Genomic DNA, 115,343 nt, shown 5'->3' on the forward strand with positions numbered 1-115,343 from the left:
CTTACAGTCAACTAGAATCTTATGGTGATGTTATTCAACATTTATTTTCAATTGCTCTTAATGGAAATATACTGAATGAAAACTCAAAGCCAGTTACGATTTATCACTCAAGTCCTGAAATATCAGAAACTGAAAATCAAAGAACGACATTTGGTTTATTTGTAAAAGAAACAACGAAAGGTGTACCTCGTGACGATGTATCCGTAATGACATTGGATGAAAGTGAATATGCAGTGCTAAGTTTTGAATTGGACCTTGATGAATATCCGGCAGCTTGGAATTATATCTATGAATCATGGCTTGGAGAAAGTGGTTATTTACCAAGGAATGCGCCACCCTTCGAAGTTTATAAAAATAATCCATTAGAACATCCTCTTGGTAAACATCTTGTTGATATTTATATTCCTGTAACAACCTATTAGTTTCTTAGAAAAGAGGGAAACATGAATAAAATTCGTATAAGAAATGCCCACAATAATAACTTGAAACATCTCGATGTTGATGTTCCTAAAGAAGAACTCATTGTCATTACAGGTGTTAGTGGTTCGGGAAAGTCGAGTTTGGCTTTTGATTTAATCTTTGAAGAAGGACGTAAAAAATATCTCCAATCAATTGGGATGGGACTCGATTTTGGAGAGCAGTCCTACTCTGAAATTTCAGGTTTAAGTCCTACGGTTGCTGTAAAACAAAATATAATTCGTCAAAGTAACCCACGATCGACTGTCGGATCACGAACTGGGGTTCTAAATCTTCTGACGCTTCTTTATTCTCATGAAGGCACCGGGCAGGACATAGTGGAGGGAGAACCTATAGATCCGAGCACTTTCAGTTATTTAACGCCACAAGGAATGTGTTTTGATTGTGGCGGTAAGGGCGAGGTATATCGTATTCATTTGGATAAAATAATTACAGACGATGTAATGACTCTTGAGGATGTGTTTATTAAGATAGGTTCAACACCAGGATATCTTAATTTACTGAAACGAAATTACCCAGAGGCATATCATTTACCCTTTACATCTTTAAGTGAAGATTTACAAGATACCTTGATTTATGGAGCCTACAATAATACTACAGGTAAAACGAGCTACTGTATTGAAAGAGTACTCCAAAATCGCTACTTAAGAAATGAAGATGTGAGTGCCTACTATACCTTAGAAACGTGTAACACGTGTCAAGGATATCGAATCGGTGAAGAGGCACAACATGTGCTCATCAATGGGAAACACATTGGAGAACTGGCACAAATGCAACTTTCAAACTTGGCACTATTTTTGGAAGAACTTAAGAAATATAAGCGTGTCTCTGATTTTGGAATCGAACTTATTAGCACAATTCTTAAAGTGCTTGATTCACTGATTGACATTAAGTTAGGTCACCTCAGTTTATATCGTGAAATGCGAACCTTGAGTGGTGGGGAGTTACAACGCCTGTTTCTCCATGATCATTTAAACTCAGAGTTGAGTTCTCTTATCTATATTTTTGACGAACCGACCAGCGGACTTCACGAATCAGAAAAACAATCTATCAGTAACGCCATGCACCGCCTGAAATCACTTGGAAACACAGTGATTATCGTGACTCATGATCCTTACATAATTAAACAGGCAGAACACATCATTGATATTGGACCTAAAGCTGGATCTCTGGGAGGTGAAATTATCTTTCAGGGAACATATGATGATTTCTTAAATAACCATGAATCTCTCACAGCTCAATATTTAACAAAAAATCTCTTTCATTTACAAACTAAACGTCACCAGTCACATTCTTATTTAAAACTCAAGAATGTTTCGACATTCAATCTAAAGAATTTGGATGTTGAGTTACCATTGAACCAAGTCGTTGGTATTGCTGGGATCTCTGGAAGCGGTAAAAGTTCACTTATATCTAAAACACTCGTACCGAGAGTTAAGGATGCACTCAATACAAATGAAAAATCTCGCGTTGAAGGGATTGAAGGTTTGTCTAATGTGCTTGAAATTACGCAAGCACCCATTGGTCGCAAGTCAAACTCTAATCCCATTACATATTTAGGTATTTGGGATAAGGTGAGGTCGCTTTATGCACAACAAGCGTCATCCAAAAAGCGACATTATCAAGCAGGAGACTTCTCATTTAATTCAAAAGGGGCATGTCCTGATTGTAATGGTTCAGGAGTCGAAACTATTAATATTGGATACGACATTCAATTTGAGAAGAAATGTCCCACCTGTCTTGGAACTCGTTATCGAGAAGAAATACTAGAAGTTACCTATAATGAAAAAAATATCAATGATGTACTTAATTTAAGTGTTGATGAAGCCCTTGAATTTCTTAAAGAAAGCAAACTGAATCTCAAGGCCTTGGAAATTCTAAGTAAAATTGGAATGGGTTATATAAAGTTAGGACAGTCAACTGCAACACTTTCAGGCGGCGAGGCACAGCGTATTAAACTTGCCAAAGAAATTGGAAAAGTTAATACAGGAAAAACACTTTATGTGCTTGATGAACCGTCAACAGGACTTAGTTACTATGATATTGAGAAGCTTCTGATTCTTATTGAAGAACTCATTGCGAAAGGAAACTCAGTCATCATTATTGAGCACGACCTCACAATTCTAAGAGCATGTGATTGGATAGTAGAACTTGGACCCGAGAGTGGCGACAAGGGTGGTTATATCATTGCCGAAGGCACCGTAGATTCTCTAAAAAACAATGATATTTCTAAGACGGGACGGTATTTGTAATGAAACAAAATGCGCAGTATTGGGACAATATTACCAAAACGATACAATCACAGTATTCAAATATCAGAGGAATATCCGTGGTTTATAATAATGAAACAGTATATGAACAGTTCTTTAAAACAAGAGCTCCCGAACAAAAATTCAACGTTGCTTCGGTTACAAAAAGCATTGTATCTTTGCTAATTGGGATTGCAATTGATCAAGGCCATATTCCAAGTATTGATGATAAGGTTATGACTTATTTTCCAGAGTATCACTTTAATGACACGAACCGTATACGTGATAGCATTACGATAAAAAATCTCTTAACCATGACGGCACCGTATCCTTTCCCTGCATGGAATGAACCATTTCTACGAATGGCAAGAAGTGAAGATTGGGTCGAATACTCACTGGGTACTCTTGGTAAAGGATGCCGTGTCGGTACTTTTAAATACTCTACATCGGGAACACATATCTTATCCGCACTGCTGACTAAAGCTACCGGAATGAGTGCTCGCGAATATGCAAATCAAAATTTGTTTAAACCTATTGGTATTGAGGAAATTCCTCTATACCCCATGAAATTCGACCAAGAACATATTTTCGGTAACAAAGTTAGAGGTTGGGTAAGTGATCCATTGGGCTATTCTACAGGTGGTTGGGGACTTAATTTAAGCATTTCTGATATGGTGAAAATCGGGCAGTTATGTTTGCAAAGAGGCGTTTGGAATCAAAAACGAATCGTCAGTGAATCGTGGATTTTAGAATCGACGACTACAGATAAAAACAACTATGGATACTTATGGTGGATAGGTGATCGAGAACGTGAGTATATTGCAACTGGATCTGGAGGGAATATCATTTACGTAAATGAACCTGATAACCTAATAATTGCGATAGCATCAACAATCATCTCGAGACCAAAAGATCGCAAATATCTTGTGGAAGATATTAGAACGTTACTGGAATTAAAGTAATAAACTAACGAAAGACTTAAACCAGGGTTCATCCATTTGAATTCTGGTTTTTTATTATTGGTGTGATTCTGAAAGTCACGTGATAATTATCAAATATAATAATTGATATGATAAAATGAAGATACGCTGGTCGTGAAAGGAATACTTAATATGAATTCAATTACAATTTCAACACTTCAAGAATATTTGAAAACAAAATATGATAATCCACAATATACAAACTCGCTGTTTATGAAACTTGTCGAGGAAGTTGGCGAGGTTGCGGAAGCCATTAATAAAATTGATGGAAGAAAAGCAGACGATGGACTGAGTTCACTTTCAGAAGAATTGGTCGATGTCATTCACTATGCTGTGGCGATAGCGACAATTAATGATATCGACCTTGAACAAGTCATGATTGAAAAAGACAAGAAAGCAAGTGTAAAATATCATCAATTTCCTAATCTTCAAGACTATTTAAATAATGAAAAATAAAAGAAGAGAGGAATTACGATGACTACGATACTAGTACATGGATTAGGTCAAAATCAACAAGCATGGAATGAAGTGATTCGTTTGCTTAATTTCAATGATGATATTATGGTTCCTCAACTTAACAATTTTGAAATTTCAGGGCCATTAACTTATGAAAAACTTTACGGGGAATTTTGCGCATTGTGTCATCGAGAATCATCGATAAATCTATGTGGTTTGTCATTAGGGGCAATACTTTGTTTAAATTATGCTATAGATTATCCGGAAAACGTTAATTCTTTAACTGTAATTGCTCCACAGTATAAAATACCAAAAGGACTCTTCAAAGTTCAAAATATGATTTTCAAGCTGTTACCAAAATCCGCATTTACAAAAATGGGTTTCTCGAAAACAGAGACACTTTCACTCGTCAACTCAATGGTTGATATTGATTTTACCGACCAATTGAAACGTATCAGTTGTCCTACACTTATCATGTGTGGTGCTAAAGATAATGCAAATATCAAAGCTGCGAAATCATTGCATGAATTGATACAAGACTCAATTTATGAAGAAATTAAGAATTCAAAACATGAAGTAAATATTGATAATCCTAGTGGACTTGCAAACCAATTGAATGAATTTATAGATAAGAACTTAAGTCATAAAATCTAAAAATTGACAATAATTAATGGAATTGCTATAATCGAAATATCTAAAGAGGTGGCCGATGATTAATATTTCTTGTAAATAATTTAGCTAGAACAGTTTCAATGAAGAAGTTGTTTTTAGCGTGATTCGCAAGAAATGACTTTTCGCCTCAATAGAATTTAAATTAACTTTTAAAGGGCTACAAGTTTCAGACTTGTAGTCCTTTTTCGTCTTAGAAAGGGTGATTATGATGAGAAAAAATCTAAAACAAAACATTTAATTCAGGAGAAGACTCCTGACAGGAGGAAAAAATAATGTCTATAATAATAAAAAATTTAAGCTTTGCTTACGATAATAGTGATCGTCTGATTTTTGATAATGTAAATCTTGAAATTAACCCACAATGGAAACTGGGGTTAACGGGAAAGAATGGTCAAGGTAAAACAACTCTGTTAAATATTCTACAGGGGAAACTTGAATATACGGGGACCGTATTTCATCAAGAAGATCTTGCTTACTTTCCATATCCAGTTACAAATCCCGATGATTATGCCATTGACGTCATTCGTGAGATTGCAAAGGATTGTGAGGATTGGCAAATCTATAAAGAAATGGATGCCATTGATTTAAAAGATGATGTTTTATATCGTCCTTACAGTACGCTTTCAGAAGGAGAAAAAACAAAGACGCAGCTCCTTGGACTATTCTTAAAAGAACATCAGTTTTTATTGATAGATGAACCCACGAATCATCTTGATCTTGATTCACGTCACAAACTGGCTGATTACTTGAATAAAAAATCAGGCTTCATCTTAATTTCACACGATCGTCAATTCTTAGATCGCTGTGTTGATCATATTCTTTCCATCAACAATACGACCATAGATATTATCCAGGGTAATTTTTCAACGTGGTGGGAAAATAAACAACGCCAAGACCAATTTGAGTTGACGCAAAATGAGAAACTAAAAAAAGATATCAAAAGGGTTCAAGAGGCGTCGAAGAGAACGGCATCGTGGTCCGATAAAGTTGAGGCATCCAAAAATGGCGTCAAGAACTCGGGCTCAAAAGTCGATAAAGGGTTTGTGGGTCATAAATCTGCGAAAATGATGCAACGATCTAAGAATCTACAACGTCGCCAACAAGACATGATACAAGAAAAATCCGAATTGCTGAAAAATATTGACGAAATTGAAACCTTAAAATTATCACCGCTCGTGATTCCGAATCATAAAAATATGATGTTGAAAGATGTACGCATAAAATATGATGATCGTTGGGTCACACCACCGATAAGCTTCACGTTTACTCAAGGTGAAAGAATTGCGTTAAAGGGACCTAATGGATCAGGGAAATCAAGCATCATCAAACTTATCATGGGTGATGATATTTCTTATGATGGAGAGGTCGAAATGAGTAAACTAAGTATCTCTTATGTTTCTCAAGATGTTGCGGAAGTCAGTGGAACGATGGATGATTACATTCATAACTATGATATTGATAAAACCCAGTTTTTTACTCTTTTACGAAAACTTGGTTTCTCCAGATCTGATTTGGCTGCAGAGCTTAACCAATTAAGTATGGGTCAAAAAAAGAAAATTATGATTGCTCGAAGTTTGTGTGAATCCTGTCAGCTTTACATTTGGGATGAGCCTTTGAACTATATCGATGTGCTGACAAGAATGCAAATTGAAACCTTAATTCTGAGTTCGAAACCCAATCTTATTTTTGTTGAGCATGATGACGAGTTTGTAAAAAAAATTGCGACTCAAATTGTATCGTTTTGATGTGATATAATAGAAAAATAAGAAGAGGGTACTCATATGATCTTTATAGTCTTTGTTGCTTTATTTTTTGGATTCATCGGGTTTTCTATTTTTCGTGTTAAAAACCACAATCGCAAAGTAATGCGTCGTGTGGCTGCTCAGTATGGACAACTTGCTGAGTGGGAAGGGTCTTTGGATGATTACGAAAGCATGAAACGGTATTTCAAGGTGTTACCACCACAATATGCTATTGATGATCAAACATGGAATGACCTCGACATGGATTTGGTTTTTAAGCAAATAAATCTAACCCAATCGAGTGTCGGAGAAGAAGTACTATTTCGAAGACTTCGTGATCAAAATATTTCCAATTTAGATCAATTTGAGAAAGACATCAATTGGCTTCAAGATAACGAATTAGAACGTACTAAAATTCAAAGAGAAATGAATCGTATTGGTAAGAAAACGAACAATCAGCTCATTGAGTTGATTTTGAACCCGGTTTTTAGTAATGACATTAACTTTGCGCTATTCACAGTTTTAAGAAGCGTTGCTATTTTAAGTCTCTTTATTCTGTTCTTTAATTTAGAGGTTGGCATCATGATGATTTCACTCATGTTTATTGTAAATAATGTCGTGTATTATAGTAAAACAGGAGAAATATCTAAAGATGTTTCGCGTGTCTCAATGTTGATGGATATCATAAAAGCTTCAAAAAATATTGAGAAAATAGAGCTCGGTGATGATACTCATGTCAAGTCGAGACTTCATGAGTCGCTTAAACCATTTCGAAATATGGGGATTGCTTCTTCTCTCGCTGCTGCATCGCTTCAAAGTTCAACGAGCGAAGCGATGGTCTTGAGTGGTTTTCTTGATGGTTATTTTTTGATTTCTTTTGGTGCGTGTCGATTTATGTTTAAGAAAATAATTGATAGTCACGATGAAGCATTGATGCTTTACGAGACAATTGGTTACCTCGAGTGCGCTATTGCGACAGCGTCATATCGTCAAAGCCAAGATACAGTATGTATCCCTAAAGTAACTGAAACTTCTGAGATAGAGTTCGAAAATATCAAAAACCCACTGGTTGATGAAGCAATAGGAAACTCTCATGTTTTCCAATCATTTAATATGATTACAGGATCCAATGCGTCGGGTAAATCAACATTTGTTAAGGCACTGGGTGTTAACATTCTGCTTGGGCAAACATTGAATACTTGTATCGCAGACAGCATGTCTTTTCCGAATGTATTCGTGATTACTTCGATGGCTATTCAGGATGATATCGACTCGAAAGAGAGTTATTTTGTTCGAGAAACGAAATCACTGAAACGGATTTTAGATCAAGTAAAAGGTGATAAGCGGTGTTTCATTGTGATTGATGAAATATTAAAAGGTACGAATACGATAGAGAGAATTTCGTCTTCATATTCTGTGCTAGACTTTCTTACTAATTATTCTACATTTGTATGTGCTGCAACTCACGACTTAGAGTTAACAGAACTGCTGAAATCTAAATATCAAAATTATCACTTTAAAGAAACGGTAACGGATCGTGATATTGTTTTTGATTATAAGTTACGTGAAGGTCCTTCTGATACTCGAAATGCGATTAAAATGTTGGAGTATTACGGATATGAACCGTCCATCATTATTAAAGCAAATAGAATGGCAGATACGTTTGAAAAAACGAGAACTTGGGATACGTATTAATCAAAGAAAAACTGGAACCACTTCAAAATGTGTTCCAGTTTTTTGTTAAATATATTTTTGGATGAAAGTATCGATAGTTTCATAGTAATGTGTTGCATCCATAAACTGTGACATAGCGTGTCCTGCATTAGGAATAATTAAGAGCTCTTTGGGACAAGTTGCAGCTTCATAGACTGTATTTACCATCGATGATGGAACAAAGGTATCAGCATCACCATGTATGAAAAGGATTGGTGTTCTTGATTTTTTTACTTGTTCCAGTGCACTTCCTTCGCGAAACCAGAATCCAGCTCTAATTTTAGTAATAAATGATGCGAAGTTCAGAACTGGAAAAGATGGAATGTTAAAGATTGATTTGAGCTGATAGCTAAAGATACCTTCAATAGATTCGTATCCACAATCTTCCACAATAACTTTCACATTCTCGGGCAGTGATTCGCCTGATGTCATCATGACAGTAGCTCCACCCATAGAAATGCCATACAACATAATTTCTGCTTCGGGATCTTCTTTCACAATTTTTTTAATCCACGCAACGATATCTCTGCGCTCGTCCCAACCCATACCAATATAATGCCCTTCACTATTACCATGTCCTCGAGCATCGGGAACTAAAATGTTAAATCCTTGCTCGTACATGTGTTTTCCAGTATTCATGGTTTCCATATGTTGACTTCCGTATCCGTGACAACCAATAAACCATTTGTGAGAGAAATTAGTTTGTCTCACTTCAAGTCCATACAGTTGAAGGTTATCAAAGGAAAGAAGATACACATCAGTGTGAGGATGATTCGATACCCATTCTTTAAGAATGGGTGCTTGTTTTTTCCAAGGATTTTCTTCCTTAGACTCATCAACCATAACGTTATGATCAGCTTTAAAAATACGATCACGATTCCCATAGCGATTTAGAGCAAGATTATAAAAGAAATTTCCTGCAAAACATAATACGACAATAAGAATGAAAATTACTATTAATAGATATACCATAGGTTCAGTTATGCCTCCTAATGATAGTATACATGATTTTTTAGACGAATGAGGTGTCAAAAGATTTGTAAATAGATATTGTTAGTGTCAAATAAGTGGGGGAAAATAATGGTTTCTTTAATTTCTGCTGATATGTGCCTTAAGCCATCTTGAACTCGAGGATTTATCGTAAGCATTTCGTTGTTCGAACATCGAGAAGTCATATTTGGCTTCTTTTTGTTTTATACTTTTAGGATCTATTGAATCTAAATATAAGTTTCTAATATCGATATGGTTAAGGAATAAGTTTCTTAGATTAAGATAAGCATTTAAATTTTCTTTGCAGTATCCCTTAGGTCTATTTGAGTATATAGAAGCGAGATTATGACTGATAGCTGACTCCATACTACAACCTATTTTCAAGCCGTTGTAGCTGTACTGTATCGCAAGAGTATTGCGTAGTATATAATTACATTTTTCTTCTATTGTTTTTTGACGATTTGATTGTTCTGTACCATCTATCAAGGTTTGAATGATTTGATTAAAGGTTTCAGTATTTCCGTTAATTATATTGGAGGCGAGGATTTCTTTTGTAGGTTTATCTGTGGTGATATGATTAAGTGCTTGTTTAAAGTGAAACTTATCAAGGGCAAAGCTACTATGAGAAAATTCACGAGTTCCTGACTTAATCCATAAAGCACCATCTCCGAGTATGGTAATATTCTTGATTTTATCCATATCATACGTGATTGATAAGAGGTCATATACACTATTCCAGAAATTACTTTCAGTTCCTGAATAAACCATTTTATTAATCAATTGACGGCGCTTCTGAGGTCCTTTTATACCTTCAAAAATTACAGCTGACTTGACCATGACAGACTGAGATTCATTACGTTGCATATGAACATACTTTTCATCGGCCATGATGTATAAGTGACTTGGTGTAGGCTTAGGCTCACAAAGTTCAGACAGTGACGGCAAGGGACGTTTAACGGTATTATAAACTGTTTGTCTTGATATACGATAATGTTCACGATGCTGAGACGTTGAGAAAGAAGAAAAGATTCTGTCACCAATCTGCTCTCCGACTTTAATCATTGAATTTTGATTCGCAAAAGTCTCCACAATCATGCACTTTACGCATGGGTCATAGCGATCATATTTAGGTAAACCTAGTTTGCGATCGACATAGATAAAGGTTTTTCCTGTAGTCTTATCTTTGTAGATAGTTCGTTTAAACTTCACGACTCCAAATACAGTAATAAGGGTGCGTTCACGTGTTTGGTGAACATAGTAATCTCTTTTACGAAGTGCGGAATTCTTAAATTTTAAATCAAGAAGTTCAAAGTTTTGAACAAGATAGTCACAAGCAGCAATGCGAAGCCATTCTGAAGTATGTTCAATAAACTGAGAGTAATTACGGATCGTAAATTCTTGATTGGTAGGTTCTAAAAGGTAATTCGTTGATTCCTGGATAGACACAAATAAATTTTTTAAGGTGTTGGATAATTCAAATTGTGGTAAAATAGTCATGGCGATAGCTCACTTTCTAATAGTTTGTAGTAAAACCATTATAAGCGAGTTATCGCTTTTTGTATTCCCCCACCTATTTTACACAATCTAGATATTAAAATTCTTTTATTATCAAAGTAAATTAGATATGATATCTAAAAGAGGTATATTATGGAAAATATAAAACGTTGCGATTGGGCACTTCACCAAGAATTAGAAACAATTTATCATGACAATCAATGGGGTAAACCATGTCATGATGATCCAATGCTTTTTGAAATGTTAATCTTAGAAGGTCAACAGGCAGGATTGAGTTGGAGTACGATTCTTAATAAGAGAGAAACAATGCGAGAAGCATTTGACGGCTTTGATCCCCATATTCTTAAAGACTATGATGAGGCTAAAGAATTAGAACTTCTTGAAAATCCTGGAATTATTCGAAATAAGCTAAAGGTAAAATCATTGAAACTTAATGCAATTGCTTTTTTAGAAGTTGTTGAGGAATTTGGTAGTTTTGATGCTTATTTGTGGGGATTTGTTAATAATGAACCAATTGTGAATCATTGGGAAGAAATAAGCGAAGTACCAGCGAGTACTCCACTATCGGATGAAATAAGTAAAGACATGAAAAAAAGAGGTTTCAAGTTTATTGGAACCACAATCATTTATGCATATATGCAAGCAGCCGGAGTGGTTAATGACCACCTTGAGTCCTGTCATTTTAAGTATTAATTGTAGATTGAAACCAGCATCGGGTGATGTTGGTTTTTTAGTTATACAAATATAAACTAAATACAATACGATTTGTCTTGTCTCTCAACCGTAAAGATTGTATCATTATAATGAAAGGGTGAGGTATTATGAAATATTTAGGACTTGATATTGGAGGAACATCCATTAAGTATGGTGTCTTTAATGAAAATGGACAAGAATTAGAAGGAACAAATGGCCAAGTTAAAACAGTAAGAGATGATTTGGATGCAATGATGAATATTATTGTAGGGATTGTTGAACAATTCGAAGGATTGGATGCTATTGGACTGAGTATCCTAGGGGGTGTCAATCCTTATACTGGGCTTGTGATTGAAGGCGGTGCAGTTCCAGTTCTGGGTAATCAATATGTAGGAAAACTTATTGAGGAGCGAACAGGAATTCGAACTGTCATTGAAAATGATGCAAACTGTGCAGTTCTAGCTGAACACTGGAGTGGAAATGGCAAAGGTACGAAAGATCTTGTTTGTGTCACAATCGGAAGTGGTATTGGTGGTGGTATTATTATTAATAATCACCTTCATCATGGTAAAAACTTCTTAGCAGGTGAATTTGGATTTATGATTACGAAAGAATTTAAGGACTATAGTGACTTTGAAATTATGAGTGCAAACAGTGCTTCTGTACCACTTGTTAAAAAGGTTGCTGCTGCGCTGGAAGTACCCTATGAGTCAATTGATGGAAAGAAAGTATTTGAGCTTCTCGAAGAAGGCAATGAAGCAGTAGAAGAAATCTATACAGAATGGGTACGATGCTTAAGTACAGGGATTTTCAATATTGCATTCTCATTGGATCCTGATAAGATTCTCATTGGTGGCGGAGTGAGTGCAGTACCGCGTATCATTGAAGATGTGAGAACCGCTCTAACAACGATGACACCATTTTCTAAAGGATGGGAAGTTGATGTTTGTATGCATATGAATGATGCAGGTAAAATCGGGGCTGCATATAATTGCACCCAATCATACGAATAAACGTATTAAACGAGTTACTCTTAAGGGTAGCTCTTTTTTAATAACATTTTTTTGAAATCTTAATACAATCTTAATACTCAGATTATTAGGCTGTGCTATACTGAAAAAAAGAAGGTGTGTTATGGCTCAAAAAGTAGGGAAATTGAAAATCTTTCTAGGGTATGCTGCAGGGGTAGGAAAAACCTACGCCATGCTTGAATCTGCACACCAACTAAAGAATAATCATGTCGATGTTGTTATTGGTTATATTGAACCTCATTTACGACCTGAAACTTCAGCACTATGCAACGGATTAGAGACTATTGACAATATAATAATTGATTACAAAGGACTGAAACTTCAAGAGTTTAACCTGGAGAAAACACTTACTCGAAACCCAGACATTGTTTTGGTTGATGAGTTGGCACATACAAATTGTCCCGGGAGTCGCCATGTCAAACGATATCAGGACATCGAAGAGTTACTTCATAATGGTATTGATGTATATACGACTGTGAATATTCAGCATATTGAAAGTCTCAATGATATTGTAGAAGCCCTAACGGGCGTAGTTGTGAACGAAAGAATTCCTGATTTTGTCTTTGAGAAAGCGGATACTGTTGAACTTATTGATATTGATCCTTTAGATTTAATTGAGAGGCTTAAGCAAGGGAAAGTATACCAAGAGACACAAGCCAATCATGCTTTAAATCATTTCTTTACGGAAGAAACCTTGATATCCTTAAGAGAAATAGCACTTCGCAAAACTGCAGATAAAATTACGGAACGAAGAACCAGTGAGTTTGGATATTATCGTGATGGTAATGTTGCGATTAAAGAACATATCATGGTTTGTATATCTGCTTCTCCCAGTAATGCGAAAGTAATTCGTAATGCTTCCAGAATGGTAGACGCGTTCCATGCTGAGTTTACAGCTATTTATGTCATTGATGAAGATACTGACACTCCCAATGATATGAGTCAAGGGTTGAAAGACAATATCCAACTTGCTGCAGATTTGGGTGCAGTGATAACACCCTTATATGGTAGTGATATTGCGCAACAAATATCTGATTACGCAACACTGAGTCATGTTTCTAAAATAGTGTTGGGCAAATCGACATCGCGGAAATTGAAGGCGTTATTTGAAGTGCCACTAATTGAACGAATTATTGAGTCAACATCGGGAGTCGATGTGTATGTCATTCCCGATACAGTACCCACTAAGAAAAGAAATTTAAACTTTAGACACGAACATTACAAACCCAATTTACGAGATCTTGGAATTTTAATTGCGTTTATTGCAATTGCAACAGGTTTGGGACTCTTGTTTGAATTTTGGGGCTTTAGTGAAGCGAATATTATTACACTCTATATTCTAGCTGTGTTATTTATTTCGGTGTTAACACCAAATCGACTTACAGCAATCTTAGCGTCGATCTCAAGTGTACTCGTATTTAACTATTTCTTCACCGACCCTAAGTTTACATTAAATGCGTATGATAGTGGTTATCCGGTTACGTTTTTAATCATGTTTATCGCATCATTTATCACAGGATCTTTAGTATTAAAACTAAGAGTAAATGATATCACTCATGTTGAAAAAGCTTACCGTACTGAAGTTCTATTGGAAACCAGTCTTAAACTTCAAAAAGCTCAAACCCAAGAAATGATTGTTTATGAAATGGGTCATCAAATTAAGAATATGCTTAAGCGAAGTGTTGTCATCTATGTTCCGATTGAAGACGTCTTAGTTCCAACTGTATTCTCAGATGATACCCCGGATACAATCTACGAAACCTTGTTATCGCAACAAGAAGTTGCAATTGCGAGTTGGGTTTATCAAAACAATCGAAAAGCAGGTTTTGGAACACGGACACTATCCAATGCATCGTGTATTTATTATGCAATTCGAAGTCATGGAAACCCCGTTGCTGTCATCGGGATCAATGTTGATGCGGAATGGAACTTAGAAGATCGCACATTGATTCTTTTAATTTTAAATGAGTTTGGTTTAGCGCTTGAGACTCAAGCATTGAATGAACAACAAGTGGATTCAAACCTTCAAATTCAAAGAGAACAGTTACGATCAAATATCTTAAGAACTATTTCTCATGATTTAAGAACACCACTAACCAGTATTTCAGGAAATGCGTGGAATCTTTTGAATCAAACTCTTGATGAAGCACAAAGAAATGAAATGACTCAAGATATTCTTGATGATTCATTGTGGCTAACCAATCTTGTAGAAAATATTTTATCAATGACACGAATTGATCATGAAGGGTCGATTCTTAACTGTGAGGCGCAAATATTTGATGATATTGTAGAAGAAGCCATTCGTAGAATTCAAGAACGAAATAAGAATCGTACCATCACATTTGATAAGCCCGACTCAATTGCATTGGTCTTTGTGGATGCGAAATTAATGCTCCAGCTTATGGTAAATCTTCTCGACAATGCTATAAAATATTCGCCTGAAGACTGTGAAATCGAAGTGGTCATTAAAGAATCCGAAGACTCACTTACGGTTAAAGTGATTGACTCGGGATTAGGAATTCCTGATGAGGATAAAGATAAGATTTTTGATATGTTTTATACTCGTGAAAAAGTTGGTGGTGATTACTATCGTGGTATCGGTCTGGGGCTTTACTTGTGTCAAGAAATACTAAAAGCTCATGGTTCGTATCTCCAAGTTTTCGATCATCATCCAGTGGGAAGCGTTTTTGAATTTTCATTACAAAAAATGGAAGGGGTAGATTATGTCTAAGCATACAATTTTAGTGATTGAAGATGATGTGAAAGTAAGAAAGTTTATTGTTTCAACGTTAGAATATAATGACTATCATGTGATTGAATCGGGAACGGGTCAGCATGGTATCACACTCATGAATGCAAATAATCCTGACCTAATCCTTCTTGATTTAGGCTTGCCAGATTTGGATGGTATTGAAGTCATTAAGGTGATCAGAAGTTATCTAAACATACCTATCATTATTTTAAGTGCTCGAACCGAAGACAATGATAAAGTTGTGGCGCTTGATTTAGGTGCTGATGATTATCTTACTAAACCATTTAGTGTGGATGAGCTTTTAGCACGTCTTAGAGCCAATTTAAGACGCAGCCAAAATCAAAGTAGTGAACAAGTTCTTAGCAACGGGAAGCTCGTTATGGATCCTTCGTTAGGGGTAGCATGGTTAAATCAACAAGAGTTGCATTTGACTCCAATTGAATTCAAATTACTTGAACTCTTTATGATGAATCAAGATAAAGTTCTTTCATATAATACGATACTCAAAGCGGTTTGGGGCTATTATTCTGATAACATTCCAGCACTTCGAGTCTTTGTGACGACGCTTCGAAGAAAACTTGAAAAATATGACGAAGACCATAATTATATTCAAACCCATGTGGGTGTTGGATATCGAATGATAAAAATTGAAGGCTAAAGGCCTTCTTTTTTAATCTTAATACCCTCTTAATACTCTGGGTGCTAAAATGAGCCCATTGAAAGAAGGAATTACAATGATTATATTGGGAATTATTGTCGCAGGTATCTTGGGCTATTTGTTTTATGCCCTAGTAAATCCTGATAAATTATAGGAGTCGTTAAATATGGTTTATTTATTTTTATTTGTTATTTTAGGGTCCCTCGCGATCGTTGGAATGGGCCATTATCTTGCGCGAATGATTCAATACAAACCACTTTGGGGTGATCGAATTATTAAACCTGTTGAGAACAGACTGTTTTCATTCTTTGGGTTTTCACGCTCTGAAATGGGATGGAAGCAATACTTTAGTTCAATCTTGGTATTTAATCTCATCATTGGTTTGTTTGGGATTTTAATTCTTATGACGCAAGGTTTATATACATCCAGTCCTAACATGCCCTGGCATCTTGCTTTAAATACGGTCATCAGTTTTATGACGAATACTAACCTACAACATTATGCAGGGGAAATTCAAATGTCGGAGTTTGCTCAGATGTTTGTGATTATTTCCCATATGTTTAGTTCGGCAGCAACGGGAATTGCGGTTGGTATGGCATTTACGAGAGGGTTCACAGGATCGAGTCACAAACTGGGAAACTTTTACAAAGACCTCATTCAAATTATTATAAGAGTCTTACTCCCAGTTTCATTTATTATTTCAATTGTTTTAATGTGGCAAGGCGTACCTCAAGTCATGAATAACACTTTAGTATTCACTTCAAGTAGTGGCGTTGAAACAAGCATACCTTTAGGTCCAATAGCTTCTTTTGAAGCCATCAAACATCTTGGAACTAATGGTGGTGGTTATTATGCAGCAAACTCTTCCATGCCATTTGAAAATCCAACATTAATTTCAAATCTCGTTCAAATGTTGTCGATGATTACGATCCCAGGTGGCTTTGTGGTTGCCTTTGGTCTCTGTGCTAAAAAGGATCGAAAACAAGGATTTAGAAAAAATGAAGCATTACCGTTACTCGTCATTTCGTCTATCTTATTCTTTATCGGTATTCTTGTCATGATAAAGATGGAAAGCAGAAGTCCTATTTTAGAATCATTAGGAATCTTAAATCCCTTAAACTTAGAGGGTAAAGAATTACGTTTTGGTATTTTAAATTCAACATTATTCACCGGAGTATCGACGTCTTTTACAACAGGTTCTGTAAACTCGATGATAGATAGTTATACGCCACTTGGGGGCATGGTTCCACTTGCGTTTATGATGTTGAATATGGTGTTTGGAGGCGATGGAGTGGGTCTTCTTAATATGATGATGTATGTAATTCTTACTGTATTTATATGCGGACTCATGGTTGGAAGAACACCAGAATATCTCAGTAAAAAGATTGAGAGTTATGAAATGAAACGTGTAGCTCTCGTAATTTTAATTCATCCGATACTCATTCTTGGTTTCACTGCTTTATCAGTAATACTTTTAAAGGGTCACGGGTCCATGAACTCTCATGGACTTACACAAATGCTTTATGAATACACTTCGGCTGCAGCAAACAATGGATCAGGATTTGAGGGTTTGATGGATGGGACATTATTTTGGAATCTTTCAACTGCCATCGTTATGTTTGTGGGACGTTTCTTACCCATACTGCTTCAACTTCAAATTGCACAATCACTTTGGAAAAAACAAGCAGTTGTTGAATCATCAGGAACGCTTAAAACAAACACACCTTTATTCACGGTTGCTTTAGGTGTCATCATTATTGTAATATCCGCTTTAACATTTTTCCCAGCTTTAATGCTAGGACCCATTACAGAATCATTAATAGGACTTGGTATATAATATGAAAAAAAATAAAGAATCAATTAAAATTGTTGCGATAAAACAAAGTTTTCTTAAATTTGATGTCCGTAGCATGATTAAAAATCCTGTCATGTTCGTCGTCGAAATTGGTTTGTTTTTAAGCTTTTTACTGACTGTAAATCCGAATCTATTTGGCGCGGAATTAGCTTCGGGAAGGGGCCTCAATGCACTGGTGTCGTTGATACTTTTTATAACGATTCTATTTGCAAACTACGCTGAAGCACTTGCAGAAGGTCGTGGTAAAGCACAAGCAAGTTCTTTAAGACAAACAAAAAAGGACATGATTGCCAGACGTGTCTTAGCAGATGGAAACATCGAAGAAGTATCTGCACAAGACTTAAAGCGCGGTGATATTGTTTCTGTGCAGGCGGGTGAAGTCATTCCTAATGATGGTGAAGTACTTGAAGGCGTTGCGACTGTTGATGAATCGGCTATTACGGGAGAATCTGCGCCAGTTGTGAAAGAAGCTGGTGGGGACTTCAGTTCGGTGACAGGTGGTACATTTGTTACCAGTGATAAGTTAATAATTCGAATTGAAGCTGATCCTGGATCATCGTTTCTAGATAAAATGATTTCTATGGTTGAAGGTGCGTCACGTAAGAAAACACCAAATGAAATAGCACTAAGCACGCTATTAGTAAGTTTAACTATTATTTTTGTAGTCGTAGTGGTGAGTCTTCATCCCATCTCAGGAAGTTTGGGAATTAAGATACCAATATCCATTCTTATTGCACTTACAGTATGTTTAATTCCTACCACAATCGGCGGGCTGTTGTCGGCCATTGGAATCGCAGGAATGGATCGTGTGACACGTTTCAACGTTATCGCAATGTCGGGTAAAGCAGTTGAAGCATGTGGTGATGTCGATGTGATGATGCTTGATAAAACAGGAACAATTACTTATGGAAACCGTTTAGCCAATGAATTTTTTCCCGTCAAAGGTGTCGCTTATGAACACCTGGTAACAAGTGCTGTCAAAGCATCACTCTTAGATTTAACACCGGAAGGGAAATCCATTGTGAATCTCGCTAAAGATAAAGGAATTGAGGTATTACAAGACGGAGTTGATGCTTCGAAATTTATAGAATTTACGGCTCAAACTCGAATGAGTGGCATGGAAATGGACGGAACACTAATTCAAAAAGGTGCTTCAGATGCTGTGAAAAAATATGTCGGTCATTTAGGTGGTGTAATTCCAGTTGATACTGATGCAATTGTGGAATCCATTTCTAAACTCGGTGGTACGCCTCTTGTAGTTTGTGAAGGTAATGTAATTCTGGGAGTTATTTACCTTAAAGATACAATTAAAGAAGGTCTCATTGAAAGGTTTGAACGCCTTCGTGCTATGGGAATTAAAACCATTATGTGTACTGGAGATAATCCTTTAACCGCTGCAACGATTGCGCAAGAAGCTGGTGTTGATGGTTTCATTGCGGAATGTAAACCCGAAGATAAGATTAATGAAATTAAAAAAGAACAAGCACTGGGTAAAGTTGTAGCAATGACCGGAGATGGAACCAATGATGCGCCTGCACTTGCACAAGCTGATGTTGGTATCGCGATGAACTCGGGTACGATAGCTGCAAAAGAAGCAGCCAATATGGTCGATTTGGATTCTGATCCAACTAAGATTTTAGATGTTGTGGAAATTGGAAAACAATTACTAATGACTCGAGGTGCCTTGACGACATTCAGTATTGCGAATGATGTTGCAAAATACTTTGCAGTCCTACCAGCACTTTTTATTATTGCGATTCCCCAAATGAATCAATTGAATATTATGAATCTACAAACACCAAGTTCCGCAATTATATCTGCCTTGATCTTTAATGCAATTATTATCCCCTTATTGATTCCTGTTGCTATGAAGGGGGTAAAGTATCGACCTGATAGTTCGAATTCGATCTTAAAAAGAAATTTATTGGTATATGGATTGGGTGGTGTAATTACCCCATTTATCTTAATTAAGCTTATCGATATGGTTGTAGCACCACTGCTCTCGATATTAGGAATTTAGGAGTCTAAGATGAAAAAAATATTGAAAATTGTGATTGCAGGATTGTGTTTTATAGTCGTTACGGGTGGTATTTATCCTTTACTTTCTACTGGTGTTGGTGCGCTTATATTTCCGCAGCAAGCAAAGGGCAGTCCTATTGTTCATCAGGACACTATTAAGGGCTCGAAATTATTAGGTCAACACTTTACAAAAATGGATGAATTCTGGGGAAGACCATCAGCATCAGATTATATTGGGAAACCTAGTGGATCTTCCAATGATGCAATTATGTCCAAGGAATATAAACAAAAAGTTGAAGCAAGAATTGAAAAACTGCTCCGTGCACATCCCAATCGAAAAGTAGAAGAAATACCAACAGATTTGGTAACTGAGAGCGGATCCGGATTTGATCCTCACATTAGCTATGAAGCGATACGCTTTCAAAAAGAACGTGTTATGCAAAACTTAGATATTTCTGAGTCTGAATTAGATCAGGCAATAGAGGCATCCTATGAAGGAACCCTTATTAACGTAACTACTTTAAATTCATTAATTAAGAAATAATAAAAAGGGCCTCCCAAGAATAGCTTGGGAGGCCCTTAAATGTGTAAGTGGTTTAGGCTTGTTTCGGGTGTTTCCATTTATCTTTAACTGTCTGAATAAAACCTAATAGTTTTTTATTTGTTTTCCAATAGGCAATCAAGTGAATACTTGTTCCTAAGAACACAAGTCCTGATAAGATATTGATTACGGTACCAAAGTTCTTGGAGACACTAAAGTAGATGATGGCTGAGAGAACCCATTGAATGTGATATAAAATGGTAGCATGATCCTTAACTTTCTGAGTCACAGCTTCGAGAATGAAGATGAGAACTAAGAAGAATATCGAGAGTGATGCATTCGCAAGGGGAACTTGGAGGAATCGATATGTGAGTAGATTTACTTTAGTGTGAACAAAGTTATTAATCATTGAACCTGCATCGATTTCTGTGATTCCAAATTGATCAGTAAGCATGCTACCATTGATTTCTTTAGGGAAAGATACCCCAATCATATTAAGTGGTTTTGTAATTTTCTCTGGAACATTAAGATGAACAAGACCGTCTGCAGTAGGTTTCAAGTTAATAACATAATCAACTTTTAAATTTTGCTCAACTGTTTTAACATAATTGTTGGCAAAGATGAGGGATGTTGCGAGTAGGCTAAAGATAATAACAACGACAATAGACCCACTATGAATCAGGCGTTTCGCTGCTTTATGAGAAAACAACTGACTTAGGTTAAAGCGATTCAAATTTCTAAGACGATAAAGCAAGACAAACGACAATATTAACTGAATCACAAACATGCAGCGTACTAAAGTATTCTTAAGTTCAAACAAACTTGAATCAATGTGGTGCGTCAAGATGAGATTGTTGTTGACAGTTAATAGTATAGAACCTTGAATAATAATTAAAAGTAGTGCAGTTAGAAATGCATGATCATGTTTCATGATATAACGTTTCATGATAATAATTATTATTTCAAAGAAGAGAAGAGGGATGAAGAAGTAAAGAATATCAACCATCATAAGAGGTTTGAATGCTTGTTCAAAGAGGACATTGAAATTCACAATATTCATCGATTTCACATAATAGTAGGCCATATTCCCAACATAAGGAATCCTACCGAATAGTAATTCAATGAGTCGATAAAAAAGTGTCGAATTCGAAAATAATAAAAATCCTGTTAGGGCACTACTTACAATAATAATAATCACGGATGTCAGTGAGAATAACTGAGAGGTGATCTTGAGATGTTTTTCGTTAAGAGGGATATCTTTCTTCATAATTTATCTCGCTTTCTATGCATTCTAGCTTATAGTTTAATTATAAGTTATTTCAAAAGTAAAAGAAATGAAATCCTTTTCAATTTACAATCGACACTGGGAGTTTAGTAGGAATGAATTTGTAATAATGATATAATTGCTAAAGAGAATGGAGACTAAATATGAACAATATTATCCTAACATCATCCTTTGTGGATGTCGCAAACCATCTAAAATCAAATCGAATTTTAGTGATGGGTGATATCAAAAAAATTGCATTTATTGCTACGGCATCTGAAGTTGAACCTGTTGATTTTTATGTTGATGAAGCAAGAACATGGTTTAGAGATCAAGGATGTGAACTGATTGAAATTCATTTACGTGACATGAATCTTGATGAAATTACAGAAAATCTTGAAATGAGTGATCTTATCTACGTTTCAGGAGGCAATACATTTTATCTTCTTCAAGAATTGAAAAATTCAAAAGTCGATAGATTGTTAGTCGATCAAATTCATCGAGGGAAACGTTACATTGGTGAATCTGCTGGATCTATCATTTTAGCGCCATCGATTGACTACGTAACACTTATGGATGATGTGAATCAAGCGTTGGAACTTAAAAACTATGATGCTCTGAATATTCTTGATTTTTACCCGGTGCCACATAAAGATAATGATCCCTTTGTGGAAGCTGTTGACGAAATCCGTCTTAACTATGAAACGGAACGTGATGTCAAAGCGTTTTCTAATAATGAAGTTATCATTGTAAACGATGGGCACTTTGAGAAGGTAAGTTATTAATTTATGAATTTAGGTAAACATCAATCTTTCGTCATGCGTCAATATCAACGTGATGATCTTGAAAGTATTGTCAACTTATTTTACGAAACCGTTCATTCTGTTAATTCTAAAGATTACACTGAGGAACAATGTGATGTTTGGGCAGACGGTAATCCGGATGTGTATGCTTGGCATCAGAGCTTAAGCCGAAATTATACACTTGTTGTTTATGATGGCACGACTCTTGTGGGATTTGGAGATTGTGATGATACAGGCTATTTAGATCGGTTGTTTGTCCACAAAGATTATCAAGGATACAAAATTGCATCTCGAATCTGCGATGAACTCGAGCAGAATTGTCCCTATTCAATCACTACTCATGCTTCGATAACAGCGCAACCTTTTTTTGAAAAACGAGGTTATCAGGTTGTGTCAGAGAATGTGGTAGAACGCAATGGTATTAAACTTAGCAATACGCTCATGAAGAAGATAAAGGAGATTTGAAATGATTGTAATCATAACTGGGGCATCCCACACAGGAAAAACGGCACTGGCTCAAAAGTTCTTGGAAGCATACCACTATCCCGTTTTATCCATAGATTTACTCAAAATGGGATTGATCCGCAGTCGTCAAACAGAACTCACTCCTGATGATGACCTCGAACTCGAATATTATCTATGGCCAATTGTTTCCGAGATGATAAAAACAGCAATCGAAAATAATCAAAATCTTATTGTTGAAGGATGTTATATACCGGCACGTTGGTACACGTCATTTACAGAAGAATACTTAAAACATATTCATAGTTATTGTCTTGTAATGAGTCAAGATTATATTAAAGGGAATTTTGACAGTATTAAGGAGTTTGCATCTGTTATTGAATCGCGATTGGATGATTCCTGGTGTACTCTTGAGTCAACGCTTACTGAAAACGCAGCGTATGAGAATGCATTCGTGGAATCAAAATATCAAAAAGTAATTTACATTGATACAGATTATGATGTATCAAATTGCTTGGAGGATTTCAATGATGATTCGAAAACTTAATAAAAAAGATTATGAAGGTAAAAGCTATGATGTTACATACACAACAGATTCATACTATGATGTGGAATTGTTGGAAGATGTCTTTTGGGGTGTGACTCTCGTGAAGAAATCATTTGATGGAATCCAACAAAAAGAATTCTCGGGTGAATGGTTTGCAAAACATCTAGAAAATCCAGTGTTGTTTGGTCTCGAAGTCGAAGGGGTGCTTGTGGGGTTCATTCAGATTGGTGAAGAATCTTGGCATCAACGCATGCGAATTAGTGATATTATCATAGATGAACGGTATCGCCATAAGGGTTATGGGAGCAAGCTTATTCAGCATGTTATAAACTATGTTAAAAACGAACCCATAAGAGAACTCGTGTTGGAAGTGCAATCATGTAATGTTAAAGCCATTAATATGTATCAAAAAAATGGATTTGATATTAAAGGGCTCGATATGACACATTACACAAATCATGATATTGAGAATCACGAGGTTCGCTTGGAAATGATGATGAGTATAGATCAAGGGTGAGATAAGGTGTATTACTTTTTTAATAAACATAAAATATTAAGAACAATACTTGATTGGATAGTTCTATTTGTTATCGGATTTTCAATCATGACACTCTTATCAAACGTAGAAATGCAAACGGGTTGGTTTGCACCTGTGTATATCAATGTATTTGTAATTTGCATTTTTGCGTATGTGGAACTTATTCATGAACCTAAAGAAAATCGCATGGATCTTGAAAACTGGATGAATAACATTCGATGGATTAATGGTATCAGTTTAGGGTTGCATACTACGGTCGGTTTTTCAAAAAAAGCATCTTTTGATGTCATCATCCCACCAATTTGGGATCAAAGTAGAAGTATGATTATTTTTACTTTAGCACTTTATCTTTTTATGATAATCGTTCCGACGCTTGTGATTGAAATAAGGAAACGTCGGTAGTATAAAAAAATTTAGTTTATATTGCACAGTTAATAGACAGGAGAAGTTACTATGAATAAAGATAATCTAATTGAATTTTTAATCGAGGCAAAGAAAAATACTTATGCATCAAGTACTGGAAAAGTATCGAGTAGTCGACCTAATTCCTATGATTTAGAATTCAATTTAGGAGAACTGAAATATATTGATAGTTATTTAGGCACACATTTATTTACGGGTGAAGAAGCTATTTGGAATGAATTAAAACCGGTTTGGTCTATGAACTATACCGGAAGAGTACTTAATGAAGATAAGTTTTCAAGTGACTTCTTGAAAAAATCGTTGATGGAACCAACATGTCTCTATCCATATAGAGGAAAACCTATATTCAAAGATGGTGAATATACCTATGTTATGGAAGTCACTGGAGATTTTTCATGGTTTGTGGGAAGAGAGGTTATCTTTTTTAAAGATGAACTAATTTATGAATTGAATTTTCATGGTGGTCTCGTTTTGGATAAACACTTTGACTAAATTAATATTATCATATAAAAAACGTAGATTTGAACGAATCGTGATGTGGTGGTGCGAGCGATTGGAATGACTGATGATTATAATTTCATTGCAAACACGCTTGTTTTGTGATAGATTATTGATATATTCGTTGAACATGATTAAATAAATTAAAAAAGCGTAGAGAAGTGCTGGTTGGTGAAAAGTGCTGATTTTTGATTTATGGGACACATGGGAGAAGCTATCTTGAATAGAGTAGAGACTAGCCGTTGCTCGCGTTAAGAGTTTGAGTATAAAACAAAGGTGGTACCACGCTTTTAGCGTCCTTGGTAGCACCTTTTATGTTATTTTGAAGGAGGAATAGTGATGAGTTATAGAGCACCAAGAGGAACTCAAGATGTCTTGGGTGAAGAAGTCAAAAAATGGCAAGAAGTTGAAAAATTAGCAAGAGAGATTTGTGAACGTTATCATATTTCGGAACTTCGAACACCTATTTTCGAACATACAGAAGTATTTGCTCGTGGGAATGATGCGAGTGATATGGTTAATAAAGAAATGTATACCTTTATGGACCGTGGTGAGCGATCACTAACTTTAAAACCTGAAGGAACAGCGGGGCTGGTTCGTGCATTTGTAGAACACAAATTATATGCTAACCCAAGTTCGGTTCAACGTTTCTTTTATTTCTCACCAAATTTCAGATATGAAAGACCGCAAAAGGGAAGAATGCGTATTTTCCACCAATTTGGTGTTGAATTCTTCGGAGAAGCCAATCCTTATCTGGATTTAGAATCTATTATGGTTGGTCTTAATCTTTTAGATGAGATTGGTGTTCACAAGTACAAACTTGTGATTAATACATTGGGAGATGCTGAGAGTCAAGCGGCATATAAAGTGGCTTTAAAAGAACACTTTAAACCACATCTAGATACGCTATGCTCGGATTGTCAGAGACGTTACGAACAGAATCCGTTGCGCATGTTGGATTGTAAAGTTGATCATGATCATGAAGCAATGAAAACAGCGCCCATTAATTTGGATTACCTTAACGAAGAGTCACAAACATATTTTGAAACTTTGAAGAAAACTCTTGATGAACAAAATATTCCTTACGAAGTAGATCCTAGAATGGTTCGTGGGCTTGATTACTATACACACACAGTTTATGAGGTTATTTCAACGGATGAAAATGCGGCAGCTCAATCTACGATCTTTGCAGGAGGCCGTTACAGCCACATGGTGGAATACTTTGGTGGACCACAAACAGATGCAGTTGGCTTTGCTGTTGGGATTGAACGTCTGTTGATTTATGCAGAGCTTGCGGGTGTTAAGTTTGATACCGGAGAACATGTTGATGTCTTTGCAATGCCAATGGGGCAAGAGTCCAATATGCAATTGTTTAAGTTGATTACAGAACTTCGTAAAGCAGGATTCTGTGCAGATATGGATTATGAAAACAAGTCTATGAAAGCACAATTCAAAATGGTAGATCGTACAAATGCTAAGATTGCCATGATTTCAGGTGGTAATGAACTTGAGCAAGGTGTCGTTAATTTGAAGAATATTGAAACTCAAGAACAGGTAACTGTAAGCTATGAGGATGTCGTTGGACAAGTTAGAAAGTGGTTAGGTAAATAATATGAATCGTACACATCATAATGGAATATTAAGAATGGAACATGTAGGGCAGGAAGTTGAACTTGTAGGTTGGGTTGCGAAACGTCGTAACTTTGGTTCAATCAACTTTATTGATCTTCGTGACCGTAGTGGTATTGTTCAATTGGTAGTCAATCATGATGAATATCCAATTGTTCAAGAATTGAAAAATGAATATGTTGTATCCGTAAAAGGTCTTGTTCGTGAACGTCAAGATAAAAATGCGAAACTTGCAACTGGTGATATCGAAGTTGATGTTAAGGAAGTAACGATCATTAACAAGGCGGCTCAAACACCGATGATTATCGCTGACGAAACGGATGCTCTTGAAGATACTCGTTTAAAATATCGTTACTTAGATCTCAGAAGACCGGTAATGCAAGAACGTTTAATTAAACGTGCAGCAATCGTGAGTGAAATGCGTAAAACTTTGGATAACATGGGATTCATTGATGTTGAAACACCAATGCTTACAAAATCTACACCTGAAGGAGCACGAGAATATCTTGTACCATCACGTGTTCATGAAGGAGAATTCTACGCGTTAGCGCAATCACCACAAATCTTTAAACAACTCTTAATGATCGGTGGCATGGAACGTTATTATCAAGTTGCACGTTGTTTCCGTGATGAGGATTTACGTGCTGACCGTCAATTGGACTTTACTCAAGTTGATATTGAGGCATCATTTTTAGACCAAAATCAATTCATGGATATTATTGAAACAATCGTTGATGACGTTATGATCAACGTTATGCATGAAGAAAAACATGAAATTCCAAAAATTAAATTTGTAGATGCACTTAATTATTATGGAAGTGATAAACCAGACTTAAGATTTGAAATGAAATTAATTGACTTTGCACCTATCTTTGCTCAAAGTGAATTCAAAGTGTTTAGTGACACATTGGAAAATGGTGGCGTTCTTAAAGGGCTAGTTCTTAAGGGACATGCTGAAACACTGACCCGTAAAGTTACAGATAAATATACTGATTTAGTTAAAAAATATGGTTTAAAAGGACTTGTTGCTCTTAAATACGAAGAAGCAGGCTTCTCAGGAAGTGCAGCTAAATTCATTTCTGAAGCAGAACAAGCACAAATGGTAGAAACATTAGGACTTGAATTTGGTGATGCAATCTTTATCGGTAGTGGTGAATGGGAACTTACATGTACTGCTATTGGTGCACTTCGTCTCCAATTAGCAAAAGATTACAATCTCATCCCAGAAAATAAATTTGCATATTGCTGGGTTGTTGATTTCCCAATGTTTGAAATGGAAGATGGTGTCATCATTGCGCGTCACCACCCATTTACAGCACCTGTACAAGAACATGTTGCGTTCCTTGATGAAAGACCTCTCGATGTAATTGCTCAGGCCTATGACCTTGTTCTTAATGGATTCGAAGTAGCTGGTGGATCCATGAGAATATATCAACAAGAACTCCAAGAAAAAATGTTTGAAATTATTGGCTTCACTCCAGAAGAAATTCAACGTCGCTTTGGATTCTTCGTCGATGCATTCAAGTATGGTACTCCGCCACATGGTGGAATTGCATTCGGACTTGACCGTTACGCAATGGCATTAACTCACTCCGAAACAATCCGTGACGTTATTGCATTCCCTAAAAATGCATCAGCACGTTGTCCATTGACAAATGCACCATCTCCAGCTGTTGATAAACAATTGAAAGAACTTCATCTTGAAATTGTGAAAAGCAGTCACGAGGAATAAAAATTAAAAGTGGTTCACGCCACTTTTTTTGTTGGTTAAAATAGACAATGATATACTATTAATAGAGAACCATGTCGAGGATTGGGTTTTAATAGAGACAATAGGAAAAGGAGGGAAATAATGATAATTTTAGAATATAGCGAAGAAAGAGACTTTGACCGCGTTGAACTTTTATACCGTGACGCTCAATGGATGATCTATCTTGAAGATATTGAGAGACTAAGAAGAGCCTATCAGAATTCGTTGATTGCGTTTGTGGCTTATGACCGTGAAAAATTAGTGGGCGTCGTTCGTGCGGTGGGAGATGGTGAAACAATTCTATACATACAAGATATCATCGTTCATTCTTCGTCCCAAAGGAAAAATATCGGGTCGAAGCTTATCCTTCAGTTACTTGAAAAGTACTCGCACATCCGTCAAATTATACTGCTGACGGAAAATGAAACTAAGACAATTGGATTCTATGATTCGTTAGGCTTTAAGGATGTAGATGGCCTTAATTGTGTTGCATTTGCAAAAATCAAATAATTTACAGAGTACATTACTGGCAATCTATCATCTACAAGTGTAGACTATAGATAAGGAAGGTGACACTATGGAACACAATCACGATGAAATGAAACATAATCACAACGAAATGAAGCATCATGAAGAACACAATCACGAACATCATGATCACAATCATCATAACCATGAAATGATGGAACATGAGCATCATGGAAATCATAATGATACGGATCATTCTCATATGGATCATTCGATGCATGGTATGGGTAATTTGAAGAGAAAGTTTTTTGTTTCTTTAATTTTCGCAATTCCAATCATGTTCATATCACCAATGATGGGAATAACACTGCCATTCCAGATATCATTTAAATATTCAGAATGGGTAGTCTTGATTCTTTCAACAATCTTATTCTTTTATGGAGGAATGCCGTTCTTAAAAGGAGCGAAAATGGAACTGAAAATGAAAAATCCAGGTATGATGACCTTAATTTCATTGGGAATTACAGTTGCATACGGATATTCTATTTATGCCTTTGTGATGAATCATTTAGTGCAAAGTTCTGTTCATGTTATGGATTTCTTTTGGGAACTTGCGAGCTTAATTGCAATCATGCTCTTAGGACACTGGGTTGAAATGAATGCGGTAAGTGATGCAGGAAACGCATTAGAAAAAATGGCGTCTCTATTACCGAAGGATGCACGTGTTGTGCGCGAAGATGGTACATTTGAAACCATTCCGCTTACTGAAGTAAAAATTGGTGATGTCGTTCAAGTTAGCGCAGGACAAACAATTCCGGCAGATGGTCATGTCATCAAGGGAAATAGTACCGTCAATGAATCAATGATCACTGGTGAATCACTTGGTGTTAAGAAAGATGTGGATGACAAAGTAATTGGTGGATCTACGAATGGTAACGGTACATTACTTGTTGAGGTTGATGGTACTGGAGAATCAGGATACTTGTCACAAGTAATGACGCTGGTTTCGGATGCTCAAAAAGATAAATCTAAAAATGAATTGCTTTCAAATAAGGTTGCGCAATACTTATTCTATATTGCTTTGTTTGTCGGACTCTTAACTTTCATTATCTGGTTTAGTGTTACCCGCGACAGCAATATTGCTCTTGAAAGATTGGTAACTGTATTAATTATTGCGTGTCCTCATGCATTGGGTCTTGCGATTCCGCTTGTTGTTGCACGCTCAACTTCTATCGCTGCGAAAAATGGTTTGTTGATTCGTAATCGTGAATCCTTTGAAAATGCACATAAAGTAGATATGGTACTTATGGATAAGACGGGAACACTTACTTATGGTAATTTTGAACTTAATCATTATGATTCAATGGATGAAGTATTCACTGATGAAGATGTTCTTAGCATCTTTGCTTCACTGGAACAAGGATCGTCTCATCCACTTGCAGTCGGGATATTGAAAAAGGCTGAGGCATTGAATCTTGACATTGCCCATGCTGATGGTATTGAAACAATTCCGGGAGTGGGAATGAAAGGTGTCTTAAATCAAGAAGAATACCTTATTGTGAATGAGAAGTATCTTATTGAAAATCAATTTTCATATGATAAAGACCGTGTCGAGCGTTTAGCAAAACAAGGGAACTCAATGAGTTTCTTGATAAGAAATAAAGATGTCATCGGAGTGGTTGCTCAAGGTGATAAAATCAAAGAAGCATCTTATGAATTAATTAAAACATTAAAATCAATGGATGTAGAACCTGTTATGTTAACGGGAGACAATGAGCATTTTGCGAAAATGGTTGCTCAGGAATTGGGCATTAAACGCTATTATGCGGAGTTGAAACCAGAAGATAAGGAATCGATAGTTCGTAAACTACAATCAGAAGGAAAACGGGTTATGATGGTTGGGGATGGTGTTAATGATGCTCCAGCACTTGCTCGTGCTAATGTTGGCGTCGCAATCGGTGCTGGAACCGAAGTGGTGATTGATTCTGCGGATGTTATTCTTGTGAAAAGTGATCCTAAAGATATTCTTAATCTCTTACGACTCAGTAAGAAGACGTCTCGTAAGGTGATTGAAAACTTATGGTGGGGAGCAGGATATAATTTCATTGCAATTCCCTTGGCAGCTGGTATCTTAGCACCAATAGGAATTCTTCTAACGCCAGCAGTTGGTGCGGTATTCATGTCATTAAGTACTGTGATTGTAGCAATCAATGCCATGTTACTTAAACTTGATTAGTTAATAAGGAGTTCAATAGAACTCCTTATTGGTATGACATTATCTTTAATTAACTATCAAAAGTAGTAGAGTTATATAAAGAGCGAAAAATGGATAAGAGTGAGATAAGTTAGTCATAAAACCTTGACGTGAGGGTATGGTGATGCTATAATATGCGAGCAATAAGAAAGTAGAAGCACATTCTCACCTGATGGCTGTCGGTCATAGGTAAAAGCTTAGGTCTAATTTTTAAAACCTTTGAGTGTGTTCGATACGTGCACACTTTTTTATTGTTATTACGAAAAACACCAAGGGAGGTGAATACTATTAGTAGAAGAATGAATCAAGATAACCGTAAAGGTCCAGAGGATTTAATTAATGAAGCAATCCGTTTCAAAGAAGTTCTTGTTATTGGATCTGAAGGAGAACAACTCGGGATTCTTATGCGTCGCGAAGCGTTGGAAAAAGCTGCAGAAGCAAACCAAGATTTAGTTTGTGTTGCTCCAAATGCAAATCCACCTGTATGTAAAATAATGGACTACGGTCGTTATCGTTATGAACAACAGAAAAAAGCTAAGGAAGCTAAGAAGAACCAACACGTTACTCAAATTAAACCCCTACGTTTATCACCAGTTATTGATCAACATGACTTTGATACAAAGTTACGTCATGCTCGTAAATGGTTAGCAGAGGGAACAAAAGTTAAAATTGATATGCGTTTTAGAGGTCGTATGATGACTCGTATCGATGTCGGACGTAAAACAATGGCACGCTTTATTGAGGAATGTAATGATTTAGGTTCAGTTGAAAAAGCACCTAAACTTGAAGGAAACACAATGTCAGTTGTGATTTCACCAAACAAGAAATAACTGAAGGAGGGCCTTGTAATGCCTAAAATGAAAACAAAACGTACTTTAGCTAAACGTGTAAAACGTACTGGCTCAGGTCAATTAAAGAGACAACAAGCATATGTAAGTCACTTTGCTCGTCATAAAACAACAAAACAAAATCGTCAATTACGTAAAGCTACTCTCGTATCGAAGAGTGACTACAAACGTATTAAACATTTACTACAAGATTAAGGAGGGTGTTTTAAATGCCAAGATCAACAAATTCAGTCGCATCACGTGCGCGTCGTAAAAAAACATTAAAATTAGCAAAAGGTTATTATGGGTCAAAACACGTTCTTTATCGTACAGCTAATGAACAAGTTATGCGTTCACAACGTTATGCATTCCGTGACCGTAAACAATTAAAACGTGAAATGCGTAAACTATGGATTACACGTATCAATGCTGCTGCTCGTCAAAATGATATGACATATAGCACATTAATGCATGGTCTACGTTTAGCAAATATCGACATTAACCGTAAAATGCTTTCAGAAATTGCAATTCACGATCCAAAAGGATTTGCAACTTTAGCAAGCAAAGCTCAAAAAGCTTTAGAAAAATAGTGTATGTCGATCGATGCTCGTCATGTTTTAAATGAACTGCTTGTTGATATCTTTAATCAAATCCTTGTGATTGAAGAAAGATATCATCGTGTTCATGGTGTAAAAATATCCATGACCGAAGTTCATACGCTCGAAGGCATTCAAAAAAGTGAAACGAAAATGATGAGCGATGTCGCTGCTCATTTGAGAATCACTCAGGGAACTCTGACTACGACGATTAATCGTCTCAGCCATAAGGGTTATGTCTATCGTGAACAAGATGCTCAAGATCGTCGGATATACAGATTAGGACTCACTGAAAAAGGTGTTGAAGTTATGCGGATTCATGATCAATTCCATGAGGAAATGATTGACCAATTACTCCTTCATCTTGATGATAATGAGAATCTTATTCAGTCTGTTGACCAAATTAATAAGTTCTTTAAAGACTTATATGATATTTAAGCAAGAAGTTAATTGTCAAGAACCAAGTAAAGTAGACAGTTAATAAAAGCAGTGCTCTTTAAGGTATGTATTCCTAAATTCAATAGGAGTCATACCTTTTAATTTTTCTTGTGGTCGATCATTGTTATACCACCCTATGTACTCATGAACTTGCTGGGTTAATGCTTGCTCGTTAGTAGGTACATTTAACTCCAAAGACTCACTTTTCAAATGCGAGAAGAAATTTTCGCAACATGCATTATCGTAGCAATTAGCCTTACGGGAGTGTGATATCGTAACTCCTAACGAATCTAATTTCTCCATGTATTGGCGATTTGTATATTGAAACCCCTGATCAGAGTGCAAGATACATTCATATGTTGAATCCCACTCCGAAGTAAATACTAAATCTAAATTATCAAATACTAGTTTATTATCATTAAATTTTGATACTGTATATGCTAGAATTGAATTATCATAAAGATCCTTAATGACGCTTATGAATAAGCGACCTTCTTTATGATAGATGTAACTGACATCAGTTACCAATTTATGTAAAGGTCGATTGGCCTTAAACTGTCTGGCAAGAACGTTGTAGTGAACGTTTCTTGCCTTTTCATTTATTTCTTTTTGCGTACAACTCTCAAATCGTTTCTTGCGTATTGGAGATTTTAGTCCTAGTATTTGCATGTAACGCAATACTGTTTTTCGATTAACGACCACTCCAAATTTTCGTTTTAGTTGATATGTAATATATCTATATCCTTTAAAAGTTTCTTTGAAGATTTCCTCTATTTTACAGGCAAGCCATTCATCCCAACATTTGTAAAGAGGTTTTCCATTTTCAAGCCAACTATAAAATGATGCTCTTGATATATTGAAGTATTGGCATAACTCACTAACTGTGTAATCAATCCTAAGTTGGTCAATTGTTGTGTACATTAGCGCTCTTCGTAATCCCGAAGGAGCGCATTTAACTTTTTTAGAATATCATTCTCCATTCTAAGATAATGATTTTGTTCTTCTAAAGACATATCATCTAACCTAATAACTTTCGGTCTTCCAGTCGCTTTTTTACCTCTCATATCAATGCCTAATGAGGAAGGATCTTCATTGTACTTCTTAATCCAACTACGAATTTGAGCGTTTGATTTAAGTTCATATTTTTTTACAAGTTGATCAAGACCACCGCTTTTTCCACTTAAATAGTCTTCAACTACTTTTATCTTGAATTCAACTGTGTATTTATTATTAATTCTCCCTGTTTTTCCCATAAGAAAAGAACCTCCTAAAATAGATTTTCCCATGCTTTTCTTCATGTGTCTATTTTAATTGGTTCTCTTCAAATTTCTTGCTTTTTATATACCAAAAAGAAACGTAGCGAAACGTTTCTTTTATTTAATATATAGAAGTTGCGAGATATTTGGATCTGTAAAGAGTTCCGTAAGACGCTGATACTTCAATTGTGCAATTTCTTGATAGATAGGAAGGGGCGACGATTCAAACATCATCATTGCCCACTCGCACCATAAGGTATGATGCGCGATTTCAAAGAGTTCAAGTCTTTGATAGTCAACTTCTGTAAGAGACCTTTGGAAATAGATATCATAAAATTGAGCGCGCAAATGTACATCCTGAATGTCGTTTTCAGTAATAAATGACATGATGTCAAAGAATGGGTCATTATCCATGGCATACTCATAATCAATTAAGTAGTCTTTATTATCAGTGAATAAAAGGTTTCCTGCCACAAGGTCATTGTGACAAAGAATGTGATTGGACGAAATTTCAGCTGCGTGTTTTAGATAATCGAAAGCAAAAGAAGTATCATAAATTGGATTAGTGATACGATTTTTATAATCATCAAATTTTTTAAGTAAGTCAAAATGAATTCCCGAAGTGAGATTTTGTTGATGTAAGGTTTTAATCAAGATTGCGGCTCTTTCGAGGTACTGTGGTGAAAAAGTGTCATGATTGCCGATGTACTCATTAATTTTAATGCCGGATTTTGAATTGAAATAAACAAGTGGTGTATCGAGATGTGTATGTTCTAACATCTTTAAAACTTTTTGTTCATGTGCATAATTAAAAAGTCCGTGATTTTCAATTCGAGGAATACGAATGACAACATTGTGGTTTTGTGTGATAACATGATAATTGTCATTTGTGAGTCCTGTTTTGATATATTCAATGGACAGAGGCTTTTCATTTAATATTTCATTAATAGTTCGTTCTATTTTCATAGAACAATTATAGCATAAGTGATATAATTTCATAGACCCAGGAGGTTAGTATGAAACTTATTGTAGCAAGTCATAATAAAGGGAAGATAAATGAGTTCAAGGCATTGCTTGAACCGTTGGGATATGAAATACTGAGTGCATCGATGCTCGACATCGACATGTCTGGTGTTGTAGAAGATGGATTAACTTTCGCTGATAATGCGAGAATTAAAACAAAATTCCTCTCTGACATCACAGGGATGGCTGTAGTAGCGGATGATTCAGGGTTATGTATCGAATCACTTCCAGATATCTTAGGTGTTCACTCAGCGCGTTTTATGGGTGAAGATACGGATTACCAAATTAAAAACAACGAAGTCTTACGTCTCTTAAAAGATAAAGAGAATCGTAATGCTTATTTCCACTCGTCAATTTCGTTATACGGTCTTGGCGTTGATGAAATTTTTGAAGGGGATGTGCATGGCGTCATTGCCGATGCAATTCAAGGTGAAGGTGGATTCGGATACGACCCAATCTTTGTGCCCAATGGCTATGATCAAAGCTTTGGTACCATGGATTCTGATTTAAAGAATAAAATATCTCACCGTGCAATAGCACTTAAACAATTTATAGAATATATGAAGGAAAACTCATGAGAAGACGACTGTACTTATTAGCAATGATACTCTTTATTTTCGCAACCTTAATCACAACTGTTTTTGTAGCGTCATTTAATCCTCGCTACTATACAAAAATGTATGACGAGCTTGCTGTATCAGAAACAATCGGAGTCTCTGACGAAGAATTGAAAGATGTTACGATAACACTTTTCCGTTACATTAAAGGAAAACAACCGTCACTTGATCACGAAGTAACGATTAATGGTCAACGTGTTGAAATGTTCAATGAACGTGAAAAAGCTCATATGGTTGATGTTAAGAACCTCTACTTAAAGGCGCGATTCATTCGGGATATCAGTATGATTTTTGTTGCTGTGATGCTTGTAATAAGCTTGGGGACAGGTGATTACTTAGATTACAACCTCAATAAAAAAATTGTGAAAGAATCACTCTTGATTGTATCAGTTGTGATTATCACAGTTGGTGTTATGGCTGTACTTGATTTCACAACATTCTGGATAACGTTCCACAAACTTGTGTTTACCAATGATCTGTGGCTCTTAGATCCCGCAACAGATCGAATGATATCAATGGTTCCAGAACCTGTGTTCATGGGACTTGTGTATCGTATTCTCGTGATGGTTCTTGCGGAATTCGCGGTTCTCACACTGGCATACTTTGGATTAGATTGGATGGATAAGAAAAATGATTCACGTCGTACTATATCAGCCTGAAATACCACAAAACACCGGTAATATCATGCGTACTTGTGCAGCAAGTGGCGCAACATTGCATTTGATTGAACCCCTTGGCTTCATTTTGGATGAGAAACGTGTTAAACGAAGCGTTATGGATTATACTGATCAACTCGTTTTAAAAAGACACGACGATTGGGAATCGTTTTTACAAGAGGAAAAAGGTGCGTTATTCTTTCTAACCCGCTATGGTGATCATCCTCACAGTGATTTTGACTTTGCGTCACTTGACGAAGATATCTATCTCGTCTTTGGAAAAGAGAGTACCGGTATTCCTAAAGAAATTCTAAAAGAAAATATTGAACGTTGTTTTAGAATACCGATGGCTCCAGATGCTCGTAGCATGAACTTATCGAATACGGTTGCGATTACAGTGTTCGAGGTTCTACGTCAAAAAAACTATGAAGGGTTATCGATGCAAGAAGTTCAAAAAGGAAGTGACTTTTTGAGAAACTGGACCCCTGATGAAAATCAATAAGGAATCACAAACAAAGCTCATCTATTATTCGTGGATGTTCTATGCAATTTGTATGTGGTTTTCTTACCTTGTTTTTAATGCGAGAGTCGTACAAATTACTGAAGTGGAAGATGCCCTGAAAATATTCATGGAGGAACCACTTTTTGTCTTAAAGGTTGTCTCGTTGTATCTTGACTATAAATTTCAACCGTTTCAACTGGCAATCAAAATTATCCAATTAGTACCACTACCACTTTATATCCTATTTTTCTTGTGGGTGACTTCTTTTTGGAAATCACGAATCTTACTCAATATTATTGGAAACATAATTGCATTCATATCTTTAAATATTCTATTTCTAGGATCGGTAATTCTTGCAACGAATTCACTCAGTATTCCTGCCGCAACACAAATTATTCATACCGCATCGTGGATTTCAATTGTTATTTCTTTTGGAATGTTAATATGGATGTTGGTACGAATGACTTTGAATCTATGCGAGTTCGTTGAAGTAAAAAAGTAAATTAACTATAATAATGACAATGAGGTGACATAATGATAGAAAATATTAATGACTTTTTAAGTGTTATTGCGCTTGTCGCAATCGTGATAGGTACTATTTTTGGTGCTGTGAAGATGAATCGCGCCTTCAAAAAAGATGATAGCGACGATTACTATAGAGATCTTCTCTAATTGAGGTGAGATAATGCAAAAAAATCAGCTTCGCCCGAAGAAAGGACCGAAACCTCTCGGACCTTATTCAACGGCAATTGAAATTAATCAGATGCTTTATATTTCGGCACAACTTCCTTTAAATGACGAAGGTGATGTGGTGGGTGATGATATCGCAGCACAAACACGTAAGGTTATCGATAATATTGAAGCAATCCTTAATTTTAGGAATCTTGAACTTGATCACGTAGTTAGTACTACAATATATTTACAAGACCTGGATGATTTCAACAAAGTTAATCAAATGATAGCGATTTATTTTAGTCATCCTTACCCTGTTCGTACCTGTATGGAAGTAACGCGTCTTCCCAAGAATGCACTTGTTCAAATTGAGTGTGTTGCATACACCGAAGGGGATTTTGTGTATGAAGACGACGATGAAGAGTGTGATGGGTGTGCTTGTGAATAATTAAAGTTCATGAGGTGATGGTGTGTTGAATTGTATTGTAGGCTCTCAATTTGGATGTAGTGTCTTATTTGCAAATGGACGGAAGCAAGAGTATTCATGTACAAGTTATGAATTTATGAATCATATCTGTGAAGCATACTTGGTTGACTTTAATTCAAGTCGGTTAATGTGTGCTAAAACACTAGCAATTCGTCATAAACCTCCTGTAGTGATATCTATTATGGATTGTTGTATTTATTTTCCAACACGAGGATATTTAAATGACCGATGCATTTGGATTAATTACAGAAATGTAGTATCATTTTATAAGAAGGGAAATCACTCAACAAGTGTTTTATTTAGAGACAAAACACGTTATGATGTTGATGTGGATATTCGTACGATTCGAAATCAAATGAATCGGTGCGAAACATTAATAGAGAGAAAAATTCAAATATGGAAAATTTAAAGCTGATTAAACCAAAACATCTTATCGGGGTGGCAGTGGGAGCGTTATTTTCTGCCATAGCCATTAAATCGTTTGTGCAACCTGCCAATCTTGTGCCGGCTGGAGTGGGCGGTGTTTCGATTATTTTAATCGAAGAATTCAAAATAGCCTCAGGAATCACCATTCCTTACGGATTTATGTTTTTGGGTATTAATATCATACTATTACTTTTTGTTTATAAAAAACTTGGAAAGAAGTTCTTAGCACTTTCATTCCTTCATGTTTTCTTAACATCATTTTTTGTAGAAGCACTTCCACAATTCCACATAACACAAGATCCTATTCTTATGGCTGTGTTTGGTGGGGTTCTTAATGGTATTGGATCTTCGTTTGCACTTCGCATGAGTGGCTCTGCAGGTGGTACAGACTTTATTGCGATTTACTTCTCAATGGTTAAAAATAAACCGATGTGGGATCGTATCATGTACTTCAACGTAGCACTACTTGTATATTATGGATGGCGTTTCCAATGGGAATTTGCACTTTATTCGATATTATACCAAGTGGTCTCAACGAAGGTTATTGAAACATACCATAATCGATATAAACTATCGAGCCTACGTATTATTACGGGACATCCTGAGGATGTGTCAAATGCTGTCTTCCAAGTAACACGCCATGGTATCACAAAGCTTGACGGTATTGGTGTTTTCAAACATCAATACAAAGCAATGTTGTATATGGTAGTGAATGAATTTGAATTGAAATCAATCGTGGATTCAATAAAAGCAGCTGATCCAAAGGCATTTATTGAGATATCATCTGTAGAACGTATTGAAGGTAACTACAGACAAAAACCACTTGAGTAATCATCTAATGTCATAAAAAAGTTCGGACTAAAATCCGAACTTTATTTATTTTTGATAGAAAGGTTTTGTGAATTTCATGATATCTTTTCCGAAAGCATCATGTGCAGAATAGAGTTCGAAGTGAGTGGAACTATCAAGTGCATCTTGAATAGTTTCTGCTGTATTTTGAAGTGTCTCTTCTTTATCGTCAAGACCTTTTACAACGATGCCGTAATGCGGTGCGTTGTTAACGATAACTTCTACAAGATAAGCTTCTTGAATTTCTTTATTTGATTCAAAGAGATTTTTTAATTTGAATTGTAAGGATAACGCTTGCGTACCAACTGTTGCGAGCTGAACTGTTGCATCCTCTTGTTCTTCTAGAATCTGCATCATCATGTATTCATCGAGAATAAGATCATGTTGTCCGGGGTTAATGACACAGAATAGGTTTTCTTCTTGTACGAGGGGATACAGATCTTTTAGTGTTACTGGGATTGTTTCCAATGGGTCATCAGAGAAATTTTTAATACTTTCATCTTCTGTAAATACAGCAATATATTTTTGCTGATCTAAATCGAAGTTCAAGATAAGCTCATTTTCGTATGAGAGAGAACTTTCTGGGCTTTTCGCAATTAATAATGTTGCTTCTTTCAAAGTGTTCTCAAATATAATTTCATTCTTTTGTGAATAGTGGTTTTGTAATGATTCAATAGCTTGTGTTAATGTATTCATGCTTGCTCCTTTTTTTACTTGCATATTTCATCTATATGCTATATGATTATGAAGCGATTATCAAGAGTTGAGGTAGAGAGTTAGCTCATTAACCTCATACCAACCTGCTTAAAGTAAGGTGGTACAGCTAACAACGATAAGCTTGTATCGAATTATAAGCCTTAGTGTTGTTGCTAGGACTTTTTTTTATGTCGTTAGAAAAGAGGCTAGTATAGTTATGGAATATGTTTATTTTACTTCAGAAAGTGTGACGGATGGTCATCCTGATAAGATTTGCGATCAAATTGCGGATGCAATATTGGATGCAGCTTTAAGTCAAGATGTGAATTCGAAGATGGCGGTAGAAGCTACCATTAAAGATGATTTTATTTTAATTTATGGGGAAGCAAATACTCAGGCAAAAATTGATTATGAAAAAATTGCGAAAGATGTTCTTGCTGATATTGGTTATACTGAAACGTATTCAGTTTTAACTAAAGTTAACAAACAATCTTCACAAATTAATGCAGCGGTTGTTGATACAGAGAATGTGGGTGCTGGAGATCAAGGAATTATGTTTGGTTATGCATGTAACGAAACAGAAAACCTGATGCCATTAACCATTGACTTAGCACATAAGCTATCTCAAAAACTAAGTGAAACAAAAGATGATGTTTCATGGTTAAAACCAGATGGTAAAACTCAAGTAACAGTTGCTTACAAAGGTAACGAACCGCAATTTGTACACACAGTCGTTGTGAGTGCATCACATGAAGCAGGTATCTCTCACGAAGAAATCTGTGACACAATTATGAATCAAGTAATTTTACCAACCATTGATTCAAAATGGATTACTGATGAAACGCGTTTTATTATCAACCCAAGTGGTGAATTTAGTATTGCAGGTCCTTTCAGTGACTCGGGTACAACAGGTAGAAAAATCGTTGTCGACAGTTATGGTGGATGGGGTCGTATTGGAGGCGGATGCTTTAGTTCGAAAGACCCTTCTAAAGTTGACCGCTCTGCAGCCTACTATTTAAGATATGTTGCGAAATCAGTAGTAGCTAGTGGACTTTGTGATCGTATGGAAGTTCAACTAAGTTATGCAATCGGAATGAGTGATCCTTTATCAATTCATATCGATACTTTCGGAACAAATCACAGAGATGAAGCAGAAATTCTTGAAATCATTAATAACAACTTCAATTTCAAAGTTGGAAATATTATTGAGGAATTGGATCTGTTAAAACCAATTTATCGTCAAACAGCAAACTTTGGACACTTTGGTCGTGAAGAGTTCTCATGGGAGTTTGTCAAAGAACTTAAATACTAAAATAAATAACCCTCTACGGATTGTGAATCTGTAGAGGGTTTATTTGTTAGGGACACGTATAATTGCTGATTTTTCCATATTAAGTTGTTCTTTTTGGTATGCATCAGAGTAAGGCAGTGAATAGATTGATGTTGCTCGATACTCGATATCTTTGAATTGATAATCTTTGAAGTGGGTTGTGTAAGAGACATCTTGTTTTCTTAAATAGCGAAGATGTTGCTGTCCGGCTTCGCGCATCCCAAGAACACGAAATTGCTGAATCTCTGGAATGTCTTTGGATTGATTTAACAAGATATTGATGAGGGTTCTTTGAATTCGAGACCGTGTATAGCGCTTTGAGGTACAGGATTCAATTAAAGCTTCAAGATTGAGGTGCGCATTGGATATAAGTAGATTTTGAATGCCCTCGCTGACAAGAGAGATGTTTTCTAAGTCCTTGGGATTCGAAGCAAGAAGCGAATACTTAATCAATGTTTCATAGTCGTTTAGGTGATGGGTCTGGTTGTTTAGAAGGTCAATGGGAGTATAACCACTTGTATCATTACCGAGGTTAAATTGGTGTCGGATGGCTGTTGCGCTAGCAATTGATTCATCCAGTTCAAGACTATGATAAGAATTGGTTCTTTTGATGGCGATAGGAGTAATGTTATGTTTTTGACAGGCCTTAATATAGTACTTACCGAGGATGTCGTTAGGCCCTTGTTGGTGAGAACTCATAGCTTTAGCATAACTTAAACCTGCTTCAAGTTTTTGGTGGTCTATATCTCTTTCCGGTTCGTTTGCTATGATTCCTGTTTCGGATCCATAGACCAACGTATCAATCTGTGCCATCGCAAGAATATTTACAGCTTGTGTTGCAAAGGTTTCGGCACTTTGGATGGTATAGGGAGTAGGGAGTTCAAGGACAAGGTCAACACCCCATTCAAGTGCGTATTGGGTCCGTGTCCATTTGTTGATGAATGCCGGTTCGCCACGTTGGACAAAATTCGGTGACATGACCGCAATTAAGACATCACATTGGGTAATTGAACGTGCTTGTTCAATGTGATAAATATGACCATTATGTAGTGGGTTGTATTCAACAACAATCCCAGTTATTTTCTGTTTATTTTCCATATTTGTATTTTATCACACAATCATGAAAAAAGTGTAATAACGGAAGAAAATGTTTCATAACCATGTTACAATAGTACTATATAAATATGAGGTAGTATGAATGAGATTACGTAAAAAAGACTGGAGTTCACAAGTGTTTGAAGACGCGAGTGACTACACTGTAGAAAATTTTGAAACAATTAAAGGAAATTGGAAAAAAGAAATTGGCAATTCGATGTTGCATTTAGAAATAGGTGCTGGAAAAGGAGACTACTGGCATCAACTATCTGAGCTCTTTGATGATCGTTGCATTGTTGCAATGGAACGTGATTATACTGCGAGTTCAATAGCACTTAAGAAGTTATTAGAGAATCCACGATCAAACCAAAGATTCATTTATGGTGATGCGGAAAAACTTAGCGAAATGTTTGCACCGGGTGAAGTTGATGTAGTTCATCTTAACTTCTCAGATCCATGGCCTAAATCCCGTCATGAAAAACGTCGTTTAACCTATAAAGATAAACTTGATGAATATTTTGAAATTCTAACTGAAGATGGAGAAATTTGGATGAAGACTGATAATGTCGGGTTATTCAATTACTCATTGGTTAGTGTTGGATCACACAAGTTTGAATTAGTAGAAGCAGATGTTGACTTTAGATCTCATGAACATGAAGATCCGTTTACTGAATATGAAAGAAAGTTCCATGAAAAGGGACAACCAATCTTTAGAGCAATTTGGAGGAAGAAAAAATGTTAAATAAACAACAATTAGAATGGTTTGAAACCATAACACAACTTGATGGTGTGAGTGGTCATGAACATGAAGTTGCAAAGTATCTCAAACAGGAATATTTAAAGTTTAATATTGACGAAGTAATCCAAGATAATCTCGGTAGCATTCTTGCCGTGAAAAAATCTAAGAAACCAAACGCTCCTAAAGTTCTTGTATTGGGACATATGGATGAAGTCGGGTTTCTTGTTCGTGAAGTAACTGAAACGGGAGTTTTAAAAATACATCCAGTGGGTGGTTGGTTTTCACAAACATTATTAGCACACCGTGTTCGTGTCACAACACGTCACCAACAACAATACCCTGGAACAATCGGTAGTATTCCACCACACATGCTTTCTCCTGAAGAACGTATGAAACCTATGGATATTCCACAAATGCTTGTTGATGTTGGAGCACGCAATAAAGATGAAGTAAAGACAATGGGTATCCAAGTAGGAGATATGATTGTACTTCAAGGTGAATTTGAAGTTCTAAACAATGGGGAACGTTTATTATCAAAGGCATTCGATAACCGTTACGGTTGTGTTATGGGACTGGACTTGTTAAGTGAACTTCATGACCAAGAACTTGATTTCGACCTTTATGTTGGAGCAAGTGTTCAAGAAGAAGTAGGACTAAGAGGTGCTCAAACCGTTTCGAACCTAGTGAAACCTGATCTTGCAATTGTTCTTGATTGTTCTCCAGCTAATGATGCGTTAGATTCAAAAGCGTTAGGAAAACTGGGTGCTGGTGTTCTTGTTCGGGTTATGGATGGAAACATGATTGCAACCAAAGATTTAATTTATAAATTTGTCGATGTATGTAAAGAAAATGATATTGACCATCAATACTACTTCTCACCAGGAGGTACTGATGCAGGAGCAGTTCATAAATCTGGTGAAGGTGTTAAGACTTTAACATGTTGCCTCTGCGCTCGTAATATTCATACATCAAGCAGCATTTTGGATACACATGATTATCTCAGTGCAAAAGAAGCCTTGGTCAAATTTATCGACATAAAGATATGGGGTGATGTTCTTGCGAAAGATTAGTCTTGTAATTCTCGCGAGTTTCTTATTAACAGGATGTGCTGGTAAACAAATGAGCTATGACCAGATGATTCAAAAATCACTCTCACGTCCTTTGCCGCCAAGCAACAATAAAAGTAAACAGTACATTAAGTACTATACGTTACCTGATGTAGGTATTAAGGAATCAAATCAACTTTCTACGCTTTACGAAGTTAGTGGTAACAAAGTTATGTTAAGCATTGATGTTCCGAAAATTATTCAACGTAAATACTACAAAGATAGTGAAACGGAAACAGGCTACAATAAAGATGACGTACTGTACTCATATTCAGGTACTTATCTTGATAACCAAGATAAAGAACAAAAATTTAATATTCTAATTTATGAAGTTGGTTCTAAGAAGGGGATTATCATGGAAAACAATAGCGTAAACTTAATTGGGATCGTCAATGATTCTGATATGTTATACGTCATGGAGTCCATGCTTACAACATTAAGAAGTTCTACAGTCAATGAAGAAAAAATTGCTGCGGAATATTCTAATAAAGAAATTATTCAGTACAAAGCAACTCATGAAAATTTCTTTGAACAAGCAGTTCCGGAATCCGGGTCAATGATTGATATGTATAATCAATTGCATCCCGATGATCCAATTAAAATTGATGGGAACTCCGATACAAAAGAAAATGCATCGGAAGATACTAATAATGATAAGGAGTAAATAGAATGTTTAAAAAAATCGCATCACTTCTATTTAAGGAAGAAGAAATAATTATTGAAGAGGAAATTGAGGATAAAGAGGATGATCTCAATATCCCACAACTTAAGCCTCTTACACCTAAGAAACCTGTAACAGATAACTTACAAACGGGAAATGTTTCAGAACCGGTAAGAACTTATACACCCAAACCTGTTCAAGAAATTGAAAAGGTAGAAATTAATATCGATCCTGAAGAATCTGCAAAACCTCGTAAGACAGTAATGATTACAGCTGACGATAATCTTGCACTCGAATCACAACCTAAGAATTCTAAAGAAAAAGATTCCAAAAACAAATTTGAACGCCGTCAGTCTACATATCAACCTAAAGATATTATTAGTCCAATCTACGGAGGACCAACCAGTTCTACAGAACCTTTGAAGTCTTCGGTAAGTACGGAAGCTAAAAAGAAAAAACCAGTGACTTCAGTGATTAGCCCTATGTATGGTGCTGTTCAGATTGAAGATGAAACGGTTGAAATTGATGAGTCACTCTTGAATCTTGATGTTTCAGAAATGATTTCTGAAGAAAGAAATCAAGAAGAAGTACAGGTTTCATTATATGACTACTTGGAAGGATTCGAAAATGAAGAAGAATGAGACAGTATATTTTATAGGAATTAAAGGAACTGGAATGGCTTCGATGGCACGTATATGCCATCAACTTGGTTATGATGTTCTGGGATCTGATATTGACCGACACTTCTTTACTGAGGATGCACTCAGAGAAATCAACATTCCAATCCTAAGTTTTAACAAAGATAATATCAAAGATGGGATGACTGTTATTATTGGGAATGCATTTGGAGATGACCATGAGGAAGTTGTGGCAGCTCATGAAAACCCAACGGTCGAAACATACCGTTATCATGAATATCTTGGAAAACTGATGGAAGGGTACCGATCTATTGCAGTCAGCGGATCACATGGAAAAACGACAACAACGACACTTTTAAGAGATATGCTAAGTGAATCGAAAGATGTTGGATATCTTATTGGAGATGGCCGTGGTGAGTTAATCCCAAATGATGAATATTTTGCAGTTGAAGCGTGCGAATTTAGACGCCACTTCTTAGCATATAAGCCTAAAGTGGCAATTATGACAAACTTTGAAATTGATCATGTTGATTATTTTAAAGATGTTAGAGATTACCTTTCTGCATATGAAGCCTTTGCAGATAATGTTGAAGAATTGCTTGTAATTTGGGGAGATGACCCACATTATAAAGAACTCAATCTTAATCATAAGATTTGGACTTATGGTTTTAACGAAGGTAATAATTTCATTGCAACGAATATGGAAAAACTTACCGATAGTACTCGTTTTGATGTGATTCAAGACGGTGTGAATATCGGCCGATTTGATTTACCAATTGTTGGTGATCATATGGTGTTGGATGCCTTATCCGTTATTGCTGTTGGTGTTTATGAAAACATCGATGTTGCAATGATTGAAAAAGGACTTCAAAGTTTTAAAGGTGCGAAACGCCGTTATGTTGTCGACGAAGATGCGACAAATGTTTACATTGATGACTATGCGCACCACCCAACAGAAGTTCGCGTTACGCTAGAAGCAACACGTACACGTTACCCTGATCGTAAGATTGTCGCTATTTTTAAACCACACCGTGTTGGACGGGTTCATTATTTTGTAGACGAGTTTGCATCAGCACTTTCGATTGCGGATGAAGTATATCTTTGCCCGTTTACAAGTATTGACGATCAAGAAGAAGGAATTGATATCGATATTACCTACTTACAAGATCGTATTCCAAATAGTAAAATTGTTGAGCTAAATGATCATGATTTAGATTTACTTGCATCTCATGCACCAGCAGTCTATGTCTTTATGAGCTCAAAAGATATATATGATCTTAAGGATGCATTGAAAATGCGTTTCAATTCTTGAAAACATTTTCAGATAGCGTTATAATTAATAGATAGAAGAGGTGAATTCATGGATGCTTTGTTAAATGAACTGAGTAAAACAGCGACAATTCTATTGCCCATTGCAGGTGTTGTCTGCTTAATTATTTTAGCAATGATTCTTTATCAAGTGTTAAAGGTGGTAAAAAACTTACCAACTACGATTGAAAAGGTGGATCAAGTGTTAGATTCAACACAATCATCTGTTGATCAACTTCAAGAACCACTAAGTACAATCACAAATGTCTCCCGCACTGTAGATATGGTGAATGATTCCGCAGTTGGTGCAGTAAGCACTGTCGCATCATTTGCTATGAAACACTCAGATGCAGTTGTAAATTGGTTTGCGGACACGGTTGATAAAAAACAATCAGCGCGCGCAAAACGTAAAAATGGTAATGAAGATGTCGAGATGGATGTCGATGTCGAAATGGAAACAAAAACAGAGAAAGAGGAGGATTTTGGAATTTATGAGTAAATATGATGATGTATTAAACGAGTTAGTATACCAAATTGATGATATCGTGTACGAGTTTTATAATAAAAGTAACGAAATTATTGCTCGTAAGTCTGATCAAGACCGTTTACTAACATTTAGAGATAAGACTCTCGCAACGATAAATGATATGAACGTACGTTCTTTAGAAATTATCTCAGATTTTAAAAATAAAGAACTTGTTGAAGCACGTGCAGAACAACTCTTGAAAAAGAACCGCCAAATCGTTTCTTCAAGTTTAGATATTATTAATTCTGCATCAGATAAAAGCGAATTCTTAGAAGATGTTACTTCATTTGCTACAGGTGTTTATGAATCAGCTAAAGAAGCTGTTTCTAAAGTTGAAGGATTTGCATCATTTGAACGTTTGAAGGAAAAAACTTCAGATGGATTCAAACGTGCAACAGATGGGTTAGATGAGTTTATGAACCACCCAAATGTTACTCGTGGTACAGAAACTGTTAAAGAAAAAACAAAAGATGCTCTTGACGCAGGAGGACGCCTTGTAAAAGAAGGATCTGATCGTCTTGCAAAATGGCTCGATAAACAAGATGCTAAGAAAAAAGATTTTGAAACAGAAGTTCATGATACTGGAGAACAAGTCCGTGATGATGCGGTTAAATTCATTAATATCACAGTTGATGACGTTGAAGATGCTGCAGAAGATATTGAGGAAGAATCCTTGACTCTGCTTAATAAAAGTAATGAGTATATCAAAGAAAAACTAGAAAAAGTACAAGATTTCTTTGAATCCGATAAAGATGTAGAAGTCGTTGACAAAGCATTAGACCATGTTAACGAAGTTGGCGATAAGGCCGAAGATATTGTTGAAAATATCAAGGACGAGGCAGAAGACAAAGTGGAAGATATAAAATCAACACTTGAAGAAGAAGTTAAAGAAGAGGACAATTAATTGATGAAAAGAGTAACTATTTATGATGTTGCTAAGGAAGCAGGCGTATCACTGGCGACAGTGTCACGTGTTATTAACGGACTAGAAATCGTTCGTGAGGAAACACGTGTTAAAGTCGAAGATGCGATTGATAAATTAGGATACAAACCCAATGCAGTAGCACAAGGACTTGCACTACAAAAAACAACGACGATTGCTCTTTTAGTACCTGAAGCAAGCTTCGGCTATACAGGTCAAATTATCAATGGTCTCATTGATGTTGCGAAAATTTATAAATATAATATTATGCTTCATACAATGACAGAAGGTATTGTTGATATTAAAGATGTTATTGACGATGTTATTAAATCACGCGTTGATGGTGTTATTATTTATAACGACAAACTGATGGATCAAGAATTGATTGAACTTAATAAATACCAATTCCCAATTGTTGTTATTGGAAACAGAATGTCAAACCAACAAATTTCTTCAGTTTTTGTTGATATTGAAAAAGCAGTTTATGAACTAACACTTCAAAAACTACAACAAGACAAGAAATATCGTGTTGCGGTAATCCAAGACCGTAAAAATGATTTCACGACTGCACAAATGAGAAGTGGAATCCAACAAGCTTATAAAGAAATGGGAATTGAAGATGAAGGATATATCGAAATTCCTCAAGAATACCGTCGTTCATATGACTACTTCCTTGATAATATCGAGAATTTAGACTACAACTTCTTAATTGCTAACCGTGATTCACAAGCAATCTCAGCAATGAATGCTGCACACGAACGCGGACTTTCAATTCCAGATGATTTAGAACTCGTATGTTTAATTGATTCTAAGTATAATTCTATGGTTCGTCCTCGTCTATCAAGCTTCGCAATTCCATCTTATGATCTTGGTGCAGTAGCGATGCGTGTACTTACAAAAATGTTAAATGAAGATGAGGTTGAAGATAAAGAAATTGAACTTAGTTACCTCTATACACCACGTCAATCAACAAAATAAAAAATAGTAAAAAATTATTTTACTTAAAGGGTGAATTTGTTGACTTTATCTTTCATACAGTGTAATATTAGACATGGTCAGAGATGGCCTGTTGGTCATCAAATAGTCTTTACCCCCCCACCCAAGATATTTGATGATACAACAACTTCATTGAAAGGCGCGGATAGCGTCTTTTTCTTTTATAGAAAGGGTTTTATCGTATGTTACTAAACGAATTGTATGACACAATTTATCCCAATACTGGCTTTTCGACAATTCGAAAAACTGCCCGTGCATTTGTAAAAAATGAGACAGATGAAATAGCGTTGATTCATATCAAAGCGGAAGATATCTTTGGACCACGTGATCACTATGAGAGTCCCGGTGGTGGCATTGAATTTGGTGAAAGTCGTGAAGACGCAATCAAACGAGAAGTATCAGAAGAACTTGGTTATAATTGCGAGATTGAAAGTTATATGGGTTCAATCATTAACCGATATAACCTTCTTGAAGTTATTACAGTCCATCACTATTTTATCTGTAATTTAAAAGAAAAAACATCTGTAAATCTTACAGATGCTGAAGAAATTTTCTTTGAAGGCGTTGAATGGAAGTCAGTAGAAGAATGGATTGAAATTCTTTCAAAACCTCTTGAAGGGGTTAACCAATTGGTTCATGACCGAGAGTTATTTATGTTAAATCAATACAAAATGTTACGGGACTCAAAGGAGTAGGGTAGTCAAGAACGATTACCTTTGCATTTAAACTTTCAATATATGCTTTTACTGCAAGGTACTCTTCATTTCCGCCAGGATGTCCTCGATAGCAGGAAATCACCAGAAAACTTTGAATATTTGGAATCAGCTTTTTCAATGATTCAACAGTTGATGAAGCTTCAGTGATAATTGATTTATCACTTCCAGGTAAATAGCCTAAATTGTATAATGCGCCTTCGATAGGCGCATATTTTGTATAATCAACCTGTGAATGGTCGTTGTTAATGTATTCAATATTATCAAAATTTTGTGTGCGTACCTTAGTGTTCTCAATAGCGGTTATCTGGATATCGATAGCAACGACTTTTTTTGAAAGTGGCGCTAAGAATAACGTATCGTAGCCATTACCACAAGTCATATCGATAACAGTTGAATTTCTTGTGATAAATTGTTGGATCCATTGATGGTATTGTTCTTTATGATTCATTAGTTTACCTCGCGATATATTCATTCTAACAGGTTTTACTCGAAAGAAACTAAAAGTATCAAATTGTGATTAAATTTGTGTTAATTAGATAATGATGAAAGCGTTGACATTAATACCTTTTATATGTAAGATAGAGGTGCTATAGGCGTGTGATGAAAAAGCATTAGCCAGAAAGGACTCTTTGAGAGTTTTTTCTGGCTTTTATTATACACGCAAGGAGGAGAAAATATGGCGTTAAGTAACAAGGAGATAGCATTACAAGTTTTAGATGCTGTAGGTGGTGCAGAGAATGTGCTTACCAATGCAACATGTATGACACGACTCCATCTTACTTTTAGAGATGTTTCGAAAATTGATATTGAAACAATCAAAGGTATGGATGATGTTTTAGGAGTTGTAGATGGAGATGTGCTACAAATTGTATTTGGACCGGGGAAAGTAACAAAAATTGGTGATGAGGTTGCGAAATTAACACATCTTAACGTCACTGAGGATCCAATTGATTTAGAAGCAATTGCTAAAGAAAATAAAGCTAACATCAAAGCAAAGCAAACGCACCCAGTGCAACGCTTCTTTAAGAGTTTTGCAAATATCTTCTTACCGTTATTACCAGGGATTGCCGGTGCAGGATTAATCAATGGTATTACGAAAGCTTTAAACGTTTATACAAACAATGCTTATGTGAATGAATGGTGGTATGCACTCTTAATGACCATTGGTTGGGCATTGTTCCTATATTTACCAATCTTTGTTGGGATGAATGCGGCCAAAGAATATAAGGGTTCCGCAATTTTAGGGGGTATTGGTGGTGCACTCTCAATTTCTAATGCTGCCATGCCACTTCTTAAAAAAGTAGGTGAGGGTGGAGCAATCCTTTTACCACTAACTAACGAACAATTTAATCCTGCTGCTGGTGGGATTTTAGCGGCGGTGTTTACAGGGATAGCATTTGCTTATCTTGAAAGATTTATCCGTAAGTTTGTTCCGGATATTTTAGATATGTTTGTAACACCACTTTTAACTTTAATCATTGGTGGTTTTGCTTCACTTCTAATCATTCAACCATTTGGAGCATTCTTGACGAATGGAATCTTTGTTTCTGCTGACTTTATCTTTAATACAATGGGGGCATTTGGTGGCTTCATTTTAGCTACGGTTCAATTACCACTTGTATCCGTCGGTCTTCACCGTGCATTTACACCGATTCATACAATGCTTAATAATCCAGACGGACCTACGGCTGGCGTTAACTATTTACTACCAATCTTAATGGTAGCAGGTGGTGGACAAGTTGGTTCTGCTCTCGCACTCTATGTACGTACAAAAAATGAACGCTTGAAAAAAGCAATCTTAGCCTCAACACCTGCAGGGATTTTAGGAATTGGTGAACCGTTGATGTACGGGGTAACCTTGCCACTCATGAAACCATTCGTAATGGCATGTATTGGTTCGGGATTTGGTGGTGCCGTTATTTCACTTCTTGGAGTTGGAGCTATATCACAAGGTGTATCCGGTGTACTTGCACCACTTATTATGAATCCCGGGCATCAACTTCAATATCTGATTGGATTAGCTGTTGCTTATGCAGGTGGATTTGTTTTCACGTATTTCTTTGGCTATAATGAAGACAGAATTACTGAAATATTCGGTGAATAGAAGAAGGTGAACCTATGTTTGATATGCATATGCACACATGTGAGAGTGATGGAGAATTTGAACCGTATGAACTCATACGAAGAGTCAAAGACCAAGGGATTGAGGAATTCTCGATAACCGATCACAATCACTGTTTAGCTTATACTAAAATTGATTATAAAAATATTCGTGGTCTTCATGTAGGTACTGAAATTGCGACATCCTACAAAGGAACAATTATTGAAGTATTGGGATACGATGTGGATCCTAACATTATCAACACGTGGTATCAGGAATTTTTTAGTGATGCTAATCTCAAGTTAATTGAAACAACACTCTTTAATCGACTGGTAGAAATTGCTAACAAACAAGGCCTGATTTTATCAGACAATTTAAAATTAGAAAAAATAGAAAAAGGAATTTCAAAGAAAACAGTTTACCACAATCTTGTAGAGCATAATGAAGGCTTTGAATTCACTACATATAAGTCATTCTTCAGGAAAGGATTGTGTAATCCAGAGTCCGTTTACTTTATTAATGAGGCGGATACCTATCCTTCTTTAAATGAGGTTGTAGCTCTTATTCATAAAGCAGGTGGCAAAGCAATTCTAGCGCATCCTTATGAGTATGGGGTTGAAGATCTCAATGACTTGTTTGAAATGGTACGCAGTGCTAATATCGACGGTATTGAGTGTTTTCATCCATCTGCATCGATGCGAGCAGGTTTAGAAATTATGAACTATAACCGTCAACATAAAATGATTGGTAGTGGTGGTAGTGATTTTCATCGACTATCTAAGTGTATTCCGATAGGCGTACATTTGGCGAAGGATGTTGAGATGGATGAACTGTTTGATTGGATTCGAAAGGATTAGTTTATGGAATCATTTAAAGCAATATGTGATGGAAGAATCATTTCACTTCAAGAGGTGAGTGATCCCGTTTTTAGTGAAAAGATGATGGGAGATGGATGTGCTTTTCTTCCAAGTGGGAGCGTTGTTAGCGCGCCACTTAGTGGTGAGGTTACCATGATTTATCCTACGGGTCATGCCTTAGGGATAACCACAGATGAAGGATTTGAAGTTTTGATTCATGTCGGGTTGAACTCTTTTACATTAGGAGATCAAGCCATTCGTCAATGTGTTAAAGTAGGGGACCGTGTTAGCTCGGGACAACAATTACTTGATGTTGATTTTGATATTTTTAGAGCGAATAACATTGACACTGTAATTCCAGTTGTCTTTACTTCAGGACAACGCATTGAATTATCAGGTGCATCAGAAGTCGTGATGGGACAAGAGTCCATCGTAACGATTTATGAAGAATCCTAATTACTATAAAATTTTGAAAGTCGTAAGTAATAACTGCCTTCTCGTGAAAGATGGTGATCATGAAATGATGATCATTGCGAAAGGAATCGGTTTTAAACGCAGTCAAGGTGAAAGTATTTCCAAACATACGGCTGTCGAAAAAACATATCAGTTAATTTCAGATCAAGATTTTCAAAATCAAAGTGCACAACCTGAATTGATTGTAAGAAAAACTGCTGAAATTTTAAATATTATTGGAGAACACACCGAAGTGGATGGTTTAGAAGATACATTTAAATCTTTATCGAATCACATTTCCGCAATGTTAATTCGTATTGAACACGGTGAAAACATTCGAAACCCTTTCCACAGTGAAACAAAAATACTGTATAAAGAAAGTTATGATTGTTCGGTTAAGATTGCGAAGGATATCGAAAACAAGCTTTCCATCGTGTTGCCAGATGCAGAAATTGACTTCTTGACTCTATATGTTCATTCAATGCAAAGTGACCAAGAAACATCGTATGTTAAACATCTAAATGCAATTGTCTATGATGTTGTCGACTGTCTGGAACAAACTGAGTCGTTTCAGTTAGATCGCAATTCTTTAAATTATGCACGATTTATTATTCATATTAAATTTTTAATTCAACGAGTTTTAAAACAAGAAGATTTCACAGAAATTGAGGGCATTGAGGTTATAATCGAGCAATATTCTCAGCACCGTGAACTTGGGGAGACGATTTTAAAAATTATTGAATCAAACCTTGATTGCTCACTTAATCACCAAGAACTCGCGTATGTAATGTTGCATTTAGCGCGGCTAAATCTTAACTAAAATAGAAAACCGGATCGTGTCCGGTTTTTTATTATATGAAGGGCTTTCATGATTAAATGTGTAATAGTATGTGAAAATTCTTAATTGACTAATGGTCAATACTGTTTTATAATTTAAAAAATTGGAGTTGGAACTATGGCAGAACATAAATTACCCGAAATAAGAAAACAAGAGATTATTGAAACAGCATTTGCATTATTCGTTGAGAAGGGTGTTGAAAAAACATCGGTTACTCAGATTGCGAAGTCGGTAGGTGTTGCAAAGGGGTTACTCTATTATTATTTCAAATCAAAAGATGAAATACTTGAAGCAGTCGTCGAAGATTTGTGTAAAGATCAAATTGAAATTTTAAATGAAAGTTTGAGTCATCAAGAATATGATGTTTTAGATAAAGTATTAATTTTATTAAACACATTTTCTGATATTCATCCTTATCATGGTCTTCAACAAGCACATCTCATGCAAGACGATGCATATCTTATTGCTTTGTTTCATAAACGCTATCTTAGTTTTTCAGAAAAGATTCTTGATGATCTTATTGAAGAAGGTCAATCACAGGGATATTTCCAAATCTTACATCCTAAGTTGATGTTTGTTGTTACTTTGGAAGGTCTCTATGACTTAATGAAAATGAGAAGGTTAACTCGAATTGAGATTACAGATATCATGGAACAATCCTTAGGACTGCCAGTTCATTCTTTATATGAACGTTCCGATAGTTATCTAACCAATTTTTATTAGAAAGGGTGAGGTTTTGGAAGAAAAAGTAGAAAAAATCGTTGCTGCAGAAACACAATATCAATATACTGTAGAACAATTAACACAAGTTTATGATGATATCATCAGTGACTATCGAGCACAAGGATATCAAGACAGTGCAGAGTTATATCGAGAACTTGAAGATTATGAAAAAGAACTGAATCAAAAGGCTAGAAATAATGCATTGGATGAACAAGCAAAACTTGAAGAAATATGTGAGCTTAAGAAAAAAGAAGTTGCAGAGATTTTTGAGCAAAAACATAAAGAAGCACTCGATGTAATTGTTAGGGAGGTGTTTGAGTTTGGCGATTGTTAAAATGAGCGAATATAAACTCTTCATAAAAAATAGTGATGTTGACTCAGTAATGAAACGATTTCAGGGATACCAATCCGTAATGTTTTCTGAATTTGATGGGTCGATAGATGGCTTCTCAAGATATGAGTCAACTTATAATTTTGAGGCAAATTCAGAGAAACAGGAACATATACAAACCATTTTAAAGAAATTGAAAAATATTGATAAGAAAAATAAAAAGAAAGCGCGCTTTAATCAATTAGGAATTCAAGCTATGGATTTTTCAGAATTAGAGACGTTAACTTTAGAACACAGTTTGGATGGCATTACGGATTTATTCTTAGAGTTTAATGAACAGGATAAAAGAGCCTTTAAACAATTTACACATCACAGCCCACTGAGAAAGCGTCGTTTATCAAGTGGTGAAATCAAAGACTTGATTGAACAAAAGCCAATTATTGGAAATGTACCGGCTGAGAATGTGAATGAAATGTTACATGAGTTAGAACGTTTAGATTCAATCTATTTCATGCATAAATTTGAAAAGAATGATCAATATGCAGTATTTATTATTTTACCTTCATCAGAGCATTATGAAACGGTGAAGATTATTGCTGATAAGTATGATATTGAATATCGTTCATCAGCTTCATTACATATCCAAGATATCGTAACGAAGATGAAAATTACACTACAAACTATTTTAGATAAACGTGAGAATGAGCAAGAATTACTTTCACAGGTTAGTCTCTATACAGAAATTTTACAAGCCCATTATGAAGCACTTCGTAATGAAGCATTACGAGAGCAAGAAAAACTAAAATTCATGTGTACAGAACATGTCACTTGTTTGACAGGGTGGATTGAAACGGATGAGGAAGAGACATTCCGAGCAATTATTGATGAGGCGACTCAATCAGCTTATGATCTTGAGTGCACTCCTGCACCGGTACATTCTCGTGAGGTCCCCATTAAACTTCGTAACAAACGTTTCGCAAGAGCGTTTGAACCGATTACTAATATGTACTCACAGCCTCAATATAATGAACTTGATCCTACACCAATTTTTGCGCCATTCTATGCATTCTTCTTCGGAATGATGTTAGCAGATGCGGGGTATGGAATCGTTATGGCAATTACGATGTTCTTTGTTTTAAAGAAAGTAACATTAAAACCAAGTACAGAGGACATGGTTCGTCTCTTACTTTATGTTAGTGTTCCAACAATATTCTGGGGACTGATATATGGCTCATTCTTCGGAGGTCTTGTACCGCTAACACCTATTATTGATATTAATAACGATTACAATCGGGTTCTCATCATGGCATTAATGTTTGGTGTTGTACATCTGTTTGTAGGTCTTGGTGTTAAGGGATATATTTATTATCGAGACTATAAGAAACGTTACATACTTTATGATGTCATCTTCTGGTATCTTACTTTAGTAGGAGTTGGTGTACTTGTGACACAACTCTTTACGGATGCACTTGTTCAATATCAAGATCCAGCAAAAATTGCAATGATTGTTGGTATGGTAGGTATTGTTCTTACTAACGGTAGAAATGCTAAATCAATAGGGGGTAAAGCTGCAGGTGGACTCTACAGTCTCTATGGTCTAACCAACTATCTCGGTGATGTTGTTTCATACTCACGTTTGATGGCGTTAGGTTTAGCGGGAGCATCGATTGGTGTTGCCTTTAATATGATGGTAGATATGGTTAGTGGTATGGGAGTGATTGGTGTGATTGCCGGAGTGATTATCTTTGTAATCGGTCATACTTTCAACCTCTTAATTAGTGGTTTAAGTTCTTATGTGCATTCAGCACGTTTAACATATGTTGAGTTTTTCGGTAAATTCTTTATTGGTGGCGGAAAGCCGTTTAAGAATTTTGTTGCAGATCCAACATATATCAAATTAGAAAAGGAGTTATAATATGACATTCATGGAATATTTTTTAGAATATGGTGGTCTGGTTTTCGCAGTTTTAGGAATGGCTCTTGTTGTAGCAATCCCAGGATACAACAGTGGTAAAGGAGTAGGGATGGTCGGAGAAGCCTGTACAGGGCTTATCGTGGACGAACCGGATAAGTTTGGTAAGAGTTTACTTCTACAGATGATGCCTGCGTCACAAGGGCTTTATGGCTTTGTTATCGCAATCATGACTTTAAGTCGTTTACACGTTGGTATGGGTCTTCAAGAAGGATTTTATATCTTAATGGGATGTTTACCGATGGCAATTGTAGGGGGACCTACAGCGATAGCTCAAGCACGTGTTGCGATTTCAGGGGTACATCTTCTTGCGCGTAATGAAAATGAAATGACAAAAAATATCATTTATGCAGTTATGGTTGAAACCTATGCACTTCTTGCTTTCGTATCATCAATCATTATCTTAAGTACGGTGACATTCTAATGAATTCAACTGGATTTGATTTAATCTTAAAATCCATTGAAGTCGATGCCGAACAAAAATTTCAAGAAAAACTTGAAGAGGCACACCGTGATGGAGAGATAATCTACAATCATATGGTTGACGATGCAAAGAAACGAGTTGCAACTAAGAAAAATAACGTTGACCTTCGCGCTTCTCAAATTGAAAAACGCGATATCAAGCGATACGAGCGAAAAGCACATGAAGATCTTGAAAACTCAAAATATGATCATGTCGAAACGGTGTTTCAAGAATGTATTCATTACTTCTATACTTTAACACCTCAAGAAACAATGACCTTGATGGCTAATGTACTGAAACATAATCCAGAAGGAAAACCAAGAATTCTAGTGGACCCTTCACTCTTTGATACTTGTATGTCAGAATACGGTCAAGTTTATCAAGTAATTGAAGATTCAAATATAGAAAAAGGGTTTGTCCTGAACTATGAACATTATGATATTAATTTAGAATATCGTTATTTCTTTGAAATGAGACGTGAGGTCTTAACCGAATCAATTTATAAATTATTGTTTGGTGATGTTTATGGCCACTAACTTCATCATGCTCAATGTCTTAATAGAACGAGAAATTGCTGCTTTAAAACAAGAGATACAAAAAGCGCAAACAGATTTTGATATCAATAACTACGCCGTAGATTATTTGATAGCAGATCGTAAAGAAACGTTTCAAGACATGTTAATGGAACACGGTATGGATGCGTCTCTCATTAAACTCATCGATATTGATTCGTGTGATGCAATTCAAGATTATGATGACCACTATACAGAAATTTGTTCGCAAAGCTATGAATTAGAGGTTGCTCAGGAATACGCAAAACTTTGCGTTGATATGATGCAAATTTTAAATGTACTGCAAGGAAGAAATCCTAAAGATAATATTGAAGGATTGATTCCTCAGGATGCTTATAAACGTTATGGACATGTGGAAATGTTGTTGTTACATAGTCCGTATCGTGAGTGGATGCATGACATCACAGTATTTGATGTTCAAAGAAAAATTGATGAAACCAAATTCAAATTTTTCAATGATCAACTAAGAGATCGTGCCTCAAGTTCCGCAACATTTGTATTAGCATTACAGTACCATTTACTTTTGAAAAATCTTCAGATCTATTTAAAGCGTCCTTATAAGACAATCGAAGTAGAACCTGTCATCAGGAGGTATTATGAATAACACATTATACTTATCTTACGATGAACACCATGCACTTCTTGAAAGCATGGGAATAACCATTCATAAAGTTAAACGAAATGAATCAATCCAACCGTTGTTGCGACAATTAAAGCAAGAACAGATTGTGATTGTCTTGGTAGATGAAGAAATCTATCGTGATCATAAAGCATCGATCGATGCTTACAATCAAGACCCATTTTTTACAATTACACTATTGTCAGATACACTGGGTCGTCATAAAGAAGCCAAAGATAGACTGAGTTCTTCGATTGAACAAGCTATTGGAACGCTCCAAAAGTAAGGAGGAAATAATTTGAACACTGGAATTATAACAAAAGTATCCGGTCCTTTAGTAGTTGCTAAAGACATCCCTGGAGCAAGACTTTTTGATACTGTTTATGTCTCGAATCAAAATCTCTTGGGAGAAATTATTGAAATTCGTGGTGATAAATCATCCATCCAAGTTTATGAAGAAACTTCAGGAATCCAAGTGGGAGAACCGGTTGTATCAACATACAGACCACTAAGTATTTTATTAGGTCCTGGAATACTCTCGCAGATTCTTGATGGTGTTGGCCGTAATCTTGAGACCTATGCCGATAATCAGGGTGAATTTCTAGTTAGGGGAATTCACTACGAATCCTTAGATCAAGAAAAACTATGGGATTTCAAAAGTCTTGTTAAAGTAGGCGATAAAGTATCTACAGGAATGAACTTGGGCTATGTTATAGAAAGAGATTTAAAGCACTTTATCATGGTTCCTCATGATATGAGTGGAACTGTTATCGCAATTCATGAAGGCATGAAAAATGTCACCGAAGCAGTTATTGAAATTGAAAATGAAACTGGAAGACATGATATTCCAATGATGTCTTACTGGCCAATTCGTAAAGCAAGACCTTACGTAAGAAAGCAAATGCCTTCAGAACCATTGGTTACAGGACAACGTGTCATTGACACTTTTTTTCCAGTAGCTAAGGGTGGAACAGCGTGTGTTCCAGGACCCTTTGGTTCTGGTAAAACTGTGGTTCAACATCAACTCGCAAAATGGTCTAATTCAGATGTTGTTGTTTATATTGGTTGTGGTGAGCGTGGAAATGAAATTACTGATGTTCTGAATGAATTTCCGGAACTTGAAGATCCGCGCACACAAAAACCTTTAATGGATAAAACTGTGCTTATTGCTAATACCTCAAATATGCCAGTTGCTGCACGTGAAGCATCTATTTATACAGGAATGACGATTGCGGAATATTTTAGAGATATGGGCTATGATGTTTCGTTAATGGCCGACTCCACGTCGCGTTGGGCAGAAGCACTTCGTGAGATGAGTGGTCGTTTGGAAGAAATGCCAGGAGATGAAGGATATCCCGCATACCTAAGTTCAAGACTTGCAGAAGTTTATGAACGTGCAGGCGTTGTCGATACATATAATGATGTTCAAGGATCGGTAACGATGATTGGTGCGGTATCACCCGCAGGTGGGGACTTATCCGAACCCGTGACTCAAGCGACACTTCGTATCGTTAAAGTATTCTGGGCACTGGATGCATCACTAGCGCATATGCGTCATTTCCCAGCTATAGATTGGCTCGAAAGTTACTCTCTTTACCAAAATGCAACGGAACGATACTTAAAACAAAATGTTCATAAGCATTTTAATAAAAATCGACAAGCAGCGATGACATTATTAAAAGAAGAAAAGAAACTTCTCGAAATCGTGCAACTAGTAGGTAAAGACACGTTATCAGACCAAGATATCTTAAAACTTGAAGTTGCACGTATGATTCGTGAGGACTTCCTACAACAAAATGCTTTCCAAGAAGAAGATACGTATACGTCTTATGAGAAGCAGGCCTTAATGCTTGCTGTTATCTTAGAATTTAATAATCTTGCGAAAGAATATCTCATTCATGATAATGTCTTCATTGCAGATATTACTAATATGGAGATTCTCTATGATATATCACGAATGAAATACCGCTCCGAAGATCAAACAGAGACACTTTTAGAAATTATTGATAAAGCTCGAATCGAATTCGAAAGCTTGAAAGAAGGAGGTCAATTATGAAAGGATATAAAAATATCAAAGAAGTAGTTGGACCCTTACTCGTTGTAGAAAATGTCGAAAACGTTCAATTTGACGAACATGTCGAGATCACAATTGATAAAAATGACCGTCGTATTGGTCGTGTTCTAGAAGTTGAAGATGACAAAGCAATCATTCAACTTTATGAATCAAGTATGGGTGTTAGACCCGATGAAACAAGAGTCCATTTTAAAGGGAAACCAATGAGTCTTAAAGTTTCAGAAAACATGCTCGGACGTGTCTTTGATGGTAAAGGTAATATCCGTGATGAAGGGCCTACATTGTTGAGTGATATTGAAATGGATGTAAATGGTAAAGTCATGAATCCTTTACTCAGAGAGTATCCCAACCAGTTCCTACAAACAGGTATATCGTCAATCGATGTTCTTAACACACTTGTCGTTGGACAAAAACTACCCATCTTCTCAGGTGCAGGATTACCACATAACGAACTTGCCGCTCAAATTGTTCGTCAGGCTCAGGTGTTAGATGATGATGTCGATTTCGCTGTTGTGTTTTGTGCCATGGGTATTTCTTATGAAGAATCACGATTCTTTGAAGATGAATTTCAAAGAACGGGAGCAATTGATCGTACGGTTATGTTCGTAAACCTAGCCAATGACCCTGCCATTGAGCGTATCCTAGCACCACGAATGGCAATTACTGCCGCAGAATATCTTGCGTTTGAGAAAGATATGCACGTTGTATTAGTTATGAGTGATATGAACTATTATGCCGAGTCTTTACGCGAAATCTCAGCATCAAGACGCGAAATCCCAGGACGTCGCGGCTATCCAGGATACATGTATACAGACCTCGCAACATTGTATGAACGTGCTGGTAAATTAAAAAACCATAACGGATCTATTACAATGATTCCTATTCTATCAATGCCAGAAGATGATAAAACACATCCAATTCCTGACTTAACAGGATATATTACAGAAGGTCAAATTATTTTGTCGAGAGATTTAAATCAACAAAATACATTGCCGCCTGTTGATGTTCTTCCAAGCCTGAGTCGATTAAAAGATAAAGGAATAGGACAAGGAAAAACACGAGAAGACCATGCTGACGTCATGAATCAACTCTTTGCTTCATATGCAAGGGGACGTGAAACTGCGGAGCTCGCAAGTATCCTAGGCGAAGGGTCACTCTCTAAAATTGACCGCAAATATTTAGAATTTGCACGACGATTTGAAGATGAATTTATTGGCCAAGGATTTTACACCAATCGCAATATTACAGATTCCCTTGATCTTGGATGGGAATTACTATCAATTCTTCCTAAGTCAGAATTGAAACGTGTACGTGATGTCTATCTTGAAACCTACTATATCGAAGAGGTGTAAAGATGGCACGTCTAAAAGTAAATCCAACACGTATGGAACTTAAGAATCTTGAAAATCGTTTAGCGATTGCTCAAAAGGGCCACAAGCTCTTAAAAGAAAAACAAGACTCTTTAATCCGTAATTTTATGGAATGCTATGAAGATGCTATGGCATTACGAAAACAAGTTGATCATGAATTTGAACTTTTAAATAAGGATTACAATATGGCCAGCCTTGAGCTCAATAACCAAGTACTAAACGAACTACTTGGAGATCGTAAATCCAACCCCCATGTAGATGTTCACTTTGAATCAGTTATGGGAATCGATATTCCTGTTTACGAAGTTAAAAGTTCAGAAAAAGAAGCATCACAAGCTTCAGTTCTTCTAACAAATGGGTATTTAGATCGTATGCATGAAAATTCTTCGGAGAGTTTTGCACGCATTGTGGAAATGGCAGCACTCGAAAAAAAGTGCTTCATGCTTTCAGAAGAGATAAAGTTAACACGTAGACGCGTTAATGCACTCGAATATAAAACTATTCCTGATATACAAGAAACGATCCGTTATATTGAACTTAGAATTGATGACCAAACACGAAGTCAACAAGCTCGTGTCATGAAAGTGACCCATCGATAGTTAATAATGATATTTATAGTAACCCTACTCATATTGCGAGTAAGGTTTTGTTATGATAAACATACGAGACTTGGAGGCGTGTAATTATAATGACAACAAAAGAATTAATGGCCATTTATTATGAATGGCTTGAAAATGAAACAACTGTTAATTTATGTGGAGATAGCTTTTATGAAATAACTGTGCCACTACTAGATAGTTCCAATGATTACATTCAATTTTATGCAATTTTAACGAAAGACAGGATTATACTAACTGATGAAGGATACTATGTTTCCATGTTGGAAGTATATGAAATTCCAATAGAAAAACAACAACTCAATACAATCGAAACCATCTGTAAAAACAACGGTGTTCTGTTAGAAAACAAAGAAATTACTGTTTCTTTTTCGTTATCGGAAAGTTCAAGGAAAGGGCCAATCTACCAAGAATATATCCATAAGATGATTCAAACAATTCTTCGAGTAGATGCCATGCACTTAGCTTCTAGAGGGAGAGTCAAATCTTTTTTATAATGATGTAATCGCGTCCTTGGATTCAACCAACGGTAACAAAATAGATAAAGAAGCTTTTTTGGTTTTAAAAATTATGGTATTAAGATTATTTCTAAGAGCGTTCAACAAGGAAAATCCACCGATTTTTATAATTAATTAGGTGGATATTATAATGCATGTATATAAATTGTTTGTATCATACAATTGTAGTGTAATGTGTTTGAGAGGAAGTGACACTATGTGTGTAATCAGCGTTAGAACAACAGAAGAAGAAAGAAACATGATTAAAACATATGCTGAATTTTTTGGTATGACACTTAGTGAATTCGTAAAAACATCAGCAATTGAGAAAATTGAAGATTTATTAGATTTACAGGCAATCGAGGAATATGAAAAATATATCAGGCAAGGTAATAATAAGATTGTTGCTCATGATGACATATTAAGTGAGGCAGGACTTAAATGACCTTTAAACTAAGAAATGAAGGTAAGGCGAAAAAAAAGTGTATGTTAAAAAAAATGAGTTTCAAAATAATGATATAATTAGATTAAGAAAGATTAATTAATATAGTTGTGGTGAAATTCTTTAATTGCAAATAGACGGGAGGATTTAGAATGAAAAAGAGATTGATTGCAATTTTAGTATTACTACTTTTAGCGGGATGTGGCACCAGCAAGTCATTCAAAGAAGAAATAAATAATCAGGAAATATCTTTCGTCAATGTTTTTTTACTTCACGAGAATGTTGGAAAAAAATTATACGAAAATGACTATGATGAGTTTATGACATTTCTTAATACAATTGATGCGGATAATATAAATAAAGACGATTATATCCAATCTGTAGGTCATTACTACTATTTTGAAATTGTACTGAAAAATGGAAAAGTTATTATTTATAATGGTGATGATTATATAACCATTAATGATAAAATTTATAAAATTAATAATGTTGATTCTGTTAGAGAAAAAGCTGACAGTATTACAAAGGTGAAATTTGGGATTTAAATTCAATACTGATTCAAGCACAGCCAAACACAAAGGCCTCTTCGATTTTAAATTTTGAGGTCTTTGTGTTTTATTATACTTACATTACGATTTTGCGAGTTTTGAGATGTGATAATCGGTTTACACACTAATAATTTAGTTGGAAACCTTCTTAAAGCGCAATCTCCTTGCTTTTAAAGAAAGGAATCGTTATGATAGTGGCGAACGGTATCGGGGTGCCTTAACTGGCTGAGATTAAACCCGTATAACTTGATCTGGTTTGTACCAGCGAAAGGAGTACCATTTCGTACACCATATTTTTGTGCGCAACGGGCTTCTTTCAGAAATGGAAGGAGTTTTTTTATGATAGAACGTTCAAATGATTTACAATGCGGTTTAGGAAGTACACAAATCACAGGGTGTCGCATTGCCTTGCATCCAATGACGGATGATTTTGTGGATGTAATATTAGGGGGGCTTGCCAAGACAGACATGAGTTCTGTATGGAGAGCAACTGATTCGTTAGGAACACTTCTGAGAGGACAGATGATTGACTTGGTGAATACGTCAATGTTGTTATTTGCAAATGCATATCGTGAAGATATTCATATGGCGGCAAGCATGACTTATTCCAAAGGGTGTCCAGGAGATGTTGAAGCTGACTATCTGAAAGATGTAACACCTCGTAATGAGTGGGTGCGTACAGATAATGATAGTCAGATGTGTGAAGCAACAATTTCATTCTATACTTTTGGGGTGAGTAATTATATGGATCATATTTATCATGTGATTGATATGATTAAAGAAAAGGGATTATACTCAGAAAAAAGGCACTATTCCACGATTCTTTCTGGAAGTATTTATGATGTCTTCCATTGCTATCAAGATATTTTAGAATATGCTGATGCGAATTTAAGTCATTTTGTAATCGAAACTACGGTCTCGGTCAACAGTCCGTCAAATAAAGGGGAGAAATAACAATGAATTGGAAATTAAAAGATGTTGTCATGGTGGGGTTGATTTCAGTAACATTTGCAGTGGTTTACTTAGGGTTTGTCTACTTTGCTTCGTTTCTAAAACCAATTCTTGCACCATTCGGTTTGGAACCATTTGCTAATGAACTTGTATTTGGAGTTTGGTTTATGGCCTCAACACTTGCTGCTTATATTATGAGAAAACCAGGTGTTGCAGTTATCTCGGAAATGTTAGCTGCACTAATCGAAGTATTGATGGGTAATTTCTATGGACCTATGGTATTTGTCTCAGGATTTATACAAGGTTTAGGAGCCGAGTGTGGCTTTGCCATGTTCCGTTATAAAAAATTTGATATGACTAGCCTCATGAGCGCATCCATTCTTAGCGCAGTATTTAGCTTCGTATGGGGTTTTTTCAGAAATTCTTATAGTGGCTTAGCGTGGTGGTATGTGCTTGCAATGCTAGCTGTTCGTATCATATCTTCAATGATCTTCTCAGGACTTATCGTCAAACGCATCGGTGATGGTTTAAAGCGTAGTGGTGCGGTATCAAGTTATCCTATCGCAACTGAAAATTAGATGATTGATTTAAAATCAGTCTCACACAAATATAAGGATCGTGCTGTTTTGAATGAAATGAGTTACCACTTCGAAGTTGGAAAAACTTATTATATTTCAGGAAAATCAGGATGCGGCAAAAGTACGCTGGGAATGATTTTATCCGGACTTCTTGAACCTTCTGAGGGTGATGTCACTTTGAAGGGGCAATCTGCTGTGATGTTTCAAAATCCAGACTTACAATTTTGTATGGATACTGTCTATCGAGAGTTGATATTTGTTCTCGAGAATAAAAATGTTGATATCATGGTCATGGATAGTTTAATTGATGATGTCTTAAAAAGCGTCAACGCCACTCATTTAAAGCACCAGAAATTAGTGACTTTATCAGGTGGAGAAAAGCAAAGAATCGCTCTGGCAAGTGCTTTCTTGATGGATACTTCGATTTTAATTCTTGATGAACCGTTCGCAAGTTTAGATCAAAGTGCGTCTCAAGAACTTCTGGAGCTGTTGAACACGTATCGTAAACATAAACAGATAACATTGATTGTGATTGATCATCTTCATCATTATTACGATTCGATGATTGACGTTTATTTAAAAATTGTAGATGGAAATCTCTGTGAAGGATTAGATGATGACGTTGTAGAATCTGTCATCAATGTTTCACCTCAATATTGCGAAAAAGCTGTACTTAATTATGAGAATGTATCCATATCGTATAACGATAGAGCTGTCGTAAGTCATGCGAATTTCACGATTAATTCTGGAGAATGTGTTGCTTTGGTAGGTGACAGTGGGAGTGGTAAATCATCACTCCTACGTATTCTTTTGAAGCTTGTGAAGTATGATGGAAATGTTTGGTTAGATACAGCCAACCTTAAAAAGTATCGTGGTAAGATGGGATATCTCTTTCAAAACCCTCGTGACCAGTTTCTTTTTGCAAGTGTTTATGATGAAATCTATAAAACCTGTTTTGATGAGAGTTTAACGAAGGAATGTTTGAAATCACTTAATTTGTGGGAGCATCGTGACGAATCACCTTTTAATTTGAGTCAAGGGCAACAACGTCGCTTAGCATTAGGAATTGTCTTTGTGACGCAAGCACCAATAATGGTTTTGGATGAACCGACGTTTGGTCAAGATCGAAACAGTGCTATTGTAATTATGAACATGATTGCGCAACATTGTAGTAAGAATCACTCTACGGTGATCTTTACAAGTCATGATCCTTGGATTGTTGATAATTATGCAACCCGAGTTATTAGGATTGGAGAAATCCAACATGAATCTTAAAAAGCTTAATCCAACGGTAAAATTTCTCGTAATTCTTGTTTGGGGCATCATTTTAACCTTTACGAATTCTTATCAACTCAATCTTATCCTGAGTGGTGTCTTTGTGGTATTACTTCTTATATCAGGCGTTTTATTAAGACGCATTTTGAAAATATATATTCCAGTTTGCGTTGCGGCGGGGGGGTCTTCATGACCGCCATGCTCTTCTCACAACAATCATCTGATGTAGTAACTCAGTCTCATGCCATTGTGAACTATGATTACGCATTGATGATTGCAACGAGGGTATTACTCTTTGCAAATTTGGGGATGTTGTTTTCTTGCACGACCGACAATTTGGAGTTTGTTTACTCTCTAAGAGACCAATTGAAGCTTCCTAATGTCTTCGTATATGGAATTCTCGCAACCTTTAATCTCTTGCCATTAATCAAAGATGAAGCAAAAAAGAACTATGCATCATTTCAAGCTCGAGGACAAAAGACTTGGAGATTTTCATCAAAGGTGCTGACACCACTGTTTATTAAAACAATTCTTTACTCAGATCAAATAACTTTAGCGATGAGGTCAAAAGGATTTGATGAAGAGGGACAGCGAAGTGAGTATACAAAGATTGAAGTAGCACCCAAAGATTGGATATGGGCAGTATCATTCTCTTTATTTTTAATAATCTCAACTTTCTATATCACTAAACGATAAAAACAGAGCCTACAAGCAAATCTTAGGATACTTGTAGGTTCTATTTTTAGGTAGATAGAAGTGTCACTTAGAGTTGTTGGATTTAAAGTTGTTTATGATTATGACGATAAATGCAACAAACACGAAATTGATGATAATTTCTCTTAAAATCGTAACGATAGAAATCGTTGGAAACTGAGGTATAATATGTCGAATGGCTGCGTTTTCACTGAGAAGACTATAAATATCGATAAACGATAGTATAACAGTTGAAAGTGCAATTGTAACTAAAGATTTAATAGTAAAATGAGTTTTATTGTTCATAACGAGGCTCCTTTCTATTGATACGAACTCACTACCTATTCTTACTTATATTATAAGGTGAACGAGGATTAAAGTAAATTTGACTTTGAATAAAGTGGATTTTTTGATTTATATTAATGAGGTAAATTTTCGCAGCTATATAATACGTGGTAGAATATATGTGAAGAGGTGAAATAATGTTTGAATCTTTAAAAACATATCGTATTTTTACTGAGGAATGGATTGATACATTAGAGCTTGATTTTTTTGCTTACACTTATGAAGATGGAAAGTGTTCGTGCTGTCATGACGTGTATGATCTCAGTGAAAAAAACTGGCGTGGTGGACTAAAAAAAATGCCTTCAGAAAATCCAAAGTGGATGTTGTTCAATAATGCTGATAATCTCGTAGGGGAAGTTAATGAATCGATGTTTATTAATGCTTATACCTTCATTCGATTCTCAGATAATTTGAATGATACTGAGCAATTGACGCATATTGTGAATAGTTTGCAACAACTCCTTGGTGATGCTTACAAATTGGATCTGGAGAGTTCGGGTCTCTCTATTTTGTTTGTAAATGATCGAAACGATTCTCAATTCATATCCGTTAAGGAATATAATGAAGCCTTTCGGAGTGAATGTGGATTAAGATATTACACTTAAGGCGTGTATTTTTAAAGGTTTTAACGTATAATAGCTAAGTAAAGAGAGTGGGTAAGTATGTCATTATTAAGCGAATTACAAAAAATAGTTGCATCAAGTTATGCAGCAGCAGGTTATGAGGGATTCGGAACTGTCTCGGAATCAAAACGTCCAGACTTATGCCAATTCCAGTCTAATGATGCTTTTGCAATTGCAAAGCAGTTTAAAACAAATCCAAAAGAAGTCTGTGAGAAAGTCATAAAAATTCTTGAAGAGAACATGATTATTGATCAGGTTGTTTTTGCGCCTCCAGGGTTTATTAATATTTCTGTAACTGATGAATATCTTGTAGGTATGTTACATGAAATGTTGGATGATACACATCTTGCTATTGATCAAAGTGGTATGGGTCAAAGCATTGTGATGGACTACGGTGGACCTAACGTGGCGAAACCACTTCACGTAGGCCATTTACGTTCTGCAGTCATCGGTGAGTCCATTAAGAGAATTGCTCGTACGGTAGGCTATAATGTTATCTCTGATGTTCATTTAGGGGATTGGGGATTACCATTAGGTCTTGTAATCACTGAACTCAAATTGAGACACCCAGAATGGGATTGTTTCCAAGATGGTTTTGATGCGGATCATGATGATACCATTACAATTACACCAGAGTTATTGTATGAGGTATATCCGACTGCAAGTGCGAAATCCAAAGAGGACGAAGTTTATTTAGCTCAAGCACGTGAAATTACAGCACAACTTCAAAATGGTCATCCAGGATATCGATTATTATGGAATATTATTGTCGAAACTTCGAAAATGGATATTCGTAAAGATTATGAAAAACTAGGTGTTGATTTTGAATATTGGTATGGCGAAAGTGATGCAGATGCATACATTCCAGGATTAATGGACACACTTAAAGATAAAGAACTTCTTCGCGAAAGTGATGGTGCTTTAGTTGTGGATGTTGTGACGGATGAGGATAAAAAACCAATGCCACCAGTGATTGTTCAGAAAAAAGACGGATCCAGTATCTATGCTACAACTGACCTCGCAACAATTGTACAAAGACAACAAGATTTCCATCCAAATAAGATTTGGTATATCGTTGATAAAAGACAAGGATTACACTTTGAACAAGTATTCCGTGTTGCCCGTAAAGCTGACTTAGTAGATGCAGATGCGGAATTTTCATTCTTAGGATTTGGTACAATGAACGGTCCCGATGGAAAACCATTTAAAACACGTGATGGTGGAATTATGAGTCTTTCATCACTTCTAGGTTCGGTTCAACAAACATCTTTTGATAAATTAAAAGCAACTCAAGAAAATCCAAGTGAGCAAGATGCCTTGAACATTGGTGTTGCAGCGATAAAATTTGGTGACTTAATTAACCACCCTACATCAGATTATGTTTTTGATATCGATAAATTCTTGTCATTCGAAGGAAAAACAGGAAGCTATATTCTCTATAACAATGTACGTATTGGTGCAGTCTTAGAGAAAATGAATGTTACTAAAACACTTCCTGTAACGCAAATTTCTGGAGAACATGATCGAAATCTTGTACTGAGACTTCTTAGAAATCCAGAAGTATTTGCTACATCATTTGCAAATCAAGCACCAAACGTGGTTGCAGAAGCAACTTACCAAATTGCTGTTTCCTTTGCAAAATTCTATACTGAAAATAATATCAGTAAAGAAGAAGATGAAACAACCAAGAATTCCTGGTTAGGATTACTTCAAGCAACTCAAAGAATTCTTGAATTTAATCTTGATAAGCTTGGAATTAATACAGTTTCCAAAATGTAATAAAACTAAAGAAGTCTTCGGACTTCTTTTTCGCAATTTTTTCCTAAGTGTTAGCACGAATTTTAATGTTAATACTATTAGAAATCGAATATAATAGAAGTACAGTTTAGGGAGGCATTTATGAATATAGCAGTATATTGTGGTGGTAGTTTAGGAAATAAAGATATTTATCAAGAAACAGCAATTAAACTTGGTAAATGGTTTGGAACTCATAATTATGATTTGGTATACGGTGGTGGTAAAGTTGGGTTGATGGGTGTTTTGGCTACTGAAGTATTAAAACAAGGTCAAAATGCTATTGGAGTCATGCCACAATTTCTTGTTGATAAAGAAATTGCATTTGAAGATCTCACGGAACTTGTGATTGTTGAAGACATGCACATTCGTAAGAAAAAAATGATTGATTTAAGCCAAGCATATATTGCTTTACCTGGTGGACCCGGTACACTTGAAGAAATATCAGAAGTTATTTCATGGGCTCGTATTGGACAGCATCAAAATCCATGCATTCTCTATAATGTTGATGGTTATTATAATTCACTAAAAACAATGTTTGAAACCATGGTTCACGAAGGATTCTTGACTCAAGAAGATCTCGATGCCATTCTATTCTCGGATAATCTTGATGAAATTTATACTTTTATTCGTGATTTCAAACCGACTGAGGTGCGTGTCTATGCTAAATAAACTTAGCATAGACAAAGTATACGAAACTCAAGATGGACATCGACTCGCAATTTATACAAAAGGTAATCCTGAGAAACCTGCGGTAATTTGTTTACATGGTGGACCGGGAGGGAACATACAACCCAACAGTTTCGATATTTTTAATTTAGATGAGTGGTTTGTGATTGCGTTTGATCAACGTGGTTGTGGTCAATCGACACCTTTCGCAACTTTAGAAAACAATACAATTTTTCATAGTGTTGAAGACATTGAAGGAATTCGTAAACTTTATAATCTTCAACAGGTCACATTATCGGGAGGAAGCTACGGCACGACACTTGCGCTTGCTTATGCCATTAAATATCCTGAGCATGTGTCTCAAATGGTCCTTCGCGGTATTTTCTTAGGAAGAGATGAAGATACAGCATGGCTTTATCAAGAAGGGGCTTCCTATTTTTATCCTGAAGTTCATGAGCGATTTAAAGCAAACTTTACAAATGAACAAAAAGATAATCTTATTCAATCGTATTACCATATTTTTAAAACAAAATCTGAAGATGTCGTGAAACAATATGCTAAGCAATGGGCGGATTGGGAAGGGGCGATTGTTAAATTAGTTCCTGAACAAGAAATGGAAGTAGAAATTACACCTACCGATATTAGTATTGGCTTATTGGAGTGTCACTATTTCGCAAATCATATGTTCTTTGAGTCGGATAACTATATCTTAGATAATGCAGAGAAGTATAAAAATATCCCAACAATCATTGTCCATGGGCGCTATGATGTTGATTGTAGACCCAGCGGTGCCTTTGAATTAAAACAAAAAATGTCTCAGTGTGAATTGTATTTTGCTCCAACAAGTGGGCACAGTGGTAGTGAACCTGAAATCAAACAATTTCTCACAAAGTCATTTGATAATCTTGTATCGGAAAGGAAAGCATAAGTTATGGCAAAAGACTATAAATCAGTATTTGATATCATTGGACCTGTTATGGTAGGTCCTAGTTCTTCGCATACTGCTGGAGCATGCCGAATTGGAAAAATGGCACGTGCTATTTTTGGTGACCAACCCGAAGTTGTGAATGTTTATCTCTTTGAATCGTTTGCGAAAACCTATCAAGGACATGGTACCAATGTTGCGCTTGCAGGAGGACTTCTAGGAATGAGTCCTGATGACGAACGGCTCCATGAATCACTTCTGATTGCTTTAGAAGCCGGAATAACCATTCGTTTTATTCCTCTTGAAGAGAAAGTAGATCATCCGAATACAGCGAGAATCGTAATGAGTAAAGGCAATCGTAAAATGACTGTAACTGGAGTTTCTATTGGTGGTGGGAGTGCTAAAATTACAAAGATTGATGATATCTCTGTTGATATTGCTGGTGGTAACCCAACAATCCTGATATTCCATCAAGATAAACCCGGTATGATTGCGAAAGTCGCTACCATTCTTAGTGAACTTCATATCAATATAGGGTCTATGAAAGTGGATCGTGAAGAAGTTGGAAAAGACGCTTATATGGTGATTGAACTTGATCAAGATCATCTGGCAACATCACTCGATGATTTACGGGCTATTGAGAGTGTTCGAAACGTTATGTTTATTCAAAATTAGGAGAGACTATGTTTAAAACGGTAAAAGAATTAGTAGAACAAGCATCAACAAGTAGTTTGTTTGAAGTTATTATTGAGAGTGAAATGGCGCAATCAGGAAACTCACGTGAAATGCTAATTGAAAAAATGAGTATGCAATTGGATGTCATGCTACGTTCGATTGAACGGGGACGTCAAGGTGTAAAATCCAAAACTGGACTTACAGGTATGGATGCTCAAAAATTAAATCATTATATTCATAATCATGAATCTATTTGTGGACCCACTGTCATGACTGCTGTACAAAACGCAATTGGAACAAACGAGGTTAATGCTGCTATGGGTTTAATTTGTGCTACGCCAACAGCAGGAAGTGCAGGGGTAGTGCCAGGTGTTCTTTCTGCTTTGATTGAGCGTTATGATTTATCCCGCCAACAACAAATAGAATTTTTATTCATTGCGGGTGGATTTGGGCTTGTGATTGCAAATAATGCATCTATCTCAGGAGCAATGGGAGGATGTCAAGCAGAAGTAGGAAGTGCGAGTGCTATGGCTGCAGCAGCGACTGTTTCTGTATTAGGCGGAACACCTCAAATGGCTGCCGATGCCTGTGCAATGACAATCAAAAATATGCTTGGTTTAATTTGTGATCCTGTTGCGGGTCTTGTGGAAGTACCTTGCGTTAAAAGGAATGCTTTAGGAGCATCTCAAGCACTTGTTTCTGCTGATATGGCCCTTGCTGGAATTCAATCTCTCATTCCAGTTGATGAGGTTATTGCTACCATGCATAAAATCGGTACAGAACTCCCTTCTAAATTTAGAGAAACCGGTGAAGGTGGGTTGGCAGATACACCGACTGCTCGAGAACATCAACAAAGAATTTTTGGAGATAACGAATAAATTCGGTTTTTTATTACATGAGAAAAGTGTTTAATGACACTTTTTACTAGATGATTAAATCTTGAGACATAATAGTCATGTAATACATGATTAAGATGATAGAAGCATTTCATACCCTAACATTTGATTACCAAAGCGATTTTTACTTCTTGAGTGCGTCGAGAAGTATGAACGGTTCCTAACTTTTGTAATCACAATCATATCACTCAAGAGATTGTGTCAATGTATTACCAAAGCTATCATCGACATAAAAAGACGATTCCTCGGAATCGTCTTTTATTTTGCATTCTGTTATTTGATGACAAATTCTGTTTCTTTATCAAAGAAGTGTGCTTTGTTTAAGTTTAATGCAAGTTCGATAACTTGATTTGGCTTGTATGATTGATTAACACCAACACGTGCAATCAGTTCTTGTTCGCCAGATAGTGCATAGAGCATTGTTTCAGCTCCAAGTAATTCAGAAACGGTCACTGTAGGTTTAATGATAGATTCAGGATTTGCATCAAGAACAAGTTGTTCGTCACGAATATCTTCAGGACGAATACCCATAATAAGTTCTTTACCTTCATAACCTTTATCTTTCAACATTTTGTATTTACCTTCTGGTAAACAAAGTTTGAAACCATCTGAAATAACACAGCCATCATTAAGTGTGACATTAAAGAAGTTCATCGCAGGAGAACCAATGAAACCAGCTACGAATACGTTTACTGGGTTGTTGTAGACTTCTTTAGGTGATCCAACTTGTTGGATAAAGCCACCTTTCATGATAACAATACGGTCAGCCATAGTCATCGCTTCGGTTTGGTCATGGGTAACGTAAATTGTTGTTGTTTGCAAACGTTGGTGTAATTTTGTAATTTCAGCACGCATTGCGACACGAAGTTTCGCATCAAGGTTTGATAATGGTTCGTCCATAAGGAATACTTTAGCATCACGAACAATCGCACGTCCTAAAGCAACACGTTGACGTTCACCACCCGAAAGAGCTGCAGGTTTTCTTTCTAAATAAGTTTCAAGACCTAAGATTTTAGCGGCATTCTTTACAGCTGCATCAATTTCATCTTTAGGTGTTTTACGAATTTTTAAACCGAAAGCCATATTGTCATAAACTGTCATATGAGGATATAATGCATAGTTTTGGAAAACCATCGCAATATCACGGTCTTTAGGTTCAACATCATTCACAAGACGATCTCCAATGTAGAGTTCTCCTGAAGAAATATCTTCCAAACCAGCAATCATTCGAAGTGTTGTTGATTTACCACAACCTGATGGTCCAACAAATACAATAAATTCTTTATCTTTAATTTCTAAGTTAAAATCTGTAACGGAATAATTAGGGTTTTTATCATATTTTTTATGAATCCCTTTTAATGTAATATCTGCCATGAATAAGCTCCTTTTTATCTGTAGCTCTATTATAAATGTTTTAACTTATGCTATGATAGTGTCAACATGAACAATAAAAATGTGCAAGGAGTTGAAGTGATGAAATTAATTGATCTTTTAAAGGTATATCCCACAGCAATGCTCGAAAAATCGCAAGTTGGATTAGATTCTTGTTTAGTACTGACGGATGGTATTGATACGATAGCGATCCCCAATGATGTTTTATCAGAATCGGAAAGAGATTTGTTAGAACTTATGTATGGTCGGCAAGAACATTCAAATTCGCCGTGGTTTAATCGGCTTATAAATCATCAAGATACAACTAACCTAGCAGATGTGGAATCATGCCGTTTGATTCATTTTGAAGTCGTTGGTAAAAACTTTGATAAACAATTATGGTTAGAAACTTTTGAATCGGGTTTTATCGATGTCGTCGATGATTTCTTTATCTCCGATAAATCGGGAATTGTTGTTGTTCGTGATGAGGTTCTTGATAAGGAATCGATATCCGGCTTAATTAATGCCCTCGATTCAGATTTTAATACAAAAACATCCATCTTTCTCGGAACGCCAATACTTCAACGCATTCATTTGGATGCGCTCTATGAAGAAGAGAAAACATTATTTAACCTTTTTAAACACCAACAGCCATTGACTGATTACTTATCGGTTTATACACCACATTTTTTAAGTAAGTTAACTCAAGATTCAACTACTGCAAAAATGTTGGCCTACCGTCTTGCAAATGATCAAGAAATGCAAGAAATCATTGAAGTCATGTGGCAAGCTCAGGGGAATGTGAGTCTTGCTGCAGGGAAGTTATATATTCATCGTAATACTTTGAATCATAAACTGGATAAGTTTATAGATCAAACGGGTTTTAATCTTAGAGATATTCATCAACTTGCTTTGTTATATTTAATTGAATCAAACATGTAAAAAAGAGATGTTCCATCATGATAAGCTCCCCTTAAAGTAGACACCCGAAATAAATAAAAACGGGTACTACAAAAAGGAGGAGCTTTTTCTATGGGTAGAAAGAATAAATATCCAGCGGAAATAAAAGAACAAGTAGTTAAAGAATATTTGAACGGCATAAAAGGTGCAATGGAAATATCCCAAGAATTATCGATTAATCCTGGGACATTGCGTAGATGGGTGAAAAAATACCAAATCGTCGGTGTTGAAGCATTCTCATATAAACCTCGAAATAAAAGTTATTCGAAAGAACTTAAGGAATCTGCTATTCAAGATTACCTTGAAGGACTAGGTTCTCTCGCAGATATTATTATCAAATACGATATAAGTTCCGATGAGGTTTTGCGTGGATGGATAAACAAGTATAATAGACTTGAAACCATAAAGGATTACGATCCTAAAGGAGAAGTCTATATGACAAAAGGTAGAAAAACAACGATTGAAGAACGTCAAGAAATTGTCGCACATTGTATTGAACATGACTACGATTATAAGGGAACCGCCGAGCTCTATGGTCTTTCCTATGCTCAAGTTTACCAGTGGGTTCAAAAATATAACGAGATAGGATATGAAGGGCTTCTTGATAAACGTGGCAAACGAAAACAAGAAGATCAACTCAGTAATGAAGAACGTTTAGAACGTAAAATCAAACAACTCGAAAGAGAACTTGAACTGAAAGAACGTGAGAATATTCTATTAAAAAAAGTGAAGGAAATAGAAGGGCGGCGATATTCTCCAAAGCAAAACAAGAAGTAAAGTATCTTGCCGTGCAAGAACTTCATTATAAACATGGTTGGAGCATTCAATGGATGTGTAAGGTACTTAAAATCGCAAGAAGCAGTTATTATAAATGGACGCACCGTGTTGAAACAAGCAATGAAATTGAGAATCATGAGCTTTGTAATCTCATTCTTGATTATGATGAAATGTTTGGACATATCTTAGGTTATCGACGAATGACAGATTGGATTAATGAACTTAATAGAGTTCATTATAACCCAAAGAGGATTCATAGACTCATGAAGATGCTGGGTGTGAAATCAGTGATTCGTCAAAAGTCTAAAAAGTATTCACGAAGCACTCCTGAAATCACAGCTGAAAATATTTTAAATCGTAATTTCTTTGCTTCTAGACCAAATGAAAAATGGTTGACAGATGTCACAGAATTTAAGATTAAAGGTTCAGGTAAGAAGCTGTATCTCAGTGCGATTATTGATCTTTATGATTTGAGTATTGTGGCGTACCACATAAGTGATCGTAACAATAATCAACTTGTGTTTGATACTTATCATAAAGCTATCACGAGATATCCAGAGGCAAAGCCTTTATTTCACAGTGACCGAGGATTCCAATATACAAGTAGGGTATTTAGAAAACAGCTAGAAGATCAAGGAATGATACAAAGTATGTCTAGAGTGGGACACTGTATTGATAATGGTCCTATGGAAGGATTCTGGGGAACTATCAAATCAGAAATGTACTATCCTAATGAATTCAATACTAAAAGCGAGTTAAAGAAAGCAATTGATGCGTATATTGATTTTTATAACAACAAGAGACTTCAAAAACGATTTAAAAACAAAACACCAATGATGGTTCGAACTGAAGCATTAGGATCAGAGACACCTATAAGTTATTCAATTCCAACCAACAAGAAAATTGAAGCTTATTGGTCAAACATTAGAGAAAAGCAAATGCAGGCGACTGTAGCATAAGAAAAGATGATTCATCGTAAAGCGATAAATCATCTTGGGTATTTTATTTATTTCACCTGTCTACTTGACAGGGAGCAGTTCATCACGAACATCTCTTTTCTTTTACTTAAGATATTTATTCCAATATTCTTCATACGTTAATCCGGAGTCATGAACCTTAGTTGCAAGGCCTTTTCCTAGATATCGAATATGCCAAGGTTCGTATTGATAGCCAGTGATGCTTTCTTTTCCTTTAGGATAACGAATTATAAAGCCAAATCGGTGAGCGTTATTTGCAAGCCATACTGATTCTTCGGTATTACCAAAATCAAACATGTTGCCACCAGGAACAGTGACATCAATGCTCAAGCCCGTCTGATGTTCTGAGAAACCAGGACGTGAAGCGAGTTGCAATGTTTTTTCATAGCCAATTTCACTAACATATTGATCAAAAATTCTTTGTTGTGATTCATAAGGTCGATATGAAGAGGTTACGAGAACTCTTTTTCCCGTTTCATTTTCTAAAGCATCGACTAAGGCCATGAAAGCTTGAACTGCTTCAGGGTGGGCACGGTAGCCGTGGTCAACCGCATAATGATTTGGGACTTCGCGAAGTTTTGGTACGAAACCATCAGGTAAACGTCGCGTTTTATTTACAAGAACGCTAAGGCTATGCGCATCTGAAACCACGACATCGCCGTTGTTTCCAGATACACCAGGCTTTTCCTTATCAGGTTGTGTCGAGGTTTCAGGATCTTTTACAACAGGCTCTTCAACTTCTTTTTTGGGAACAATAACACTGAAATTAAAAGTAATATTTGGATCTTCAGTGATGAAAATTTGAACAGGGTAAGTTCCCGGATTGCTCATATTTAATTCTGTATCAATGGAACAATCTACATGTTTTGGTTCTTCACTAAAGTAGGGCGTTAACCCGAGGTATTTGAACTCCGCATCGAAGTCACTGCCCATTCGAATAGAATCATTCTCTTCGATTAATTTATCGAAATGATAAACCTCAATATAGGCGGATTTGCTGACTTCAGCTTTAACGGGTACTAAAACACGAGCATGTTGGCTTTTTTGTGTTAGTTTAATAATTAGTGTAAAATCATCGTCGATAGGTAATTGATTAGATCGACTGTTTTTTAGAGACAGCTTTTCATTTTGACTTGAAACAGCGTCCTCCCATGACATAGGCTCATCTTTTGCAAATTGAATCTCGTAGTCGATTTCTTCAAATTTACTGAGTGTAAAATCAACCCAAGTATCAACTTGGCTTTTTGATAAGTAGTCATATTTCTCAACAACAGGGTTTTCATTAAATAGAATAACAGTCGGTTTGTTAAAGTATCGGTATGCGATAAATAACAGAATCCCAAAAACAACTGCGACTCCTGATAATATAAAATAGCGATATCGTTTCATAAGATCTCCCTTTCCTCATTATCATATCAAGTTATTGGTTCGAAAACTATGTGAATTCGTGGGTAAAACGCAATAAATAGTGGTGATTGTGGTGGTATTCATGATTTCGTTGCATATTGTTATATTGTTATGTAGAATAAAGGAGATAGATGGAGGTTATTATGAGACGTAAAACACTCTTATATATTGAGGTTGCTAACTCAATTAAAAAAGATATTTTAGAAGGAAAATATGAGGTAGGGGAGTATATCCCTACTGAAAACGAATTGGAGCAAATCTTTGATGTCAGCAAGATTACCGTTCGTAATGCTATTGATATATTAGTCAATGAAGGATATTTAGCAAAGAAAAGTGGTAAGGGTACCACAGTATTAAGTAACCGTCTTTTTAATAAGCTTTCAAAAGCGCGTTCATTTTCATCAATATTAGAAGAAGATCACAAATTAGATAAACAATATGTATCATTTAAAGAAATCGATGTATCATCTAATGAGGAGCTTCATGAAACGTTTGGAAATAAAGCATATTGCTTAGAACGGGTATACTTTCTTGATGATCATCCTTATATCTATTTTCAACACTATCTCCCAATTGGTGAAGAAAATGGAATTGAAGACATTGAAAAACAATCCTTGTACAAATGGCTTGCTATGAATGGATATGAAGTTGAACACTTTAGAGATATGTTCTCAGTGGCAACAGTGGGTATTGCAATTCAAAATTTACTTGAAGTTAAATCAGATACCTTGCTATGTCGAAAACGATATTCATATGATCATAAAGGGAATATTATTGAACTTTCTTATGGCTATTATGATTCTCATAAGTATCCATATGTTATTGATTACGAAATATAACAAGATTACATAAGTACAAACCAAGATACACGTTGATTGAAAAATCAGTTATACTTATCATAGAGTTATACAGGAGGAATACAATGAAAATTTTAGTTACAGGTGGTGCTGGATATATTGGCAGCCACACATGTGTCGAATTATTAAACGAAGGTCACGAAGTTGTTGTTGTCGATGATCTATCGAATTCAAGCGAAACGTCTTTAGAACGTGTCGAAAAGATTACTGGTAAAAAAGTGATTTTTGAAAAACTTAATATTTTAGATCGTGAAGCATTAGATGCTTGTTTCTCGCGTCATGATATTGATGGTGTTATTCATTTTGCAGGATTCAAAGCAGTAGGTGAATCCGTTGCAAAACCAATTGAATACTATCATAACAATATTACTGGAACACTTGTTCTATGTGATGTCATGCGTGCTCACAATGTTAAGAAAATTATTTTTAGTTCTTCCGCTACAGTGTACGGTTCTCCTAAAACAGTTCCTATTACTGAGGACTTCCCACTTTCTACAACCAATCCTTACGGTTCAACAAAGTTAATGCTAGAACAAATTCTACAAGATATTTATATTTCGGATCCAAGTTGGGGCGTTGTTATCTTACGATACTTTAATCCAATTGGTGCTCATGAATCAGGAATTATCGGTGAAGATCCAAAGGGAATTCCAAACAACTTAATTCCTTATGTTGCACAAGTTGCGGCAGGTATTCGTGAGAAAGTTTCTGTATTTGGTGATGACTATGATACATATGATGGAACAGGAGTTCGAGATTACATTCATGTTGTTGACTTGGCAAAGGGCCATGTTGCTGCTATGAATAAAATAATGAACGAAAATGAAGTCTTAATCTACAACTTAGGAACTGGTAACGGATCCTCAGTGCTTGATATCATCAATACTTTCAGAAAAGTATCTGGCCAAGAAATTCCTTATGAAATTTGTGATCGCCGTCCTGGTGATATTGCAATTTGCTATGCTGATACTGAAAAAGCATTCAAAGAATTGGGTTGGAAAGCTCATTACAACCTTGAAGAAATGTGTGCTATGTCATGGAATTGGCAAAGTAACAACCCAAATGGGTATGACAAATAATTAATAATTTATATAAAACCTTGAGTTTATCACTCAAGGTTTTTTTTGTGCTGTTTTATTTTTGTGACATCAATTGTTATTTTCATGACATCAAATGGCGTTTTTGTGACATCACGATAAAAAACCACCGTTGGTTGTGTTATTATTTAAGCCGAAATGAAAACGCTAACTGTAACGTCTGTTATCTGTAACAACGTGAATTGCTAAGATTTTATATGGGGATTAACGATTATCGTTAAAAATTAATAAACGCGATATAACTTTCATAAAAATTTCATCTACTTTCACCTTGATTACTAGTTTGTAAAAACATGAATGGTACAGTTTAAGTGTATTAGATTTTAAAGAAAGGATAATTTGTATGTTTAAGAAGAGACATTCGAAGTTTTTAATGGTGCTTTTGACAGTGTTTATGATGGTTCAAATGGCACCGCTTTCTTATGCAGATACAAAGGCAGAGACAGCAAAAGATGCTGTAACTGCTCAAGTTGAAGACGGTAAGAAAGAAGATTTGCTTGCTGATGAGTCTAAAAAAGATTCTAAGGATGAAGCTAAGTCGAAAGACACAGATAAATCCAAAGAAGAATCTAAAGTAGATAAACCAGTAACTCCAAAAGAGGCTGCTGATGCAGAAGATGTTGTTGTGAATACATTACAACTTACATTTGATCGTGCAACAGGCAGTAAAGATGTTACGGTCGTAACCGGTGACAAAACAAATGCTATCTTAACGTTTGGTTTGGGTAGTAATGTTGCAAATGGTCAACTCGGTTTACGTGTTAAACTACCAAAAGGCGTAAAACTTGATTACGCAGAATTTGTTGAGTTTAAAGTAACACGAGGTTCAGAATTAAATCCAACCACACCCGATCCAGAGGAAACAGCTCTTGATTATTATTGGATTACCAATACGAAACCTTTAGCTTCCGGATCATCACGTGATATTGAATTTAGACTGACTCCTTTTGCGACTGGTGTCACAGCTGACGGATCAAAAGTCGATGTCGTTGCTGATGCTTTCCAAATTAAAGAAAATGTTGCGTCACCAATCAATGGATCAGACAAAGCTGTCATTACAGCAAAAACTGATTCATTCAAATGGACAGAACCTTCAAGTTCTCACTCTGTTTCAGGTGGATCACTTACAACTAAAAATGTAACAATCAGTGAGTTTGCATATTCAACATACGTTCGTTCACAAACATCTAAAACTGGCGGCGCATACGCTAATAAGATTGTTTATGAAAACCGTGTGATTGTACCTGTTGATGACTCAAATAAAGCGATGATTAAATTTAAGATTGAAAATATTTTAGATAGTAATCGTCAGCCTGTTGCTACAGATCGCTTGTCAAATGTAAGTTATGATTCTGATGGAAATATTCGAAGCTTTACGATTAAAACAGAAGTTACGAATTCAAATCCAAATCAAGAATTTACAAACAATACAGGTGCATTCTACATTAAGGGTGCAACAATCAATCCAGATCAAATTGTTAATCAATATAATTTAAATCCTGGAGATACAAAAACACTTGAACTTACACATGAACCTTCTAAAGCTACAATCTATCCATTAGTAAAAACTACTGAATACTCAGAGTCTAATCCTCTTGTAGTAACAAGTCCAAATACTTATAAAACTTCCGTTACATTTACAAACCAAGTTGAAACTGGAGAAGAAACTAACAGTACACTTGAAAAGAAAATTGTTCGTTTGGGTGGTGTTGATACAACCAATACTGACTATAGTAAATTATCAGGATATGATAATGATTTAATTACATATACATTAGGATCCAACTTTAGAAACCGTCAAGAAGGCACATTGAAAGAACTTCGTTTCACAGAATATGCTAACAAGGTTGATGAAAACGGAAAACAAATTGGTTTCAATACTGATGAAATTCGTTTTGATAATCTAAAACCAGGGATTCTAAAACAAAAAGACAATGTACCATTCACTAATACAACACTTGATATTGTTGTTTCGTTTGAAGGTACTACAGATACACTAAGCAAGAGTTATTCTGCTCAAGACCTTAATGAACTTGCAGATCCAAATGGTGAAAGATACAAAGCTGAAAGCTTAATTCGTGATCCTAAGGATGAACGGGTGGTTAAGAAAATTGAGTATGTTTATAAAAATGTAGAGTCTGGCGCATATATCAGTACAGCTCCACGTCTCACATACACGATTCTTGCACGTGATCTTGTTTTTGATAACACTAAGGTTACAAACAATGCTGAAATGACTTATAACTATATGAATAAGAACTTTACCAATACAAGTAAAGATGCTTACTTTAGTTACAAGAGCCGTAAATTTATTGACGAAGATGGTAGCATCAAAGATAAAAAAGAAGGATTTAACTTTAACGATGATCGCTTCCAAAGAAGAAATGACGTTATTCGTTTTACTATCAACATAGAAAACGATAAGACAGATCCAATTAAAATTAAAACAATTGAAGACTTCTACACAAAGAATATGAGTCTATACAATGGTGCTCATTCAGTCTTTAATGATAATTCTTCAAAAGATATTGAACCGATTTATCTCCAACAAGATAATGATGCAAACCTCGTCATCTGGAATCCTCAAGATCCGACACAACGTCTTGAAACACAACCAGGTTTCACCATTACATCTGATACAAATGTAGATAGCTCACTTTATCATTTGATGAAAATTGAATTTGATGATGAAGTCGTGCTACAACCAAGTGAAACTTTAAAATTAACCTATACAATGTACGTTAATGACACATATATTGCTGATACAGCTATCGGTAACCGATACACTGCATTTGATGGTCCTGATGCTGTAGCCACAGGTGAATATTGGCGTGCACGCCGTGAACCTGGAGATTGGTTCAGAAACATTAATAAAGATGTCGTTAATGCATCAAGTTCAAAAACAGCAGAACTTCCTGTAGAAAATGATTATTTAATCTATACTTTACTTGTAAAAAATGACACAGTTCATACATGGTATAATCCAACAATTGAAGATACCTATACTAATAATGTTGAACTTGCTTACGATACACCAATCGCAGATGAAATAAGACCTGAGGTCTTAGCTAAATATCCTGTGAATGATGATATTGACAGTAAGCTTCACTTAGTAGTTGGTGTCAATGACAAGAATGAACAATACCTTCCAGAAGGCGTTGATGTTTCACAAATCACAGCTGAAGTTAACGAAGATCACAATCACTTTATTGTGAAAATGCCAAATAGTATTATTAAACCAGGTGAAGAACTTCGATTAATTTATGCTGTGAAAGTTAAAGAAAATATTGATACAACAATCTTGAGTAACCGTAAGATCGTTAACCGTTTTACAACGAAGGCTTATCCAACAGCAGATTCCACAACACCAATTGATGTTCTCTTTGGTCGCAATGAACTTGCATTAAGTCCTGATTATGGTAAGACAGGGGACGTTTCAGTTGTTAAATCAGCACAACCTCTCAATGATGCGAAAATTAATGGATTGATTCACGGTGATGAAATTCGTTACAAAATCACAGCTTCAAACTACTTATCAAGAGAAAATAGAATTGTTAAAGTTAAAAATGTTATGGACTTCGTTCCAGACAGTATCGACTTCAAAGAAGATACTTTAAAAGTTTATACAGTTGTTACTCCTGAAAACGAAGGCTACGTGGATGTTGAAGCAAACAGAACTGTGGTTGATCCATCACTCTATGATGTCACTTATGATGCAACAACACGTAAAATTCTTGTCGCATTCAAAGACAGTTTTGAAATTCCAGGACTTAATGTTGATGGAACAACAAAGAACCGTGAACACGTTCAATTGATTGTTGAATTTGATGCAAAAGTTAACACAACAAATACAGTCTTCGGACCTGAAGAACTATCTGTATCACGCGTCAATACTGCGGGTGTTTACTATACACAACCTGCAACTGAACTCTTATCAAAGAGTGGTCAATTAATTTCAAAACATGAAATTCCTGAAGAGTTTAAACAATATGATGACAATGATCCTGAAACGAAGAGTTTCATCATTGGTAAAACACAATCAGCGATTCTATTGAATCAAAATATCCTCTACGGTAATGTCTTGAAGAAAGTTAATCCATATGTACATGATGTAGGAAATAACGATACAAATACACGTACCTACAAGATCCATATGCAAAACTTGTCTTTCGTAACGCTAGAACCTACACACCTTGTAGACTTGTTACCTAAGTATGAAACAATCGATACTACAAAAGATGTAATTGTTTATGATTCTAAGAATCCAGATGCAGTAAAACATCCCGTTGATTATGTTACAGATACTGTGACGATTGAAGGTAAAGAATACAATCGTATTCAATTTACGAACCGTCCAAAAGATGATGATCATCACATTGCTATCGAAGGTATTACTAAATTTGGTGATATGAATGAATGGGTCTTAGAGTATTCAACGGTTGTTGATAAAGAAACAGCCTTGAGTGATTTCTATGAACAAGATATTTATCTCGAAAACCAAGTTAACAAAATTGCAATGTATACTGAGAAAGAAATGATTGTTCGTGCTCAATCATCATATGAAGCTGCAGCAAAACAAACAAATGATGACCAACCAGACACTAACTGGGATAGTAATCCTGATACAAAGATTCGTTATGTCAACTCTACTGAAGTTCGAAATGTAGCACAATCAATTGTGCCATTTGTAAATGTACAGAGCCAATGGATCCGAATTTCTGGAGAACAAGAAGAATATATCAATTACGAAAGTGGACAATCAATCAATCCGGGCAGTGTTGTAGCTTGGAAAGTAAACTTTGGTAACGGAAATGCAGATGATACTCCTGATATCGTGAAAGGTTCTTATGTAACATTAGAACTTCCGGTAGGTAGTTACTTTGCAGGATACCGTGATAATACACTTCCTTCATATCTTGAAGAAGTGGATGGACCATTTGTAGTAGGAGACTCTCAAAAACGACTTCTAGTATGGCGTGTTAAAGAGGATCTTCCAAAAGGAACCGTCAAAGAATTTACAGTTCGTTCAACGACACAAGAAGCAAAATATGAAACTTATGAAGCGGGTGCAGAATTTATTCCACTCAACCAACGATTCATTGAATCGAAAGTTAGAAACTGGGCACGATTCCAACCTTATTCATTTGAACCTGATTATGGAGATCGCACACACATTGGTAGTGATCTAGTCGGTGAATCTTACCTTGTTAAGAGCCGTTCTCAAGTTGATGTCTTCGGCAGTTTAGGTATTGGAGCATCCTTAAAAGTAACAGATAAAACAAACAGTTCAAATGTTGCTACAAGTTACTCACGACCATATACAATTAAAGTGCCAACAAGTGCAAGTGAAGTTCGTTATACAATGCAATTTGATGTTAAAAACTCAGCACACAAAGTTAGTGACATCTCACTTGTAAATAGACTTGCTCGCATCGACGATACATATGTATTGCGTGATGAAAAACGTGATAGCTTGGCTTCCATGAATCTTGTGGGAGACGGTGATTTTGAAATTTTACTTGTTGATAACAACTTAAACAGTGTTACACGTACATTTGATCCTTCAGAATATACTGTTCAATATGCATTTGAAAGTCCAAATTATATCTTTACTGAAAATGACTTTGAAGCTAATGGTAGTGACATTTGGAAAACTGCTCAAGAAATTACAGACAGTGGTTTATCCTTTGAAGATGTTACAGCTGTTCGTGTTCTCATGAATAGCGATATCGAACTTGAAAGTGGTCAATCAGTCCGTGCAAACTTTACAACATCACTCGAAGAAGCATTCCGTGAAGACTGGTTTGCAAACGACTCGTTTGCTTACCGTGTACGCCTTGGTGATACACTCCATGTTAATGCAGAAACACGTAATGTTGGTGTCAATACAAATGTTCAAAAAGACCGTTTAGTTATTAATACTAAAGTTATTGATCCTGCATTAGTACCATTACGTACAACATTTGATGTAGATGTTATTGCAAAAGATGGTGATACTGAAGTTGCTCGTGTACCACTTACTATCGATGTTATGAAAGCTGGATTTAATCTTGCTTCAATCGACTGGGTAGAAGCACTTTCACGTGACTACACATACACTATTGAACCAAAACACTATGAACAATATCGTGCTCCAAAATTCAGTGTATCAAGTATTAAAGACCGTACAGGACTTACAACATATACTGTAGATTTGGAATATGAACGTATTATTTATGATGAAGTAAAAGTTGATGTCAATGTGGTAAATCCACGTCAATTCAACATGCTTAATGAAGCAAGTTACACCATTCAAAAATTTGATGCTACAGGCACTATGGTCGATGAATTTACGGATACATTAACCATTGATGCTAACCAATCTGCTACAATGGCTTACACCACTTTCGAGACAGGATTTACCTATAAGTTAATTCCTAATGAAGAAGCAGGGTACCATGTAACGGTTGAATCATCAGAAGAAACATTAGATACTACAGGTATTCGTCATCACTTCGTGATTACATACCAAACTCAATACACAGATAGTGCAGAGGTAAATGTTAAGGTTATTAATCATAGTGGTAAGAATCTTCTTAAAGAAGTAGCTTATGATTTCTATTCTGACCAAGATCTTGTATCAAGTGAAACATTGAAACTTACTAATTCTGTTGGCAGTCGTGATCACAAGGATCTTATGGAAGATAAAACATATTCCGTGAAACCTAAATTCTACGAACGTTATAAATTAACGATGACAACAGATAAACAAGAAAATCCTGATGGATCAATTCACTGGGTATTTAATCTTGAATATGAAGAAGTAGATGAAGCAACTATCTTTGATGCAGCGGAAGTGAATATCGAAGTAGAAAATATCACAGGTAACTTAAAACTTGATAATGTATCGTATGACTTCTTTGAAAATGATCAAATCATTGATACACAAAATCTCAATGTTGTGAATAACACAGCGCAACATAGTTATAAAGAATTACAAACAAAACGTACATATAGTGTTACTCCTAAGAATTACGCAGGGTACACTACAACGATGTCTCAAGATAAAGTTCTTAATGCTGACGGAAGTATTACTTGGATCTTTAACATTAAATATACTGAAAATGTACCGGTAAAATTAAGCACAGCTGAAGTGAATGTTAAAGTGATTAATAAGTCAGGCAAAAATATTCTTAAAGAAGTTGATTATGACTTCATGGAAGATAATGCAATTCTTGTATCAGAAACATTAGGACTTACAAAACTTGAAGGTCATAAGGATTACTCAGAGTTGAATCCAAAATCAATCTATGCTGTGAAAGGTAAAGAGTATAAGGGATACAAACTTACTTCAAAAGCTCGTACAGAGGTAACTGAAGAGGGAGGACTTCACTGGATCTTTGATCTTGAATATGTTGAAGACAAAAAAGATGACGGAGGAGAAGTAATTCCGCCAACAGGTGTCGATAATGGCATTATTTACGGAGCGATTGCTCTTGTAGCAGTTGGTGCTGTCATTGTTCTTATTAATCGTAAACGCAATAAATCTGACGAAGATAAGAAATAAAACCTAAAGAAAACATGAGGCTTCCAATGGGAGTCTCATGTTTTTTGTATATATTAATTAGAGTCTATCTAAGGTGTCCTTTAACGCGTGGAGTGCAGCAAGTTTTTTGATACTTTGACGCTCGTTTTTCAGATTGCGGCTCAGGTGATATTCCTTAACGGTTACATCATCCTTGATTGCGACTGCAATGTACACTAGGCCTACAGGTTTATCATCGCGGTAAGTAGTAGGGCCTGCAACACCAGTAATGCCAATACCAATATCTGTTTGAGCATATTTTTGTATTCCTAATGCCATTTGTGTAGCAACTTTAGCAGTTACGGGAGTATTTTTCGCGATTTCATCGTGAGAAACACCCAGTAATGATTCTTTAAATGCTGAATCATAAGTGCATGCTCCGAATTTAAATACTTTGGAACTTCCGTCAACGGATGTGATAAGGTCACTAATCTTTCCACCTGTAAGACTTTCAGCGGTAGCTATGGTAATAGACCGTTCTATTAAGTGATCAACAAGAACCTGTGCCATATTGGGTTCATTGATGCTGTAAAGGTGATTTGTGAACTGATCTGATAGTAAAGCAACCATTGGTTTATTTAATGCTTGAGCTTCCTCAAGCGTTTTAGCTTTTGAAGTAACACGTAATACGACGTGGTCTACGGATGCATAAGGAGCGACACTAGGATTGCTTGAATAGAGTATCTCATCGCTAAGTGATGCTTCTACAGATGATTCTCCAATGCCGAAGAGATAGAGGTAATCTGATACCAAACGTGCATCCATAAATTGTTCAAGATAGGGGACAACTTCATGATTTACCATGGGTTGCATTTCTTTGGGCGGACCGGGTAAAACAACAACAAGACTATGATGACATTTGAAAGCAAATCCCGGAGCAGACCCAGTTTCATTTTTAAAAACATGAGCACCTTCAATAACTAATGCTTGTTTCTTATTGTTATCAGTCATGGGTAAATTACGATCGGTATACGATTTCAGAATTTTATCCAAGCTATCTTGGTGATAAACAAGAGGAATCCCTGATATTTCCGACATGATATTTTTTGTCATATCATCAAAAGTAGGGCCGAGGCCACCTGTTGTAATGATAAGTTCACTCCGTGATAATGCTAATGATAATGCGTCGTTTAAACGTTGTGAGTTATCACCAACAACACTTTGGTAATAACAATCCATGCCTAATTCCGCTAGTTTTTGAGATAAAAATTGAACATTTGTGTTTAAGGTTTGTCCCATAAGTAATTCAGTACCAATACATATTATTTCTGATTTCATTCCATTCACCTCAATTGATTCTTCTATTATTATATCAAAAACTAATTGACACAGATGTCATTTTAATGAAACTTGGTGGGTAAGTAGTTTTTGATAATTAGAAATGTTATAATTATACGGATTAATGCTAAGGAGAATGTCTGTGTTAAGTACAAATAATTTATCGCTAATGTTTGATGGAAAGGCTCTGTTTGAAGATGTTTCAATTACATTTCATGAGGGAAACTGTTATGGAGTAATTGGAGCTAATGGAGCTGGAAAATCTACATTTTTAAAACTTTTAAGTAAGGAATTAGAACCAACAAGTGGTCATGTATCACTTCAATCAGGAAAGAGACTCTCGTTTTTAAAACAAGATCACTTTGCGTATGATGATTTTACTGTGTTAGAAACAGTTATTATGGGTAACGATGCGTTATACCAAGTTATGAAAGAAAAAGATGAAATCTATATGAAACCAGATTTCACTGAAGAAGATGGAATTCGTGCAGGTGAACTTGAAGAAAAGTTTGCTGATATGGATGGTTGGAATGCGGAAGCTGAAGTCTTTACCTTATTAAATGGACTTAAGGTTGATTCAAAGTATCATGAAGCACCCATGTCAACACTACCAGGACCTGATAAAGTTAAAGTGCTTTTAGCACAAGCAATTTTTGGAAATCCTGATGTTTTATTATTGGATGAGCCTACAAACCACTTAGATGCAGATGCAATCCGTTGGTTAGAGGAATTCGTGATTAATCTAGATTCTGTTGTTATTATCGTTTCTCACGACCGTCACTTTTTAAATAAAACATGTACTCATATTGCTGATATTGATTACGGTAAGATTCAAATGTTTGTTGGGAACTATGATTTCTGGTATGAATCCAGTCAATTAATTCTTAAACAAATGAAAGATGAAAATAAGAAAAAAGAAGATAAAATTAAGGAGCTTCAAGATTTTATTGCGCGATTTAGTGCGAATGCATCGAAGTCGAAACAAGCAACATCACGTAAACAAGCACTTGCTAAAATTCGTGTTGAAGATATGGTTCCTTCCAAACGCCGTTATCCGTTTATTGAATTTAAGCCAAAACGTAGCTTGGGACAATCTGTGTTTACAATGGACTCAGTATCTAAAGAAATTGAAGGACGTAAAGTTCTCGATAATATCTCATTAACAATCAAAAACGGTGACAAAATCGCATTTGTAAGTTCAGATGAAACTGCCATTACAACGTTCTTTGATGTTATTACAGAGACAATTCCAATGGACTCCGGTGAAGTTCACTGGGGGTCATCTGTTGAATACGGCTATTTCAATAAAGCGTTTGATAAAGAATTTGAAGTTGAAGATCGCATTGTTGATTGGTTGATGGAATTTTCCGATGAGAAAGATGAGACATTTGTACGTGGTTTCTTAGGGCGAATGATCTTCTCGGGAGATGACGCACTAAAATCTGTGAATGTCCTCTCAGGAGGGGAGAAAGTACGTTGTATGATGTCCAAGATGATGTTACTTGGAAGTAATGTACTTATTATGGATGAACCAACAAACCACTTAGACATGGAATCCATTACTGCACTGAATAATGCATTAATTCGTTTCCCAGGTACCTTGCTCCTTGCGTCACATGATCAACAAATTATGGAAACAACAGCAAATCGCGTGGTTGAAATCTGCGAAGATGGAACGCTCAAAGACTTCTTAGGAACATATTCTGAATATCTCGATCAAAAAAATAAGTAGGAATTAATTATGAGGATATATTTACAACCCATTAAAACAGCAATGATTGTATTTCCGTTCCTAGCATTTGCAATTCTTATTCCATTTATGATTTATCAGTACCGTAGATATGGTTCAGTATCTAAATTTCGTTCTTTTATAATTTATACTTTTATATTTTACTTGATGTCTGCATTCTTCCTTGTTATCTTACCGCTTCCTGATAGAAGTACGGTACATACAACAATGAGAGACATGATGCAGCTTCAACCCGGTCGCTTTATTCGTGACTTTATGCAACATACGAAGTTTGTATGGGGAGATATGAGTACCCTTAAAGCTGGTCTGGTACAAGGCGTATTTACACAACCTGTTTTTAATATTATCATGGTCATTCCGTTTGGCATCTATGGTCGATACTACTTCAACTGGTCATTTAAAAAGACACTATGCTTGTCATTTCTACTCTCATTATTCTTTGAAGTGACACAGTTAACAGGCTTGTATGGATACTATCCAGGACCCTACCGACTCTTTGATGTTGACGATCTGTTTTTAAATACCTTGGGGGGCGTTATTGGTTTTGCAATCGCCCCTATGATGACCTTCTTCTTCCCAAAACGTGCTACTTTGGATTTGGAATCTTTCGAGAAATCAACACATGTATCCTATATTCGTCGCGGTGTTGCACTGCTTATTGATACAACGGTTATTCAAATCATTGCATCCATTTTGATTGTTGCACTCCGTGCAATTAAAGTAACAGTGATTCCAGACTTTGTCTTGAAAGCTGTCTTATTTATGATTTATTACTTTATGCTTCTTTATGCAATGTCTGGGCAAACATTAGGTATGAAACTCGTGAAAATTAAAGTGATTTCAGAGAAGGAGTCTCTAAGAGGATGGCAAATTCTTGTGCGTACTGGGTTATTTTACGTTCTCGTATATCAAGCGATTCCAATTATTTCTTATCTCTACCAATCATTTTTCACAGTTGATCTAACTGATGGTGTTCAAGCTTTAATTTATCTATTAATCTTTGGTGTGTATTACCTTGTTATGGGTATTCATTTCTTAGTTACCATCTTTACGCATGATAAACGTTTATTTTATGAACGAATTTCACGAACTCATATGGATAGCACATTTCATAAGCAATAAGTTTGTGTGAGTCTTTGTGAATGTTCGGGGTATCTATACATTCGAACAGAAATGGTTTAAAATTAGAAATTGAGGATGATATTATGAAGAAAAATAAAAATAAAGAATTCTTTCTATTTCGAGCTAAGTTTATTTTTGGTTTACAAGTTCTTATCAGTGCTCTCACTACATTTGCACTTTACCGTTTAAACTTACTTCCAATGAAATACTTTGGTATTGTAGTAGCATTAATTGTTGTCTTACTTTTACTAGTAGGATTGATGCTTCTCAAATCCAAAAAAAATGGTGTCATTAATACAGGAAAAATCTTAAGTTTAATTCTGAGCCTCGCAATGATTTTAGGTACAAAATACGTCTTTGACGGAAACAGTTTCCTAAAGAAAATCACAGGCGCTGACAAAGATGTTCATTTGATTTCAGTTATTGTTATGGAAGATAGTAGCTATAAAAAATTTGATGACGTTAAGAATTTAGAGTTTGCTGCAAATACCGGATTTGATAAAGAAGGTATTGCGAAGGCTCAAGAACTAATTAAAAAGGAATTTAAAACAGATGTTAAGACGGTTGATTATAAAACTTATGATCAATTAGCTGATAGTCTCTACACTGGTAAAAGTCAAGTCATGCTGCTTAGCGAAGCACACCGTGGCCTTATAAAAGAATCCCACGAAGACTTTGATCAAAAGACACGCGTTATCGCAACTGTCCAATATGACGAGGATAGTAATGTTAAGAAACGTGATGTGAATGTTAAACAAGAAACGTTCTCGATTTTTATCACAGGAATCGATACTTATGGACCCGTCTCTACGGTAGCACGTTCAGATGTGAATATGATCATGACGGTTAATCCACGTCAACGTCAAGTGTTGCTTACTAGTATTCCTCGTGATTATCACGTGAAACTTGCATCAAAAGGCGCATATGACAAACTGACTCACTCTGGTATCTATGGACCTATGGAATCAGTCAATACGCTAGAAAACCTACTTGATATTGAAATTGATTACTACTTGAAAGTTAATTTTAGTTCTGTAGAACGCATTGTTGACGCTCTAGGAGGAGTTGAAGTAAATTCATTTTATACCTTTAGCGTTGGAGGTTATTCGTACCAAAAAGGAATGAATCATATGAATGGCCCTATGGCACTTCGATTTGTTCGCGAGCGAAAAACATTGCCAAATGGAGATTCGGATCGTGGACGTCACCAACAAGAACTTATCAAAGGAATCATTAACAAAGCGGCATCACCTGCAATTATTACTAACTTTAACTCAATCCTAGATTCTGTTTCAGATAGTATTATTACAAGTATGCCTGATAATGAACTTCGTACATTGATTAAAATGCAGGTAGATAATCCTGCATCATGGGATGTGCAAACAGCACAACTTAAGGGTACAGGGGCTTACAGTAAGACAACTTACTCAATGCCAGGTTGGAACTTGTACGTTATGGAGCCTGATTTCAATTCAGTGAATAATGCTACAAAACTTATCCATGATATGGAAAACAACAAAGTTATTAAATCAAATAACGATAATTAGTCAAAAAAAGAGAACTCTCCGGAGTTCTTTTTTAGGTTCTTTAAAATCTGGTGTTGGTGAGATATTTATCTCATCAACACTTTTTTATTTTAGATAATAAAAAAAGACATAGATAAGTAAATCCTCTATACTAAAGTCACCACAACCAGAGAAAGGGATCCATCATCTATGTCCAATCAAAATAATACACGAATTTTACTTAATATTAAAGACAAATCCATACATTTTTCAGATGAAAGTGTTCAACAAGAAGTCATAAAAGGAGTTTTATCTCACGTTGTATACGCTACACACTCTCCGGATCATCCCGATTATTGCACAAAATGTGGTTGCATTAATCAAGATAACTCTATTATTAAAAACGGAACTAAGTCTGTCACAATTAAACTTCCAAAGTGTTCTAATTTCACAACCTACTTAAAACTTAAAAAACAACGCTATTACTGCAAGATGTGTTCGCATACATTTATCTCTCAAACAAACCTAGTTGATAAAAACTGCTCCATATCCAAGAACACCTATCATAAAGTACTTTTAGAAATTAAGACAAAACGTTCTGTTTGGGATATATCAAAGAGTAATAATATCTCTCACACTACCATTAACTCTTGGATCACAAATATCAATTCAAAGTTTATTCAACCTCACAATTCCTTGCCCAAGAACCTATCCTTCGATGAGTTTAAGTCAGTTAAAGAGGTTAAGGGTAAGATGTCATTTATTTTTACAGACGCTGATACAGGTAAGATACTGGATATCCTTACGCATCGTCATATTGGTTTCCTCAAGTCTTATTTCTTTTCATTCCCTCTTGAAGTTAGAAAACAAGTAGAGACTGTTTCTATGGATATGTTTAAAGGATATATCGACCTCGTAAAGTCCTGTTTCCCTAACGCTAAAATAATTACCGATAGATTCCATGTCGTTCAGCTTATTAATCGATCATTCAACTCTGTAAGGACGCAAGTTATGAAAGAGAATAAACAATACTACTCTAAATTGAAGAAGTATTGGAAACTCTTAATGATGACTCAAGATGATTTAGATGACAAAGAATATAAGCACTTTAAGTGTTTCCCTCATCTTATGACTGAACAACAGGTCGTCGATGAACTCTTGAGATCTTCAAAAGAACTCGAAGAGTGTTATTGGTTAATGCAGCGAATACGGCTCTCTATCAATAACAGGCAAATAGACTATTTCGAAGACTTAATATCCAAGAATTACAAACATCTACCCAAGACGATTCAAACCACAATCAATACATTCAACTATCATAAAACATCGATACTTAATGCACTTACTTATGAATACTCAAACGGAAAATTAGAAGGTACTAATAACTTAATAAAAGTAATTAAGAGAATTGCATTCGGGTATCGATCATTCACAAATTTTAGAGCGAGAGTTTTACTTATAAGCAACACAATGTTACCATTACAATTATAAAAAGCTCCACCACAAATTAATGTGATGGAGCCGTGACTCTAAATCAATATTGGAGTTCACCAACACTAGATTTTCAAGAGCCCTTTTTTAGTGTAATCACTTTTTAGATTTCTGTGACTGTTTAGAGGTATAATATGATATATGTAAAAAGGAGTGGAGATATGAAAAGTAGAAAACCGGTTATTGGAGTTACAACAAGTTATACTTTTGAGCATGAAGCACCGTTTGCGGGGTATAAACGGACTTATGTTAATGATGATTACATTCAAGCGATTATTCGTAATGGGGGAGTACCACTGATGCTACCACTCAATACTGAGATTGATGTGTTAGAGGCACAACTTGATATGGTTGATGGCATCATTCTCTCTGGAGGATATGATGTTAATCCTGTATTATATAATCAACAACCGCGTCAAAAACTGGGAGAAATTCTACCGGTACGCGACGAATTTGAATTTAAAGTCTTAGAAATTGCAAAACAAAAGAAGTTACCTGTTTTAGGTGTTTGTCGAGGACTTCAGATTATGAATACATTTTATGGTGGAAGTCTTGAACAGGATCTTTCATATGTTGTTTCAGAAAATGAAATCTTGAAACATAATCAAAATCAAACGCCAACACTTACGACTCATGGAATCGTAATTGAAGAAGATTCGTGGTTAACTCCGATTTTAGGAAAAGAGAACACCGTTAACTCATTTCATCATCAAGTTGTTAGAGAAGTAGCGCCAGAATTTAAGGCGGTAGCACGTGCTCTAGATGGTGTTATTGAATCAATTGAGTATTCTGGTGATCAATTCTTGGTTGCGGTTCAGTGGCATCCAGAAATGTTGAAAGACAATGAAGAAATGAACGAAATATTTAAGCTTATAATTAAGAAAGCGATGTAATAACATGAAAAAATATGAAAAAATGGGTTATTGGTCGATTGTATTATTAACGATTAATTCAATCATCGGGTCGGGAATTTTCATTTCTCCGACTGATGTTGTGAAACAAGCAGGGACGCTTACACCCATAGTCTATCTCTGCGCTGCCATCTTTGCATCTGTGCTTGCCATTTCATTTGCTTCTGCATCGAAGTATGTTGTGAAGGGTGGAGCTGCTTACGCATATACAAAAGCTGCCTTCGGAGAAAAGACTGGGTTCTATATTGGTATTACACGTTTTGTTTCAGCAAGTATAGCATGGGGTGTCATGGCCACAGCTGTTGTTAGAACGAGCTTGAATATTTTCAAAATTGAACCGACTAACTCTGCAATTACAATTGGCTTTTTGATTCTTATGCTAATTCTGTTATTTATAAACATGTGGGGTACGAGAATCTTAACGGTTATCAGCAACCTTTCGACAATCGGGAAGCTTCTTGCACTCTCAATAACAATCATCGCTGGTATTGTGATCGTGCTTAAAACAGGTGAAAATCATTTCAGTGAAATAGCCACAGTAACAGGTAGTGATGGATCCCTAGTTGTGCCCCCATGACAGTGTCTGTATTTGTTATGAGTATGCTCGCTGCATTTTATGCATTTACCGGATTTGAAAGTATCGCGAGTGGTTCTCAAGATATGGAGAAGCCAGAAGTTAATTTACCTCGAGCAATTCCTGTGGGAATTATTATCATTGCTTTCTTCTATATTGCGATTGTTGGTATCGCGATGATGGTGAATCCAGTAGCGCTTGCAACATCAAAAGAAGTTGTTATACTGGCGGCTGTCTTTGATAATCCCTTTATTAAAGGATTAATCATTATAGGAGCACTTGTTTCGATGTTTGGTATAAATGTAGCGGCCTCATTTCACACACCGCGAGTTTTAGAATCAATGGCAAAAGAAGGTCAATTATCTAAGTTTTTTGATAAACGAACGGGTCATGACTTTCCGCTTAGAGCCTTCTTACTTACTGCAATTGTTGCGATTGTAGTCCCAATATCCTTTGATTATAAAATGGGAAGTATTATGGTTATCAGTTCCATTTCGCGATTCGTTCAGTTTGTTATGGTTCCTCTAGCAGTTATTTACTTTTATAGAGGGAAATCAAAAGAACCAATCTTAGATGCACATAAAAATAAAATTACCGATGTTGTTTTACCGATAATTTCAATAATACTGACAATTTTCTTATTAGTTAAGTTCGATTGGGCAGGTCAATTTTCGGAAACTACCGCTTTAGGAACAACAGTTTTAAACTATAAAGCGATTACTGCAATGGTATTTGGATACATTGTAATTCCTATAAGTTTGTACTATTTAAAAGAATTCTCACAAAAAAGAAACGCATAAAAAAGAGGTTGCTTCATAAATAAGCAACCTCTTTTAATGTTTTATAGCTATTATACGTATTCGCCAGGTTTAACTGTGAACATGATTGCGCCTGCCATTGGATCTTTTTTGATTGCTGCTTTAATAAGCTTGCAAGCTTCTTCTTTATCTTCCATTTCAACTTCGAAATAGAGCTTAATACCGTCTTTTTTAACGAAAGTTGCTTTTGGGTTATCAAGACCTTCAACGATAGTTTGAATTTGTTTTTGCATAATAGGGCTGTTTACAATAATCATAGGGTGCACCTCTTTCTACGAAAATATTCTAGCAAAATTCAGTTGGGAAAGCAACGAAATATACAATCTTTGAAATAATATTCCAAAAATATGCTAATTTACTTGAAATTTATTTCTTAATGGTCTATCATATCCACTGTAAGCACTAACAGTGCAGAAAGGGAGTTTAAAATGGAGAGTTTAACACGCTTTATTGAAGAGAAAATTGCACCACCATTGATTAAGTTTTCTCAATTAAAATATGTCCAAGTAATGCAACGTACTGGACTTGGAATCATGAGTTTATTAGTTATTGGTTCTGTATTTTTATTAGTTGCATCATTCCCAATTCCAGGTTGGACTGATTTCCTTGGAGATTTCCGATGGACAATCGCTGCAGCATCAGGCGTTGGTACAGGATTTATCGCATTATATACTGTTATTACTGCATCTTATGGATTAGTAGAATACTACAACAAGCAAAAAGGGGAGAACCACGATATTGTTCAACCTATGATCTTAGCTGTAGCATCATTCTTATTACTTAACCCAGCACAAACTGTAAAAACAATCGTTGAAGGATCAGACAAACCTGGTTCATTCACAGGTGTTCCGACATTGTACTTAGGAGCAATCGGGGTATTTGCTGCCTTAATTATTGCTATTGTTACTGTTGAAATTTACCGTTTCGTAGTTAACAAGAAAATGGTTATCAAAATGCCAGAAGGTGTTCCACCAATGGTATCTCAATCATTCGTTGCTTTAATTCCTAGCTTCTTTGTAATCTTATTCTGGTGGATTTTCGGACATGTTCTCCACATGAACATTCCAGAAATGATCGCAGGAATCTTTACACCACTTGTACAAGTTGGAGATAGCCCAATTGTTGTTATCGTTACAACATTCTTAAACCGTATTCTATGGGCAGTGGGTATCCACGGTTCAAATATCGTTAACTCTGTTGCTGGTACATTCTGGGGACAAATGGCTAACGAAAACTTGGCAGCATTCCAAGCTGGAATCCAACCACTACCATACAAATTTTCTTCAGTATGGATTGACAACTACATTTGGATTGGTTTATTCCCATTAGCATTGTCATTAATTACTTCCAAATCACCACGTTTGAAAAAACTTGGTCAATTATCAATTGCTGCATCACTATTTAACATTGGTGAGCCACTAATCTTTGGTCTTCCAATCATGCTAAACCCATTAATGATGATTCCATTCATCTTAAGTTATGTATTCTTAGCAATCGTTGCAATTGTATTAACAACAATCGGTTGGTTGCCAGTACCTGCATTAATGATCTCATGGATCACACCAGCTCCAATCAAAACATTCTTAGCTACAAACGGTAGCTTTGCAGCTCTAGCATACGTATTACTTGCATGGGTATTTATGTACTTTGTATTCTACCCATTCGTTAAAGCAATCGAAAAGAACGATCTTATGGAAATTGCTGCTGCGGAAGCTGAAGAACAAAAATAATCTATGTTAGGAATCTCAAGCTATTTCCAAGATTTAGATTATGAGTACCTAAAGAGAGCATCTGAAATAGGAGCGAAGTATTTGTTTACTTCGCTTCATATTCCAGAAGAAGATCTATCACAACTCGATAAACAATTACCTGAGTTCTTAAAAACAACAAAGGAATTAGGACTTGAGTTAGTTCCTGATATTTCTCCTGCAACCTTTGAAAAATTAGGGGTTGAAGCGAATGATTATAAGGCACTTAAAGAATTAGGATTTACAGCACTTCGTCTTGATTACGGTTTTGATGATTTTGAAATTGTTAAAACACTACTTCAAGATTTTGAATTGATGTTAAATGCTAGTGTTGTGAATGAACAATATATTCTCGATGCCAAAGCAGCCGGTGTCGATTTCACTCACATATCAGTGCTTCATAATTTCTATCCAAAAACTGAAACTGGATTGTCTTTAGATTACTTTAAAAAGATTAACAAAGTATTTATTAAACATGATATTAAAATTATGGCATTTGTGCCTGGAGATCGTCTAAAACGATTCCCACTTTACGAAGGACTTCCAACAGTAGAACAACATCGTCAAAAGAATCCGTATGTTGCTGCTGTCGAATTAATTCATGAATGTGGTATTGCTGATATTTTAATCGGTGACTCATTAGCACATGAATCAACATTGCAAAATATTGAAAGCTATATGAAAGATCGTACTATGACCATTCCTGCTCATTTTAATGAAAATGCACAGGATATGTACGAAAAAGAACATACTGTTCGTAAAGATTTATCAGAAAACGTAATTCGTGTCCTATCACCTCGTGTACCAAACATTGATGTGATTGATAACTCATACCGTGTACGCGGTGCGATTACAATGGAAAACAAACTATCGGGTCGTTATAGTGGTGAAATTCAAATCACTAAAAAAGACTTCCCAATGGATGCTCGTACCAATGTTTTAGGATTTATTCATCCTGATTACGTAGAATTGGTCGATTACATTGATCGTGATACGAAAATTAAGTTTATTCCAATTAAATAAAAGAGGGAAGCTATTCCTTCTTTTTTTAAAATAAAGTATGATGTACTTGGATGTGAGGTATTAAAATGTTAGAAAAAATTGTTTCGGCGGTTCAAACAAACCGTTATTTGAATGCAATTAAGTCAGCCATTAATAAAGCTGCGTATATTAATATTGCATTAGCTTTTTTTATTTTTGTGTTTTATCAATTTGATCAGTACGGTACAGTTAGTGAAGAATTGCGTATTTTCTTCGCTTCAGTTTACCAATATTATTGTTTACTACTTGCGTTAATATTCGCATATGTAATTTCTTCTGAATTAACAGAAGAGGGTGTTACCGATCACTTCCGTTATGCAACAGTATTCTTAGTGGCACTTTTTGCACCTAACTATATTCCGAATGGATATGGAACCGTTTATCCATTTGTTGCTTGTATTTTAGCAGTATTCTTCCATGCTCTTTTGGAAGGATTAAATCAGTTTAAAGCTAAATCAAAGCGTTTGCCACAAGCAGTAGTGGATTACTGGAATCGTATATTCCCATTAGTAATTGTCTTTTCTGTAGCATTTGTGATGACATATGTCTTAAGAGATTGGATGTATGTGATACCACATGCATTTATGTTTGTGACTGACTTACTTAATACACCTGTTGCGGTAATTGCAACAATTCTTCTTATCTGTTCTTTCTGGGTACTTGGAATTCATGGTGTGGGTGTCATTGGAACATTATTAAGACCATTTTGGCTCTTTATGATGGTTGTTAATGGTTTCCAAGTTATTATTAAACAACCTGCGATCTATATTGGTTCAGAAACATTCTTCCAATGGATTGTATGGCTAGGAGGGTCAGGATGTACTCTTGGACTCTCACTTGCAATGCGATACTTCTCGAAGAGTAAACATATGAAAGAACTTGGAAAAGAAGCGATTGTGTCCAATTGGTTCAATATCAATGAAAATATTATCTTTGGTGTACCAATTGTTGATAACAAACACTTCAGACTTCCGTTCTTCCTTGCGCCAATCGCATGTGCAGCGCTTGGATACATTGCGTTTTATTCAGGATATGTTACGATACCTTCTATTGTAGCACCATGGGTGTTACCTGTTCCAATCGGTATCTTTATATCGACACTTGGAGATATTCGTGCAGTCGGACTTTCATTCTTACTAATCTTAATCTCATTTTTAGTTTATTTCCCGTTCTTTAAGAAATATGATTTAGAACTATTCCAACAAGAAAATAACAACTAAGGAGGATGCGTTATGAGCTGTATTTATCGTATTAAAAAAAATATGCATACTTATACAGAAACAGAGAAGAAAATAGCTGAATACATCTTAAACAATAAAGATGAAGTTATTAATTTTTCTTCGCAAAGATTTGCCAAAGAAGTTGATTCTTCCGCAGCGGCTGTTGTTCGCTTTTCTAAGAAAATTGGATATAAAGGATTTACACATTTGAAGGTTGAACTTGCTAAAGATCAATACGATGATGACGAGTCCATTGATAAGCTCATAAAAGAGGATGATTCTTCAGAGACAATGATTCGTAAAGCATTGTATTCAAATCATCGAACATTCACGAACACTTATAAATTAATTAATGTACCGATTCTTGAAGAAGCAATCGATGCCTTAAAGAAAGCGCGTCGTGTTTATCTCTTTGGAGTGGGTGGATCAGGAGTGGTCTGTGAGGACTTGTATCAAAAATTAATTCGAATTGATGTAGAGGCTCGATACTTTACAGATGCTCACCTTGAGATATCAGCATTATCTTTCGCAGATGAACGTGATGTTGCGATTGCAATATCATACTCTGGTGTGACACGAGAAGTTGTTACTGCTCAAAAGATGGCGTCAGCTCAAGGTGTAAAAACGATTGCAATCACACAAGTGGGGCGATCAGACTTGACGAAGTATTCCGATATGATCTTGAATATTCCTCAAGAAGAGTCTGAGCTTAGACTTGGATCTATCGCATCACGATTCTCAATGTTTGCAGTATCGGATTTACTGTATTTAGGAGTAGCGAAAGATAACATTGAACAGACGCGAGATAAACTCGTTAAAACACGTCAGTCTGTTCAATCTCTGAGATAACACAATAATTTCATAATTTAACTAAAAGATTTGAAATATTATTTCAAATCTTTTATAATGTCATTATATAAAGTGAGGAAAGAGTATGAAAGTAGATTTAAGTAAGATTGGAACTGAGCAACAAAATCAAAACACATTGAATATCGATAAGTTAAGCACACTTGAAATGGTGCAACTCATTAATCGTGAAGACCAAGCGGTTATCGATGCTGTTGAGAAAGCAACACCTCAAATTGCAGCTGCTGTAGATGCTGCATACGAAGCTGTTTCTAATGGGGGACGTCTTGTCTACATTGGAGCAGGTACATCAGGACGTTTAGGAGTTCTTGACGCATCAGAATGTCTCCCAACATTTGGAGTAGGTGAAGAAGCTGTTGTTGGACTTATTGCTGGTGGAGACACAGCATTACGTCACCCAGTTGAAGCTGCAGAAGACAGTAAAGAAGACGCAGTTAGAGATCTTAAAAATATTAATTTCAATGAAAATGATGTTGTATGTGCTATTGGTGCATCAGGCCGTACACCATACTGTATTGGTGGATTAGAATATGCTAAAGAAATTGGTGCAAAATCAATTTCACTTGCTTGTGTTGAAAACAGTGAGTTCTTCAACTATGCTGACTACCCAATTGAAGCAGTTGTAGGTCAAGAAGTTGTGACAGGTTCAACACGTATGAAATCAGGTTCAGCAACAAAAATGGTTCTTAATATTTTATCAACAGGAATCATGATTAAATGGGGTAAAATTTACGGAAACCTTATGGTTGATGTTAAAGCAACAAATGAAAAACTTGTTGAACGTGCACGTCAAATCATTATCAAAGCTACAGGTTGTTCATATGATCGTGCAGCTGAATTACAAAAACTAAGTAAAGATAATGTAAAACTAGCTATCGTTATGGAAAAAGCGAATCTTGATGCAGAAGCAGCAATGACACTTCTTGAAAACAATCAAGGACGTATCTCAGCAGCACTCGAAAATAAATAGGAGAAAAAACATGCAAGATAAATATGCAGTAGGTCTTATGTCAGGTACCTCACTCGATGGGGTCGATGCAGTACTCGTTAAATTAAACGGATTTGGTACAGATACTCAATGCGAAGTAATTGAATTTACATCTCTCGATATTTCTGATGATTTAAGATCACGCATTTTAAAAGCAAGTCATCCAGAAACATCATCTGTAGATCTTATTTGTTCACTTAATTTTGAGTTGGGTGACATTTGGAGTCAAGCAGTTCAAAAAGTATTAACGAAAGCAGACTTCAAAGGCGAATTGGACTTTGTTGCATCACATGGTCAAACTATTTATCACATGCCAAAGGCTGAAAAACCTTTCTATCGTTCAACACTACAAATTGGTGATCCATCACAGATTGCTTACGATCACCATACTCAAGTAGTTTTTAACTTTAGACCCATGGATATGATTGCAGGAGGCGATGGTGCGCCACTTGTTCCTTACACAGAATTTATTCTTTACTCTCGTAAAGATGAATCCGTACTTCTTCAAAACATTGGTGGAATTGGTAATGTTACAATTATTCCTAAAAATTGTGGACTTGAGGATGTTACAGCATTTGATACCGGTCCAGGAAATATGATGATGAATGCAGCAACTGCACACTTCTATAATGAGCCTTATGATAAAGATGCTCAATACGGTTTTAAAGGACAGTTAATTCCTGAACTATATGATGAATTAATCAATCATCCGTATCTAAAACTGTTGCCACCTAAGTCAACAGGAAGAGAGATGTTCGGAGAAGATGTTGTAGCAGACATTTGCAAGCGGTTTACGGAGCCTAATGACGTTATCTATACCTTGACTAAGTTTACTGCCTTTACGATTGCAGACGCTTATAAAAAGTATGTTTTTGACAAACTTGATATTGATCAAATCATTTTAGGTGGTGGAGGAGCTTATAATCCACTCCTAATTAAGGAATTAAAGGAGATGTTACCAGATCATTCTGTTGTAACACAAGAAGATTTAGGATTCTCCAGTGATGCAAAAGAAGCAGTTGCATTCGCAATCCTAGGTAATGAAACACTCAATAATGTTGCAAGTAATGTTCCATCTGCAACAGGCAGTGATCGAAGAGTCATACTTGGGCAGATTTGTCCAAATCCAATTCAAGTCTTCTAATTGTTTGAAGTTAAAAATAGGTTGTTAATCTATAATTTGTGCCACAGGTAATCCCGTTGCTTATTCGCAATAAGATTTTTTGTGGTTCTTTAAAATTTGGTGTTGATGAGATATTTATGGCTCTTGAAAATCTAGTGTTGGTGAACTCCAATATTGATTTAGAGTCACGGCTCCATCACATTAATTTGTGGTGGAGCTTTTTATAATTGTAATGGTAACATTGTGTTGCTTATAAGTAAAACTCTCGCTCTAAAATTTGTGAATGATCGATACCCGAATGCAATTCTCTTAATTACTTTTATTAAGTTATTAGTACCTTCTAATTTTCCGTTTGAGTATTCATAAGTAAGTGCATTAAGTATCGATGTTTTATGATAGTTGAATGTATTGATTGTGGTTTGAATCGTCTTGGGTAGATGTTTGTAATTCTTGGATATTAAGTCTTCGAAATAGTCTATTTGCCTGTTATTGATAGAGAGCCGTATTCGCTGCATTAACCAATAACACTCTTCGAGTTCTTTTGAAGATCTCAAGAGTTCATCGACGACCTGTTGTTCAGTCATAAGATGAGGGAAACACTTAAAGTGCTTATATTCTTTGTCATCTAAATCATCTTGAGTCATCATTAAGAGTTTCCAATACTTCTTCAATTTAGAGTAGTATTGTTTATTCTCTTTCATAACTTGCGTCCTTACAGAGTTGAATGATCGATTAATAAGCTGAACGACATGGAATCTATCGGTAATTATTTTAGCGTTAGGGAAACAGGACTTTACGAGGTCGATATATCCTTTAAACATATCCATAGAAACAGTCTCTACTTGTTTTCTAACTTCAAGAGGGAATGAAAAGAAATAAGACTTGAGGAAACCAATATGACGATGCGTAAGGATATCCAGTATCTTACCTGTATCAGCGTCTGTAAAAATAAATGACATCTTACCCTTAACCTCTTTAACTGACTTAAACTCATCGAAGGATAGGTTCTTGGGCAAGGAATTGTGAGGTTGAATAAACTTTGAATTGATATTTGTGATCCAAGAGTTAATGGTAGTGTGAGAGATATTATTACTCTTTGATATATCCCAAACAGAACGTTTTGTCTTAATTTCTAAAAGTACTTTATGATAGGTGTTCTTGGATATGGAGCAGTTTTTATCAACTAGGTTTGTTTGAGAGATAAATGTATGCGAACACATCTTGCAGTAATAGCGTTGTTTTTTAAGTTTTAAGTAGGTTGTGAAATTAGAACACTTTGGAAGTTTAATTGTGACAGACTTAGTTCCGTTTTTAATAATAGAGTTATCTTGATTAATGCAACCACATTTTGTGCAATAATCGGGATGATCCGGAGAGTGTGTAGCGTATACAACGTGAGATAAAACTCCTTTTATGACTTCTTGTTGAACACTTTCATCTGAAAAATGTATGGATTTGTCTTTAATATTAAGTAAAATTCGTGTATTATTTTGATTGGACATAGATGATGGATCCCTTTCTCTGGTTGTGGTGACTTTAGTATAGAGGATTTACTTATCTATGTCTTTTTTTATTATCTAAAATAAAAAAGTGTTGATGAGATAAATATCTCACCAACACCAGATTTTAAAGAACCGAAATAATCAATTCAACTATGTTATTTACTGATTGTATTTCTGAATTGGAAGATGTACATTTTTTTGTTGTTGCAGTTCCAACTCCAATAAACGAGGATAAAACCCCAAACTTAGATTTAGTAATTTCTGCTACCGAAATTGTAGCACCATACCTAAAAAGAAACTCTGTAGTAGTGTATGAATCTACAGTATATCCAGGAGTGACAGAGGATATATGTCTTCCTATTCTCAAACAAAACTCTAATTTGAATTATCCTAACGATTTTTCTATTGGGTATTCTCCTGAAAGAATCAATCCTGGTGATAAATTACATAGATTGGAAAATATTGTTAAAGTTGTAAGTGCAGATAATTCTGAAAGCTTGAATTTAGTATCCGAAATATATGGAGAAATTATAGAAGCTGGAATTTATAAGGCAACATCAATCAAAGTTGCTGAAGCTGCAAAAGTAATTGAAAATAGTCAAAGGGATATTAATATTGCTTTTGTAAATGAGTTAGCTATGATTTTCGATAAATTAAATATTAATACTAGTGAAGTGCTAGAAGCGGCATCTACAAAATGGAATTTCCTGAATTTCACTCCGGGTCTCGTCGGAGGGCACTGCATTGGTGTGGATCCCTACTACTTAACTTACAGAGCTAATCAAGTAGGTTATGTATCTCAAATAATTACTGCAGGTAGGACAGTAAATGATGACATGGGTAAATATATAGCACAAAAGAGCATTAAGATGATGATTAATGACAAAAAATCTCTTTATGATTCCAAGGTTGCAATTTTGGGATTCACTTTTAAAGAGAACTGTGCAGATATCCGAAATACCAGAGTAATTGATATTGTTAAGGAACTTAATGATTTTGGAGTAAATGTTGATATATTTGATCCGCTTGCAGATGCAGATGAAGTAGCGACACATTATGGGATCAAAGTTGTTAATAACCTTCCGTTTGCGGAAAGTATTAGCTATGATGTTGTAATCCTTGCGGTAAATCACTCTGAATATGTAGAAATGTCTTCTGAAAAATATGGCAAGCTTCTCAAAGATGATGCTATTGTTGTTGATGTTAAAAATGTGAAAAATGAATTGAGTAAATCATATAAATACTGGAGCTTATAATGGAAAATATTATTAAAAAATTAAATGAAAAACAGTTTAAATTCCTAATAACCGGTTGTGCTGGATTTATTGGATCAAACCTTGTCGAATTTCTTTTGTCTCATAACCAAATTGTGATTGGAATTGATGATCTATCAAATGGATTGATAGAAAATATTCATGAACACATGGATAATCCTAACTTTGAATTTGTTGAAATGAATATTTGTGATACAAATAATCTGGCCGATAAAATGGTTGGAATTGACTATGTTTTACACCAAGCTGCGTGGGGTAGCGTGCCTAGAAGTATGATTATGCCAGTTTTTTATGCTGAGCAGAACGTTATTGGAACTGTAAGTGTATTTGAGGCAGCGCGACTAAGTAAAGTAAAAAAAGTAGTGTATGCTTCTAGCTCATCTGTTTATGGTGACGAACCAAATTTGCCAAAAAAAGAAGGCATAGAAGGAAACTTACTGTCGCCTTATGCGCTTTCTAAGAAAATTGATGAATACTATGGGGAATTCTACTCGAGAATATATAAACTCCCTACTGTAGGGTTAAGATATTTTAATGTTTTTGGTAGAAAACAAAATCCGAATTCACAGTATTCAGCTGTAATTCCTAAATTTATTAAAGCGATTCTCCAGAATGAACCTATTCAGGTGAATGGTGATGGAAATCAATCACGTGATTTCACTTATATTGACAATGTCATAGAAGCGAATTTGAAGTCGTGTTTCAGCGGTGATATTGCAAATGGTAAAGCATATAATATTGCATTTGGAGGAAGAGTTAGCTTGAATGAGCTCATTGACTCCTTATTCATCACTATGAATAAAAAAACTTCCGTATCGTTTGGGGTTGATAGAGAAGGTGATATAAAGCATTCTAATGCTTCAATTGCAAGAGCGAAAACCGACTTGAATTATAACCCTCGATTCTCCTTTCAAGACGGACTTGAACTCACAATTAAGTGGTATATTGATAACCTTTAGTCTTTAATCTACCAAGTAAGGTTTTTTGTAGTTGATAGGTTGTCGTTTTAACCTTTAAATAAGTATTATAGCGTTTGTTGTTAGGGATTAAAAGTTATATTTGATATCAGTATTTATTTTTTTGAGAGTCTAGATTGATATCCTCTTTCGAATTGAATTTAGTGAGGTGAAAATGAAAAAAAATTTAAAAAGTCTGACAATTCTTACATATAAGCTTGTTGTATATTATTTGCTTTACACAATATTTTTCCAAATGTTTGAATTGTACAACGTTGGGCTTCAATATGTATCAAGAACAACTGTTATTACAACGATGACATTTGCAGTTATTTTGGTATTAATGGTGTTTGTGTATGGAAATTTCTCAATCGGAAAGCAAAAGAGTAAGCCAATTATTTTTTCAACTTCGATCGCAGTAGTGTTAACGGATATTGTAACCTATATTCAACTCATGATTATGAATACAAATCCTCATAATAATCAAACATTTAGAATCGAACAACTAGATATTTTGTTGTATGTGATTCTGATGCAAGTCGTTGTTATCACAATTGCTGCTTACGTAGGTAACTGGCTCTACTTTAAGTTATACACTGTGGAACATGTTTTAATCGTAAAATCATATGGATCTGATGACGATACTTTGCGAAAAATACATCGTTATCTATCAAATTATAAATTACAGTACCGTGTCGTTGATGTTATTGATTATTCGAGAATTAACAGTTTTAATTTTAGTGATATTGATCGTGTTGTATGCGTAGGAATTCATAATGAAGAACGTTCATCCCTGACAGATTTTTGTTACAAGAATGGAATTTCAATTAGTTTCACACCTGAAGTTACTGATGTGGTTGAACTTGCTGGTGAACAGGTCGTTTATGATGATATTCCTCTTATTGTTGTGGAATCCAAAGGGCTATCATTTGAGCAAAAATTCTTTAAACGAACTCTTGATCTAATTTGTTCGATTTTTGGATTGATTCTATCATCGCCGATTTGGATCATCGCAGGAATCGCAATCAAATTAAACGATGGCGGAAAGATTTTCTTTAGACAGGAACGATATACTGAGAACGGGAAAGTTTTCAAGGTATTTAAGTTCAGAACTATGAAAGAAAATGTTGCGAACTATTCATCGACAGAAAACGATGATCGTATTACTGCAGTCGGCAAGGTATTAAGAAAAACGAGAATGGATGAATTGCCTCAAATTCTCAATATAATTAAAGGTGATATGAGTATGGTAGGGCCAAGACCAGAGATGTTGGAGAATGTTCACGAATATGAAAGTGATTTACCACAATTCCGATATAGATTAAAAGTTAAGGCCGGACTAACAGGAATTGCTCAAATCGAAGGAAAATACAATACGACCCCTAAAGATAAACTGATTATGGATTTAATGTATATCGAAAACTACAGTGTTTGGATGGATATTAAACTCATTCTAAGAACTGCGACTGTGCTAGTTAAAAAAGAAAGCACAGAAGGATTTGGTATCGAAATTAAATAATGTCGAAAGTCTTCATTAATAAATTTGATATGACAAATTGGAAAAATTGATAGTTCCTTTTCTTTGAGTCATGAGAGTAATAAAAAAATGAGAAAATACTATTTGATACTTACAAGTAACTTTCTTTAAAAAATAATTTATAAATGAAACTCAAAAAGGTGAAAAATATAGGCTTGTCGTGGAACTTTTAGAGTGTCTCCAATATCGAGTGTAGGTGAACTCCAATATTGGTTTTTTGAGTCGCCGCTCCACTACATTAATTTGTAGTGGAGATTTTTATATTTGTAATGGAAACATTGTGCTGCCAATAAGTAAAACTCTTGCTCTAAATTAATTGTGCAAAAATAGTAATGACGATAGTTCACTTTCTAATAATTTTTGACAAAAACATTGTAAGTGAGTCGCCTTCTGTATTACATTATCTATTATATATAGTTATTATTACATGGTTATTGCTTAAAAGCGTACTTGTGATATAATTATTCATTAGGTAACCATGTTTTTTTACAGCTAGAAAGATTGCTAAATAATCATAGGGGGTATTTTATTTATGGTGAACAGTTTTGTAGTTCTGCGTGATATTATTGAAAATAACGCTCTTACGTTGAATGATCTTTTAAGTAAGTTTGAATTTCCCGCTATTCAAGAACTAAGTAATTCAAATTTAATCGAAGAATCAAAAGGTGTTGTATCTGTGACGGAGGAAGGGCTCGCTAAAATGAAGCCTTTCAAAGTCGATAATGCAATCATAATGGCTGCAGGTATGGGGTCTCGTTTTGTACCATATTCATACTACATACCAAAAGGGTTAATTGAGGTGAATGATGTTCCTTTGGTTGAACGTCAAATTATTCAGTTCCGTGATGCAGGTATTGAAAACATTTACATCATTGTTGGATATATGGGGAAACAATTCGAATATCTCGCAAAAAAATATGATGTTAAAATTATTCAGAATTTAGATTTCGCAACTAAAAATAACATATCGAGTTTATATTATGCAAACAAAGAAGGAATACTTGGTAACTCCTATTTAACGCCTTCTGATATTTATATTGAGGATAATGTATTTCATCAATATGAATATCATTCTTGGTATGCGACGAAGTATTTTGAGGGAAAAGTTTCAGAGTGGGGTATTGAATGTGATGATACCGGACTGATAAACAATGTTTCTAAGTCTGCTGTGAATCAAGAAGCGATGTATGGTACTGCATTTCTTTCGAAATCATTTACAAAAGTTTTGGCTGAAAAGATTGTGGATTTATACGAGGATGAATCATTTTCTCAGTGGTATTGGGAAGATGTTTATATTAAATTTATGAATGAATTACGTTTATATTCCAATCTTAGTGCTGGTGAATCGGTATTAGAGTTTGAATGCTATGAGGAGTTGCGTGAATTTGATACGAGTTATTGTAAAAATGCTAGAAACCCGCTCTTAGATATTATCTGTAAAGAGTTAGATTGCTCACTGAGTGATATTCACGGTATTACTCCGCTAAAAGTTGGTATGACTAATGATTCCTTCAAATTCACTGTGAAGGATGCAGATTATGTCTTCCGTGTGGCTGGAGAAGGTACTGATGTCCTCATTGATAGATATGCTGAAGCTAAATCATATGAAGCAATTCAGCATTTAAACATATCGGATGAAATCATATATTTTGATCCTAAGAAAGGAATCAAAATTGCTAAGTATATAAAAAATGCAAAACAATTCACTGAAGAAGATATAGAAGTGATGATTGGAACAATTCGAAAGCTTCATGAATCGGATATTGAAGTCGAACATAAATTTGATGTCAATGAAAGAATTGAATATTATTTTAATCTTTGTGAGAGTAATGAAGCAAAATATTATCCGGGATTACTTGATCATTATGACAAAATTCGAGAAATTAGAGATTATGTCGATGCTAATCATAACGAGCTATGTTTTTGCCACATAGATCCTATTGTTCTTAACTTTGTGTGGTCAGATGACAAACATCATCTTCTTGATTGGGAATACTCTGCAATTTCTGATCCATACTTGGACCTAGCGATGATTGTGCTATTCTCTTATTTGCCTGTAAATGAAACTGATGAGCTTTTAAGATTGTATCTTGAAGAGGAACCTAATGAGTATCAAAATGCGTTGTTATATGCATACTGCTCGCTCGTAGGGGTACTGTGGGCATTGTGGACTCAGTACAAAGAAACACGTGGAGAAACTTATGGAACATACGGTATTGATCAATTTAAATGGTCAGAACTATACTATGATGAGTTTGTGAAAGTAACGAAGGTGGGATAAATCAATGGAAACTAAAAACGGGAGTATCGTTGGACTTTTATCAGGAGTTTTCTGGGGTTTGGATTCAGTGTTACTTGGAGTTGTGCTTTCAAGTGTGATCTTTATGTCACTTGGAGATAATGGCTCACTATATTCAACCTTTATTCATGATAGTGCTTCATTTGTATTGTTATTTGTCTTAATTGCTGTTAGAGGCAAAATTAAAGATTTTACAAAAGTGTTGTTTTCAAAGTCGGGAGCGATTATTGCGTGTGCTGCCTTATTGGGTGGCCCAATCGGAATGGGATCGTATATTATTTCAATTAAGTACCTGGGTTCGTCAATGGCTGCGGGTATATCTGCAGTTTACCCGATTTTCGGATTAATATTAGGATACCTACTATTCAAGGAAAAATTATCAAAACAAGGAATTGTTGGGGTTATTCTCGCGGTATCTGCAATTGTCATGATGAGCATCAGTGGTATCGGTGTTATTGATAACCTTGGAGTTGGTTTGCTGGCTGCAATAGGCTGTGTTGTGGGATGGGGAAGTGAAGCGGTTATCGTAGGCGTTGCATTGAAAGAAGATGTAAGTGCAGAAATCGCTCTTGGTATCCGTCAAATGGTATCAGGTTTAACTTATGGTTTGATAATTGTTCCATTCCTTGGGTATGAGGGGGTTATGCAAATCTTTGGTAACGGAAATCTTGTGATGCTGTTAATCGGTGCTGGAGTTGTAGGAACTATTTCTTATCTTTGCTACTACAAAGCAATTGGTATGATTGGAGCGGGTCGTGCAATGGGACTCAATATCTCCTATCCTGCATGGGCTTTCCTATTTCAATTAATTTTAACTCGTGACTTTGATGCTTTACATTTCATTTTAGTACTTGTAATTATTCTAGGTTCGATTCTAACTTCAGACAATCCTGAAGAACTTCTACCATTCTTAAAGTATTTCACGAAGAAAGAAATCGATGAAGTCTGATTTTTTTAAATGTATTACTTCGTGTGATTTTTCTCATAAACCTCTCTTTAATGCCATATTTTGTTTATTAAAGAGGGGTTTTATGCTATCATAATAGAAGGCCAAAATATTAATTTTTGAGCGGTCTTTTTTACTAACTGGAGATTTTAAAAAATGAAAAATAATTTAAAAAGTCTGACAATTCTTTTATACAAGCTCGTTGTGTATTATTTACTTTACACAGTATTTTTCCAAATGTTTGAATTACACAACGTTGGGCTTCAATATGTATCAAGGACAACTGTTATTACAACGATGACCTTTGCAGTCATTTTGGTATTAATGGTATTTGTCTATGGAAATTTCTCAATAGGGAAGCAGAAGAGTAAACCAATTATCTTTTCAACGACGATTGCTGTAGTGTTAACGGATATTGTAACCTATATTCAACTCATGGTTATGAATACAAATCCACATAATAATCAAACATTTAGAATCGAACAACTAGATATTCTGTTGTATGTAATTCTTATGCAAGTCATTATTATTTCAATCGCTGCTTACGTCGGGAACTGGCTCTACTTTAAGCTATATACTGCGGAGCATGTTTTAATCGTAAAATCCTATGAATCAGATGATGATACTTTACGAAAAATACATCGATATCTATCGAATTACAAATTACAATACCGAGTCGTTGATGTCATTGATTATTCAAAAATAAACAGTTTTAATTTTAGTGATATTGATCGCGTTGTATGTGTAGGAATTCATAATGAAGAACGTTCATTCCTGACAGATTTCTGTTACAAAAACGGCATATCAATTAGTTTTACCCCTGAGATTACTGACGTAGTCGAGCTGGCTGGTGAACAAGTTGTTTATGATGATATTCCACTGATTGTTGTGGAGTCCAAAGGACTATCATTTGAACAGAAATTCTTTAAACGAATTCTTGATCTGATTTGCTCTATTTTAGGATTGATTTTATCATCGCCGATTTGGATTATCGCAGGAATTGCAATCAAATTAAACGATGGCGGTAAGATTTTCTTCAGACAGGAACGTTATACTGAGAACGGTAAAGTTTTCAAGGTATTTAAGTTCAGAACGATGAAAGAAAATGTTGAAAACTATTCCTCAACTGAAAATGATGATCGAATTACTGCAGTAGGTAAGGTATTAAGAAAAACACGAATGGATGAGTTACCTCAAATATTGAATATTATCAAAGGTGATATGAGTATGGTAGGACCGCGTCCTGAGATGCTTGAAAATGTTCATCAATATGAGAGTGATTTACCACAATTCCGTTACCGACTTAAAGTTAAAGCTGGTTTAACGGGTATAGCTCAAATCGAAGGAAAATACAATACAACCCCTAAAGATAAACTGATTATGGATTTAATGTATATCGAAAACTACAGTATTTGGATGGA

Annotated in this window: 115 protein-coding genes and 1 riboswitch (2 of these 116 running past the window's edge); of the genes, 100 read left to right on the plus strand and 15 right to left on the minus strand. The window is 35.6% G+C overall.

Translation table 11 applies throughout. From position 1 onward, the window contains the following. From H9L01_RS07290 to H9L01_RS07320, 7 genes are all read left to right on the plus strand, one after another. On the plus strand, window positions 1–422 hold the end of the coding sequence (locus H9L01_RS07290) for an AraC family transcriptional regulator (RefSeq protein WP_187533302.1). 475 nt of this gene lie to the left of the window's left edge; the window shows 422 of its 897 coding nt (coding positions 476–897); its start codon lies beyond the left edge, outside the window; its stop codon occupies window positions 420–422. A gap of 21 nt (window positions 423–443) precedes the next feature. After that, window positions 444–2,729 (plus strand): excinuclease ABC subunit UvrA, encoded by a 2,286-nt coding sequence (locus H9L01_RS07295; protein WP_187533303.1) that lies wholly within the window; start codon window positions 444–446, stop codon window positions 2,727–2,729. After that, window positions 2,729–3,688, plus strand: a complete 960-nt coding sequence (locus tag H9L01_RS07300; protein WP_187533304.1) for a serine hydrolase domain-containing protein — start codon at window positions 2,729–2,731, stop codon at window positions 3,686–3,688. Before H9L01_RS07295 ends, H9L01_RS07300 begins: the two co-directional genes overlap by 1 nt. A 150-nt stretch (window positions 3,689–3,838) precedes the next feature. Further along, a complete protein-coding gene (locus H9L01_RS07305; RefSeq protein ID WP_187533305.1) occupies window positions 3,839–4,162 on the plus strand; it encodes a MazG nucleotide pyrophosphohydrolase domain-containing protein in 324 nt (107 codons plus the stop codon). A gap of 18 nt (window positions 4,163–4,180) precedes the next feature. Then, window positions 4,181–4,816: an alpha/beta fold hydrolase gene (locus H9L01_RS07310; RefSeq protein WP_187533306.1), complete on the plus strand. Its 636-nt coding sequence runs from the start codon at window positions 4,181–4,183 to the stop codon at window positions 4,814–4,816. A gap of 290 nt (window positions 4,817–5,106) precedes the next feature. After that, on the plus strand, window positions 5,107–6,579 hold the full coding sequence (gene abc-f, locus H9L01_RS07315) for a ribosomal protection-like ABC-F family protein (RefSeq protein ID WP_187533307.1): 1,473 nt from the start codon (window positions 5,107–5,109) through the stop codon (window positions 6,577–6,579). 36 nt (window positions 6,580–6,615) lie between these two features. Further along, window positions 6,616–8,271: a MutS-related protein gene (locus tag H9L01_RS07320; protein WP_187533308.1), complete on the plus strand. Its 1,656-nt coding sequence runs from the start codon at window positions 6,616–6,618 to the stop codon at window positions 8,269–8,271. Between the two features lie 45 nt (window positions 8,272–8,316). On the opposite strand, the gene H9L01_RS07325 is transcribed toward H9L01_RS07320, so the two are convergent. Both H9L01_RS07325 and H9L01_RS07330 read right to left on the minus strand, forming a co-directional pair. Then, window positions 8,317–9,261, minus strand: a complete 945-nt coding sequence (locus H9L01_RS07325; protein WP_187533309.1) for an alpha/beta hydrolase — start codon at window positions 9,259–9,261, stop codon at window positions 8,317–8,319. A 117-nt stretch (window positions 9,262–9,378) separates the two neighbouring features. After that, complete coding sequence (locus tag H9L01_RS07330; protein ID WP_187533310.1) at window positions 9,379–10,776, minus strand: UPF0236 family transposase-like protein; 1,398 nt, start codon at window positions 10,774–10,776, stop codon at window positions 9,379–9,381. A gap of 150 nt (window positions 10,777–10,926) precedes the next feature. On the opposite strand from H9L01_RS07330, the gene H9L01_RS07335 reads away from it, so the two are divergent. The 8 genes from H9L01_RS07335 to H9L01_RS07370 all read left to right on the plus strand — a co-directional run bounded on the left by H9L01_RS07335 (window position 10,927) and on the right by H9L01_RS07370 (window position 20,346). Next, entirely contained in the window at window positions 10,927–11,487 is a 561-nt protein-coding gene (locus tag H9L01_RS07335; RefSeq protein ID WP_187533311.1) for a DNA-3-methyladenine glycosylase I, read from the plus strand. A gap of 128 nt (window positions 11,488–11,615) precedes the next feature. Then, on the plus strand, window positions 11,616–12,500 hold the full coding sequence (locus H9L01_RS07340; protein WP_187533312.1) for an ROK family protein: 885 nt from the start codon (window positions 11,616–11,618) through the stop codon (window positions 12,498–12,500). A gap of 121 nt (window positions 12,501–12,621) precedes the next feature. Continuing rightward, a complete protein-coding gene (locus tag H9L01_RS07345) occupies window positions 12,622–15,249 on the plus strand; it encodes a sensor histidine kinase (RefSeq protein WP_187533313.1) in 2,628 nt (875 codons plus the stop codon). Next, window positions 15,242–15,928 carry a response regulator transcription factor gene (locus H9L01_RS07350; RefSeq protein ID WP_187533314.1) on the plus strand — a complete coding sequence of 229 codons (687 nt, stop codon included), beginning with the start codon at window positions 15,242–15,244 and terminating at the stop codon, window positions 15,926–15,928. Before H9L01_RS07345 ends, H9L01_RS07350 begins: the two co-directional genes overlap by 8 nt. A gap of 49 nt (window positions 15,929–15,977) precedes the next feature. Next, window positions 15,978–16,082 carry a K(+)-transporting ATPase subunit F gene (gene kdpF / locus H9L01_RS07355; protein ID WP_223151013.1) on the plus strand — a complete coding sequence of 35 codons (105 nt, stop codon included), beginning with the start codon at window positions 15,978–15,980 and terminating at the stop codon, window positions 16,080–16,082. A 12-nt stretch (window positions 16,083–16,094) separates the two neighbouring features. After that, window positions 16,095–17,765, plus strand: coding sequence for a potassium-transporting ATPase subunit KdpA (kdpA, locus tag H9L01_RS07360; protein ID WP_187533315.1), 1,671 nt, complete (start codon window positions 16,095–16,097; stop codon window positions 17,763–17,765). 1 nt (window position 17,766) lies between these two features. Continuing rightward, entirely contained in the window at window positions 17,767–19,803 is a 2,037-nt protein-coding gene (gene kdpB / locus H9L01_RS07365) for a potassium-transporting ATPase subunit KdpB (protein WP_187533316.1), read from the plus strand. Between the two features lie 9 nt (window positions 19,804–19,812). Next, a complete protein-coding gene (locus H9L01_RS07370; RefSeq protein WP_187533317.1) occupies window positions 19,813–20,346 on the plus strand; it encodes a potassium-transporting ATPase subunit C in 534 nt (177 codons plus the stop codon). 52 nt (window positions 20,347–20,398) lie between these two features. Here the strand turns inward: H9L01_RS07370 and H9L01_RS07375 are convergent, their stop codons facing one another. After that, window positions 20,399–21,610, minus strand: a complete 1,212-nt coding sequence (locus H9L01_RS07375; RefSeq protein WP_187533318.1) for a hypothetical protein — start codon at window positions 21,608–21,610, stop codon at window positions 20,399–20,401. A gap of 161 nt (window positions 21,611–21,771) precedes the next feature. Between H9L01_RS07375 and H9L01_RS07380 the strand changes: the two genes are divergently transcribed. The 14 genes from H9L01_RS07380 to H9L01_RS07445 all read left to right on the plus strand — a co-directional run bounded on the left by H9L01_RS07380 (window position 21,772) and on the right by H9L01_RS07445 (window position 32,840). Further along, entirely contained in the window at window positions 21,772–22,392 is a 621-nt protein-coding gene (locus H9L01_RS07380) for a Type 1 glutamine amidotransferase-like domain-containing protein (RefSeq protein WP_187533319.1), read from the plus strand. 3 nt (window positions 22,393–22,395) lie between these two features. Next, window positions 22,396–22,875, plus strand: a complete 480-nt coding sequence (locus H9L01_RS07385; RefSeq protein ID WP_187533320.1) for a GNAT family N-acetyltransferase — start codon at window positions 22,396–22,398, stop codon at window positions 22,873–22,875. Window position 22,876: 1 nt separating this feature from the next. Further along, complete coding sequence (locus H9L01_RS07390; RefSeq protein WP_187533321.1) at window positions 22,877–23,419, plus strand: ATP-binding protein; 543 nt, start codon at window positions 22,877–22,879, stop codon at window positions 23,417–23,419. Further along, the gene (locus H9L01_RS07395; RefSeq protein WP_187533322.1) at window positions 23,400–23,936 is read left to right on the plus strand and encodes a GNAT family N-acetyltransferase; all 537 of its coding nucleotides are present in this window, start codon (window positions 23,400–23,402) and stop codon (window positions 23,934–23,936) included. The genes H9L01_RS07390 and H9L01_RS07395 overlap by 20 nt, the downstream gene beginning before the upstream one ends. A gap of 6 nt (window positions 23,937–23,942) precedes the next feature. Beyond that, window positions 23,943–24,359, plus strand: a complete 417-nt coding sequence (locus H9L01_RS07400; RefSeq protein WP_187533323.1) for a hypothetical protein — start codon at window positions 23,943–23,945, stop codon at window positions 24,357–24,359. Window positions 24,360–24,410: 51 nt separating this feature from the next. After that, window positions 24,411–24,872 carry a DUF5680 domain-containing protein gene (locus H9L01_RS07405; protein WP_187533324.1) on the plus strand — a complete coding sequence of 154 codons (462 nt, stop codon included), beginning with the start codon at window positions 24,411–24,413 and terminating at the stop codon, window positions 24,870–24,872. Between the two features lie 339 nt (window positions 24,873–25,211). Then, entirely contained in the window at window positions 25,212–26,489 is a 1,278-nt protein-coding gene (hisS, locus tag H9L01_RS07410; RefSeq protein WP_223151061.1) for a histidine--tRNA ligase, read from the plus strand. A gap of 1 nt (window position 26,490) precedes the next feature. Next, window positions 26,491–28,239 (plus strand): aspartate--tRNA ligase, encoded by a 1,749-nt coding sequence (gene aspS, locus H9L01_RS07415; protein WP_187533326.1) that lies wholly within the window; start codon window positions 26,491–26,493, stop codon window positions 28,237–28,239. A 120-nt stretch (window positions 28,240–28,359) separates the two neighbouring features. Further along, window positions 28,360–28,767, plus strand: coding sequence for a GNAT family N-acetyltransferase (locus H9L01_RS07420; RefSeq protein ID WP_187533327.1), 408 nt, complete (start codon window positions 28,360–28,362; stop codon window positions 28,765–28,767). A gap of 67 nt (window positions 28,768–28,834) precedes the next feature. After that, window positions 28,835–30,961: a heavy metal translocating P-type ATPase gene (locus tag H9L01_RS07425; protein WP_223151014.1), complete on the plus strand. Its 2,127-nt coding sequence runs from the start codon at window positions 28,835–28,837 to the stop codon at window positions 30,959–30,961. 317 nt (window positions 30,962–31,278) lie between these two features. After that, window positions 31,279–31,809, plus strand: coding sequence for a translation initiation factor IF-3 (gene infC / locus H9L01_RS07430; RefSeq protein ID WP_187533328.1), 531 nt, complete (start codon window positions 31,279–31,281; stop codon window positions 31,807–31,809). A gap of 18 nt (window positions 31,810–31,827) precedes the next feature. Then, entirely contained in the window at window positions 31,828–32,022 is a 195-nt protein-coding gene (gene rpmI / locus H9L01_RS07435) for a 50S ribosomal protein L35 (RefSeq protein WP_187533329.1), read from the plus strand. 14 nt (window positions 32,023–32,036) lie between these two features. Continuing rightward, on the plus strand, window positions 32,037–32,396 hold the full coding sequence (rplT, locus tag H9L01_RS07440; RefSeq protein WP_187533330.1) for a 50S ribosomal protein L20: 360 nt from the start codon (window positions 32,037–32,039) through the stop codon (window positions 32,394–32,396). A gap of 3 nt (window positions 32,397–32,399) precedes the next feature. After that, window positions 32,400–32,840: a MarR family winged helix-turn-helix transcriptional regulator gene (locus H9L01_RS07445; RefSeq protein ID WP_187533331.1), complete on the plus strand. Its 441-nt coding sequence runs from the start codon at window positions 32,400–32,402 to the stop codon at window positions 32,838–32,840. A 39-nt stretch (window positions 32,841–32,879) separates the two neighbouring features. Here H9L01_RS07445 and H9L01_RS07450 read toward each other — a convergent pair whose 3' ends face one another. The 3 genes from H9L01_RS07450 to H9L01_RS07460 all read right to left on the minus strand — a co-directional run bounded on the left by H9L01_RS07450 (window position 32,880) and on the right by H9L01_RS07460 (window position 35,062). Next, window positions 32,880–33,761 carry an IS3 family transposase gene (locus H9L01_RS07450; RefSeq protein ID WP_187533332.1) on the minus strand — a complete coding sequence of 294 codons (882 nt, stop codon included), beginning with the start codon at window positions 33,759–33,761 and terminating at the stop codon, window positions 32,880–32,882. Continuing rightward, entirely contained in the window at window positions 33,761–34,138 is a 378-nt protein-coding gene (locus H9L01_RS07455; RefSeq protein WP_223151008.1) for a helix-turn-helix domain-containing protein, read from the minus strand. Before H9L01_RS07455 ends, H9L01_RS07450 begins: the two co-directional genes overlap by 1 nt. A gap of 75 nt (window positions 34,139–34,213) precedes the next feature. Continuing rightward, the gene (locus tag H9L01_RS07460) at window positions 34,214–35,062 is read right to left on the minus strand and encodes a choline kinase family protein (RefSeq protein WP_187533333.1); all 849 of its coding nucleotides are present in this window, start codon (window positions 35,060–35,062) and stop codon (window positions 34,214–34,216) included. 50 nt (window positions 35,063–35,112) lie between these two features. On the opposite strand from H9L01_RS07460, the gene rdgB reads away from it, so the two are divergent. The 8 genes from rdgB to H9L01_RS07500 are packed head-to-tail and all read left to right on the plus strand — an operon-like array spanning window position 35,113 to window position 39,310. Further along, window positions 35,113–35,697 (plus strand): RdgB/HAM1 family non-canonical purine NTP pyrophosphatase, encoded by a 585-nt coding sequence (gene rdgB / locus H9L01_RS07465; RefSeq protein ID WP_187533334.1) that lies wholly within the window; start codon window positions 35,113–35,115, stop codon window positions 35,695–35,697. After that, window positions 35,694–36,395 carry a TIGR01906 family membrane protein gene (locus H9L01_RS07470; protein ID WP_187533335.1) on the plus strand — a complete coding sequence of 234 codons (702 nt, stop codon included), beginning with the start codon at window positions 35,694–35,696 and terminating at the stop codon, window positions 36,393–36,395. The genes rdgB and H9L01_RS07470 overlap by 4 nt, the downstream gene beginning before the upstream one ends. Then, on the plus strand, window positions 36,367–36,894 hold the full coding sequence (gene trmL / locus H9L01_RS07475) for a tRNA (uridine(34)/cytosine(34)/5-carboxymethylaminomethyluridine(34)-2'-O)-methyltransferase TrmL (RefSeq protein ID WP_187533336.1): 528 nt from the start codon (window positions 36,367–36,369) through the stop codon (window positions 36,892–36,894). The genes H9L01_RS07470 and trmL overlap by 29 nt, the downstream gene beginning before the upstream one ends. Further along, window positions 36,881–37,396: a hypothetical protein gene (locus H9L01_RS07480; RefSeq protein WP_187533337.1), complete on the plus strand. Its 516-nt coding sequence runs from the start codon at window positions 36,881–36,883 to the stop codon at window positions 37,394–37,396. The genes trmL and H9L01_RS07480 overlap by 14 nt, the downstream gene beginning before the upstream one ends. 32 nt (window positions 37,397–37,428) lie before the next feature. After that, window positions 37,429–37,566 (plus strand): mechanosensitive ion channel protein MscL, encoded by a 138-nt coding sequence (locus H9L01_RS07485; protein WP_187533338.1) that lies wholly within the window; start codon window positions 37,429–37,431, stop codon window positions 37,564–37,566. A 13-nt stretch (window positions 37,567–37,579) separates the two neighbouring features. Next, window positions 37,580–38,014 carry a RidA family protein gene (locus tag H9L01_RS07490; RefSeq protein ID WP_187533339.1) on the plus strand — a complete coding sequence of 145 codons (435 nt, stop codon included), beginning with the start codon at window positions 37,580–37,582 and terminating at the stop codon, window positions 38,012–38,014. Between the two features lie 22 nt (window positions 38,015–38,036). After that, a complete protein-coding gene (locus H9L01_RS07495) occupies window positions 38,037–38,462 on the plus strand; it encodes a competence protein ComK (RefSeq protein ID WP_187533340.1) in 426 nt (141 codons plus the stop codon). Further along, the gene (locus H9L01_RS07500; RefSeq protein WP_187533341.1) at window positions 38,450–39,310 is read left to right on the plus strand and encodes a YitT family protein; all 861 of its coding nucleotides are present in this window, start codon (window positions 38,450–38,452) and stop codon (window positions 39,308–39,310) included. The genes H9L01_RS07495 and H9L01_RS07500 overlap by 13 nt, the downstream gene beginning before the upstream one ends. Before the next feature lie 45 nt (window positions 39,311–39,355). Here H9L01_RS07500 and H9L01_RS07505 read toward each other — a convergent pair whose 3' ends face one another. Further along, window positions 39,356–40,024: an enhanced serine sensitivity protein SseB C-terminal domain-containing protein gene (locus tag H9L01_RS07505; RefSeq protein WP_187533342.1), complete on the minus strand. Its 669-nt coding sequence runs from the start codon at window positions 40,022–40,024 to the stop codon at window positions 39,356–39,358. 217 nt (window positions 40,025–40,241) lie between these two features. Between H9L01_RS07505 and metK the strand changes: the two genes are divergently transcribed. Continuing rightward, window positions 40,242–41,336 carry a methionine adenosyltransferase gene (metK, locus tag H9L01_RS07510; protein ID WP_187533343.1) on the plus strand — a complete coding sequence of 365 codons (1,095 nt, stop codon included), beginning with the start codon at window positions 40,242–40,244 and terminating at the stop codon, window positions 41,334–41,336. A gap of 39 nt (window positions 41,337–41,375) precedes the next feature. Here metK and H9L01_RS07515 read toward each other — a convergent pair whose 3' ends face one another. Beyond that, on the minus strand, window positions 41,376–42,452 hold the full coding sequence (locus tag H9L01_RS07515; protein WP_187533344.1) for a tRNA(Met) cytidine acetate ligase: 1,077 nt from the start codon (window positions 42,450–42,452) through the stop codon (window positions 41,376–41,378). Between the two features lie 100 nt (window positions 42,453–42,552). Between H9L01_RS07515 and trmB the strand changes: the two genes are divergently transcribed. The 9 genes from trmB (at window position 42,553) to H9L01_RS07560 (ending at window position 50,040) form a co-directional block, all read left to right on the plus strand. Then, complete coding sequence (gene trmB / locus H9L01_RS07520; RefSeq protein ID WP_187533345.1) at window positions 42,553–43,191, plus strand: tRNA (guanosine(46)-N7)-methyltransferase TrmB; 639 nt, start codon at window positions 42,553–42,555, stop codon at window positions 43,189–43,191. Next, a complete protein-coding gene (locus H9L01_RS07525; RefSeq protein ID WP_187533346.1) occupies window positions 43,185–44,258 on the plus strand; it encodes a M42 family metallopeptidase in 1,074 nt (357 codons plus the stop codon). Before trmB ends, H9L01_RS07525 begins: the two co-directional genes overlap by 7 nt. Then, window positions 44,245–44,958: a hypothetical protein gene (locus tag H9L01_RS07530; protein ID WP_187533347.1), complete on the plus strand. Its 714-nt coding sequence runs from the start codon at window positions 44,245–44,247 to the stop codon at window positions 44,956–44,958. Before H9L01_RS07525 ends, H9L01_RS07530 begins: the two co-directional genes overlap by 14 nt. Before the next feature lie 5 nt (window positions 44,959–44,963). After that, a complete protein-coding gene (locus H9L01_RS07535) occupies window positions 44,964–45,596 on the plus strand; it encodes a hypothetical protein (protein ID WP_187533348.1) in 633 nt (210 codons plus the stop codon). Further along, window positions 45,583–46,905, plus strand: coding sequence for a UDP-N-acetylmuramate--L-alanine ligase (gene murC, locus H9L01_RS07540; RefSeq protein ID WP_187533349.1), 1,323 nt, complete (start codon window positions 45,583–45,585; stop codon window positions 46,903–46,905). The genes H9L01_RS07535 and murC overlap by 14 nt, the downstream gene beginning before the upstream one ends. Before the next feature lie 48 nt (window positions 46,906–46,953). After that, window positions 46,954–47,400 (plus strand): hypothetical protein, encoded by a 447-nt coding sequence (locus H9L01_RS07545; RefSeq protein ID WP_187533350.1) that lies wholly within the window; start codon window positions 46,954–46,956, stop codon window positions 47,398–47,400. Then, window positions 47,393–48,331: a hypothetical protein gene (locus H9L01_RS07550; RefSeq protein WP_187533351.1), complete on the plus strand. Its 939-nt coding sequence runs from the start codon at window positions 47,393–47,395 to the stop codon at window positions 48,329–48,331. Before H9L01_RS07545 ends, H9L01_RS07550 begins: the two co-directional genes overlap by 8 nt. Before the next feature lie 3 nt (window positions 48,332–48,334). Next, a complete protein-coding gene (locus tag H9L01_RS07555; protein ID WP_187533352.1) occupies window positions 48,335–49,327 on the plus strand; it encodes a LacI family DNA-binding transcriptional regulator in 993 nt (330 codons plus the stop codon). A gap of 200 nt (window positions 49,328–49,527) precedes the next feature. Beyond that, a complete protein-coding gene (locus H9L01_RS07560) occupies window positions 49,528–50,040 on the plus strand; it encodes an NUDIX hydrolase (protein ID WP_187533353.1) in 513 nt (170 codons plus the stop codon). Here the strand turns inward: H9L01_RS07560 and mnmM are convergent. Then, window positions 49,997–50,509: a tRNA 5-(aminomethyl)-2-thiouridylate-methyltransferase MnmM gene (gene mnmM / locus H9L01_RS07565; RefSeq protein ID WP_187533354.1), complete on the minus strand. Its 513-nt coding sequence runs from the start codon at window positions 50,507–50,509 to the stop codon at window positions 49,997–49,999. The two genes, H9L01_RS07560 and mnmM, sit on opposite strands and share 44 nt — an antisense overlap. Window positions 50,510–50,737: 228 nt before the next feature. Between mnmM and H9L01_RS07570 the strand changes: the two genes are divergently transcribed. From H9L01_RS07570 to H9L01_RS07675, 22 genes are all read left to right on the plus strand, one after another. After that, the gene (locus H9L01_RS07570) at window positions 50,738–52,165 is read left to right on the plus strand and encodes a PTS transporter subunit EIIC (protein ID WP_187533355.1); all 1,428 of its coding nucleotides are present in this window, start codon (window positions 50,738–50,740) and stop codon (window positions 52,163–52,165) included. A 14-nt stretch (window positions 52,166–52,179) separates the two neighbouring features. Continuing rightward, window positions 52,180–53,019 (plus strand): PHP domain-containing protein, encoded by an 840-nt coding sequence (locus H9L01_RS07575; protein ID WP_187533356.1) that lies wholly within the window; start codon window positions 52,180–52,182, stop codon window positions 53,017–53,019. A 3-nt stretch (window positions 53,020–53,022) separates the two neighbouring features. Beyond that, on the plus strand, window positions 53,023–53,475 hold the full coding sequence (locus H9L01_RS07580) for a PTS sugar transporter subunit IIA (RefSeq protein ID WP_187533357.1): 453 nt from the start codon (window positions 53,023–53,025) through the stop codon (window positions 53,473–53,475). Continuing rightward, on the plus strand, window positions 53,462–54,292 hold the full coding sequence (locus H9L01_RS07585; protein ID WP_187533358.1) for a PRD domain-containing protein: 831 nt from the start codon (window positions 53,462–53,464) through the stop codon (window positions 54,290–54,292). The genes H9L01_RS07580 and H9L01_RS07585 overlap by 14 nt, the downstream gene beginning before the upstream one ends. Before the next feature lie 135 nt (window positions 54,293–54,427). Further along, window positions 54,428–55,033 carry a TetR/AcrR family transcriptional regulator gene (locus H9L01_RS07590; RefSeq protein ID WP_187533359.1) on the plus strand — a complete coding sequence of 202 codons (606 nt, stop codon included), beginning with the start codon at window positions 54,428–54,430 and terminating at the stop codon, window positions 55,031–55,033. Between the two features lie 13 nt (window positions 55,034–55,046). After that, complete coding sequence (locus tag H9L01_RS07595) at window positions 55,047–55,367, plus strand: hypothetical protein (RefSeq protein WP_187533360.1); 321 nt, start codon at window positions 55,047–55,049, stop codon at window positions 55,365–55,367. Continuing rightward, complete coding sequence (locus H9L01_RS07600) at window positions 55,354–57,279, plus strand: V-type ATP synthase subunit I (protein ID WP_187533361.1); 1,926 nt, start codon at window positions 55,354–55,356, stop codon at window positions 57,277–57,279. The genes H9L01_RS07595 and H9L01_RS07600 overlap by 14 nt, the downstream gene beginning before the upstream one ends. Before the next feature lies 1 nt (window position 57,280). Further along, window positions 57,281–57,760 carry a V-type ATP synthase subunit K gene (locus H9L01_RS07605; RefSeq protein WP_187533362.1) on the plus strand — a complete coding sequence of 160 codons (480 nt, stop codon included), beginning with the start codon at window positions 57,281–57,283 and terminating at the stop codon, window positions 57,758–57,760. Next, complete coding sequence (locus H9L01_RS07610; RefSeq protein WP_187533363.1) at window positions 57,760–58,335, plus strand: hypothetical protein; 576 nt, start codon at window positions 57,760–57,762, stop codon at window positions 58,333–58,335. The genes H9L01_RS07605 and H9L01_RS07610 overlap by 1 nt, the downstream gene beginning before the upstream one ends. Continuing rightward, the gene (locus tag H9L01_RS07615) at window positions 58,325–58,975 is read left to right on the plus strand and encodes a hypothetical protein (RefSeq protein WP_187533364.1); all 651 of its coding nucleotides are present in this window, start codon (window positions 58,325–58,327) and stop codon (window positions 58,973–58,975) included. Before H9L01_RS07610 ends, H9L01_RS07615 begins: the two co-directional genes overlap by 11 nt. Continuing rightward, a complete protein-coding gene (locus H9L01_RS07620; protein ID WP_187533365.1) occupies window positions 58,968–59,276 on the plus strand; it encodes a V-type ATP synthase subunit F in 309 nt (102 codons plus the stop codon). The genes H9L01_RS07615 and H9L01_RS07620 overlap by 8 nt, the downstream gene beginning before the upstream one ends. 12 nt (window positions 59,277–59,288) lie before the next feature. After that, entirely contained in the window at window positions 59,289–61,046 is a 1,758-nt protein-coding gene (locus tag H9L01_RS07625) for a V-type ATP synthase subunit A (RefSeq protein WP_187533366.1), read from the plus strand. Further along, window positions 61,043–62,416, plus strand: a complete 1,374-nt coding sequence (locus H9L01_RS07630) for a V-type ATP synthase subunit B (protein ID WP_246448956.1) — start codon at window positions 61,043–61,045, stop codon at window positions 62,414–62,416. The genes H9L01_RS07625 and H9L01_RS07630 overlap by 4 nt, the downstream gene beginning before the upstream one ends. A 2-nt stretch (window positions 62,417–62,418) precedes the next feature. Then, on the plus strand, window positions 62,419–63,033 hold the full coding sequence (locus H9L01_RS07635) for a V-type ATP synthase subunit D (RefSeq protein WP_187533367.1): 615 nt from the start codon (window positions 62,419–62,421) through the stop codon (window positions 63,031–63,033). An 89-nt stretch (window positions 63,034–63,122) separates the two neighbouring features. Further along, a complete protein-coding gene (locus H9L01_RS07640; RefSeq protein WP_187533368.1) occupies window positions 63,123–63,548 on the plus strand; it encodes a DUF1828 domain-containing protein in 426 nt (141 codons plus the stop codon). Between the two features lie 217 nt (window positions 63,549–63,765). Further along, window positions 63,766–63,993 carry a type II toxin-antitoxin system RelB family antitoxin gene (gene relB / locus H9L01_RS07645; protein WP_187533369.1) on the plus strand — a complete coding sequence of 76 codons (228 nt, stop codon included), beginning with the start codon at window positions 63,766–63,768 and terminating at the stop codon, window positions 63,991–63,993. A gap of 149 nt (window positions 63,994–64,142) precedes the next feature. After that, entirely contained in the window at window positions 64,143–64,535 is a 393-nt protein-coding gene (locus H9L01_RS07650; protein WP_187533370.1) for a hypothetical protein, read from the plus strand. Between the two features lie 201 nt (window positions 64,536–64,736). After that, window positions 64,737–64,828: riboswitch (TPP riboswitch) on the plus strand. A 49-nt stretch (window positions 64,829–64,877) separates the two neighbouring features. Further along, complete coding sequence (locus H9L01_RS07655) at window positions 64,878–65,492, plus strand: YkoF family thiamine/hydroxymethylpyrimidine-binding protein (protein WP_187533371.1); 615 nt, start codon at window positions 64,878–64,880, stop codon at window positions 65,490–65,492. A gap of 2 nt (window positions 65,493–65,494) precedes the next feature. Beyond that, on the plus strand, window positions 65,495–66,067 hold the full coding sequence (locus H9L01_RS07660; protein WP_187533372.1) for an ECF transporter S component: 573 nt from the start codon (window positions 65,495–65,497) through the stop codon (window positions 66,065–66,067). After that, window positions 66,068–67,342, plus strand: coding sequence for an ABC transporter ATP-binding protein (locus tag H9L01_RS07665; protein ID WP_187533373.1), 1,275 nt, complete (start codon window positions 66,068–66,070; stop codon window positions 67,340–67,342). It begins immediately after the preceding gene. Continuing rightward, on the plus strand, window positions 67,332–67,535 hold the full coding sequence (locus H9L01_RS07670; protein WP_187533374.1) for an energy-coupling factor transporter transmembrane component T family protein: 204 nt from the start codon (window positions 67,332–67,334) through the stop codon (window positions 67,533–67,535). The genes H9L01_RS07665 and H9L01_RS07670 overlap by 11 nt, the downstream gene beginning before the upstream one ends. Continuing rightward, window positions 67,532–68,038: an energy-coupling factor transporter transmembrane component T gene (locus H9L01_RS07675; RefSeq protein ID WP_187533375.1), complete on the plus strand. Its 507-nt coding sequence runs from the start codon at window positions 67,532–67,534 to the stop codon at window positions 68,036–68,038. Before H9L01_RS07670 ends, H9L01_RS07675 begins: the two co-directional genes overlap by 4 nt. 63 nt (window positions 68,039–68,101) lie before the next feature. Here the strand turns inward: H9L01_RS07675 and H9L01_RS07680 are convergent, their stop codons facing one another. Next, window positions 68,102–68,341, minus strand: a complete 240-nt coding sequence (locus H9L01_RS07680) for a hypothetical protein (protein WP_187533376.1) — start codon at window positions 68,339–68,341, stop codon at window positions 68,102–68,104. A 176-nt stretch (window positions 68,342–68,517) separates the two neighbouring features. Here H9L01_RS07680 and H9L01_RS07685 point away from each other — a divergent pair, with 176 nt between their 5' ends. From H9L01_RS07685 to sdaAA, 6 genes are all read left to right on the plus strand, one after another. Then, entirely contained in the window at window positions 68,518–68,985 is a 468-nt protein-coding gene (locus tag H9L01_RS07685) for a hypothetical protein (RefSeq protein ID WP_187533377.1), read from the plus strand. A 57-nt stretch (window positions 68,986–69,042) separates the two neighbouring features. Beyond that, window positions 69,043–70,782 carry an arginine--tRNA ligase gene (gene argS / locus H9L01_RS07690; RefSeq protein ID WP_187533378.1) on the plus strand — a complete coding sequence of 580 codons (1,740 nt, stop codon included), beginning with the start codon at window positions 69,043–69,045 and terminating at the stop codon, window positions 70,780–70,782. 120 nt (window positions 70,783–70,902) lie between these two features. Then, complete coding sequence (locus H9L01_RS07695) at window positions 70,903–71,469, plus strand: LOG family protein (RefSeq protein ID WP_187533379.1); 567 nt, start codon at window positions 70,903–70,905, stop codon at window positions 71,467–71,469. Beyond that, the gene (pip, locus tag H9L01_RS07700; RefSeq protein ID WP_187533380.1) at window positions 71,459–72,394 is read left to right on the plus strand and encodes a prolyl aminopeptidase; all 936 of its coding nucleotides are present in this window, start codon (window positions 71,459–71,461) and stop codon (window positions 72,392–72,394) included. The genes H9L01_RS07695 and pip overlap by 11 nt, the downstream gene beginning before the upstream one ends. A 3-nt stretch (window positions 72,395–72,397) precedes the next feature. Next, a complete protein-coding gene (gene sdaAB / locus H9L01_RS07705; protein ID WP_187533381.1) occupies window positions 72,398–73,066 on the plus strand; it encodes an L-serine ammonia-lyase, iron-sulfur-dependent subunit beta in 669 nt (222 codons plus the stop codon). Between the two features lie 8 nt (window positions 73,067–73,074). Next, on the plus strand, window positions 73,075–73,944 hold the full coding sequence (gene sdaAA / locus H9L01_RS07710; RefSeq protein WP_187533382.1) for an L-serine ammonia-lyase, iron-sulfur-dependent, subunit alpha: 870 nt from the start codon (window positions 73,075–73,077) through the stop codon (window positions 73,942–73,944). 291 nt (window positions 73,945–74,235) lie between these two features. On the opposite strand, the gene H9L01_RS07715 is transcribed toward sdaAA, so the two are convergent. After that, on the minus strand, window positions 74,236–75,336 hold the full coding sequence (locus H9L01_RS07715) for an ABC transporter ATP-binding protein (RefSeq protein ID WP_187533383.1): 1,101 nt from the start codon (window positions 75,334–75,336) through the stop codon (window positions 74,236–74,238). 99 nt (window positions 75,337–75,435) lie between these two features. Between H9L01_RS07715 and H9L01_RS07720 the strand changes: the two genes are divergently transcribed. From H9L01_RS07720 to H9L01_RS07730, 3 genes are all read left to right on the plus strand, one after another. Beyond that, window positions 75,436–76,275 (plus strand): helix-turn-helix domain-containing protein, encoded by an 840-nt coding sequence (locus H9L01_RS07720; RefSeq protein WP_187533384.1) that lies wholly within the window; start codon window positions 75,436–75,438, stop codon window positions 76,273–76,275. Between the two features lie 90 nt (window positions 76,276–76,365). Beyond that, window positions 76,366–77,070 carry a helix-turn-helix domain-containing protein gene (locus H9L01_RS07725; RefSeq protein WP_187533385.1) on the plus strand — a complete coding sequence of 235 codons (705 nt, stop codon included), beginning with the start codon at window positions 76,366–76,368 and terminating at the stop codon, window positions 77,068–77,070. A gap of 11 nt (window positions 77,071–77,081) precedes the next feature. Then, window positions 77,082–78,029, plus strand: a complete 948-nt coding sequence (locus H9L01_RS07730; protein ID WP_187533386.1) for an IS3 family transposase — start codon at window positions 77,082–77,084, stop codon at window positions 78,027–78,029. 102 nt (window positions 78,030–78,131) lie between these two features. Here the strand turns inward: H9L01_RS07730 and H9L01_RS07735 are convergent, their stop codons facing one another. Next, window positions 78,132–79,436 (minus strand): M15 family metallopeptidase, encoded by a 1,305-nt coding sequence (locus tag H9L01_RS07735; protein ID WP_187533387.1) that lies wholly within the window; start codon window positions 79,434–79,436, stop codon window positions 78,132–78,134. A 161-nt stretch (window positions 79,437–79,597) separates the two neighbouring features. Here H9L01_RS07735 and H9L01_RS07740 point away from each other — a divergent pair, with 161 nt between their 5' ends. The 3 genes from H9L01_RS07740 to H9L01_RS07750 all read left to right on the plus strand — a co-directional run bounded on the left by H9L01_RS07740 (window position 79,598) and on the right by H9L01_RS07750 (window position 88,954). Continuing rightward, the gene (locus H9L01_RS07740; RefSeq protein WP_187533388.1) at window positions 79,598–80,293 is read left to right on the plus strand and encodes a GntR family transcriptional regulator; all 696 of its coding nucleotides are present in this window, start codon (window positions 79,598–79,600) and stop codon (window positions 80,291–80,293) included. Between the two features lie 83 nt (window positions 80,294–80,376). Beyond that, window positions 80,377–81,390, plus strand: coding sequence for a UDP-glucose 4-epimerase GalE (gene galE, locus H9L01_RS07745; protein ID WP_187533389.1), 1,014 nt, complete (start codon window positions 80,377–80,379; stop codon window positions 81,388–81,390). A gap of 361 nt (window positions 81,391–81,751) precedes the next feature. Next, window positions 81,752–88,954 carry a DUF2207 domain-containing protein gene (locus H9L01_RS07750; RefSeq protein WP_187533390.1) on the plus strand — a complete coding sequence of 2,401 codons (7,203 nt, stop codon included), beginning with the start codon at window positions 81,752–81,754 and terminating at the stop codon, window positions 88,952–88,954. Between the two features lie 57 nt (window positions 88,955–89,011). Here the strand turns inward: H9L01_RS07750 and H9L01_RS07755 are convergent, their stop codons facing one another. Beyond that, entirely contained in the window at window positions 89,012–90,250 is a 1,239-nt protein-coding gene (locus H9L01_RS07755; protein ID WP_187533391.1) for a competence/damage-inducible protein A, read from the minus strand. Window positions 90,251–90,392: 142 nt separating this feature from the next. On the opposite strand from H9L01_RS07755, the gene H9L01_RS07760 reads away from it, so the two are divergent. From H9L01_RS07760 to H9L01_RS10900, 7 genes are all read left to right on the plus strand, one after another. Further along, window positions 90,393–91,982 carry an ABC-F family ATP-binding cassette domain-containing protein gene (locus H9L01_RS07760; RefSeq protein WP_187533392.1) on the plus strand — a complete coding sequence of 530 codons (1,590 nt, stop codon included), beginning with the start codon at window positions 90,393–90,395 and terminating at the stop codon, window positions 91,980–91,982. A 9-nt stretch (window positions 91,983–91,991) separates the two neighbouring features. Then, a complete protein-coding gene (locus H9L01_RS07765; RefSeq protein WP_187533393.1) occupies window positions 91,992–93,122 on the plus strand; it encodes a VanZ family protein in 1,131 nt (376 codons plus the stop codon). An 83-nt stretch (window positions 93,123–93,205) separates the two neighbouring features. Beyond that, entirely contained in the window at window positions 93,206–94,669 is a 1,464-nt protein-coding gene (locus tag H9L01_RS07770) for an LCP family protein (protein WP_187533394.1), read from the plus strand. Window positions 94,670–94,837: 168 nt separating this feature from the next. Continuing rightward, window positions 94,838–96,118, plus strand: coding sequence for an ISL3 family transposase (locus H9L01_RS07775; RefSeq protein ID WP_187533253.1), 1,281 nt, complete (start codon window positions 94,838–94,840; stop codon window positions 96,116–96,118). A gap of 161 nt (window positions 96,119–96,279) precedes the next feature. Beyond that, complete coding sequence (locus H9L01_RS07780; protein ID WP_187533395.1) at window positions 96,280–97,011, plus strand: gamma-glutamyl-gamma-aminobutyrate hydrolase family protein; 732 nt, start codon at window positions 96,280–96,282, stop codon at window positions 97,009–97,011. Between the two features lie 4 nt (window positions 97,012–97,015). Continuing rightward, the gene (locus tag H9L01_RS10895; protein WP_223151015.1) at window positions 97,016–97,606 is read left to right on the plus strand and encodes an amino acid permease; all 591 of its coding nucleotides are present in this window, start codon (window positions 97,016–97,018) and stop codon (window positions 97,604–97,606) included. After that, window positions 97,603–98,403 (plus strand): APC family permease, encoded by an 801-nt coding sequence (locus tag H9L01_RS10900; RefSeq protein ID WP_223151016.1) that lies wholly within the window; start codon window positions 97,603–97,605, stop codon window positions 98,401–98,403. Before H9L01_RS10895 ends, H9L01_RS10900 begins: the two co-directional genes overlap by 4 nt. Before the next feature lie 50 nt (window positions 98,404–98,453). On the opposite strand, the gene H9L01_RS07790 is transcribed toward H9L01_RS10900, so the two are convergent. Then, on the minus strand, window positions 98,454–98,678 hold the full coding sequence (locus tag H9L01_RS07790; RefSeq protein ID WP_187533396.1) for a hypothetical protein: 225 nt from the start codon (window positions 98,676–98,678) through the stop codon (window positions 98,454–98,456). Window positions 98,679–98,849: 171 nt separating this feature from the next. Here H9L01_RS07790 and H9L01_RS07795 point away from each other — a divergent pair, with 171 nt between their 5' ends. The 6 genes from H9L01_RS07795 (at window position 98,850) to anmK (ending at window position 105,429) form a co-directional block, all read left to right on the plus strand. Then, entirely contained in the window at window positions 98,850–100,151 is a 1,302-nt protein-coding gene (locus tag H9L01_RS07795; protein WP_187533397.1) for a PTS sugar transporter subunit IIC, read from the plus strand. A 3-nt stretch (window positions 100,152–100,154) separates the two neighbouring features. Next, window positions 100,155–101,192 carry a MupG family TIM beta-alpha barrel fold protein gene (locus tag H9L01_RS07800; RefSeq protein WP_187533398.1) on the plus strand — a complete coding sequence of 346 codons (1,038 nt, stop codon included), beginning with the start codon at window positions 100,155–100,157 and terminating at the stop codon, window positions 101,190–101,192. A gap of 65 nt (window positions 101,193–101,257) precedes the next feature. Then, complete coding sequence (locus tag H9L01_RS07805; protein ID WP_187533399.1) at window positions 101,258–102,430, plus strand: PTS transporter subunit EIIC; 1,173 nt, start codon at window positions 101,258–101,260, stop codon at window positions 102,428–102,430. 12 nt (window positions 102,431–102,442) lie between these two features. After that, window positions 102,443–103,279 carry a MurR/RpiR family transcriptional regulator gene (locus tag H9L01_RS07810; protein ID WP_187533400.1) on the plus strand — a complete coding sequence of 279 codons (837 nt, stop codon included), beginning with the start codon at window positions 102,443–102,445 and terminating at the stop codon, window positions 103,277–103,279. An 85-nt stretch (window positions 103,280–103,364) separates the two neighbouring features. After that, window positions 103,365–104,267 (plus strand): N-acetylmuramic acid 6-phosphate etherase, encoded by a 903-nt coding sequence (gene murQ / locus H9L01_RS07815; RefSeq protein WP_187533401.1) that lies wholly within the window; start codon window positions 103,365–103,367, stop codon window positions 104,265–104,267. A 10-nt stretch (window positions 104,268–104,277) separates the two neighbouring features. Then, entirely contained in the window at window positions 104,278–105,429 is a 1,152-nt protein-coding gene (anmK, locus tag H9L01_RS07820; RefSeq protein WP_187533402.1) for an anhydro-N-acetylmuramic acid kinase AnmK, read from the plus strand. 200 nt (window positions 105,430–105,629) lie between these two features. Here anmK and H9L01_RS07825 read toward each other — a convergent pair whose 3' ends face one another. Then, complete coding sequence (locus H9L01_RS07825; protein ID WP_187533253.1) at window positions 105,630–106,910, minus strand: ISL3 family transposase; 1,281 nt, start codon at window positions 106,908–106,910, stop codon at window positions 105,630–105,632. A gap of 152 nt (window positions 106,911–107,062) precedes the next feature. Here H9L01_RS07825 and H9L01_RS07830 point away from each other — a divergent pair, with 152 nt between their 5' ends. From H9L01_RS07830 to H9L01_RS07855, 6 genes are all read left to right on the plus strand, one after another. Then, window positions 107,063–108,166: a nucleotide sugar dehydrogenase gene (locus H9L01_RS07830; RefSeq protein ID WP_187533403.1), complete on the plus strand. Its 1,104-nt coding sequence runs from the start codon at window positions 107,063–107,065 to the stop codon at window positions 108,164–108,166. After that, a complete protein-coding gene (locus tag H9L01_RS07835) occupies window positions 108,166–109,143 on the plus strand; it encodes an NAD-dependent epimerase/dehydratase family protein (protein WP_187533404.1) in 978 nt (325 codons plus the stop codon). The genes H9L01_RS07830 and H9L01_RS07835 overlap by 1 nt, the downstream gene beginning before the upstream one ends. A gap of 172 nt (window positions 109,144–109,315) precedes the next feature. After that, complete coding sequence (locus tag H9L01_RS07840; protein ID WP_187533405.1) at window positions 109,316–110,659, plus strand: sugar transferase; 1,344 nt, start codon at window positions 109,316–109,318, stop codon at window positions 110,657–110,659. 550 nt (window positions 110,660–111,209) lie between these two features. After that, a complete protein-coding gene (locus tag H9L01_RS07845; protein ID WP_187533406.1) occupies window positions 111,210–112,958 on the plus strand; it encodes a phosphotransferase in 1,749 nt (582 codons plus the stop codon). Between the two features lie 4 nt (window positions 112,959–112,962). Beyond that, complete coding sequence (locus tag H9L01_RS07850) at window positions 112,963–113,925, plus strand: DMT family transporter (protein ID WP_187533407.1); 963 nt, start codon at window positions 112,963–112,965, stop codon at window positions 113,923–113,925. 153 nt (window positions 113,926–114,078) lie between these two features. Next, window positions 114,079–115,343 carry the 5' portion of an exopolysaccharide biosynthesis polyprenyl glycosylphosphotransferase gene (locus H9L01_RS07855; protein WP_187533408.1) on the plus strand. Its footprint extends 79 nt past the window's final position, so the window shows 1,265 of its 1,344 coding nt (coding positions 1–1,265); it begins with the start codon at window positions 114,079–114,081; its stop codon lies off the right edge, out of view.

Origin of the sequence: Erysipelothrix inopinata (assembly GCF_014396165.1) — a bacterium.
Classification (GTDB): Bacteria; Bacillota_I; Bacilli_A; order Erysipelotrichales; family Erysipelotrichaceae; genus Erysipelothrix; species Erysipelothrix inopinata.

Coding starts and splice junctions, on each gene's coding strand:
- H9L01_RS07295 (WP_187533303.1), top strand. CDS start 444: ATGAATAAAATTCGTATAAGAAATGCCCACAATAATAACTTGAAACAT.
- H9L01_RS07300 (WP_187533304.1), top strand. CDS start 2,729: ATGAAACAAAATGCGCAGTATTGGGACAATATTACCAAAACGATACAA.
- H9L01_RS07305 (WP_187533305.1), top strand. CDS start 3,839: ATGAATTCAATTACAATTTCAACACTTCAAGAATATTTGAAAACAAAA.
- H9L01_RS07310 (WP_187533306.1), top strand. CDS start 4,181: ATGACTACGATACTAGTACATGGATTAGGTCAAAATCAACAAGCATGG.
- abc-f (WP_187533307.1), top strand. CDS start 5,107: ATGTCTATAATAATAAAAAATTTAAGCTTTGCTTACGATAATAGTGAT.
- H9L01_RS07320 (WP_187533308.1), top strand. CDS start 6,616: ATGATCTTTATAGTCTTTGTTGCTTTATTTTTTGGATTCATCGGGTTT.
- H9L01_RS07325 (WP_187533309.1), bottom strand. CDS start 9,261: ATGGTATATCTATTAATAGTAATTTTCATTCTTATTGTCGTATTATGT.
- H9L01_RS07330 (WP_187533310.1), bottom strand. CDS start 10,776: ATGACTATTTTACCACAATTTGAATTATCCAACACCTTAAAAAATTTA.
- H9L01_RS07335 (WP_187533311.1), top strand. CDS start 10,927: ATGGAAAATATAAAACGTTGCGATTGGGCACTTCACCAAGAATTAGAA.
- H9L01_RS07340 (WP_187533312.1), top strand. CDS start 11,616: ATGAAATATTTAGGACTTGATATTGGAGGAACATCCATTAAGTATGGT.
- H9L01_RS07345 (WP_187533313.1), top strand. CDS start 12,622: ATGGCTCAAAAAGTAGGGAAATTGAAAATCTTTCTAGGGTATGCTGCA.
- H9L01_RS07350 (WP_187533314.1), top strand. CDS start 15,242: ATGTCTAAGCATACAATTTTAGTGATTGAAGATGATGTGAAAGTAAGA.
- kdpF (WP_223151013.1), top strand. CDS start 15,978: ATGAGCCCATTGAAAGAAGGAATTACAATGATTATATTGGGAATTATT.
- kdpA (WP_187533315.1), top strand. CDS start 16,095: ATGGTTTATTTATTTTTATTTGTTATTTTAGGGTCCCTCGCGATCGTT.
- kdpB (WP_187533316.1), top strand. CDS start 17,767: ATGAAAAAAAATAAAGAATCAATTAAAATTGTTGCGATAAAACAAAGT.
- H9L01_RS07370 (WP_187533317.1), top strand. CDS start 19,813: ATGAAAAAAATATTGAAAATTGTGATTGCAGGATTGTGTTTTATAGTC.
- H9L01_RS07375 (WP_187533318.1), bottom strand. CDS start 21,610: ATGAAGAAAGATATCCCTCTTAACGAAAAACATCTCAAGATCACCTCT.
- H9L01_RS07380 (WP_187533319.1), top strand. CDS start 21,772: ATGAACAATATTATCCTAACATCATCCTTTGTGGATGTCGCAAACCAT.
- H9L01_RS07385 (WP_187533320.1), top strand. CDS start 22,396: ATGAATTTAGGTAAACATCAATCTTTCGTCATGCGTCAATATCAACGT.
- H9L01_RS07390 (WP_187533321.1), top strand. CDS start 22,877: ATGATTGTAATCATAACTGGGGCATCCCACACAGGAAAAACGGCACTG.
- H9L01_RS07395 (WP_187533322.1), top strand. CDS start 23,400: ATGATGATTCGAAAACTTAATAAAAAAGATTATGAAGGTAAAAGCTAT.
- H9L01_RS07405 (WP_187533324.1), top strand. CDS start 24,411: ATGAATAAAGATAATCTAATTGAATTTTTAATCGAGGCAAAGAAAAAT.
- aspS (WP_187533326.1), top strand. CDS start 26,491: ATGAATCGTACACATCATAATGGAATATTAAGAATGGAACATGTAGGG.
- H9L01_RS07420 (WP_187533327.1), top strand. CDS start 28,360: ATGATAATTTTAGAATATAGCGAAGAAAGAGACTTTGACCGCGTTGAA.
- H9L01_RS07425 (WP_223151014.1), top strand. CDS start 28,835: ATGGAACACAATCACGATGAAATGAAACATAATCACAACGAAATGAAG.
- infC (WP_187533328.1), top strand. CDS start 31,279: ATGAATCAAGATAACCGTAAAGGTCCAGAGGATTTAATTAATGAAGCA.
- rpmI (WP_187533329.1), top strand. CDS start 31,828: ATGCCTAAAATGAAAACAAAACGTACTTTAGCTAAACGTGTAAAACGT.
- rplT (WP_187533330.1), top strand. CDS start 32,037: ATGCCAAGATCAACAAATTCAGTCGCATCACGTGCGCGTCGTAAAAAA.
- H9L01_RS07445 (WP_187533331.1), top strand. CDS start 32,400: ATGTCGATCGATGCTCGTCATGTTTTAAATGAACTGCTTGTTGATATC.
- H9L01_RS07450 (WP_187533332.1), bottom strand. CDS start 33,761: ATGTACACAACAATTGACCAACTTAGGATTGATTACACAGTTAGTGAG.
- H9L01_RS07455 (WP_223151008.1), bottom strand. CDS start 34,138: ATGAAGAAAAGCATGGGAAAATCTATTTTAGGAGGTTCTTTTCTTATG.
- H9L01_RS07460 (WP_187533333.1), bottom strand. CDS start 35,062: ATGAAAATAGAACGAACTATTAATGAAATATTAAATGAAAAGCCTCTG.
- rdgB (WP_187533334.1), top strand. CDS start 35,113: ATGAAACTTATTGTAGCAAGTCATAATAAAGGGAAGATAAATGAGTTC.
- H9L01_RS07470 (WP_187533335.1), top strand. CDS start 35,694: ATGAGAAGACGACTGTACTTATTAGCAATGATACTCTTTATTTTCGCA.
- trmL (WP_187533336.1), top strand. CDS start 36,367: ATGATTCACGTCGTACTATATCAGCCTGAAATACCACAAAACACCGGT.
- H9L01_RS07480 (WP_187533337.1), top strand. CDS start 36,881: ATGAAAATCAATAAGGAATCACAAACAAAGCTCATCTATTATTCGTGG.
- H9L01_RS07485 (WP_187533338.1), top strand. CDS start 37,429: ATGATAGAAAATATTAATGACTTTTTAAGTGTTATTGCGCTTGTCGCA.
- H9L01_RS07490 (WP_187533339.1), top strand. CDS start 37,580: ATGCAAAAAAATCAGCTTCGCCCGAAGAAAGGACCGAAACCTCTCGGA.
- H9L01_RS07500 (WP_187533341.1), top strand. CDS start 38,450: ATGGAAAATTTAAAGCTGATTAAACCAAAACATCTTATCGGGGTGGCA.
- H9L01_RS07505 (WP_187533342.1), bottom strand. CDS start 40,024: ATGAATACATTAACACAAGCTATTGAATCATTACAAAACCACTATTCA.
- metK (WP_187533343.1), top strand. CDS start 40,242: ATGGAATATGTTTATTTTACTTCAGAAAGTGTGACGGATGGTCATCCT.
- H9L01_RS07515 (WP_187533344.1), bottom strand. CDS start 42,452: ATGGAAAATAAACAGAAAATAACTGGGATTGTTGTTGAATACAACCCA.
- trmB (WP_187533345.1), top strand. CDS start 42,553: ATGAGATTACGTAAAAAAGACTGGAGTTCACAAGTGTTTGAAGACGCG.
- H9L01_RS07525 (WP_187533346.1), top strand. CDS start 43,185: ATGTTAAATAAACAACAATTAGAATGGTTTGAAACCATAACACAACTT.
- H9L01_RS07535 (WP_187533348.1), top strand. CDS start 44,964: ATGTTTAAAAAAATCGCATCACTTCTATTTAAGGAAGAAGAAATAATT.
- murC (WP_187533349.1), top strand. CDS start 45,583: ATGAAGAAGAATGAGACAGTATATTTTATAGGAATTAAAGGAACTGGA.
- H9L01_RS07545 (WP_187533350.1), top strand. CDS start 46,954: ATGGATGCTTTGTTAAATGAACTGAGTAAAACAGCGACAATTCTATTG.
- H9L01_RS07550 (WP_187533351.1), top strand. CDS start 47,393: ATGAGTAAATATGATGATGTATTAAACGAGTTAGTATACCAAATTGAT.
- H9L01_RS07555 (WP_187533352.1), top strand. CDS start 48,335: ATGAAAAGAGTAACTATTTATGATGTTGCTAAGGAAGCAGGCGTATCA.
- H9L01_RS07560 (WP_187533353.1), top strand. CDS start 49,528: ATGTTACTAAACGAATTGTATGACACAATTTATCCCAATACTGGCTTT.
- mnmM (WP_187533354.1), bottom strand. CDS start 50,509: ATGAATCATAAAGAACAATACCATCAATGGATCCAACAATTTATCACA.
- H9L01_RS07570 (WP_187533355.1), top strand. CDS start 50,738: ATGGCGTTAAGTAACAAGGAGATAGCATTACAAGTTTTAGATGCTGTA.
- H9L01_RS07575 (WP_187533356.1), top strand. CDS start 52,180: ATGTTTGATATGCATATGCACACATGTGAGAGTGATGGAGAATTTGAA.
- H9L01_RS07580 (WP_187533357.1), top strand. CDS start 53,023: ATGGAATCATTTAAAGCAATATGTGATGGAAGAATCATTTCACTTCAA.
- H9L01_RS07585 (WP_187533358.1), top strand. CDS start 53,462: ATGAAGAATCCTAATTACTATAAAATTTTGAAAGTCGTAAGTAATAAC.
- H9L01_RS07590 (WP_187533359.1), top strand. CDS start 54,428: ATGGCAGAACATAAATTACCCGAAATAAGAAAACAAGAGATTATTGAA.
- H9L01_RS07605 (WP_187533362.1), top strand. CDS start 57,281: ATGACATTCATGGAATATTTTTTAGAATATGGTGGTCTGGTTTTCGCA.
- H9L01_RS07610 (WP_187533363.1), top strand. CDS start 57,760: ATGAATTCAACTGGATTTGATTTAATCTTAAAATCCATTGAAGTCGAT.
- H9L01_RS07615 (WP_187533364.1), top strand. CDS start 58,325: ATGGCCACTAACTTCATCATGCTCAATGTCTTAATAGAACGAGAAATT.
- H9L01_RS07620 (WP_187533365.1), top strand. CDS start 58,968: ATGAATAACACATTATACTTATCTTACGATGAACACCATGCACTTCTT.
- H9L01_RS07630 (WP_246448956.1), top strand. CDS start 61,043: ATGAAAGGATATAAAAATATCAAAGAAGTAGTTGGACCCTTACTCGTT.
- H9L01_RS07635 (WP_187533367.1), top strand. CDS start 62,419: ATGGCACGTCTAAAAGTAAATCCAACACGTATGGAACTTAAGAATCTT.
- H9L01_RS07640 (WP_187533368.1), top strand. CDS start 63,123: ATGACAACAAAAGAATTAATGGCCATTTATTATGAATGGCTTGAAAAT.
- relB (WP_187533369.1), top strand. CDS start 63,766: ATGTGTGTAATCAGCGTTAGAACAACAGAAGAAGAAAGAAACATGATT.
- H9L01_RS07650 (WP_187533370.1), top strand. CDS start 64,143: ATGAAAAAGAGATTGATTGCAATTTTAGTATTACTACTTTTAGCGGGA.
- H9L01_RS07655 (WP_187533371.1), top strand. CDS start 64,878: ATGATAGAACGTTCAAATGATTTACAATGCGGTTTAGGAAGTACACAA.
- H9L01_RS07660 (WP_187533372.1), top strand. CDS start 65,495: ATGAATTGGAAATTAAAAGATGTTGTCATGGTGGGGTTGATTTCAGTA.
- H9L01_RS07665 (WP_187533373.1), top strand. CDS start 66,068: ATGATTGATTTAAAATCAGTCTCACACAAATATAAGGATCGTGCTGTT.
- H9L01_RS07670 (WP_187533374.1), top strand. CDS start 67,332: ATGAATCTTAAAAAGCTTAATCCAACGGTAAAATTTCTCGTAATTCTT.
- H9L01_RS07675 (WP_187533375.1), top strand. CDS start 67,532: ATGACCGCCATGCTCTTCTCACAACAATCATCTGATGTAGTAACTCAG.
- H9L01_RS07680 (WP_187533376.1), bottom strand. CDS start 68,341: ATGAACAATAAAACTCATTTTACTATTAAATCTTTAGTTACAATTGCA.
- H9L01_RS07685 (WP_187533377.1), top strand. CDS start 68,518: ATGTTTGAATCTTTAAAAACATATCGTATTTTTACTGAGGAATGGATT.
- argS (WP_187533378.1), top strand. CDS start 69,043: ATGTCATTATTAAGCGAATTACAAAAAATAGTTGCATCAAGTTATGCA.
- H9L01_RS07695 (WP_187533379.1), top strand. CDS start 70,903: ATGAATATAGCAGTATATTGTGGTGGTAGTTTAGGAAATAAAGATATT.
- pip (WP_187533380.1), top strand. CDS start 71,459: ATGCTAAATAAACTTAGCATAGACAAAGTATACGAAACTCAAGATGGA.
- sdaAB (WP_187533381.1), top strand. CDS start 72,398: ATGGCAAAAGACTATAAATCAGTATTTGATATCATTGGACCTGTTATG.
- sdaAA (WP_187533382.1), top strand. CDS start 73,075: ATGTTTAAAACGGTAAAAGAATTAGTAGAACAAGCATCAACAAGTAGT.
- H9L01_RS07715 (WP_187533383.1), bottom strand. CDS start 75,336: ATGGCAGATATTACATTAAAAGGGATTCATAAAAAATATGATAAAAAC.
- H9L01_RS07720 (WP_187533384.1), top strand. CDS start 75,436: ATGAAATTAATTGATCTTTTAAAGGTATATCCCACAGCAATGCTCGAA.
- H9L01_RS07725 (WP_187533385.1), top strand. CDS start 76,366: ATGGGTAGAAAGAATAAATATCCAGCGGAAATAAAAGAACAAGTAGTT.
- H9L01_RS07735 (WP_187533387.1), bottom strand. CDS start 79,436: ATGAAACGATATCGCTATTTTATATTATCAGGAGTCGCAGTTGTTTTT.
- H9L01_RS07740 (WP_187533388.1), top strand. CDS start 79,598: ATGAGACGTAAAACACTCTTATATATTGAGGTTGCTAACTCAATTAAA.
- galE (WP_187533389.1), top strand. CDS start 80,377: ATGAAAATTTTAGTTACAGGTGGTGCTGGATATATTGGCAGCCACACA.
- H9L01_RS07750 (WP_187533390.1), top strand. CDS start 81,752: ATGTTTAAGAAGAGACATTCGAAGTTTTTAATGGTGCTTTTGACAGTG.
- H9L01_RS07755 (WP_187533391.1), bottom strand. CDS start 90,250: ATGAAATCAGAAATAATATGTATTGGTACTGAATTACTTATGGGACAA.
- H9L01_RS07765 (WP_187533393.1), top strand. CDS start 91,992: ATGAGGATATATTTACAACCCATTAAAACAGCAATGATTGTATTTCCG.
- H9L01_RS07770 (WP_187533394.1), top strand. CDS start 93,206: ATGAAGAAAAATAAAAATAAAGAATTCTTTCTATTTCGAGCTAAGTTT.
- H9L01_RS07775 (WP_187533253.1), top strand. CDS start 94,838: ATGTCCAATCAAAATAATACACGAATTTTACTTAATATTAAAGACAAA.
- H9L01_RS07780 (WP_187533395.1), top strand. CDS start 96,280: ATGAAAAGTAGAAAACCGGTTATTGGAGTTACAACAAGTTATACTTTT.
- H9L01_RS10895 (WP_223151015.1), top strand. CDS start 97,016: ATGAAAAAATATGAAAAAATGGGTTATTGGTCGATTGTATTATTAACG.
- H9L01_RS10900 (WP_223151016.1), top strand. CDS start 97,603: ATGACAGTGTCTGTATTTGTTATGAGTATGCTCGCTGCATTTTATGCA.
- H9L01_RS07790 (WP_187533396.1), bottom strand. CDS start 98,678: ATGATTATTGTAAACAGCCCTATTATGCAAAAACAAATTCAAACTATC.
- H9L01_RS07795 (WP_187533397.1), top strand. CDS start 98,850: ATGGAGAGTTTAACACGCTTTATTGAAGAGAAAATTGCACCACCATTG.
- H9L01_RS07800 (WP_187533398.1), top strand. CDS start 100,155: ATGTTAGGAATCTCAAGCTATTTCCAAGATTTAGATTATGAGTACCTA.
- H9L01_RS07805 (WP_187533399.1), top strand. CDS start 101,258: ATGTTAGAAAAAATTGTTTCGGCGGTTCAAACAAACCGTTATTTGAAT.
- H9L01_RS07810 (WP_187533400.1), top strand. CDS start 102,443: ATGAGCTGTATTTATCGTATTAAAAAAAATATGCATACTTATACAGAA.
- murQ (WP_187533401.1), top strand. CDS start 103,365: ATGAAAGTAGATTTAAGTAAGATTGGAACTGAGCAACAAAATCAAAAC.
- anmK (WP_187533402.1), top strand. CDS start 104,278: ATGCAAGATAAATATGCAGTAGGTCTTATGTCAGGTACCTCACTCGAT.
- H9L01_RS07825 (WP_187533253.1), bottom strand. CDS start 106,910: ATGTCCAATCAAAATAATACACGAATTTTACTTAATATTAAAGACAAA.
- H9L01_RS07830 (WP_187533403.1), top strand. CDS start 107,063: ATGTTATTTACTGATTGTATTTCTGAATTGGAAGATGTACATTTTTTT.
- H9L01_RS07835 (WP_187533404.1), top strand. CDS start 108,166: ATGGAAAATATTATTAAAAAATTAAATGAAAAACAGTTTAAATTCCTA.
- H9L01_RS07840 (WP_187533405.1), top strand. CDS start 109,316: ATGAAAAAAAATTTAAAAAGTCTGACAATTCTTACATATAAGCTTGTT.
- H9L01_RS07845 (WP_187533406.1), top strand. CDS start 111,210: ATGGTGAACAGTTTTGTAGTTCTGCGTGATATTATTGAAAATAACGCT.
- H9L01_RS07850 (WP_187533407.1), top strand. CDS start 112,963: ATGGAAACTAAAAACGGGAGTATCGTTGGACTTTTATCAGGAGTTTTC.